Source organism: Agromyces sp. Y182 (assembly GCF_059445385.1).
In genome coordinates, this window is sequence record NZ_JCAIUF010000001.1 from 908,485 (window position 1) to 1,018,431 (window position 109,947).

Genomic DNA, 109,947 nt, shown 5'->3' on the forward strand with positions numbered 1-109,947 from the left:
TCGGAAAGCGTTCATACACCCGAGCAATGCTGTCGTGCATCGTTCGACCGCGGTGCCAGCCGCCGAGGCTGAGATTCTCGTCCACCGTCAGCGTGCCGAGAATCTCGCGGCCCTCGGGCACCTGCACGAGCCCAGCCTTGACGAGACGGTGGGCGGGCCACCGCGTGACATCCGCACCGTTGAAGCGAACCACGCCGCTTCGCGGGCGCACGAGACCGGAGATCGCGCCCAGGATCGATGTCTTGCCGGCGCCGTTCGCACCGACGAGCGTGACAAGGGCGCCGCGCTCGACGTCGAACGAGACGTCGCGCACCGCGTCCACGCGTCCGTAGCTCACATGCAGGCCTTCGATGCTGAGGATCGGAGCGCTCATCGTGTCTCCCCCGTTCCGCCTTCGTCGTCATGGGTCGTCGGGTCGACGGCCACCTCCGCGACCACCTCGGCGAGCTCCTCTGCGGCGAATTCGGCTGTCGCGTCGCCGTCGGCTCCGAGATAGGCCTCCAGCACACGCGGGTCGCGCGCGACCTCGGCCGGGGTCCCCTGCGCGATGACCTCGCCGAAGTCGAGCACCATGATTCGATCGCACGTAGCGAGCATCATCCGCACGTTGTGCTCGATGATGAGCACCGCAACGCCGTCGGCTGCCAGCGAACGGATCAGCTCGGAGAGGCGCTCCGCCTCCACCTGGTTCATGCCCGCGGCCGGCTCGTCGAGCACGAGCATCGTGGGATGCGAGGCGAGGGCACGGGCGATCTCCAGCCGACGCTGGTCGCCGTACGACAGGTCACCGGCGGCCGTCGCCGCCTTGTCGCCGAGGCCGACACGGATCAACTGAGCGGATGCCACGGCCGCCGCCTGCCGTTCGAACCTGCGGGCCGACGGGAGGAAGATCAGCCTCCTGAGCAGCGTGTCACGACTGATGCGGTAACCGCCGACGAGCACATTGTCGAGTGCCGAGAGCCGGTCGAAGAGCTTGACCTGCTGGAACGTGCGTGCCACGCCCGCTCGCGCGATTCGGTGCGCCCGCGTCTTGGCGGTGAGCTCGATGCCCAGCACATTGCCCGACCCCGTCGACGGAACGGTCACACCGGTGACCATGTTCACGAGCGTCGTCTTGCCGGCTCCGTTGGGCCCGATCAGGCCGAGCACTTCTGCGCCGGTGAGGGTGAGGTCGACGTCGTGGACGGCTCTCACCCCGCCGTACGATTTGCCGAGACCGTGCAGGCGCATGATCTCCGTGCCTGCCGGCGGAAGCGGGGCGAGTTGCGGCATCGACGCAGGGTCGCTGACGAGCCGGCTCGACGACCTCCACCTTCGCGGGATCAGCCCCGAGAGTCCGCCGGGCAGGAACAGGATGACGACGAGGAGCAGTACTCCCGACATGACCGGTCGTATCCATCCCGCGTCGATGCCGAGACTGCGCTGGAGTTCGGGGAGTGCGGAGAGGAAGATCGAGCCGAGGAGCGGCCCGATGAAGAGCGTCGTTCCGCCGACCACGGCCGTGACCAGGCCGTCGACCGCGGCGGGGAACGAGAACTCGTTCGGGTCGGCGAACCTTGTGAAATGCGTGAAGAGCACCCCGTACAGGCCCGCGACCGCGCCCGCGATGACGAACGAGGCCATTCGATATCGGGTCACATTGATGCCCATGGTGGCCGCAGCGAGCTCGTCTTCACGGATCGCCGCGAACGCGCGCCCCATGCGCGAGCCCGACAGACGCCAGAACCAGAAGCCGACGAGCGCGAGTGCGATCCACGCCGTCTCGGGGCCGACGAGCTTCGGGAAGCTCATGCCCTGTGCGCCGTTCGTCCACGACTGGTTGATCAGGAAGATCCGCACCATCTCGCCGAAGGCGAGCGTCGCGATGGCCAGGAACACTCCGCGCAGTCGCATGACGGGCAACCCGATGATGAACGCTGCGATGACGCCGACCGCCATTCCGAACACGACCCCGACGGCCAGCGGCGGGATGACACCGAACAACGGTTCGGTCGGCACGACGAGGCTCGAAGTGAACGCCGCGAGTGATGCGAGGCCGAGTTGCGCGAGGCTCAACTGGCCGGCGATGAGCACCGCGTAGAAGCTGAAGGCGAGGATCGCCGTCAAAGCGATGAAGGTGAGCAGCGACGAGTACTCGAACATGTCTAGACCTCACGCACCTTGCGCGCTCCGAAGATGCCTTGCGGCCTGATGATGAGGATCAGGAAGAGCAACCCGAATGCGACCATGTCGCGCCACGAGCTGCCGACGGTGTTGACCGCGTACACCTCAGCGAGTCCGAGGACGAGGCCGCCGACGAGGGCGCCGGGCAGTGATCCCAGCCCGCCCACGATGATCACGGCGAGGGCTTTGAGTTCGACCGCATGCCCGATGCCGAGGTTGGCGGCATTCACGTTGAGGGCGAAGAGCACGCCCGCGACGGCGCCGAGGGCTGAGGAGATGGCGAAGGTGATGCTGCTGATCCGGCCCACGTTCAGCCCCAGGACGGCGGCCGCATGGGGGTTCTCGGCGATCGTGCGCATGCCCCTTCCGAGTTTGGACTTCGCGACGACCCACGTCAGCACGACCATGAGCGACACGCTGACGACGAGAATCACGAGTTGCAGGAGTGAGAACGATGCGCCCAGGAAGTCGAGCCTGGTCGTGGGGAAGGCATCCGCCGGGAACCGCACCGTGTCGGCCCCGTAGAGCGCCAGCAGCACGGAGAGGATGATCGCACCGAACGCGATCGAGGAGATCAGACCGGCGAAATGCGCGTCGTGCCGACCCGCGAGCGGTCGGAACGCGATGCGCTCGATGAGCACCCCGAGTACGGCTCCGAGCACGAAGACGATCGGGATCGCGACCCAGATCGAGACACCGAAGCGGGTGACGACCTCGATGCCCACGAGGGCGCCGGCAGAGAACACCGCGGCATGCGCGAGGTTCAACCGGTCCAGAATGCCGAAGACGAGCGTGAACCCGATGGCGAACAAGGCATAGATCGAGCCGAGGAAGATCCCATCGACGAAGAGCTGCATTTGTGTCCCTAGATCGAGCCGTGCGTCAGATCGAGCCGTGCGTCATCCGAGCCGTGCGTCATCCGAGGCATCCGGACGACGCACGGCTCACGCTAACGGTTGCGTGCCGCAGTGACGAGCATTACTCGAGGATGACGAACTCGCCGCCCTCGACGATCTGCACGAGTGCCTCGTGCACGGCATCCCGGTTCTCGTCGATCGACACGTTGCCGAGCACCGTGGGAACGTCGGTGATCTCGGCGAGCCCCGCCGTGATGTCTTCGCGCTCGCCGGAGCAGTTCGCACGAACCGCCTCGTCGATGATCTGCATGCCCGCATACGCCTGTGCCGAGAACTGGTCGGGCGCAGCGTCGAATCGCTCGGTGTACGCGTCGATGAACGCGACGTTCTGCTCGTTGTCGGAGGCCGAGTTCCACGCAGCACCGACCACGACGCCCTCAGCGGCTTCGCCGGCGCCCGAGATGAGCGCGGGCGAGTTGAACCCGTTGCCGCCGATGATCGGCACGTCGAGTCCGATCTCGCGAGCCTGGGTCACGAGAGGCACCGCCGCATCGATGAGCGCCGACACCACGATCGCATCCGGATCGGATTGCTTCGCCTTGTCGAGCAGTGCACGGAAGTCGGTGTCGGCCTTGAGGAACGTCAGGGTCTCGGCGATCTCGACCCCCTCCTCCTCGAGAGCTGCGGCGAACGCCTGGTAGCCCGACTCGGTGAAGGCGTCGTCGTTGCTGTACATCACGACGACCTTCTCGAGTCCGAACTTCTCGACCGCGGCCTGCACGGTCTGCGGGATCACGGCATCCTCCGTGAGCGAGTCGCGGAAGATGTGGTCGCCGATCTCGGTGATGCCGGCGGCGGTGTTCGAAACGCCGAGCACGGGCACACCCGCGTCCTGCGCGACCGGATCCGTCTGCATCGCCGTGTTCGAGAGCGTCGGGCCGATGATGACGCTCGCGCCGTCGGCGATGAAACCGTCGAACACCTGGATCGCCTGCTTGGGGTCGGTCTCGTCGTCTTCGACCGTGAGCGCGTAGGTGACCCCGCCGACTTCGTTGAGGTCGTCGACGGCCATCTCGAGGGCGTTCTTCTGGCCCGCGCCGTATTGCGCGGCGGCACCCGTCAGACTGAACGCGGCGGCGACGGGGATCTCGGCGTCGATCGTGCACTCGGCGCCGGTTCCGGTGCCGACGAGGCCGCCGGCATCCGATCCGCTCTCGGGCGCAGACGAACATGCCGCGAGCGCGAGCAGCAGGAGAGAGCCGCCTGCGGCGGCGGACAGTAGTTTCGTTCTCATCGTTGAGGGCCTCCCTGGCCTGATTCGAAAACGTGACGTACGTTGCGTCGCGCGCGAACAGTGCACACCGAAAGCGTGGGAAGCGCACGCGCGACGCCGATTCGTGCGCCATGCTATTGCCCGCTCGGGGCGTCGGCCTCAGGGTATCCCCCGAACGAGGGTCAATCGTTACATCGGAGGCATGCTGCCGTCTCGCGGGAATGCCTCCACCGGGGTCGGAGCGGCGAGCGCACGCTTGCGCTTGAGTCGGAGCCGCACCACCATCGCAACTCCGCCCGCTGCGAGCAGCGCGAGAGCGAGTCCGCCGAGCCATGCGCCCGTGAAGCCCGTCGAGGCGAGGCCGTCGGGAGCACCGTCGGCCCCACCGGGCTGGGCACCCGAGTCGCTGCCCGACCCTGCGCCGGAGCCGGTTCCGGGGTCGGTTCCCGGGTCCGTTCCCGGGCCGGGATCAGTCCCCGGGTCGACCACTGCGACGTGCACCTCGACGCGCGAGGTGACGCCGTTGACGCTGACCTCGACGGCGCCGTCGCCCGCGGCGAGCGCCGTGAGCTCACCGGTCGCCGGGTTGAGTCGCAACACCCCCGTGGCCGCGACCGCCCGCTCGAGACCGGCGCCCTGGCCGCCGTCGACCGTGACCCCGTCGCCGCCCCACCGAGCGCTCATCGGCCATGCGACCGGCACGGTGCGCCCACCGTCCTGCTCGATCGTGGCGGACACCGTCACCGTCTCACCCTCGGTGAGCACGGTCGGCGCGTCGAGAGCGAGGGCGTCGACACGGGCCTTCACCTCCGCACGCATCCATCGCGTGCGATCGACGACGGTCTCGGGGTCGTGCCCCACGACGCCCGCCGACGGGTTGACGCCGAGCATCGTCCAGCCGGTGAATCCGCCCGTCTCGGGGGTGCCCGACGGGCCCTTGCCCGAGTTGCCGTTGATGAGCTGCGAGACGCCGTCCGCCGAGGTCGCGTGGAACGCCCCGACATGCGCGTTGACCACGGCGATCGACTTGCCCGAATCCGCACGGAACTCGCCGAGCGCGGCGGTGAACGCCGACGCCTCGTACCGGTCGCCGAGCTGGCTCGCCTTCGCGGGTTGCGGGTCGTCGGCGGGGTGGTGCGCGAAGACGAGCACGCCCGTGATCGACGAATCCTCCGAGGCATCCGCCAGTTCGCGATCGAGGAGGCCGAGCTGCTCGCGATCCGACGCACGGAACGAGCCGGCCGACGTGTTGAGCGTCACGAGCCTCGTCTTTCCGAGCGTGATCGCAGTGCTGGTCTCACCGAAGACGGCCTCGAAGTTCGAGATCGGGCCGCCCATGACCTCGTGGTTGCCGGGCACGTACACGTACGGCAACCGGTCGCCCACCTCCTCTTCGAGGATCTGCTCTGCGAAGGCGATGTCGGCCACGCTCGCCTCGTCGACGAAGTCGCCGTTGATGACGAGGTAGTCGGGTTCGGCGGCGAGGATCTCGCGCAGCGTGCGGCGCGCGCCCTCGACGGCACCGCTCTCGGGGCTGCGGGCCACGAACTGCGCGTCGCTCATGACCGCGATGCGCTGCGGCCGCTCGTCGACGGTGCCGTTCGTGACGATCACCGGGTCGTGCACCACCGGCGCGACGGGCTGGTCGACGTCGGGGGCGACGATCGCCTCGAGGCCGGCGATCTCGACATGACCTCGGTACTGCACTGCCGAGCGGGTCTCGAGCATTCGGATGCGCTGCAGGTGCAGCGGGTAGGGCGTGCCAGCGGGCACGTTGAACCGCACCTGCCGCCAGCCGGTCCAGTCGACCACGGGCCCATCGAGGTTGATCGTGGTGCCGGCGCCGTTCTTCATCTGGATTCGCGGCCAGATCCCGCTGCCGTCGCCGTTGATCCAGAGGGTGAGGGCCTGCGGCTGCCCGGCGACCTCACGGCCGAGGCTGCCCGGCGTCGACATCTCGGGCGCGATGGCGTAGTACCCGCGGGTGCCGGTGCTCTGCGTGAAGTCGTAGTCGAGCGCGAGCGCCGGCTCGCCCGCGGGTCCCACACTGAGCGTGGTCGTGCCGCTCGCCCGGTCGGAGGCCTTGCCCCAGGTCGCCCCGTCGGCGAAGTCGGCGATCGACTCGCTGCGGTATCCGATCGTCACAGCGACGTCGACGCTGCGACCGTCGGCGGTGAACGTCACCGTCGCCGAGCCGCTCTCGGTGTTCGGAGTGATGAGGAACGTGTCGCGACCGTCGGCGGTCACGGTGACGTCGGCGCCGCTCTCCACCGCGACATCCGCCGTCTCGAGCGGGGCGGTGAAGCCGTCGGCGTCCAACCCGGTCAGGCTCACGCTGGCCGTCTGGCCGGGGTCGGGCAGCGCCACGACCGTGCTGCTCGGGCGGATGCGCTGCAGCTCGCCGAGCACTCGAAGTTCCGTCGTCGCGGTTTTGCCATCGGCCGTGAAGGCCACGTTGCTGCGACCGCTCGACACCCCGATGACTCGGGCGGTGGCGCCGTCGACCGGTTCGACCGCCACTCCGGCTTCGGCACTGAACTCGCCGCTGACGGGCACGCCCCCGAGGTTCTCGTCGAGTCCCGTCGCGGCGATCGTGCGACCGAGCCGGGGGAACACCGCATCGGCATCGGCCAGTTGGGCGGCGGGCGCCACCGCGACATCCGTCAGCGTGCCTGCCGGTGCGCTCGAGAAGAACGCGAGGCTGTTGGCGACGACGCGCTCGCTGCCGTCTGACGGACGGTTGATCACCTGCGTCTCGGTCGTGCCGGCGCGACGGGCGAGCATCGTGGTGGATCCGCCGCCGTCGAGGTTCACGGCGTTGTGCACGCCGAGGTCGAGCATGAGGTCGCCGAGTTCCTGGATCGTCATGCCACGGCCGTCGCCGGCGCGACCGTCGATGGAGACGACGGTGATCTCGGTGCCGTCGGGATTCACACCCACGGCGGTGCGCGCGGCCTCGACCTGGTCGGCGGCGGTCTGCACGCCGTCGACGATCATGCGCTGCGAGCCGCTCACCGCGAGATCGACGTCGTGGTCGGTGCCGACGGTGACGTCGACCTGCTGACCGACCACGAGCGCGGCGAGCGTCGCGGCGCCGGCCTCGCGGCCGATGAGCACGCCAGAGCCGTCGGCGATGTTCGCAGGCGCGCTGAGCACTGTGGGGTCGGTGGTCACCGATTGCACGACGCCGTCGGTGACGACGACCATGGCGACGGATGCCGCGAGCTCACCCGGTCCGCCGAGCGGGCGACTGAGCGGGTGCGCGCCCCAAGCGGCGGTGTACCAGCCGATGGCGCCGGTGCCGAGGCCCGGGGTGTTCACGCCGCCGAGCGGCGTCTCGACGCCGCCGACCTCGAGAGTGCCCTGCACCATGAGCTGCTGCACCGCGGCGATGCCGTCGGTGATCGTGAATGCCTGGCGGGCACCGCCGCTCGCGGTGCGCAGGCCGGTGTTCGGCGAGACGTTCACGCCGACGGGCGCGACCGAGGCGTTCATGTCGAAGTAGTCGCCGTTGACGGCGGCGATGGCGTCGGTGCCGTCGAGCTGCTGCGACACCGTGCCGCCACCGGTGACTGCGCCGACGTCGAGCACGTCGAGCGACAGCGTGGGCGTCGTGAGGTCGGCGCGCATGACGTGGCCGGTCACCCATCCGGCGGGCTGCAGCCGGCGGAAGTCCGTCAGCTCGAGCCCGGGGGCGAGTGCTTCCGTCTCGGCGGTGAGCAGGCTGGAGCCGCCGCCCGACAGGTCGAGACCACCGGTGTCGGGCGCGGCCTCGGCGGGCGAGGGGGCTGCGATACCCGCGATGGTCAGGCCGGCGGCGGCGAGTGCTGTGGCAAGGATCAGCGCGACATACCGTTCGGCGCGCGACCGGGTCTGCTTGGTGCTGGTGCTGAGCGGGGGCATGGGCGCATACCTTCTTGCGAGTAGTGGCGAGACTCCGCGAGCGCGGCCTTGGGCACGGTACGTCCGGCACCGGTCTCCGACACGGCCCGTCGGCGACGGGGAGGTAACGCATTCATGAACGACGGGCGAAGCGGATGTCGCCGGCGTTCAGCCCAGCGCGACCTCGCGGCAGGTGGTGGCCGAGCGCGCGCGCTCGAGAAGCTCGGATTCCGGCGCGATCACACGACGACCGACGAGCGAGGCGATATCGCTGGAACGTGCTCGCCCTCTAGTAGGAGCCGGCGCTGCGGTCGGGCGTCCCGGCCGGCCCGGCGGCCATCACCCCACTGCCGACGGTGCAGCTTTCTCCAGCCACGGCAGCATGGTGTGCAGCGCCCGCAATGCGACGAGCGCGTGGCCGGTGTCGGCGATGACCTCGCTCGTGACCTCCGTGCCGAGGTCGCGCTGCTGCTGCACGAACGCCGCAGTGACCTCGGGCCGCACGAGCGTGTCGGTCGCACCCTGAGCGACGTACAGCGGCACGTCGAGCCGGGTTGCGCCCGGCGTGTTGTCCTCGAGCAACGTCGCCCAGGGTTCTGTCGACGCCGGATCGGCGGCGAGGAAGCCGCCGATCAACGGGCGACCGATGTCGTGCAGCTCGTCGTTCTGCCCGAGCAGGCAGAGGTCGGCCATGTGCGGCACCGCGGCAACGGCCGCCGGCGTCAGGATGCCATCGAGGTCGATGCCCGGAGTCGACGCGTACACCGAGGCGTACGCGTCGAACGCGTACGAGGCGATCGTGACGCCCGAGATGTCGCCGATATCGGCGTCGAGCAACTTGACGAGGTCCACCGCCGGCGCGGCGACGGCGACCGCCTGCACGTCGAGGTCGGGAGCATAGGAGCCCGCCTGCTCGGCGGCGAACAACGCGGCGTGGCCGCCCTGCGAGTGCCCCCAGAGCGCGACGCGATCGCTCGCGCCGACATCGAGTTGCGCGGCCGCCCGCACCGCGTCGAGCACATTGCGCCCCTCGGTCAGGCCGACGAGGAACGAGTCGGGGCCGGCCGCACCCATGCCCGAATAGTCGGTGGCGACCACGATGTAGCCGCGTTCGATCAGCTCACCCAGCCCTTCGATGAGGTCGAACGGGTCGATGCCGACCGATGGCCCGCACCGCGTCGTCGTGCCGGTCGTCGGATGCGCCCACGACACGACGGTTCGACCCCCGTCGGGAGCGGCACCTTCGGGCGCCGCGACGATGCCCGAGACGAGGATGTCCTCGCCCTCGAGATCGGTCGAGTGGTACAGCACCCGCCACGCTTCGACGCCGTCGGCGGCGCTTGCGAGCGGCTCGCTTCGCACGAGCTCGCCCGGCTCGCCCTCGGGCATCGGCGTCGGAAGCGCGTAGAACGGCCCCTCGGTCAGCGCCTCCTCTGCACCCTCCACGAGCCGGCGCGGCAACGAGCACGCACCGAGTGCGGAGAGCACCAGCGCGGCCACGACGATGGATGCCGCGATTCGGTTCGTTGCGCGGTCGATTCGAGACACGGCACCTCCATGGTCGGCTGATCAGGTGGGATCAGGGTGGCATGATTTCGCCGTTACCGATATGGGCGCCCGCGGGTCGCCGCGGCTGTTGCCGGCTGCCTGCTGTCGGCGGGCGATGGGAGGCTGACGACATGACGATCGAGGTGCGCGCGGCCACGGAGTTCGACGATGTGCAGACGATGGTCGGGCCGAAGAATCCCACGTCGAACGTGTGCTTCTGCCTGAGCTATCGATTGCTCTCGTCGAAAGAGAACCAGGCGTTGCGCGGGCCCGAGCGGGCCGAGCGCGTGCGAGGGCTGTGCAAGCTCGACCCGCCGCCCGGTGTGCTCGCCTACGACGGCGACGAGGTGGTGGGCTGGGCTGCGGTGCATCCGCGCGCCGACACGAGCTTCGCGAAGAACCGGCTGATCCCGCATGTCGACGACCTCGATGCGTGGTCGGTGTGGTGCTTCCGGGTGCGACCCGGGCACCGGAAGAGCGGCATCTCGCACCATCTGCTCGCCGGTGCGGTCGACTTCGCCCGCGAGCACGGCGCGCCGGCGATCGAGGGCTATCCGGTCGACAACCGGGGCGAGAAGGTCGACTTGACCATGGCCTACGTCGGCACCCGCGCGCTCTTCGAGCAGGCGGGGTTCACGAAGGCGGCCGACACCGGCTCGGTGCTGAGCGGGTTTCCGCGGGTGCTCATGCGCCTCGAGCTGCCCTGACCGCGTCCGCCACGGTCGCTCGCCCGAACGTGGTTCAACGCTACGGACGGTGCCGGACGCATGCCTGGTCCGATCGGGGCCGCAGAAATCGGTCCAGTTCGGGCTGCGGATGTCGGAGGCCATCGCTACCGTGGCACACGACGAAAGGACCTCGATGACCTCCTCATCCGGCTCAGACCTGCTCGACCTTCGCTCAGCGCTCAGCGGGTCGCTCATCCTCCCCGGCGACACCGCCTACGAGACGGCACGCATGGCGTGGAACCTCAGTGTCGACCAGCGTCCGGCGGCGATCGTCGAGCCGGCGGATGTCGCTGACATCAGCGCGATCGTCCGCACAGCGTCGGCGGTGGGGCTCGGCGTCACGACCCAGCCCAACGGCCACGGAGCCTACGACGACCTGGCCGGAGTCATCGTGATCCGTCCCTCACGGTTCGACGAGATCGTGGTCGACGAGCAGGCACGTGTGCTGCGGGTGGGCGCCGGCGTCAATTGGGGCCGCGCGCTCGAGCGGCTCGACGGCACCGGGCTCATCGCACTCGCGGGGTCGAACCCCGAGGTCAACGTCGTCGCGCTCGCGATCGGGGGCGGGCACTCGATGTTCAGCCGCCGTTACGGCATCACGGCGCGCTCGATCATCGCGGTCGAGCTCGTCGACGCCGCCGGCGAGGTTCGCCGGGTGAGCGATGTCGACGATGCCGAGCTCATCTGGGCGCTGCGCGGCGGCGGCGGGCTGTTCGGCGTCATCACCGCGATCGAGCTCGCCCTCTATCCCGGCGACGCCATCTTCGGGGGCGGCCTCACCTTCCCGGCCGAGTCCGCCGAAGCGGTCGTCGCCGCAGCCTTCGCACTCGCAGGCGACGAGCCCGAACTCGGGCTCGACATCGGCATGATGCGCTTTCCCGATGCGCCGATGCTCCCTCCGCACCTGCGCGGCCGCACGGTCGCCACAGTCGGTCTCGTGCACGTCGGCGACGAGCAGACGGGGCGCGCGTACGCCGACCGGCTCCTCGCCGTCGCCGAGCCGATCGCGAACACGCTCGTGCCGTTCACGATCGGCTCGCTCGCCGCCGTGGCCGCCGAGCCCGTCGACCCGATGCCCTCGGCCGATTTCGGGGGCGCGCTCGGCGAGCTCGACGATGCGTTCGCCCATGAGTTCGTCGAGGCGTTCCTTCGTGGCGCAGACCACGGACTCATGCGCTGCAGCATCCGTGCAATGGGCGGGGCGATCGCCGACGAGCTCGGCGCGGAGTTCTCTGCGGTCGGCGCGATCCACGCCGAGGGCCTGCTCAGCTCCGGAGTACTCCTGTTCGACCCGTCGACCGATGTCGCGGCAGCGTTCGCGCCGCTTCGCGATCTCGTGGCGAAGTACCCGGGCGGCGGCACCGTGCCGACCTTCCTCGGGGCAGGCGCGCCGCTCGCCGATGCCTACGACCGCGAGGTGCTCGACCGGCTCGCCGCGGTGAAGCAACGCGTCGATCCCGAAGGCGTCATCCGCAGCAACCGAACGCTCGACTGATTCGAACGACCGCCTGACGTTGCGTCAAGGTTCAGAAGCTGCTCGGGGTCGTCTTCGATGCCGGCGGGTTAGTCCACGTCGGATTCGGGAGTGTCGTTGCGGGTTTCGCCGTCCCGGAGCTGCGCCCAGTGGCGCAACCGTTCGGTGATAGCCCGCTCGTATCCACCGGTGGTGGGTTCGTAGAAGGTCTGCCGGGGCATGCCGTCGGGGAAGTAGTTCGCGCCGGAGAACCCGGTCTCGGTGTCGGGGTCGTACTGGTACCCATCGCCGTAGCCCAGGTCTTTCATGAGCCGTGTCGGAGCGTTGAGGATGTGCGCAGGCGGCATCAGCGATCCGGTGCGTTTCGCAGCGGCGCGCGCCTTGTTGAACCCGCGGTAGACGCCGATGGACTTCGGCGCAGTCGCCAGGTAGAGAACCGCCTGCGCGATCGCGAGTTCTCCCTCAGGGGAGCCGAGGCGCTCGTAGACGTCCCACGCGGCGAGTGCCTGTTGGACGGCGTTCGGATCGGCCATGCCGATGTCTTCGGTCGCGAACCGGGTGATGCGGCGGGCGATGAACAGGGGGTCTTCACCACCCTCGAGCATCCGGGCCAACCAGTACAGGGCTGCGTCAGGGTCGGAGCCACGCATCGACTTGTGGAGGGCGGAGATGAGGTTGTAGTGGCCTTCCTGCGCTTTGTCGTAGAGCGGTGCCCGTTTCTGCACGGCGGCGGCGAGGGCGGCCGGGTCGACGGGTCCGGGCAGGGTGTGGACCTGTTCAATCATGTTCAGCAGGTAACGGCCGTCACCGTCCGCCATCGCAATCAGCGCCTGGCGAGCATCATCGGTCAGCGGTAGCGGGTGACCGATGAGCGCTTCGGCCCGGGTGATGAGGGTGCTGAGCGCGACGTCGTCGAGGCGCTTCAGAACGAAGACCTGTGTACGGGATAACAGCGCGCCGTTGAGTTCGAAGCTGGGGTTCTCTGTTGTCGCGCCGACGAGGATGACGGTGCCGTCTTCGACGTAGGGCAGGAACGAGTCCTGCTGGGCGCGGTTGAATCGGTGGATCTCGTCGACGAAGAGCAGCGTGCCTTGACCGACTTCGCGCCGACGCTGCGCGACCTGGAACACCTTACGAAGGTCGGCGACGCCGGAGAACGTGGCGGAAAGCGGTTCGAACGCCAGGTCGGTCTGCTCGGCGAGGAGCCGCGCGATCGTGGTCTTCCCGCACCCGGGCGGCCCCCACAGCACCATCGATACGAGCCTCTGGGCGTCGACCATGCGCCCGATCGGCGCGTCTGCCCCGAGAACATGGCCCTGCCCGACGACATCCTGGAGGGTGCGGGGCCGGAGCCGATCGGCCAGCGGCCGGGAGGCATCGTCGACGTCGAACAGCGACGGCGTCTCGCTCATGATTGCCCCCTCGGCCCGCGGCCGTCTGCGAGGTCGTAGGACGCGTGCACCAGGTGCTCGATGAGCTGTTTCGTGATGCCGGTACCGGGCCCGATGGAGATCCAGTGCCTCTTGTCGAAATAGCGGCCGCTCGTGATGGATTCGATATCACGGCGGAGCGCGTCTCCCTGGTGAGGATCAACCTTCACAGTGATGATCTGCAGGTCGGGATCATCGTCGGTGACGATGAGGAAAACCTTGTCATGCACCTTCCACACGTCAAGGTGCGGGGTGAACGGCCGCCCACGGGTGACGTCATCGAGCGATCGCGCGACCTCACGGGCGTGCTGCTGCAGCTGCTTGCCCGACAGTGTCATAGACCCCTCCTCTTGCCGAAGAAATCGGGATCGACTGGGCGTTTCGCGCGGGGCAGCTTCTCGACCACGACCAGGTAGGACTCGGTGACGAGGTCATCGACGAGAGGTTTTTGCAGGTCCACGCCGGGGTTCGACGTAATCCAGTGCTGCTTGTTCATGTGGTACCCCGGTGTGATGCGTGAACGCGCCGGTTCAGGCGATGACGAATCGCGAGATCAGCCCGCCGGCGAGCTGGAAGGTGAACTCGGCGGGCCCGTTGTATCCGTTGCCCGAGACGGTCACTGTCAACACGTACTCATCGGGAGCGTCTCCCGGCAGCACGCCGTCGACCTCGAAACGCTCCTGTCGGCCGATGTTGTCGGTCTCGTTCCAGCTCGCGACGCCGTCGTGGCCGTGGAACTCCCGCGACATGTCCTTCAGATAGGCATCGGCCGCGAAGGCGGCCACGAAGCCCGCCGAATCGCCGCGGTTCGTCGTGTCGACGAACGCCTGGATCGCCGCCGGCAGTTGCTGCTCCGTCATAATGGCCCTTTTCTGATTCGACGTTCGAACAGTACCGCGCGTGCCGCGCGAGCGCTGCTCACGCGTGGTGCGGCTCCGTCGCGATCGTCGTCGCAATCGAGCGCAGGTATCCCGTGAGCTCAGCTCGGGAGGGTCGAGGAAAACCCGGACCTGATGCCGCGAGGTTGTGGACTGCCCCGGTGATCGCGAACCCGAACGCCGCGGTGTCGACATCATCGCGCACGCGCCCGACTCGCTGCTCACCGATGAGGTAGTCGGCGACGGCGACACCCAGCGAGTCGAAGAACATCGAAGCCTCGGCAGATTCGGAAAGCCGAGCCGTCAGCCGCGCTCCGTCGAGTGACTCCGCGTGGACGAGAGCCGGGGTTTCGGCGTCGAGCAGGATGCTCGCGTAGTGGTCGAGGTTCTCGCTCAGGGAGCAAGCGCCGGCCTCGGAGACCCAAGCGGCCATACGGCGGCCCAGGTCGCCGAGCTCCGACACGGCGACTTCGATCACGAGCTCCTCGCGATCGGCGAAGACTTTGTAGGGCAGGCCGACGGCGCAGCCCGCCTCGCTTGCGAGCCCGCGCATCGTCAATGCCGATGCACCTTCGCGTCGCACGAGGGCACGCGCTTGATCGATGAGGTCCGCCCGGAGACGTTCGGTCGCCTCAGGCGTGCGGCGGGGCACAGAGTGAATCGACGATCGTCACGGGCGGATTCATGGCGTGTTCAGGGTATCAGCGGGCGGAGGCGCCGAGGCTGGCGAAGCCCTCTCGACATTCGACGACCGTCACGCTCGCGCCCGCTGAGCGGTTCGCGTCGAGGGCAGCGGTGAGTCGAGGGCCAGGAGCACCGACCACGGTGATCGTCTCGACGGCTGCGAGCTGGAAGGTTCGTTCGATGAACGGAGCGATAGTGGCGAGATGCTCCTCCATCGCATTCGTGTCTGCGTGCAGCGCGGAGACGGCGAAGCTCGCGTCGCTCAGGCCGACCGACAGCGCGAGGGTGCCTGGCCCTTCAGCGCGAACGGATTCCACGAACTCGGTGACGAGGTCGGCCAGCTCGTCGTGCGCTCCGGGATTGACCCGGTAGACGGCTGAGAAGGCGAGTGGGACTTCTGTGGCTGGTTTCTGTGAACTCATGTTCACGATGTTACTGTGAACGCTCGTTCACGACAACCCCCCGTTGAGACATCCGCTGCCACCGCCCGGGTGACGCGACCCGCAGATGCCCGACGAGTACCGTGACCGTATGGAGCCTCACCGCCTCGACCGCACCCAGGCGCGGCGCATCGCCATCCGCGCGCAGCTGCTCGACGCCTCGCGCCCGACGGAGCTGATCGACGTCGTGCGGCGACTCACGCTGCTGCAGATCGATCCGACCGCCGCGATCGCCCCGAACGCCGATCTGGTGGCCTGGAGCCGCCTCGGCTCGGCGTACCGGCCGGCCGATCTCGTGCACGCGCTCGAAGTCGAGCGCAGTCTGTTCGAGGTCGACGCGCTCATCCGCCCGATCGAGGATCTCGCGTTCTATCGGGCTGACATGGCGACGTGGCCGACCTGGCCGCGCTCTCGCGAATGGCTCGAACAGAACGCGACCTTCCGCCGCGACATCCTGGCGAGGCTCGGCGATTCGCCTGCGCCGCTGCTCTCCCGCGACATCCCCGATACGAGCGTCGTGCCGTGGAAGTCCACCGGCTGGACGCACAACCGCAATGTCGGGCAGATGCTCGAGCTCCTCATGATGCGCGGCGAGATCGCGATCGCCGCACGGCGCGGACGCGAGCGGCTGTGGGACCTCGCCGAACGCGTCTACCCGCTGCACCCGCCCGCGCTCCCGGCCGAGGAGGCGCTCCGGGTGCGCAACGAACGTCGCCTCGCCGCGCTCGGCATCGCGCGCGAGAAGAGCACGACCATGCCACTCGAACCCGTCGACGTCGGACAGGCGGGTGAACCCGCCGTCGTCGACGGTGTGCCCGGAATCTGGCGCGTCGACCCCACCGCGCTCGGCCGGCCGTTCACGGGCCGCACCGCGCTGCTCTCCCCGTTCGACCGTCTGACCTACGACCGCGTGCGAGCGCAGCAACTGTTCGACTTCGAGTACGTGCTCGAGATGTACAAGCCGGCCGCGAAGCGTCGCTGGGGCTACTTCGCGCTGCCGATCCTGCACGACGACCGACTCGTCGGCAAGCTCGACGCCAAGGTCGACCGCAAGGCCGGCATGCTCACCGTGAACGCGATTCACGAGGATGTGCCGTTCACCCGCGACATCCGCCGCGCCGTCGATGACGAGGTGCGCGACCTCGCCGAATGGCTCGGGGTCGAACTGCGCAGTGAGCATCGCGGCGCAGCGATGCCCCGAAGCCGGGGCTCCGGGGCATCGCCGTCTGCAAGGGGTGCAGACCGACCTCTGCGTGCTCTACTTGCGCAGGGCTCTACTTGCGCAGGAAGGTGAGCAGCGCTTCGTTGACCTCTGCGGAGTGGGTCCAGAGCAGGCCGTGCGGCGCGCCCTCGATCTCGACGTAGTCGGCGCTCGGCAGTCGCTTCGCGAACTCGCGCGCGGTGGCGTCGATCGGAAGGATGCGGTCGGCGGTGCCGTGCAGGATGAGTGCGGGCACGTCGATCTTCTCGATGTCGGCGCGGAAGTCGGTGAGCCAGCTCTGCACGACACCCGCTGCGCTGAACCATGACGACGCGGCCGCGATCGCCCAGCTGCCGCGTACGGCGGCTTCACTGATGCGGCTGCCGAGGTTCTCGTCGAGGTTGTAGAAGTTCTGGAAGAAGTCGTCGAACCAGGCGTAGCGGTCGGCCGCGGCGGCCTGCTCGATGCCGGTGAACACCTCGGCCGGCACGCCGGTGGGGTTGCCGTCGGCCTGCACCAGGTAGGGCTCGAGCGAGGCGAGGAACGCGGCCTTGGCGATGCGCTCGCTGCCGTAGGTGCCGAGGTAGCGACCGACCTCACCGGTGCCCATCGAGAAGCCCACGAGCACGACGTCGCGCAGGTCGAGGGTCTCGAGCACGGTGTTGAGGTCGGCGGCGAAGGTGTCGTAGTCGTAGCCGACGGTCGGCTGGCTCGACTGCCCGAACCCGCGGCGGTCGTAGGTGATGACGCGGTAGCCGGCCTCGAGCAATGCGGCCGACTGCAGCTCCCACGAGTGACCGTCGAGCGGGTAGCCGTGGATGAGCACGACCGGCTGACCGGTGCCGTGGTCTTCGTAGTAGAGGTCGATGTTCGTGGAGTTCTCGGTTCCGACGGTGATGTACGACATGGTTCCCCTTCGATCTGACCGGAGTATCTAACCGGCCTTGGTTGTTGTACTGGTTACAACCACATGGAACCACCGTTGTTCCAACCTGTCAAGTGAACTTGTGGGGTTAGAATCGGACGAAAGATGAAGGACGCCGCCATGCCCACCCGCCAGCAACCGTTGCTGCTCGACCTCGTGAACTCGAGGCTCGTCTACGACGACCACGTCGCCGACGAGATCGGCGACGATCGGGCCGCAGCGGCCTGGCTGCGTGAGCGCGGAGCCACCGGCAGCCCCAGCGAGATCGCCGACGCCCGCGCCGTGCGCACGGCTCTCGTCGGGCTGCTTCGCGACGAGGCATCCGTCGCCGTGCTCTCACCGTGGGTCGAAGCCATGCGTCGCCGCGCCGAGCTCACCGACCACGGTGTGCACTGGTGCGATGACGTGCCCGCCGATCGTGCGATCGGCGCCCGCGCGATCGAGGAGTGGGCGGCACTTCAGGGGCCGACCGGGTCGCGCATCCGCCCGTGCGCGGCATCCGACTGCCAGCACTTCCTCATCGACCAGAGCCGGTCGAACGCCCGCAGGTGGCACTCGATGGAGATCTGCGGCAATCGCGAGAAGGCTCGCCGGCACTACGCCCGCGCAAAGCAGGGCTGAGCAGGGCTGAGTTTCCGTCGCTGGCCGCGCCGCGCGAAGTTCGACAGCATGGGCGCATGGATGTCACACAGTGGCTGCTCGACTCCGATCCAGCGATCCGCTGGCAGGTCATGCGAGACCTGCTCGACGCACCGCCGGGTGCGACGGCCGAGGAGCGCTCGCGCATCACGACCGAAGGCTGGGGCGCGAGGCTCCTCGCTCTGCAGCCCGACGACGGCTACTGGGGCGGCGACGAATACGGCCCGAACGGTGAGCGCACGAGCGTCACCTGGACCCTGCACCTGCTGCGCCGATTCGGCATCGATCCGGATGCCCCGCAGACTCGCTCGGCCGTGGCGCGCGTGCGCGACGGGGTGGTCTGGAGAAACTGGGACGAGCTGCCGTACTTCCACGGCGAAGTCGAGGAGTGCATCAACGGCGGTGTGCTCGCCCTGGGCACATACTTCGGCGAGCTCGGCGTGGGGAGCGACCGCATACTCGCGCTGCTGCTGAGCGAGCAGCTCGCAGACGGCGGGTGGAACTGCGAACCGCGCGAAGAGTCGGACCGGTCGTCGTTCGACTCGACACTCTGCGTGCTCGAGGGACTGCTCGCCTACGAACAGGCGGTGCCGGATGCCCCGGCCGACGTCGCGAACGCCCGTCGCCGTGGTGAGGAATACCTGCTCGAGCGAAACCTCTTCCGTCGCCGCTCGACGGGCGAGATCGTGCGCCCCCGGTATGCGAACTTCATGTTCCCGCCCTACTGGCTCTACGACGTGCTGCGCTCGCTCGACTACTTCCGCATCACGGACGACCCGCCCGACCCCCGCATCGCCGACGCGATCGAGTTGCTCCTCGCCGGGCGCGGCGACGACGGACGCTGGCCGGCCGGCGCGCCCTGGCACGGTGAGGTGCACTTCGCCGTCGACGCACCGCAGGGCGAGCCCAGTCGGTGGAACACCCTCCGCGCCTTGCGAGTGCTGCGCTGGTACGACGCTCGATGACCGTTTCACACGGTCGCCTTCGAGGTCGCATGGCGTCGTGTTGCGCCGTCTTACCCCACGCGTCGCGCGAGGTCGTGCGCGGCGGCCGGGGAACCTACCGTCGTGACATGACCGCTTCAGTTTCGATCGTCGCCGTCTCCGGCAGCCTGCATTCGCCGTCGAAGACCACCGCGCTGACACAAGAGATCCTCGACGCATTCACGACCGCGCTCGCCGGCCACGTCGAGGTCGAGACTCACCTGATCGAACTCAGCGAGATCGGGCGCGAGTTCTCGGGCGCGCTCACCCGCGCCGAGCTGAGCCCCATCGCCGAAGAGGCGATTCGGCGCATCGAGTCGGCGACGCTTCTCATCGTCGCGAGCCCGGTCTACCGTGCGAGCTTCACCGGGCTCTTCAAGCACGTGTTCGACTTCGCGGGGCAGTATTCGCTCATCGACAAGCCGGTGCAACTCGCCGCGACCGGGGGCAGCGACCGGCACGCCCTCATCATCGAGCACCAGTTCCGTCCGCTGTTCTCCTTTTTCCAGGCGCTCACCCTGCCGATCGGCGTCTACGCGATCGATGCCGACTTCGTCGACTACCGGGTCGAGTCCGACGCTCTGCGGGACCGCATCGGCCAGGCAGTGCAGCGAGGCGTGCCCGTCGTGCGCGGCCGGCTGCCCGACGCCGTCTCGGAGTACGTCTCCACCTGGTGACGAGCACGGGCTCGGGGGGCGCGAACCGATCGCGGCCGGAGCCCGAGGCGCGACTTCGAGGTGCGGGCCACGCCGGTTCACCCGTTGCGGCCCGCACAACTCATGCCGCCGATTCAGTCGCTTCAGCCGCGTCAGCCGCGTCGACGGCTGCCGTCGCGTCGACCGCCTGGCGAGCACGAAGTTCTGCGAGCGCACCCGACCAGTCGACCAACTGATCGAACAGAGTGTCGAGCGCGTCGGCCTGCCGCTGCTCGGGCTCGAGCACGGTGAAGTCCTTGAAATCGGTATAGAAGCCCAGCGCGACCTGCGAGCGCACCGTCGCCAGCTGCAGTTCGGCGGCGATGAGCCGGAGGTGCTCGACTGCGCGGGCGGCTCCGACGACGCCGTAGCCGACGAAACCGGCCGCTTTGTTGTTCCACTCCTGGTAGAGGTAGTCGATCGCGTTCTTCAGCACACCGCTCGTCGAGTGGTTGTACTCGGGGGTGACGAAGACGAAGCCGTCGAACCCGTCGATGAGGGCCGACCACCGGCGGGTGTGCTCCTGCCCGTATTGCCCCGCGGACGCGGGAATTGCCTCATCGAGGTGCGGCAGCTCGTGATCGATCAGGTCGACGAGTTCGTATTCGGCGTCCGTTCGCGCTCGAGCGCGCTCGAGCACCCAACGGCCGACCTGCTCCCCCTGGCGGCCCGGCCTGGTCGAGCCGACGATGATTGCGATACGTATGGTCATGTTCTCTCCGTTTCGTGGTGTGCCGGCAACGGGAACAGCCCGCAGCCGTCACGTGTTGTCTCTTCCGCCAACATCTGGTCGATGCGGTATATGCCGTTGATCGCATACGCACTTCGAAGTGCCTCGGGAACATGAAGGGAACAAACGCACATGAATGCGGAACACTCGCTCGGCGTCTGCGCCAATGAGCAGAACGCGCGGCAGACCCGGGAACTGCTGACCCTCGTCGGCGACAAGTGGTCGCTGCTCACGGTCGCGCGATTGACCACGGGCGCTCACCGGTTCACGCAATTGCTCGCCGCCATGCCCGGTGTATCGCATCGAATGCTCACGCGAACCCTTCGCGGCCTCGAACGCGAGGGCTTCGTCTCCCGAACCGCGTATGCGGAGTCGCCGCCGAGGGTCGAGTACGCGCTGACCCTACTCGGCCTGGGCTTCGTCGACTCCGTGAAGGACTTCGCCGAGTGGATGGACGAGCACAGCGAGCCGATCCGGCAGAGCCGGGCCGAGTTCGCGGGTTCCCCTGCCCCAGACGGTCGTGCCCATATCGGGGCTGACTAGGCTGACCGGCATGACCCAGCGCCGCCCGGCCCCCGCCACCGCGGTCGCAGTGGTCCGGGTTGTCGAAGGTGTGCTGTGCATTGCGGTTCTCAGTTATGCCTACGGTCTGCGGATTTCAATCGGTGACAACAACCCCTTCGACTACTTCGGATACTTCACCAACCTGACCACCGTGCTCACGAGCGTCGTGCTGATCATCACGGGCGCGGTCTCCCTGCTCGGACGACACGTTCCGAGATGGCTGTCCACCCTGCGAGGAATCGCCACCGCGTGCCTGCTCATCGTCGCGGTCGTCTACAACGTCCTCGTTCCCGGCACCGGGTCCGCACCACTCTGGGTGAGCGTCATCCTGCACATGGTGTTCCCCGCCGCAGTCGCCCTCGACTGGATGCTCGTCGGAGACCGCCCGCGTCTTCCCTGGCGGCAACTCTGGCTCGTCCTCCCATACCCGTTGCTCTGGGTGGGAGTCGTCCTCGTTCGCGGCGCAACCGACGGATGGGTCCCGTACGGGTTCCTCCTTCCTGAACGAGGACTCCCCTCGCTCACCGCACACGTCGTCGGGCTCCTCGGCGCCGTGCTCGCAGCCGGCGCCCTCGTCTGGGCCGCCAGCAGACTGACCGTATTCCCGTTGGTTCACCCGCCGGGCCGGCTTGACTTGAGCACCCAAGATTCCGGGCCGGCTCGGTAGCATGCAATGCATGGCCATCAGACTTGAGAACGTCGGCATCGCTGTTCGCGACCTCGAAGCGACGATCTCCTTCTTCACCGATCTCGGTCTCACGGTCGTCGGCCGTGACACGGTCAGTGGCGAGTGGACCGACACTGCCGTCGGTCTCGATGGCAACCACGCCAACATCGCGATGCTCCAGACGCCAGACGGTCATGGTCGCATCGAGCTCTTCGAGTACATCCACCCCGAAGCGATCGAGACGGAGCCCACTCGTCCCAACGAGATCGGCATGCACCGCGTCGCCTTCTCAGTCGACGACATCGACGAAGCCCTCGAGATAGCCGCGAGGCACGGCTGCCATCCGCTTCGCGGCGTGGCGACGTATCAAGACATCTACAAGCTCACGTACCTCCACGGTCCCAGCGGCATCCTCGTGATGCTCGCCGAGGAACTGAAGAAGAGCTGACCGCCGATCAGCTCGATTCGGGGCGCAGCCCCGCGATGAGGAGTTCGACCATCCGCCGTGCATTGCAGCGGGAATGCGAACCCGCGCCGATGCAGAGGTTGCACCCGGCCGTGACGAGCGCGATCATCGGCCCCCGCACCATGGACCACTTGCACAGCCAACTCGCCGCGGACGACACCGCACTCACCTCCGACATCCTGGACGCGATCGACGCCGTCGACGCCGGGGGCGACGAGGGCGCAGCCCATGAGGATCGGTCATGGCTGCCCGCTGATCTGAAGTACGACCTTGCCGCGGCCATGGCCCGATGCGGCGAGTTCGTGGGCTCGGGCAGCATCATCGAGGGCGAACGCGGCGCGAACGGGAACGTGCAGCCGGCCGGTGTCGGCGAGGTCGGCCGCGACGGCGAGTCCGCGGCGTCCGTCGGGGTCACCCGAGCCGGTGTACGACAAGTGGACGCCGTGCTCTTTCGCCGAGAAGTCGGCGATGGTCACGACACGGTCCGGATCGTCGGTGATGGCCACCAGATCCGAAAGCGATCCTCGCCCCGCGACATCCAAGGCCGCATCGACGCCGTTCGGAGCGAGCTTCGCCACCCGGTCGCGCAAGCCGGGGCCGTAGGTGGTGGGAAGTGCTCCGATCCCACGGAGGAAGTCGTGATTGTGAGCCGATCCGGTTCCGATCACTTGGGCGCCTCGGGCGATCGCGAGCTGAACGACGATGCTGCCCACACCGCCGGCGGCACCGTCGACGAGCAAGGTCGTTCCGTCGTGGACATCGAGCAGGTCGAGCGCCCGGGTCGCCGTCTCTGCACTCGTACCGAGTACGGCAGCCTGTTCCCACGTGAGCGCTGCGGGTCTGCGCGCCCAGAACTGGAGCACCGCGTACTCCGCGGAGGCGCCGCCCAGCAACGTCAGGTCCACGGTTCCGAAGACCTCGTCTCCGGATTCGACAACAGTGACCCCCTCGCCGACCTCGTCCACGACTCCTGCTGCGTCGACTCCGGGGATGTGCGGCCACGTCAACGGTGGCCGCAGCTGGCCGGCGCGCAGCAGCGTGTCTGTCGGAGCCACCCCCGCCGTCCGGACGGCGATACGCACCTGACCCGGGCCCGCGTGCGGCTCCGCGGCAGTCCCGATGGTCAAGACGTCCGGCGAACCGAAGGTGGAGTACTGCACAGCGAACATGGGGTCGTCCTCTCAGATATTGGATCGGGCGCGACTGCACCGCACCTGGAACCTAACGCTGATGTGGAACACGGCGTTCGTTTTCGTGCTGTACTGAGACGGGTGGACAGCACTTTGACTCGGAAGCCTCGTTCCGACGCCCGGCACAATCGTTCTCACATCCTGACGGTGGCGCGCGAGACGTTCGCTGCCGAGGGGCTCGACGTGACGATGCGCGAACTGGCCCGGCGTTCTGCGCTCGGAGCCGCTACGCTCTACCGCCACTTTCCGACCCGGGAAGACCTCATCGTCGCGGCCCTTGCCGATCAGGTCCGCGAGTGTACGGAAGCGGTCGCGGATGCCGCGAGGGATTCAGACGCATGGCGAGGAATCACCACGGTCGTCCACGAGGTCTGCACCCGACAGGTACAGGACCGGGGCTTCATTGCCGCATTGCTGGGATCGGCAACGACCGGGAGAGTCTTCGCCGTGGAACGCGCCCAGAGCGTGCGCGCCCTGGCTCGACTGATGGAGCGAGCGCACCGTGACGGTGCGGTGCGTCCAGACCTGACCGTCGGCGATCTCCGACTCGTCTTGGCCGCGACGGCAACACCTCACCTCTCCGCACTCGATCCCGAGCGGGCGCGAGTCGAGGCCCGTCGACTCGCCGCTCTGCTGCTGCAGGGCATGCGCGCCCAACCCGTCGTCAGCATCGAGCCGCTGCCCACCACCGCCGCGTAGCACGGCGTTAGGCCATTCGAGGACCACGGTCGAAATCGCGGCGGGTTCGGCGAGGTCGAGCTGCACCCAGCCGGTCCCGACGCGGCGTGGATCTGCCAGAGAGAAGACGTGCATCACCATCCGCCCCGCTCCTCGTGCCGGTTGGGCCGGCACGAGAAGCATCAGGAGCGCGTAGGCATCACGCCACGGCGGTGCCCTCGAGTTCGACCATCTGGCCGGGCACCGCCAGCCGTGTCACCCCGAGCATCGTGGTGGTCGGCGCCACCCGCGCGGCACCCAATCGCGACGCCAGTGCCCCGTAGTGCTGGAAGAGCAGATCGACGTCGGTCGTGTAGACGTTGAGCCGCACGAGGTTCGCGAGGGACATGCCGGCCGCGCCGAGCACGGCCTCCAGGTTGTCGAGGCTCAGGGCGAGCTGTGCCGCCATGTCGCCGTCATGCTGAGGCGCGCCGTCACCGCTCATCGCGGTCTGCCCCGAGATGTACAGGGTTCGGGTGTGCCCGGAGACGATCTCCCCCTGGTTGAATCCCATCTCCACCGACCACGTCACCGGGTTCACTGCCGTTCGTTCCATTGCCACATCAGCTCCATTCGATTCATCGGATACGCCCGCCCGCCGGCTCTGCAGCCGCCATCTTCGACGCCGTACTCACGAGCCTTCCAACAAATCACGACACCTTGTGTCATGTATTCGATAGTCTTTCCGCATGCGCGCCGATCGCCTGGTCTCGCTCGTGCTCCTGCTGCGACAGCGTGGTCGGTTGTCTGCGACCACGCTGGCCCGCGAGCTCGAGATCTCCACCCGCACCGTGCTGCGCGACATCGAGGCGCTGTCGGCAGCCGGCGTGCCGGTCTACGCCGACCGTGGCCGGCACGGCGGGTTCACCCTGCTGCCCGGGTTCCGTACCGAGCTCACCGGGCTGAACCACGACGAGGCACTCGCCGTGCTGACCGCCGCATCGCGGCGCGGCGAGCAGGTCTTCGGCCTCGGCTCGGCGCTGGCTTCGGCTGTGCGCAAGGTGGTCGACGCCATGCCCGACGGCCACCTGGCCACCGCGAGCGACGCTGCCCAGCGGTTGCTCGTCGACCCCGAGGCCGATCTGCTCTCACGCCGGCTCGACGCCGACCAGATCCCCGACACGATTATGAGCGAGGTCCGACGGGCAGTGCTCGCCGGGCACCGGCTGCGCATCCACTACGCGGCGGCGGACCGCACTCCGAAGTGGCGCACGGTTGACCCGATCGGCCTCGTCACCGTGCGCGAGAAGGGATACCTGCTCGCCACGACCTCGGGCGCGGATCGCACATACCGGCTGTCCCGCATCTTGGCCGCCGAGGAACTCGCCGAACCCGCACAGCGGCCGGACAAGGTCGATCTGCACCAGGTCTGGCAGGAGCGCAGCACACGGTTCCGCACGGGTGGCGACCACGTCACAGCGCTGGTCAGCGTAGACCCCGCGCGTCGAGAGGAACTGGTGGGCACCGCCCTGACCGTCTTCACCGAGGCATCCGACGCAGATGGCCGCCTACGGCTGGAGGTGACCTTCCAAGACTTGAGACACGCCGAATGGGCACTGTGGCAGCTCAGCACGGACGCGGAAGCCCTCGCCCCGCAGTCGTTGCGCACCGCCCTGCACGACCGCGCCGCCGCGATCGCCACCCGCTACGAAGACTCGCCCTCAGTCCTGCGCTGAGACGTTGACTTTCGAGCAATCGGAGGGTTGACTTTCCAACATGGAAAACGCACCGACGGCCGCGGAGTCGCTGGCGATCGCCGGCGGAGCACGGCGTGCAGCGGTCGAACGCTTGCGGTCGCCCTGGTGGTTCTACCCGGCCCAAGGTGTCGTGCTGGGGCTGACATGTGTCACACTGCTGCTCACGCGCGAGATATGGCCCGGCCTCGCAATGCTCGTCATGGTCGTGCTGATGCGACTTCTCGAGGTGGTGCGCCGCCGCGTGCTGGGTCCGCGTCAGGCAGAGTTCCGGCGTTGGCGTGCGATCAGCTCTGAGATCGCGTCGGGGATCCTCGCCGCCGCCGCCCTGTTCACCGGGCTGTACCTTGTCCACGCCCACCACCTGACGTGGGTGGCCTGGCCGGTGGGTGCCCTGATCTTCTGCATGATCGTCATCGCCGGGTGGCTCTCCGAACGCCCAACACGTACGCGCCGATAGACCTGCGAAATGGCAGCTCGCGCGCTACCGTTCGAACTGAACGAGATCATCCATCCCACTTGGCGTCTCGCGATCTGTGCGTTCTTGTCCGAGGTGGCGGAAGCCGAATTCGCCGCTGTCCGCGACTCGCTCCACATCAGCGACTCCTCGCTGAGCAAACATGTGTCGACCTTGCGGGAGGCCGGGTACGTGGACGTCTACAGGCTCGCCGAAGACGGCCGCCTCCGAACCTGGCTCGCCCTCACGAAAGAAGGCCGCGCGGCATACGCGTCCCATATCCGGGCGCTGCGCCGACTCACCAAAATCTGAGGCCGTCAGACGCTCCAGCCTCAGGAACGCATATCCGCGGCATCCTCATGACGAGCACTGCGCAGCGGCGAGAAGGCGACGACCAGGGCCGCGACTGCGAAGATGATCGCCGCGACTCCGATCGTCAGTTGGTAGCCCAGGAAGGTGGCGAGAAGTCCCGTCAGCAATGCGCCGAAGAAGAAGACGACTCGGTTCACTGTTCGAATGGTCGAGTTCATTCGGCCCTGTATCGCGTCGGGTGCAACGGCCTGCCGGTAGCCGGTGTCATTCGCATCCTCGATGCCCATCGAAAGGCCGTAGACGAATTGCGCAGCTGAGATGACGGGCAAGAGCACGCCGAGGTCGCTCGAGGCATCGATCGGCATGACGGCGAGCACGAGCCAGGGCACGATGACGAGCGCGCGACCCAGGAGGATCGCTCGCCCCGCGCCGAGTCTCACGCCGATACGAGGCGCGAAGAGGGCACCGAGAAAGCCGCCGACTCCCCCGAATGCGAGTGCGACGCCGAATGCCCAGGGTGAAAGTTCCAGCTCCCGCAAGACGAACACTGCGAACACGGTCGACACGATGCTGTTCGCGAGGAACCAGACGTGGATGGAGAGCGCGAGCGGACGGAGGGTCCGGTGCCGATAGGTGTAGCGCATTCCTTCGACGATGTCGTGCCCGATGTGGTGTCCTCGAGTGCGGCGGGGTGGTGCAGTCTCCTCGACGTTGATGCGGGACTGGAGCACCGCCGACACTGCGTTGAGCACCGCGTCGAAGGCGAAGAGGATCGGCGCACCGAGCAGGTTGAGCAGAGCTCCCCCGAGCGCAGGGCCGGCCGTGCCGGCGACGGTCTCGCTCTGTCCGAGCCTCGCGTTGGCCATCACGAGTGAGCTTCGCGGAACGATGTGGGGAAGGAACGGTTGGGCGGCGGAGTCCGCGAAGAGCGTCAGGGTGCCGAGCATCAGGATGACGGTTGCGAGCGACCAGAAGGTGAGTGCGTCGGTGAGGAGGAGCACGGGGATCGACCCGAGAACGATCGCGCGTCCGACGCTCGTGACGACGAGAGCCCGTTGGCGTCGCCATCGGTCCATGAGCGCGCCGACGATCAAGCCGAAGAAGAGATACGGGACGACGCCGAGCGCACTCAGGATGCTGATCTCGACCGGCGTGGCGTTCAGAACCGTGACGATCAGAACCTGGAAGGCGACCGCGGCGATCGTGCCGCCGAAAGCACGGATCGTCGTGGCGCTCCAGAAGAGAGCGAAGGCTGGGAGACGGAGAACCTCGCGCGATCGATTCACGGCGCCAGAACCCGTCTGAGCTGCCACGTCGCGCACTCGCCCAGTGTACGACGGCTGCCGTCGACCCGAATGAGCGGGCTCGATCCGGGTTGTGCCCCGGAGTGCCCGCAAGCCGGCACCTCAACGGGCGTCGGTCGCGCCGTTCGCTCGCACCATCCGAATCGCCTGCACGTCGTCTTCGGCCTTGACCGCCCCGTCGGCGACGAAGCCGTGCTTTCGGTAGAAGGTTTGCGCGCGCGGGTTGGGGTCGGCGACCCAGAGGGAGGCTGGCGCGGTGCGATCGATGACTTCGTCGAGGAGCGCCGAGCCCACCCCAGACCCGTGGAACGCGGCATAAACGTAGAGGACGTACAACTGCTGCGGCCCGTCGGCGCCGTCGAGCGAGGGGCCCGACATCGCAATGCCGATCAGCTCGCCTTCATGCGAAGCAACGGCTGTCGTGTTCTGGCCGTACCGCGGATCGGTCAGGGCCGCAGCCCAGAATCTCTCGCGCCAGCTCAAGAGGCCGGGGTCGTCGAGCACGGCGTCGCTCATCACGCCCCGGTACGTTTCGCGCCAGGTCTCCACATGAACTTTCGCCATGCTCGGTGCGTCGGCCGGTTCGGCGCGACGCACGGCGAAATCGATCGTCATTGCTCAACGGTACTGACCGCCCACGCTCTTCCTGATCTCGTGCGGGATCACTGGGGTGGGCAGAGCTGCAGAAGCGAGGAGAGCCAGCTTGTCCGCATCGCTGGATCCGAGATCCGGGTGGAATACGACGAGCATCAGCCCGTCGGCACCGGCGATGCTCATTCGCTCTCGGTTGAGGGTCAGTTCGCCGACCTGCGGGTGGTCGAACTGCATGATGCCTCCGGTCTGTCCCCGCACTTCGTGTCGTGCCCAAAGCTGGCGGAACCGAGGGCTTGCCAGCGTGAGCTCGCCGGTGAGTTCGATGAAGCGGGGGTCGTCGACGTCGTTCCCGACGGCCTGCCGGAGGTTGGCGATGAGGCATTCCGTGACGTTCGCCCACTCCGGGTACAGCGCTTGGCCTGCTGGGTCGAGGAACATGTCCCGCAGCTGGTTGCCGCCGACGGCCAGGCGGGGGTCGACTGCGCGGGCCAGCGGGTTGGAAGCCAGGACGTCGAAGTAGCGGTCCTCGATGAACGCGGGTTGGGCGAGAGCCGCCAGCAGCTTCAGGGCGCCCGGTGGCGCAGTCTGCTTGCGGGGTCGGCGTCTGCGCTGCCGAGGAATCTCTGCGACGAGGGTGAGGAGGTGAGCGAAGTGGTCGTCGTCGAGGTGGAGAACGCGGGCGATCGATTCGAGCACTTGCGGGGATGGGTTGCGGTCGCGGCCGCGTTCCAACCGCAGATAGTAGTCCGCGCTGATGCCCGCGAGCATGGCGACTTCCTCCCGCCGCAGCCCCGGCACCCGCCGTGCACCACCGTCGGGGATACCGACCAGCTGCGGTGTCACCAGCTCGCGTCGTGCTCGAAGGAATACCCCGAGAGCGTTCACCGACTTGTCCATGCGACAACTCTAGGTCGGCCTGGTGGCCGGAGGGAGGGCCCTGCCAGGCCCCGGTCTCGAGGGGGCTCTGGGTGAGCGCCACGGCCGCTTCTACGCTGCCGGAAGGGGCTCTTCGGGCCCGCACCATTCGAGAGGACAGACATGACCGTCGCATTGATCACAGGGGCCAACAGAGGCATCGGCTTCGAGACCGCGAAGCAGCTGCTGGAGATGGGTCACACCGTTTACCTCGGCGCTCGTGATGCCGAACGAGGCGAGCGCGCCGCGGCAACGCTCGGAGCACGTTTCGTACAACTCGACGTCACCGACGATGCATCCGTGTCGAGTGCGCTGGCGGTGATCGACGCGGCGGAGGGGCACCTCGACGTCCTCGTGCACAACGCCGGTGTGCTGGACACCGCACTCGACGGCCCGTCTGCCCTGCGCTCGTTCGACACGAACGCAGTGGGCATCGTGCGTGTCACGGAGGCCGCCCTGCCCCTGCTCCGCCGCTCGTCGAACCCGAACGTCGTCACCATCTCGAGCAGTGCTGGATCGTTCTGGGCGGTCACCAACCCAGAACGGCCCGAATTCCAGCTGCCGCTCGCGCTGTACTCAGCGTCCAAGACCGCAGCGACCATGCTCACCGTCCACTACGCGAAGGCGCAGCCAGGCATCAAGTTCAACGCCATCGAGCCCGGCACCACCGCCACCGACATGACCGCTGCGTTCGGCATCGGTCGATCGGTCGAGGAGACCGCGCGGGTCGTCGCGCGGTGGGCGACCCTGCGCGTGGACGGCCCGACCGGAACCTTCCAGGACGAAGCGGGCGAACTGAGGTGGTGAGTACACCGACTTCGTCGAACCGGTACTGAACGACGGGCCGGCGGGGGCTCAGCCGAGGCGGGCATCGACGCGGCCTCGACGAAACCGCCCGGCAGTCACGAGCAGCGCGGCGGTCCCGCCTCAGTCGCGTTCGTGCCCGAGGCGTCGCAGCAGCGCGGCCAGGGTCGCCTGCTCTTCACGACTGAGCCCGCGCAATTCCTCGGCCTCCCGCTCGGCGAGCAGCCGCATGGCATCATCCACGCGCGTCGCCCCGTCGGGCGTGAGGCGAACGAGCACGCTGCGCCCGTCGCGCGGGTTGGGCCGTCGCTCGACGAGACCGCGCCGGGAGAGGTTGTCGAGTCGGTTCGTCATCGCCGCGCTGCCGATCATGGTCGCCTCGATCAGCTGCGCCGGGCTGAACTCGTGCGGGGGCTCGGTGCGGCGAAGCGCGGCGAGGACGTCGAACTCCCACGCCGCGAGCCCCGCACCGCTGAAGGCACTGGCTCGCAGTCGGCCGAGGCGGTTCGCCACGCGACGCAGGCGCGACATCACATCGAGCGGAGTCAGGTCGACGCCGGGCAATCGGCGCGACCACGCGTCGATGAGCAGATCGACCTCGTCGTCGCCGCGCTCATTCGTGATCCGGGGCATACGGCCACGGTATCCCGATGAGACGGTGCGAGCCCACCCCGCATCGACCGTTCGACCGCCGCGCGGCGATGACCGAGTGAAACTGCGTCAGACTGGAAGGTAGCCGCCGCGTGGATCGCCCGCATCGGCATGCTGGGAGGAACAATGACCCTCGATCGAACGACGACCATCGACGGTCTGCTGCCGACGGAGCTCCGGCAGGACTTCCCCTACCTCGCGCAGGAGCTCAACGGGCATCCGCTCGCCTATCTCGACTCCGGCGCGACCGCGCAGCGACCGCTCGCGGTGCTCGATGCCGAACGCCGCTACCTCGAGCACTCCAACGCCGCGGTGCACCGCGGCGCCAGCACACTCGTCGGCACCTCGACGACCGCGTTCGAAGAGGCTCGCGAGACGGTCGCCCGGTTCGTTGGGGCAGGCCCGCGCGAGATCGTGTGGGCCCTGAACGCGACCGATGCGATCAATATGGTCGCGCTCGGCATAGCGGATGCCGCGGCCGGCCTCGGCGGGCCCGAAGCCGACATCTTCACGCTCGGCGTCGACGACGAGATCGTGGTCACCGAGGCGGAGCACCACGCCGACCTCATCCCGTGGCAGCGACTCGCTGCGAAGACCGGGGCGAAACTGCGCTGGATTCCGGTCGCGGACGACGGCACGTGGTCGATCGACGATGCGGCATCCGTCATCGGTGCGCGCACGCGTCTCGTCGCGTTCGCGCATGTCTCGAACGTGACCGGCTTCGTCGCCCCCGTCGCCGAGGTCGTCGAGCTGGCCCACCGTCACGGTGCGCTCGTGCTGCTCGACGCCTGCCAGTCGGTGCCTCACCGGCCGACCGACTTCGCCGAACTCGGGGTCGACTTCGCTGCGTTCTCGGGTCACAAGATGCTCGGCCCGACCGGCATCGGTGTGCTCTACGGCCGGGAGCACCTGCTCGACGCCCTGCCGCCGGCGCGCACCGGCGGGTCGACGATCACGACCGTGACGATGGAGTCGGCATCCTTCCTGCCCTCGCCGCAGCGCTTCGAGGCCGGCACGCAGCCGGTGTCGCAGGCGGTCGCGCTGGCCGAGGCGGTGCGCTACCTCGACGCGCTCGGCATGCAGCGGGTGCACGCACACGAGACGTCGCTCGCCGAGCTTCTCGTCGAGGAGACGGCGCGGATCGCCGGCGTGCGGCTCGTCGGGCCGGCGCCCGGCATCGAGCGCGCGGCCTTGGCGAGCGTCGACGTGCCAGGCGTGCACGCGCACGACGTCGGCCAATTCCTCGATTCGCAGGGCATCGCCGTGCGTGTCGGCCACCACTGCGCCCAGCCGCTGCATCGGCGTCTCGGCCTGCGCGCGACGACTCGTGCGAGCACCTACGTCTACACGACGACCGACGAGATCCACCGCTTCGCCGCGGCGCTCGGTGAGGTGCCCGGATTCTTCGGGGTGGGCGCATGAGCGACCTGTCGGGGCTCTATCAGGAGCTCATCCTCGACCACTCGCGGCGCCGGCTGGGCGACGGCGAGCTGGCCGAGCCGAACGCCACCCACCACGAGCTCAACCCCACGTGCGGCGATGAGATCACCGTCGGCATCCGCCTCGATGCATCCGGTACCGTGCTCGAAGAGATCGGCTGGACCGGCGACGGATGCAGCATCTCGATGGCCTCGGCGTCGGCCATGACCGAGCTCGCGGCAGGCGCCGACCTCGACCGGGTGCGGCAGCTCATCGACGGGTTCCGCTCGATGATGCGCTCGCAGGGCGCCGGCGAGCCCGACGAAGAGCTGCTCGGCGACGCGATCGCCTTCCACGGCGTCTCGAAGTACGTCATGCGCGTGAAGTGCGCGATGCTCGCGTGGGTGGCCCTCGAGGCCGCCGTCGCGGCGGCGGCCTCGAGCGCGACGGCCGCAGCACCGACTGAGCACCGGGCGTAGCGAGGGGCGAACTCAGCGATCAGCGAGCGGATGCGATGGCGCTGATGACTCGGCGACTCAGCGTGACAGCGCGCCAACGGCATCGGCGACGGGACTCAGGGCCGCGAACCGTTCCTCTGTCTGCTGCAGCAGGCGCTCACGCTCCTCGGCGGTATTCTCGGTGACCGAGGCGTAGTTGACCCAGCGCAGGTTCTTGACGCCGATCTTTCCGAAGGTCCCTTTGAACAGGATCTTCGTGAGGGGGTCACGGTACCACCAGCGATAGGCCTTGTCGGGAGTGGTCATGATCGAGAGCACCGTCACGCCGCCCAGCCTGGTCATCAGGTTGCGGAACGGATTCCCCTTCGCATCGGGGAGTTCCTCGAAGACGATCCCCTTGGTCAGCACTCGGTCGAGAAAGCCTTTGGTCGACGCCGGCATCGCCTCCCACCACACGGGGAAGGCGAAGACCAGGTGGTCGGCCAACATCAGCCGCTCCTGGTAGTCGGCGACGACTGGGTCGACGACCTGCTTCAGGCGCCAGGCAACGAGATCGTCGCGGCTCATGACGGGGTCGAATCCGTCGGCTGCCAGGTCGACGAGGTCGACCTCGTGCCCGGCCCTGCGTGCGCCGCGCATCGCTGCCTCCGCCACGGCCGCCGTGAAGCTGCGCCGATGCGGCACGTTTTCGGCGGACTCGATCGTGTACGGGTGGTCCAGAACGAACATGATCCGCATGGGGAGCGCCTTCTTCCACATCGTTGGTTTCTCACTCAACCGTTGCACAGGCAACGGTCGCTTGTCAAACGATTCGATAGGATGCATGCCATGGACAAGGTGGATCTGCCCGACGAGCAGGCGCAGCTCGCGTACCTCATCCGTCGAGTTGCGGGGCTACTCGATCGAAGCGGCGACGCGCTGTTCCGTCGGGAACTCGACGTGACGATGGCGCAGTTCCTCGTTCTGAGCGTCGTGGATGCGCATCCAGGTCCGCTCAACCAGCAGGCCATCGCCGATCGACTCGGCCTCACGAAGGGCACGGTCAGCCGTCAGATCGAGCAAGCCGTTGCGGCAGGGCTCATGAACGTGGAGACCAGCGCGCACAATCGGCGGGAGAACATCCTGAGCCTCACCGCTGAAGGCACCGCGCTGGTGCGTCGCGGCGATGCGCTCTTCGAGCAGACGCGTCGCGACAACCTGCCCGCTCCCGACCCGTCCGACCTGCGGGCCGCACTGCGGATCCTGAATCAACTGAACGAGGCCCTGAGCTGAGCCGAGCTGAGCCCATCCCGACCTTCGAGTCCCGGTCTCGTTTTTCACGCCAACTCTTTCGCTTGTTCAGTGCCGACGACCGGCGCTCGCGCCCTCACGAGGTCACGTCTGAGCTGCTCGACGGCGAGCAACGCGTTCGACAGGTGGAACGACTGCTGCAGCAGCGTCGGCGAGAAATCATCCAGGGGTACGAGAGAGATCTCGATCTCTTCGTTCTCGTCCAAGGCCTGAGGTGCAACGCCGTAGACCTCCGACAGTAATCCGCCCGAACCTTCATCCATCGGTCGTCGACGACCCGACTCGAACGTTCGATGCTCCAGGGTTGAAGCGACACTGTGCTCCTCTGCCAGTCCGGAAGCCCTACGGAGTCCACCACGGTCGCAGCGGCAGATCGCCGTTGCCGCCGCGCTCGTCGGGGTTGACCGCGAGCACCTGGTGCAGCTGGATGCCGCCGCTCTCGAAGGCGAGTCGGGAACCGGCCATGTACAGGCCCCACACCTTCGCTGTCGGCAGCCCGACCTCGGCCACAGCTTCGTCCCAGTGGGCGACGAGGTTGGCGCACCAGTCGCGCAGCGTCAGCGCGTAGTGGGGGCGCAGGTTCTCCTCGTGCAACACCTCGAAGCCGACATCCTGAGCCTCGGTGATGATGCGGCCCGAGCCGGTGAGTTCGCCGTCGGGGAAGACGTACCTGTCGATGAAGCCGCGGGTCGACGGTTCGGACTGGTTGTCAGGACGAGTGATGCAGTGGTTGAGCAGCAGCCCGCCGGCACGCAGCCTCGACTGCAGAAAGCCGAAGTACGAGGCGTAGTTGCGCACGCCGATGTGCTCGAGCAGCCCGATCGACGACACCGCGTCGAAGCCGGTCTCGGCGATGTCACGGTAGTCGCCGTAGCGAACCTCGGCGAGCTCGGAGAGCCCCTCCGCGGCGATGGCCTGCTGCGCCCATGCCGTCTGCTCTCGCGACAGGGTCACTCCGGTGGCCCGCACTCCGCGCCGCGCGGCGTAGCGCACCATGCCGCCCCACCCGCAGCCGACGTCGAGCAGCCGGTCGCCCGGCTTCAGCCGCAGCTTCTCGAACACGAGTCGGTACTTGTTCTCTTGCGCCTCGTCGAGCGATGCGTCGGGCTGCGGATAGCACGCGCACGTGTACGTCATCGAGGGGCCGAGCACCCACTCGTAGAAGGTGTTCGACACGTCGTAGTGGTGGTGGATCGCCTCGGCATCGCGGCTCTTGCTGTGCCGAAGCCCCTCGGCGACACGTCGCCATCGGGGCGGCACCTCTTGCGGCGGCGGCGCGATCGGCCGCAAGTGTTCGACGCCGATGGAGCGGACGATGCGGGCCATCATCCGCGGTGGCGGAAGCTTGAAGACCAGCTCGTCGGCCAGCGCCTTGAGCAGCACATACGGGTCGCCGGGGTGCACGCCGTGCACTTCGAGATCGCCCGCGATGTAGGCGCGGGCGAGGCCGAGGTCGCCGCGCCCGGTCGCGAGATACGTCGTGCCCCGCGGCGTCTTCAGCTCGAGCCCGAGTTCGGCGTCGGGCGGCCCTGCCGAACTCCCGTCGTAGGCGGTGAACCTCAGCGGGAGCCGACCTGCGACGACGATCTCGAGGATCTCGGCGAGGGTGAGCTTCGCCGACGGGTCCGGCGCGTTCGCGGCATCCGATATCGCTGGCGTTTCAGCCTGCTTCACCGGCGCCTGTCCTTTGGTCGTGGTCATCGTCGTTGCACCGCCTTCGCATAGAGATCGAGGAGACGTGAGTCGGGGTCGTACCGCCGCTTCACGGCCGAATAGTCATCGCCGCCGTAGAGCTCGTCGAACTCTTCCGGCGAATAGTACGAGTCGGAGTACAACGACTTGTGTCCGTCGAGCGCGCTCACCTCACGCTCGATCAGGCGATTCGTCTCCCCGTCGACGGAGCCGACGGGCACCGTAGACCAGAAGCCGACGTTGACGTAGCTCTGCTGCGGTCGAAGCGGGTAGAGCGGCCAGTCGCGGTCGCCCCGCAGCCGCAGCGGGCACAGCCAGATCGGCTCGATCGGCACCTTCGCGAGGAACCACTCCAAGAACTCGACGGTGCGCCCGATCGGTACCTCGACGTCTTGGATCACGCGTTCGCGCGCTGGGCGCCCCTTGAGTTTCTCGAGGCGATCGCCGAGGTCGAATCGTCGTTCGAGGCGCATGAGCTTCGCGTACGACCTGCTGCGCCGGTACCGCCGAGGCCAGAATGGGCGAATCAGCGGATGCTGCGCGCCGAACGCCTGCGAGCACCAGAACCAGTCGGCGTCCCATCGCCACAGGTAGTCGTGAACGGTGAGGCGATCGTGCTTCGCTCCGTCGTCGTGCTGGATGGAGCGATAGTAGATCTGCTGGCGGGTGTAGTCGCTGACGGGGCCGGATGTCGCGGTCTGCGTGCCGACGCACAGGTAGCTCTCCTCGGCGCTGAACACGACGCCGTCGAGGTAGTCGACGGGAACCCCGTCGAGGCGACCGGTTTCGATGATGCGGTCCATCGCCGCGACGAGCTCGGCGAGGGCGTGGAATCGCAGGTGCGTGAGCGCGACGAACGGTTCGATCGGCTCGAGTTCGATGCGCAGGCGCACCGCGTAGCCGAGCGTGCCGTATGAGTTCGGGAAGGCGCGGAACAGCTCGGCGTGCTCGAGCGGTGACGCCGTCAGCACCTCTCCGCCGCCCGTGAGGATGTCCATTTCGAGCACCGACTCGTGCGGCAGGCCGTTGCGGAACGACGTCGACTCGATGCCGAGACCCGTCACCGCTCCGCCGAGGGTGATCGTCTTCAGCTGCGGCACGACGAGTGGTGCCAGTCCGTGCGGCAGCGTCGCGGCCACGAGGTCTTCGTAGGTGCACATGCCCGCCACGTCGGCCGTACGCGTTTCGGGGTCGACCGCGATGACGTGCGTCAGTCCCGAGGTGTCGAGGCCCGGGGCATCCGTCGCCGCCCTCGACCGGAAGAGATTCGACGTGCGCTTCGCGAGTCGTACCGGTGCCCCCGGCGGCACCGCCTGGTAGCTCTCGAGCAGGCGCTCGACGCCGTCGGCGTGAGTGGCGCGTGCATCGGTCGCAGGAGCGGACACGTTTCCACGTTAGTCCGCGCGCGGATTCGCCGCATCGTGCATCGGGTGTGCTCCATCGGCATCGGCACGCTGCTCAGGCACCGGCCGCCGCACGCGTGAAGAATTCGAGCGCGGCCTTTTTGAACACGCGTGACCCCGGTGCATTGAAGTGGTGACGCCGGGGCAGTTCGACGAAGGTGCCGTCGGGTGTGGACGCCGCCAGTTGCTTCGACTGCTCGAAGATCGCGTCGTCGCTGCCGGTCGCGAACAGGATCGGCTGCATCGGCGGATGCGCCACGTCGGGGTCGGCGTCGCCGAAGCGCATGCCCTCGGCGAGCGCGATGAGCGCCCCGAGGTCGTTGCCCGCGACCCGTTCGGCGAGCGTGATGTAGTTGCGGGTGACCGGGTCTTCGACCGGCGTGCCGTGCTCGGCGTACGCGCGCGCCTGCTCAATCTGCAACCGAGCGAGCGGGCGCCCGTCGGGAATGCCGCCGAGCACCGCACGCTCGACATGTTGGGGCAGCTGCACCGCAACCTGCCAACCGACCCGCGCCCCGAGCGAATAGCCGGCGAAGAGCACCGTGTCGAGCAGGTAGGTGTCGAGCACGACCGCGATGTCGTTCACGAACGCGTCCATGCCGTAGGCGGATGCCTGCTGCGGCTTGGCGCTCGCCCCGTGGCCGCGCTGGTCGATGCCGAGCACGCGGAACCCGGCACGCGTGAGATCGCGCACCCACCCCGTGTTCACCCAGTTGTCGCGGCAGCTCGAGGCGAACCCGTGCACGCACAGCACCGTCGGCGCATCGTCGTCACCCCAGAGGTAGGTGGCGATGCGGATGCCGTCGGCCGACAAGACGTACTTCGGCGACGGCATCTCGGTCAGGGGCGGTATCGCTGCATCCATGTCAGCCATTCTCGCCGTCTTCGAGGCGTCACACGATGGGCGTGCCGTGCGTGTGGAACGTCTCGATCGTCTGCAGACCCCAGGCCTGGCCCTTGGCGCGTTCGGCGGCGGTCCAGCTGATGGTCTTCCAGTCGGGGGCGAGGATGACGCGGGCGCCGGCGTTGCACAACTCGATCCGGTTGCCGCCGGGCTCCCAGACGTAGAGGAAGAAGGTCTGCTGGATGGCGTGCTTGTGCGGCCCGGTCTCGATGTGGATGCCCGCCTCGAGGAACACGTCGGCGGCGCGGAGGATGTCTTCGCGGGTGTCGGTCGCGAAGGCCACGTGGTGGAGCCGTCCATGAGACCCGGTCCAGTCGTCGGTGTACACGAGGTCGTAGGTCTTGTTGCCGAGATTGAACCAGACGGCGCTGGGTTCGCCGTCGTCGGTCACGATGCGCTCGGTACAGCGGGCGCCGAGCACGCCGCCGAGGAACTCGGCCGTCTCGGGCACGTTCCCGGTCAGGTAGTTCACGTGGTCGATGCGGCGCACGTTCGCGCCCCGGCCGGGGAAGGCGGCCGCCTGGTTCTTCAGCGCAGGCGTGTCGGTCTCGTCGGCCTCGTACCAGTCGACATCCCAGTACAGGCCCATCGGGTGCCCGTCGGGGTCGTCGAACAGCGCCACCTCGCCGAGACCACGCGCGGAGTCGTCGGTGCCGCGCGCGAGCCCGGCGGACGCGATGCGTTCCCACACACGCTCGACCGCCTGCGGGCTCGCGCCACGGAGGTAGGTGCGCCCGATGCCCGGCTGCTCCCGCTCGATGAGCCGCACGGTGTACGACTGGTAGTCGTCCCACGCATGCAGGTACACGGATGTCTCGTCGCGGGCCACCTCGCGCATCGCCATGAGATCGACGAAGAAGTCGCGGCTCGCTTCGAGCACGGGCGTGTAGAGCTCGATGGGGCCGATGTGGGCGATGTCGCGACGCATTTCGGGATCGTGCGTCAGGCGCGGGGTTGCATGCTCGTTCACGTGGCTCCTTCGTCGGGCGCGTCGGCGTCGGCGCGCGGGGCGACGGCTGTCGTTTGCTGTGGGCGAGGCCAAACCTGCCCGTCCATGATCTTGCGGGCGGTGCGCACGAGCGTACTGCGGGCGACGGACGTCGCCGCTCCTGCGCCCGCCAGTTCGACGTCGACCTCGAGTGCGCCGGTCGGATGCTCCACCCGGCGTGGGCCCGAGCCCGGCGCATCGACGGTCGCGATCGTGCCTTCGGCGAGGCATCCGACGGCGACCGAGACGGCGCCGAGAACGCCGATCGCCTCGTGCACGCGATGCGGAATGAAGGTGCGCGTGGTCACGAGGCCGCCGTGGCGTGCGGGCGAGACGATCGTGAGCTTCGGCACCGTCGAGTCACGCACCTCACCGAGTCCCATGGCCGGGCCGGCGGCGAGGCGGATCCGCTCGAGGCGGCGGCGAAGCTCGTCGTTCGCTTCGAGTTCGGCGGGCGACTCGTCGCCGACGAGGCCCAGGTCGGATGCGCGGAGGAGCACGACCGGCATGCCGGCATCGACGCACGTCACGTCGATGCCGTCGAAGTGATCGACGAGCCGCCCCGTCGGGAACGCGGGCCGGCCGTCGCCCGGGAAGTCGAGCGGAATCGCGGCCGCGGGGAACGGCGCGCCCGCCATCTCGGTGTCGCCGTCGTAGCGCACCACGCCACCCGGGGTCGCGATGCGGGCCACGACGATGCTCGCAGTCGGGTTCACGATGCGGATGCGCACCTCGGTCTGCTCCGCGGCCGCCGCCACGAGCCCGCGCTCGATCGCGAACGGCCCCACGCCCGCGAGGAGGTTGCCGCAGGTCTGACGATCGCTGACGATCGGCCGGTCGGGCACCACCTGCAAGAAGAGGTAGTCGACATCCGCGTCAGGATGCGTCGACGGGCCGACCACGGCGACCTTGCTCGTCAGCGGGTGCGCCCCGCCGAGCCCGTCGATCTGGCGCGGGTCGGGCGAACCCATCACCCGGAGCAGCAGCTCGTCGCGCTCGGCTGCGTCTTCGGGAAGGTCCGAGGCGAGAAAGTAGGCGCCTTTCGAGGTGCCGCCGCGCATCAGCATGCACCGGATGCCGTCGGTCACAGGTGCCCTCCGTTCGGAACCCCGTCGCTCGCGACGGAGCGGAGCACCTCGGCCACGGCGCGCGCGATGTCGGCACGGCCGCCCTCCGCCTCGACCATCTCGGCCGCCGCCGCCATCTCCTCGACCCGACGCGCGCTGTGCTGCCGGGTGCCGTCGAGCAGGCCCGCGAGCGTCGGCCGATCCAGCCGCTCGAGGGTCTCGACGAGATGCTCGCCGAACCAGTCGGAGAGCCCCTGGGCCTCGGCCGCGCGGAGCGATTCGATCATCACACCCGTGAGTCCCTTGACGAGGAGGCTGCGCAGCAGCTTTCGAGCAGCGGATGTCCCGGCGGGACCGTCGAGCACCTCGACCGGGTAGCCCGCTTCGCCGAGGATGGCACGCAGCGCCTCGGTCGCGACCGGTTCGCCGGAGACGAGCACCGGCGTGCGGTCGGCACCGCGACGGACCGGCGCCATGATCGCCGCGTCGGCGAACCGGATGCAGGCGGCCGCCGCACGTGCCGCGAGCTCCGCCTTCGCGCGCGGCCCGGCGGTGGCGAAGTCGGCGTGCACGGCGGATCGCGGCGCTGCGGCGATGGTGGTCGCGAGTGCGTCCGCGCTGTGCGCGGCGGTCGTGAAGGCGAGCACGGCGTCTGCGTCTGCGACGGCCTCCTCGCCGGACGCCGCGATTCGCACACCGTCGACCGCGTCCGCCGCGAACGGGTCCCACCCGGTCACCACGGCCTGGGCCGAGAGCGAGTTCGCGAACGCACGACCCGCCTCGCCGAGGCCGAGCACCGTGATTCGGCTGCTCATCGATCGGTGCCTTCCGGAAGACGGTCCACGTAGGCGACGCCGAGTTCGGCCAAGAGGGGTCGCAGCTCGTACAGGTCGACCCCGAGGGTTCCCGAAGCGAGCGTGGCTCGCTTGGCCTCCTCGTTCGCTCGGCGGCGGTCCGCGGCATCCGCCACCTCGACGCCACGTCGGATCGGCAACGCGACCACGCCGTCGTCGTCAGCCACGATGATGTCGCCGGGGTGCACGGCCTGGCCCGCGATCACGACGGGCACGTTGACCGATCCCGGGCTCGCCTTGACCGTGCCCTGGGCGTGCACCGCGCGCGACCACACCGGGAAGCCCATCTCGCGCAGGGTCGCGATGTCGCGCACGCCGGCGTCGATCACGAGGCCGACCACGCCGCGGGAACGCAGCGAGGTGGCGAGCAGATCGCCGAACATGCCGTCGGTCGACCCGCTCGTCGTCGCGACGACCAGCACGTCACCGCGCCGGCACACCTCGACGGCGGCGTGGATCATGAGGTTGTCGCCGGGGTGACTGAGCACGGTGACGGCCGAGCCGCCGACCGACGCGCCCGGAAGCCGCGCCGTGATCCGCGGCCCGACGAGGCCGACGCGGCCCGCCGCCTCGTGGACGCTCGCGACTCCAGCGCGGGCGAGGCGTTCGATCACTTCTGCTGGTGCACGGTCGATGTCGCGGACGACGTAGTGTCGGCTCATGGTCAGGCCAGCTCCGATGCGACCTGCGGGTAGTACCGCTGGAACGCCTCGGCGTAGGCGTGCACCGGCAAGCCGAGATTCGGCCCACTGTTGCGCTTGGCCTGCACGCCACGGCGCTTGCCGAGGTCGGTGTAGTACTCGACGAGGTGCCCCTGCGCGCCGAGCGCATTCATGGCGGCGACCTTCTTCTCCCAGACTTCGCTGATGTCGAGCAGCACGTTCGGAACGAAGCCGCACACCTCGCTCTGGTGGGGCTCGAACGCGAACACGGGCGGCGCGCCGATCACCTCTCCGGGGCCGGAGACGCCGGGAGCCTGCGCGAGCACGCGAGCGTGGAGCGCGATCTCGGCGGCCTTCGGGTGGTCCATGTTGTAGGGGTCGGCCGCCGCGTGCGTGAGCACGACCGCCGGCTGCACCTCGCGACAGAGGTCGATGAGGCTCGTCATGAGTTCGTCGCTCTCGCGGAGCGGATAGTCGCCGGCGTCGAAGAACCGCACCTCGGCACCGAGCGCATCGGCTGCGGTCTGACCCTCTTCGCGGCGGAGCGCCTTGATCTCGTCGAGGCTCTTCCCCGCGCGCCAGGCACTCGCCGATTCACCCCGTTCGCCGAAAGACAGGCAGGCGATGACCGCGCGCTGCCCGCGCGAGGCCGCGAGTGCGATCGCACCGCCGGCTCGCCAGACGAAGTCGCCGGGGTGTGCGGTGACCACGAGAAGCGGGGACTGATTCGACATTGAACCTCCAGATCGATGTGCGACACCACTCTGCCGAGTGTCGCAACTATTGTCAACAATTTTGCTGACGACCCGTCGGGCGACAGAATGAGTCGAGCGAGCTGCGTGGCGGATGTCTCGGAGTGACCGAGAATCGCAGATCATCGATGTCGATGCAGAGAAGGGGGCGGTCGGTGAGCGACCTCCAAGATGTCCATGCCCAGTTGCGGAGTGCGATCCTCCGCGGGGACTTCGCACCGCGCCAGCGGCTCATCGAGGCCGAACTCGCCGAGCGCTACGGCGCCGGCAGATTCGTCATCCGCAACGCGCTGCTGCAGCTCGCCGCCGACGGCCTCGTCGAGCTCCAGCCGAATCGGGGCGCTCGCGTGCGCGAGATCTCGGTCGACGAAGCGGTCGAGATCACCGAGATCCGGCAAGCCGTCGAAGCGCTGGTCGCGGCGCGGGCCGCCGAGCAGGTCGGCGATGCCGAGATCGACGAGCTCCGCGCTCTCGGCGAGAGCATGCGCGTCGCCGTCGAGCAGGGCGAGCTCATGCGCTACTCCGACCTGAACGCCACGCTCCACTCCCGTCTGCGAGAGATCGCGCACCACGCCACCGCGGCCCGCATCATCGAGCAGCTGAACGGCCAGATGGTGCGACATCAGTTCCGGCTCTCCCTCGTGCCCGGCCGCCCGAGTGTCTCGCTGCCCGAACACCTGGCGATCATCGACGCCGTCTGCGATCACGACGCAGAGCGGGCCGGTCGACTCATGGCCGACCACATCGGCAGCGTCATCACCACCCTGCGCACGCTCGACGACCACGGACAGTCGATACCGCAGCTCAGGTGAACAGCGATGGGTCGTGCATCCGATTGCTAACAATTTTGGTTGCGTTATTGACACCGATTCTTGAACAGCCGTAGGGTCGCGGCAGACACGGCAACCAGCCCGGCCGGACGAAGTGTCCTGGCGGGGCCGCCTTCCCTCACAACGGAGTGACATGAATCGCATCAGCATGATCGGGGTCGCCGCGGTGGCCCTGTTGGCCCTTTCCGGATGCACCGACTCCGAAGCCGGTAACGAGACCCCCGCCGCGAGCGCCAGTGCGGCCGAGCTCACCCCCGTCACCGTCGGCGTGATTCCGATCGCCGACACGGCGCCGCTCTATCTCGGCGACGCGCAGGGCTTCTTCGAGGAGGCCGGACTCGATCTCACCATCGAGACCGCCACCGGCGGTGCCGCCATCGTGCCGGCCGTCGTCGCCGGCGACTACCAATTCGGCTTCAGCAACATGCTCTCGCTCATGGTGGCGGCCGAGAAGGGGCTGCCCCTCAAGGCGGTGAGCTCTGCGGTGGCGACGACGGGCGACACCGAGTCCGACTTCGGCGCGATCATCGTCAAGGGCGACTCGCCGATCCAGTCCGTGACCGACCTCGCCGGCAAGACCGTCTCGAGCAACAGCCTCGGCAACATCAATGACACGATCGTGCGCACCCTCGTCGACGATGCCGGAGCGGATTCTTCGACGATCTCCTTCGTCGAGGTGCCCTTCCCCGACGCCATCGCGGCGGTCGAGAACAGCCAGGTCGACGCGGCGTTCGTCGTCGAGCCGTTCGTCACCTCGGCGATCGAGGCCGGCGACCGGGTCGTCTCCTACGCCTACGCCGAGTTCGACCCGAAGCTCGACATCGCGTCGTACTTCACGACGACCGATTTCATCGAGAGCGACCCCGAGGTCGTCGAGAAGTTCCAGTCGGCGATGCAGAAGTCGCTCGAGTACGCGCAGGAGAACCCCGACGCCGTGCGCGAGATCATCGCGACGTACACCAAGACGCCGCCCGAGACGCTCGAAAAGATCGTGCTGCCGACCTGGCCTCTCGAGATCGATCGCGGCGCCATGGAGAAGCTCGCCGAGGCGGCGCAGTCCTACGGGGTGCTGACCCAGGCGCCCGATCTCGACGCACTGCTTCCGTGACCCTGACGAGTTCGGAGCCAACCACCACAACGGCGGCCTCCCCAGGACGGCGGCGCGCCCGCCGTCCCGGGCGGGGCCGCACCGCGCTGCTCGGTTCGGCCGGCATCATCGGGTTCCTCCTCCTCTGGGAGGCGGTGTCCCGTCTCGGCCTCGTCGACCCCCGGTTCCTCCCTCCCGCCGGAGAAGTGCTCCTCCAGCTCGCCGGCGACCTCGCCGACCGGGCATTCTGGCGCAGTGTCGGCGCCACGATGACGAGCTGGGCCATCGGCCTCGCGATCGCCGTCGTCGCCGGAACGCTCCTCGGGTTCCTCATCGGGTCGAGCCGCTTCCTCGAGCGGGCCACGCGGTCGACGATCGAGTTCCTGCGGCCGATCCCCTCCGTCGCCCTCATCCCCCTCGCCGTCCTCCTCTTTGGAACGAAGATCCAGTCGAGCCTGCTCCTCATCGTGTACGCCGCGTTCTGGCAGGTGCTGCTCCAAGTGATCTACGGCACCCAGGATGTCGACCCGGTGGCCGACGCCACCGCGCGAAGCTATGGACTGCGACGACTCAGCCGCATCCGTCACGTCGTCTGGCCCACCACACTGCCGTATCTCATGACCGGGGTGCGACTCGCCGCGACCATCGCGCTCATCCTCGCCATCACGTCGGAGCTCATCATCGGCACCGACGGCCTCGGCAAGCAGATCGCCCTCGCCCAGTCCGGCGGCGCCGTCGTGGAGATGTACGCGCTCGTGCTCGCGACGGGCCTCATCGGCGTCGCCATCAACCTTCTCGCACGCCTGGTCGAGCGGCGGGCCCTCGCCTGGCACACCTCGGTGCGATCGGAGCTCGAGGCATGAGCGCTCTGAAGTCGTTCGCGTACGTCATCGGCCTTCCGCTGGTCCTCATCGCTGCCTGGTGGGCGGCGACCGTGGGTGGCGCTTCGTTCTTCGTACCGACGCCCGGTCAGTTGCTCGAGACCTTCGTCACGACCTGGTTCGGACCGCGCTTCTGGGAGGACGTGCTGCCGAGTCTCGGCCGCCTGTTCACCGGCCTCGCAGGTGCGATCGTGCTCGGCATCGTGATCGGCGTCGTCATCGGATCCGTCCGCACGATCCGCCAGCTGCTCGAGCCGCTGCTCGAGTTCTTCCGGGCGATCCCACCGCCGGTGCTCGTGCCGCTCCTCATGCTCATCATCGGGGTGAACGATCAGATGAAGGTCGCGGTGATCATCTCGGGGGCGATCTGGCCGGTCCTCCTCAACACCGTCGAGGGCGTTCGCGCGACCGACGAGGTCATGCGCGAGACCAGCCGCAGTTACCACATCGAAGGACGCTTCCGGCTGAGCCATCTCGTGCTGCCGGCAGCGGCCCCGCAGATTCTCACGGGCGTACGGCAGTCGCTGTCGATCGGCCTGATCCTCATGGTCATCTCCGAGATGTTCGCCTCATCGTCGGGGCTGGGGTTCACCATCGTGCAATTCCAGCGCAATTTCGCCGTGCCCGAGATGTGGAGCGGCATCCTGCTGCTCGGCCTCATCGGCCTGGGGTTGAGCGCCGTGTTCCGACTCATCGAACGGCGGATCCTCCGCTGGTACCACGGACTCAGGGAGGTCCAGCGTGAATCCTGAACCCTCGCGCGCCGACGCGGCGCCGATGCTCGTCGTCGACGGGCTGCGGAAGGTGTACTCCTCGCCGACCGGCGACGACGTGGAGGCGGTGCGCAACCTGACCTTCACCGTGCCTGCCGGTCAGCTCGTCTGCATCGTCGGGCCATCGGGCGCCGGCAAGACGACGCTGCTGAAGTGCATCGCGGGGTTGCTCCCGGCGACCAGCGGCCGGCTGGAGCTCGAGGGCTCGCCCATCGTCGGCCCGCCCAAGACGATGGCGGTCGTCTTCCAGGAGTACGGGCGAAGCCTCTTCCCGTGGATGAGCGTCGAGGCGAACGTCGAGCTGCCGTTGAAGTCCGCTCGGATGCCGAAGGCCGAGCGCCGCCAACGCGTCGCCGAGGCACTCGAGGCGGTCGGGCTCTCAGATGCGGCGACCAAATACCCCTGGCAGCTGTCGGGTGGCATGCAGCAGCGCGTGGCGATCGCGCGCGCAGTGGCGTATCGGCCACAGGTGCTCCTCATGGACGAACCGTTCGCGGCGGTCGACGCGCAGACGCGCGCCGACCTCGAAGACCTCATCCGGCGCATCTGGAAGACGCTCGGCGTCACGATCCTCTTCGTCACCCATGACATCGACGAGTCGGTCTATCTCGCCGAGCGGGTCATCGTGCTCACCAGTTCACCGACCGTCGTGCTCGACGACGTGACGATCGACCTTCCCGCCGATCGCGATCAGATCACCACGCGGTCGGCGGAGCGCTTCGGTGTGCTGCGCACGCGCATCTGGGAGGAGATCCAGCGCGCGAAGACCATGACGGGGGCGATGACCGGCATCGCATCCGACCGCTGAGACCGCACGAAGCCCCCTCCGCCGCGCGGCGAAGGGGGCTTCGAGTCATGTCAGCGACCGGGCTTCACACTGAGGGTGTAGCTGCGTCGATCACTTCCATCGGCAGCGGTGACGACGATCTCCGCGTTCGCCTTCCGGTGGTGCGATGACACCTGCACCGACTTCGGCGCCTTCACCGAGGCATCCGCTGATCTCGCGGTCGCGGCGACGGAGACCCGGCTGACTCCCTTCGGCACCGTCACCTCCACTTCGTTGCCGGTCACCACGACCGTCTGCGACCACGAACCGCTCGACACCGTCACGGTCGCGAGTCGCGCATCGGCCGCGGCAAGCGCATTCTCGATCCACTGCATGGCCTCGGGCACGTCGTAGTTGCCGGAGTGCGGGCGATCCCAGGCGAGACGGTAGTTCACGTCGCGCACGTCGCGATCGGACTCGAGCGCCCGGTCGAGGTTGAGCGAGATCGTGAGCGCAGTATCGCGGTCGCGCGTGCCGTGGCGCACGTACCAGTACGGCGCCGTGTCGGCGCTCGTGCCGATGAAGCGCATGGGATCGACGAGGTCGACCTGCTCATCGACGACGGTGCTGCGCTGACGGATGAACCGCGCCCATGTGAGCCCGGTGTCGTCGAGGCCGACCCCATCGCCCGCGATGGCGTTGTGCTCCCAGCTGTACTCGGTGAAGTTCGAGTAGATCTGCGCCGAGGTGCCGAACAAGCTCGACTCCCCCGCCGTGAGGTTGTTCACCCCGGTCTGGTCGAACGAGGGTGCCGGCTTGAGCGTCGCCTGCGTCCCGAGGAACGCGAGATAGCGCTCCATATCCATCGAGAGCACGGTGTTCGCGTCGTTGTCGACGTCGATCCAGTCGTTCGTGTAGGTGCCCGACTTCGGCGGCGACCCCGGCGACCCCGGGCTCGTGTAGACGATGTCCTCGCCGAGGTCGGGGACGACATTGGCGGGATCGGCCTGCATGTAGGTGACTGCCGCGTCGATGACCTCACCCTCGATCTCGTCGAGCATGTTGTCGGCGGTGAGCCGGGTGCCGTCGGCTGCCGTCAGGCGAAGGGACTTCTCGTAGTCCGGGAAGTCAGCGGCGAGCGCGGCACTCGTCGCCGGGTCGGCGGTGGATCCGACGGTTGCCCGTGTGCCGAGCGTCGAGAACAGCCATTCGTACGAGATGTCGGCGTGGCCGAGGTCGGTGATCGGGCAGTACGCGGCCACGGCGAATACGTCGTCGTCGATCGTGCTCTTGCCTCTCGACGAGATTCCCGCTGCGCCGATCTCGGCGAGGTAGGGCTCGTAGTCCGGGCTGTTGCCGGAGGCGCCGAGGATCGAGACGAGCGCCCCGCCCCCGCTCGTTCCGTTGATGACGATGCGCTCGGCGCTGCCGGGCATGGCGCCGTCGTTGAGGCGCAGATACCGAACGGCGGCCTTCGCGTCGACGACGGGCGCCGGGGCCTTCCCGGCGTAACTCGCATCGGCGGCTACGACGCCGCGCGAACGCGAAGCGACGTCGACGAACACGAATCCGGCCTTGAGCGCAGCACCGACATTGCTCTTGGTGCTGTCGAACTGGGCACCGTCGGTCACCGACGCCCGGATGTAGCTCGCGAACCATCCGCTGTTGTTGACGGCGAAGTAGATCGCCGCGTCCTGGTCGGCGGCGGCGCTCTCGGGCACGAAGACGTTCATGCTCTGATAGCCGCAGGCGGGGTTGGCGATCGTGTTCTGACCCTGCGTGCTCGACATCAGGATCGGGTCCGCGACGTAGCAGACCTCCTGGTACCAGCGCACCTGCGTTGGGGTGCCGTCGATGTCGACCGTCAGGGTCGTGTAGGCGGAGTCGTCGAAGGCGAGCTTCGCGTCTTCCGCGTCGGGTGCAGAGCGATGTGCGGATGCCGCGGCGGTCGCCATCGGCGCCGCACCGAGCATGACCATGAGCGCAGCCGTGCCGAGGGCGGTCGCCGCCCGGCCGAATGCGCGTGCCGCTCGACGAGCGGATTGAGGACTCGGTATCGCCGAATCTCTTCGGGGTTGGTTGCCTGCCACGATCTTCCTCTCCATTGGGGAAAATGCCCGGCGGGAAACGCCGCGCTTGCACGCACCATACTCAGATTGTTGACATTATGGCAAGCAATTTCGTGAACAACATCGTCCGCAAGTGATGCTCACCGGCGTTCGCAACCATTCGCAAGCGCAGGCGCAGGCGCAGGCGCAGGCGAAGACGCAGACGCAGACGCAGACGCAGACGCAGACGCAAGCGCAGCCGTGATCAGCTTGCGCCGCCGCCCACGATCCGGTCGACGCCGAGCGCCTCGAGCCGTCTCGGATCTGCGAGCACCTCCAGGGCGACGATCCGGTCGCCGTCGAGGTCGAACGCCATGATCGACACGACGCGTCCGTTCATCACGGCGGCGACACCCGGTCGACCGTCGATCAGGATCGGCGTCGAGTGCGCGGCGAGACGGCCCGAGAGCACCGCCTGCTCGGCGATCGCCCGCGAACCCTCGACGAGCTGCATCGACGTGCCGTAGTCAGCGCGCAGCACCGCGCCGTCGTCGAGCAGCTCCAGCAGCGCGCCGATGTCTCCGTGCTGAGCGGCGGCGAGCCACGCATTCACGATGCGCCGGCCACGTTCCCGATCCGGCCGCGCCGGCTCTTCGGCGCCGCGCACACGCCGGCGCGCCCGAGAGGCGAGCTGCCGCGCCGCCTCGGGCGAACGATCGAGCACGACCGCGACCTCGTCGAACGACTGGCCGAAGACGTCGTGCAGCACGAGTGCGATGCGCTCCGCGGGGCTCAGCATCTCGAGCAGCACGAGCAGCGCGACGCTCACGCGATCGCTCTGGGCGGCCAGCTCGGCGGGGTCGGCCTCCGTCGCGACGGGTTCGTCCCGCCAGGGCTCGACCTGCCACGAATGCTCCCGCTTGCGGCGCGGCGCGCGCAACAGGTCGAGGCTGACCCGCGAGACCACCGTCGTCAGCCACGCCTCGAGATTGTCGATGCCCGCGGCATCCACTCGTTCGAGGCGAAGCCAGGTCTCCTGCACGGCGTCATCGGCATCGGCGGCCGAGCCGAGCAGTTGCGTGGCGATCGCCCGCAGCCGCGGTCGCTCGGTCTCGAACCGTCGCGCCAGGATTCTTCGATCGGTCATGTCACATCTCCTCGAGTTCGATCGTCGGGATATCGACGAGGGAACGCCCTCGAATGTGACATGAGAGGAACTCGACCAATGAACGCACCTCTGCTCGTGACCGGCGGTACCGGCAACATCGGCAGCCGCGTGGTGCCGCTGCTGCGCGAGGCCGGCCGCGACATCCGAATTCTGTCGCGGCATCCGCGTGGTGCCGAGCCCGGCATCCAGCATGTCGCAGGCGACACCGTCGCCGGGCATGGACTCGCCGCCGCGCTCGACGGCGTCGACGTCGTGCTGCACCTCGCGGGCGGGGCGAAGGGCGACGAGGTCGCCGCGCGAAACCTCGCTGTCGCGGCGCGCGAGGCCGGGGTGCGTCACCTCGTGCTCATCTCGGTCATCGGCGCCGATCGCATGCCGATCGGCTACTTCCGGGCCAAGGCGGAAGCCGAGCGGGTGATCGCCGAATCGGGTGTGCCGTGGACCGTACTGCGTGCCGCGCAATTGCATGACTTCGTGCTCCCGGTCGCACGAGGCATGGCGCGGATGCCGCTGCTGCCGGTACCCGGCGGCCTGCGCTTCGAGCCGGTCGACGGCGACGAGGTCGCGGCGCGGCTCGCGGAACTCGCACTCGGCGCGCCGGCCGGCCGGGTCGCCGACCTGGCCGGGCCGGAGGTGCTCGATGTGGCGCAGCTCGTGGCGACGTTCACCGAGGTGACGGGTGCTCGGCAACGGCGCGGCCGCCTCCCGATCCGCCTTCCCGGCGCCGTCGGACGCGCCTACCGCGCGGGTGAGAACCTCGCGGGCGAGGAAGCGCACCGCGGCACGCGGACCTGGCAGAGCTTCCTGACGGAACTCGAGGTCCGGACCGTCAGGTCGTGAGCGGGTCAGCCCTGGCGATCTTCGGGCTCCACCTCGTCGAGGAATTGCCTGCCACGTACGTCTCGTGGTCAGTGCGCCGAAGGGACACGCAAGCAGAAGAAAAGGCATGTTGCATCGTGGCGATACCGATCTCTGTCAACGTTGCAACACCGTTCACTACGATGTGATCGTGGAACGGAGTCCTGATACCCCCTCGCCGAAGAGGGCCGGCTTGCCGACACTCAAAGACGTCGCGGCGGTCGCCGGCGTCTCGTATCGCACGGTCTCGAACGTCGTCAACGGGCACAAATACCTCAGCGACACCACGCGAACGATATTGGAGGCAGCGATCCGAGAGCTCGGGTATCGCCCCCAACCCGCGGGGCGGCTATGAGCAAGCCGATCGATGAAACCGAGCTGACCGATCCCGTCACCCTCTGCCTGCCGAACGGCGACCTCAACCCACGCGCCGTCGGCTGGACACGTACTCCGCTGCACGACACCGCCGGCATCGGTGGCCGGTCGGGGTGGGGTCGGAACAAGCGCTGGGAGTACTGGGCGGCGACCTCGCCCACTCACCTGATCGCCGCAACCGTGTCGTCTCTCGACTACGCGGCCGTGCACTCGATCATGGTGCACGACCGGCGGAGCGGCGAGACGATCGAACACGGCGCCGTGGTTCCGTTCGGTCGGGGCGTCACGCTTCCTGCGTCGTTCGCCTCCGGCCCAGCGCATGCCGTCGCTCGCGGCCTGCGCATCGACATCGAAGAGACCGCCGAAGGCACGCTGCTCAGCGGCGAGACCGCGGATGTCTCGTTCGAGATCCTCGCCGCCCTGCCGGCGGGTCACGAGCGACTCGCGCTCGTCGTGCCGTGGTCACGGCGCCGCTTCCAGTACACGGTGAAAGACGTCGCCCGCCCCGCGAGCGGCACGCTCACAGTGAAGGGCGAGACCATCGCGCTGCCCGCCGGTGAGAGCTGGGCCGTCGTCGACCACGGTCGGGGCCGCTGGCCGTATCGCGTCCATTGGAACTGGGGCGCTGCATCGGGCACCGTCGACGGCCGCACCGTCGGGCTTCAGCTCGGCGGCCGCTGGACCGACGGCACCGGCATCACCGAGAACGCCACGGTGCTCGACGGGCGCCTCCACAAGATCAGCGAAGAACTCGACTGGGACTACGACGAACAGCACTGGCTGCGCCCGTGGCGCATCCGCGGCACGAACCTCGACCTGACCTTCACGCCGTTCTGGGATCACATCAGCTCGACGAAGCTCGGCATCCTCTCCACCGCCGGCCACCAGTGCTTCGGGCACTACAGCGGCACGGTGCCCACGGTTGCCGGGCCGCTCGAGGTGAGCGGGCTGCTCGGGTGGGCCGAAGACGTCAGGAACCGGTGGTGAGCCCGCCCGCACCATCGGCGTGCACTCAGCGGCGCAGGGTGGTCTCCTCGTCGAGACGGGACAGCTTCTCGGGATTGCGCACCGCGTAGAGCCCGACGACGCGGGCGTCTTCGATGTGGAGCGTGATCACGGTGTCGATCTCGCCGTCGAGCCGGATGATCAGCGCCGGTCGGCCGTTGACCTGCGCCTGTTGCAGCGACGCTGCAGCCGAAATCCTCCCCATCACGGACAGGACTCCGTCGACGCCGACGATGGGCGAGAGGGAAGCCTGCACGACTCCCCCGCCGTCGCCCACGAGCACGACATCCGGGGCGAGGATGTCGAGGAGACGCCGCAACTCGCCGGTTTCGATCGCCTGTTGGAACGCATCGAGTACGTCTCGAGTCTCAGCAGCGGAGACGACGACACGGGGTCGACGCGCTGCGACGTGCGCCCGCGCCCGGTGCGCGATCTGACGGACAGCGGCGGGGCTCTTGTCGACGGTGCCGGCGATCTCGTCGTACTCGACGTCGAACACCTCTCGCAGCACGAACACCGCCCGCTCGGTCGGGGTGAGCGTCTCCAGCACGAGCATCATCGCCGTCGAGACGCTGTCGGCCAGCTCGACGTCGTCGGCCACGTCAGGCGCGGTCAGCAGGGGCTCCGGCAACCACTGACCGATGTATGTCTCCCTGCGGCGACCGAGTGATCGCAGTCTGCTGAGCGCTTGGCGCGTGGCGATCCGCACGAGGTAGGCACGCTGATTCTGCACGCTGTCGTGGTCGACGCGGGCCCAACGCAGCCACGTCTCCTGCACGACGTCTTCAGCGTCGTCGGCCGACCCGAGCATCTCGTAGGCGACGGTGAACAGCAGATTGCGGTGGGCGAGAAACACCTCGGTGGCGGCATCTGAACGCCGGTGAATGCTCATCTCCCGCGGGAAGTCTTCGTCAGCCGTCTCGGATGCCTCGCCCATGATGCTCCTCTTCGCTTTCACGTGTCATTCATCAGACGCCGGGCCACGCCGTTCTGTGACATCGGAGGTCATGAAGCCGAAGTGTGTCACAAGGATCGGGTCGGCGGCGTCTCATGTTCATCAGCGCGACGTACGCACCTCGCAACGGCCTGATCATCACGGAACGCGAGGAGAACATTCTCGACACGAAAGGAAGCTCCATTGAGCTCAGCACTTGAAACTCTTCGCCGTGAGGCCGTCGGCGACCTCATTCAACCAGGCGAAGCGGAATACGAATCGTTGCGTCATTCGATGTTCGCACCCGGGAGCCCGGCCGTTGTACTGCGGCCCGATGGCGTCGGCGACGTGCAAGCGGGCGTCAGATTCGCCGCCAGTGCAGGCCTCCCGTTGTCCGTGCGCGGAGGCGGCCACGGATTCCCGGGCTTCAGCACGAACGACGACGGCATCGTGATCGACCTCGGGCGACTTGCGAACGTGGAGGTCATCGACGAGGTTCGCCACCTCGTTCGGATCGGCGGCGGTGCCACCTGGGGTCACGTTGCGAAGTCCCTGGCGCCGCACGGTCTGGCGATCTCCTCGGGCGACACCAAGAGCGTCGGAGTCGGCGGATTGACCTTGACCGGCGGCATCGGCTGGAAGGTCAGGAAGTACGGCCTGGCATTGGACAACCTGGTCGCCGTCGATGTCGCCACCGCCGACGGCGAGCTCGTGCATGCGAGCGCGACGGAGAACCCCGAGCTGTTCTGGGCGATTCGTGGTGGCGGCGGCAACTTCGGCATCGTGACCGCCTTCGAGTTCGAGGCGCATCCGACGACCGACCTGTTCTACGGCAAGATCAGCTTTCCGGCATCGGAGGCTGCTGGCGTGCTGCAGGGCTGGGCGGACTACTTGCGCTCCGCTCCCGAAGAGCTCACCTCCCATGCGAGTCTTGCCAATCCATTCGCCGGCGGACCCGTAGCACCCGTCGAGATACAGGTCGCGTTCGACAGCGACGACCCCGAGCGCGCCGCTCGAGCGATCGAACCGATCCGCAAGCTCGGCACGGTGATCGACGACACGGTCGCATTGACGCCGTACTCGGACACGCTCGTCGACGGCGCGGTGCCACCGCCCGGCATCCGATTCGTCACTCGAAGCGCATTCGTCGACGGGGATTCCGTGCAGGAGGTGCTGCACTTGCTTGCAGAGATCGCGGCGGCGGAGTGGTCGCCGTCCATCTCCATTCGAAGCGTCGGAGGCGCGGTCTCCCGAGTTCCCGACGACGCCACGGCGTATGCGCATCGCCAGGCGGAGTTGATGTTCGTGACGGCCGTTGCCGGTCCGGAGCCGGTCGTCGAGGCCGTTCGGCCCGCTCTGGAAGCGATCTGGGAACGGCTCGAATCTCACGCCAGCGGCGCGTACGCGAACTTCCTTGCTTCAGCAACCGAGGCGGATGTCGCGGCGATCTACCCGCCCGAGACGTATCAGCGACTCGCGGCCATCAAGCGCCGGTACGACCCCGGCAATCTCTTCGCCTTGAACTACAACGTCCGACCGCAGTAGCAACCGAAGCCGACCGGTTGGAGGCGCTCAACGCCTCCACAGGTACGGCGTCGTCGTCGACACCTTCATGAATCCGGAGCGCTCGAGGATCGGACGTGAGAACTCGGTGGAGTCGCTGTTGATGAGCGTCTTTCCCATGGCGAGCGCCGAGCGGGCCCGGGCTGCCGTCACCGCACGGTAGATGCCGCGCCCGCGCCACTCCTCACGGGTTGTTCCGCCCCAGATACCGGCGAAGCTCGTGCCCGGCACCGGCTCCAGACGCCCGGTCGTCACGATCTGGCCTTCGAATTCGCCGACCCACAGTTCCATGCCGTCATCGAGCGCGAGCCGGCGCAGCAGGGCATTCGCCATCTCGTCCGAGACGGGCTCGCCGAAGGCCTCGTCGGCCGCCGCGCTCATCGCGCGCACGTCGGACTCCTCGGTGACTCGGCGCACCGTCACGCCCTCGGGCAGTTGAACGTCGACGGCCAGCCCGATCGCCTCCCCGATCATGATCGACTCGGTTTCATCGGGGACGAAACCATGCTCGAGCAGTGCGTCGTGCAGCCCTGGGGCGTGGTCGTGCCCACGGGTCTTCCACTCGACCCGGCTGATCTCGGGGTCGGGCTCGTAGTGGCTCAGCGCCTCGGTCACGAGGCCGCGGATCGCGCCCGCATCTGCACCATCGAGGTTCTGGTAGGTGACGAATCCGCGCCCGCCCGCAAAGGTGACCAGGCGCAACGGGCCGAGGCGGGTCACGGAGATCGCGCTCGGCGTTTCGGCGTCGGTACGCAATTGCTCGTCGTAGGCCTCGAGGAGCCGCGCGACCCGAGCTGATTCGTCGTGTGTCATCAGTCCATTCTGACCGAGGGCTCGGCACCCGGATGCCACCTGCTCGCGCTCCTCGCGCTCCTCGCGCTGCTCGTGCCGGGAACTCAGCCCTGGAAATCCTCCGGGTCCACCTCGTCGAGGAACCGCTTGAACTCGTCGAGTTTCGCATCCGCCTCGTCATCGAGTCGCTCGGCCGTCTCGGCCATTTCGGCCGTCTCAGCCGTCTCGGCCATCTCGGCGGGGATTCCCGCATCATCCAGCACCGCCTCAGCGACGAAGATCGGCGCATCAGCGCGCACGGCGAGCGCGATCGCGTCCGATGGCCGCGCGTCGACGACGTATGGTCCCGTCATCGAGTCGAGGGTGATCTCGGCGTAGAAGGTGCCGTCCTCGATGCGGGTCACGTCGATGCGCTCGACCGTGGCACCCAAGGTGTCGAGCAGCAGCTTCATGAGGTCGTGCGACAGCGGACGCGGCGCCTGCTCGCCCGAGATGGCGATGAGAATGGATGTCGCCTCCTGCACGCCGATCCAGATGGGCAGCACCAAGCCGGCCCCCGGCTCCTCGAACTGCGGTTTCAGGAGCACGAGGTGCTGCCGGCTGCCGTCGAGAGCGATCCCGAGCACGCGAACCTGGATCATGGCGCCTCCCGTCAGTCGATCGGGCGTGACACGGCCGCCGTTTCGGCGGTCGGCGCTCTATTCGACCGCAGCGGCGTACTCGTTCGCAACCGTTGCGACGTTGTCGACGTAGTCGTTGTCGTGGTTGTACGAGAACACCGCGGCGCGCCAGCCTACGGCGTTGGTCATCGGCTCCGAAGCGCACAGGTACCGTGCGGCAGCCTGAGCGGCGTCGTCGATCTGGTTCGGGTCCGCGACGCCGTCGTCGTTCGCGTCGCTCCCCCACTTCGCCCAGGTCGACGGAATGAACTGCATGGGTCCGACCGCGCGGTCCCATGTGGCATCACCGTCGAACTCCCCGCCGTCGGTGTCGGCGATCTTGGCAACGCCGTTGCCGTCGAGTGCCGGACCGATGATCGCAGGCCGGGCGGAGCCGTTCTCGTCGAGTTGCGCCCCTCCGTGGCTCCCATGACCAGACTCGATCGCACCGATGGCGGCGATCGTGGTCCAGTCGAGGCCGCACTCCGGCTCCTCCTCGGCGATCGAGACGTGCGCGAGTGCATATGCCTCGAGGGCTCGCTCGGGAATCCCCGTGGCAGCGCTGATCTGCGACATCCATTCGGGGTCGACCTGGGAGATCGGCGCGACCTCCGAGCCAGTGACTGCCGCGGGTTCTTCGGTCGTTTCGAGCGGGCGGTCTTCCTGCTCGCTCGCGATCACGGGAGGCAGGGCCACGCGCCCGCCGCTCGCCGCGGGTGCCGCGAATCCGCCGGGCTTGGCCGCCAGCCCGATGGCGTTCACCGCGAAGACCGCACCGACGGTCAATGCGAGGGCCGCGGCCACGAGGCCCGCATATCCCGACGCCCGTGCGACGAGCTGCCGTTTCGAGGCCGACGCCCGTGCCGGTCGACGCTCGCCGTATTCGTCGACGTCGGTATCGTCATCCCAGGACATGGTGCGCCGCTCCGTTCGGGCGTTGGTTCTCAAGCCGCCCACCGGGTCGATCGCCGCCGTCCCATCCGAGATCCGCGCCGTCGACCGGTCCCTTCAGAATACTCACGCATCGGCAACACCGCACGGGGAGATTCCCTCCGACGGCGCTCCGACGGTGGCTGCTGCCAGACTCGGGTCATGACCATCGGCATCGGCACTCCGGGCGGCACCCCCGAGCGGCCGGCACTCTTCTTCTCCGGGCCCGAGGAGTTCCGCGCGTGGCTCGAGGCGAACCACGCCACCGAGACCGAACTCTGGATGGGCCTCTCCAAGATGCACGTGCCCGTTCGCGGACTCACGTGGGAACAGGCGGTGCCCGAAGCGTTGTGCTTCGGGTGGATCGACTCGGTGTCACAGCGCATCGACGAAGACGCGCGTCGCCAGCGCTGGACACCGCGCAAGCCGGCGAGCATCTGGTCGAGCGTGAACATCGCCCTCGTCGAGAAGCTCAGCGCCGAGGGGCGCATGCATCCCACCGGCGTCGCGGCATTCGAGCGGCGACGCGAAGACCGCTCGGGCGTGTACTCCCACGAGAACCCCGACACCGAGTTGCCGCCCGAGGCCGCGGCGCGACTGGCGGCGGATGCCGCGGCATCCGCATTCTGGCAGGCGGCCACTCCGACCTACCGGCGCCAGGTCACGCACTGGGTGCTGACCGCGAAGCAGGAGGCCACGCGCGAGCGGAGGCTCGGGCAGGTCATCGAAGACAGCGCGGCAGGCCGGCTGGTGTCCTTCCAGCGTTATGGCGAGACGCCGAAGTGGGTGGAGCGTGCCGCTGAGGCGGCACGCGCGGCGGCGGCCACGGCGAACGGCTGAGGGTCGGTGACCTGCTCGAGGTCGAGGCCGGATCTACACCGTAGAGCCGATTGGCCCCATCGAACGGCGAGCAGGGCGTGCGCGAGGGCGTCGGCGGGGCCGTTCGTCGAGCATGGTGGTGGCACTACAGCGCGTCCTCGAGGCGGCCACCGAGGTCGGCGAAGGAACCGACGAGCTCGCTGAGGCGAGACGGGGTCTCGATCTGCGGGAGGTGGCCGGCGTCGGAGATGATCTCGAGACGCGCGCCCGGGACCAGCTCTGCGTACGCCTCGCCGACCCCGGGGTCGCCGATGCGGTCGGCGGCACCCCACACGACGAGCACGGGGACGTCGATGCGCGGCAGCCGGCTCGCAAGCGTCGGGTCGGTCATGTCACCGCCGTATACCGCGAGGGTCGCCCGATTGCCCGCCATCGCGGCCCGGACCTCGGGCGGGAGCTTCGACGGGTCCACGCCGAACCGCTCCGGGTCGTGGTAACTCCGCGCGGCCACCTCGGCGGGCGTCAACGAGAAGAAATCGACGTAGGGGTGGCCGGGAACCAAGAGACCGACGGCGTCGACGAGCACCACTGCCGACACCCGGGGTGACCCGAGCGCGGCGATCTCCGCCGCGATCCACCCTCCGATCGAATTGCCGACCACGGTGACTGCCTCGAGATCGAGCGCGTCGAACATCCGAACGTAGAGCTCGGCCAGGCCACGGGGCGTGCGGAGCGACTCGGGCCGGCGTGTGCCGTTGAATCCCGGATGCACGGGCACGATCACCTCGGCGTTCCGCGTTGCGGCGAATCCAGCTCCCCACGGCAGCACAGTCGCGGGCCCCCCTCCGCCGTGCAGGAGAAGGAGGGGACGCCCAGCGCCGACTCGGCTCACTGTGATGGGGACGCCGCCGACGTCGACGGTGGTGATGCGCTGTTCGGAGGGTGAAGGACTGTTGACACTCGTCATATCAGGAACCTTATACAAGGGCGCGTAGAAATGCAAGGTTCCTGATATGTTCGATACATGACGGCTTCACTCAAGGACATCGGTCTCGCGGTGAAGCGGCTGCAGTGGCGGCATCACCGGGAGGGCAATCGACGACTGGCGCCGGTCGGTCTCTCTCTCGTGCAGTGGGACGTGCTGCGCCATCTCTCGTTCGAGCCCGACGCATCGCTGCACCGGCTCGCAGAGCTGACGTTCCAGACCGACCAGGCGATGGGCGAGCTCGCGAAGCGCATGGTCGACCGCGGACTGCTCCGGCGGGAGGCCGGCCCAGGGCGGATCGTGCGGCACCGGCTCACCGACAACGGCGAGCAGGCGCGAACCGCGGGGGCCGGCGTGCTCGACGACGTGCTGGACGAGACGGTCGGCGCGCTCACCGCCTCGGAGCGCACCGAGCTCATGCGTCTGCTCACGAAGGCCGGCGGCGCCTGACCCGCGACACGTGAGCGGATGCCGCGGCGAGCCGCGGTCACAACGTCCCTGCGGAGATGAACGAGAAGATCACGCCGATCGGAATGAGCGCGTGGAGGATCATGTGCTCGAGATCGTTCAGTTGCTCAGCTGCAGGTCGTGATCGAACGAAGCTCGTATTGCCGCACGCGCACGAACCGGGTGGCTGCACACGTCGACAGCAGGGGTTCGGAACGAGTCTCCTCCAGCTCCACGACGACAGCACCGTTCGGGCCTTCAGGGCCTTCAGCGCCTTCGAGCCGCACGCGCCAGCCGGTGTCGGCGGCCTCCTCGGCGATCGGCGCATACGACCCGATGCGCTCGTCGCCGAACGTCTCGCGCGCGAAGTGCTGAGCGGCCTGCACCGGATGCGTCAGCGAGCTGCGCCCCCGATACCGCTCGGGCACGATGTTGCCTTCGTCGAATGCCTCGGCGATGCGCACCGGGTCACCGTCGTCGGCGTAACCGTAGTAGAGCCCGTGCGGAAAGACCACCATGGTTCCTGCGAACCGGTCTCCCCCGAGATGCGAGCACTCCCACGTCTCTTCGGGGCGCGCTTCGGCGAGCGCGGTGACCACCCGGCGGCCGCGCACCGCACAGCACTGGTCGTGCCGGGCGTGCGTGCAGACGCAGTAGACAGGCTGCGATGAGGGGATGCCGGTGGACCCGTCGAGCGGCACCTCGAGCAGGGCCGCGGCATCCGCCACCTCACCCCACACGACACTCTCGTGACCCGGCCGCGAGTCGACGATCGCCCAGCGCTGCGCCGTCGGGGCAGCCCGCCGGCCGGTGCGACGAATCGCGAGCGGTCGCATGCCGTCACCCTCGATGCGTTTCACGAGCGCACGGCCGAGCGCGCGATCGAACGGTTCGTCGAGCAGGGCGTTCTGCCCCCAGCTCGCCGCGACCTCGACGAGGAACCAGCGCAGCCCGCGCGGCCCGGTGCCGACGAGCGGATCGCTCCGCTCTCGAGCGCGATCGCTGCACGGCGCCCAGTGCTCGGCGGCCAGGGTCACGCTGGCGCCACCACGAATCCCTCGCGCACGAGCCTGCGCACGACGACGACCGCACTGTCGGTGTCGAGGCCCGGCAACTGAGCCGCCGTGACGGCGTCGCCTGTGGCGAGCCGGCGCACGGCCTGCTCGGCTTCGGCCGGGAGCGACACCGTCTTCGTGCGCGCCACGATGCGCACCCGGTCGTCGACCGTCGTGATGCGCACGGGAAGCGAGCCGCGCCACCGCACCGGGGTCGACGCGTCGAGCACCGCGAGTGCTTCGAGTGTCGCGAGCGGTGAGACCGGCTCCGCACGGGTCTCGGCGTCGAAGCGCGCACTGAGGATGACGGCCGGCCGCGAGGCATCCGTCTGCTGCAGTGTCTCGACGAGTGCCTGCACCGTCTGCTCGACGATCGGCGCGAGTGCCGCGGCGTCGCGCACGTCGACGCCGAGCGGCAGCGACGCGCGCAACTCGGCGTTGTCGCCGACCTGACGCAGCAGCGCGTCGACGAGATCGGCTCGCGTGTAGGCCGCCATGCCGATGGTCAGGTGCACGGATGTCGCGCCGAGCGCGGTCGCCGAATGGATCCACCCGCGCGGGAGGTAGAGCGCTTCGCCCGGTCGCAGTACCGCGTCGATCACGGGTTCGTGCGTGGCCTCCCGGGCGACGGCTGCCTGGTGCTGCTGCCACGGCTGGGTGCGCAACGGATCGACGAGCACGGGCGCATGGATGCGCCAGTGCTTCTCGCCCGAGATCTGCAGCACGAAGACATCATGGGTGTCGTAGTGCGGGTCGAAGCCCTGCGACGACGGCGGGGTGACGTAGGCGTTCACTTGCACCGGGTGGCCGATGTCGTCGATGAGCGCGCGCGTGAAGTCGATGATCGGCGGCCAGAGCCGGTGCAGCCCCTGCAGCACGATCGTCGCGCCGCCCGCGAACTCGGCGAGCACTTTGTCGCTCGAGACCTGGTCGGCGATCTCAGCGCCGAAACCACCTGAGGCGGTGTAGTCGGATGCCGCGAGCACCGAGCCTTCGTTCGCCATGCGGATGAACGGGGTGCGCACCCCGCGCCGGGTGACGAGCTCGTCGACGGCTGCCGCCGAGAACAGCTCGTCGAAGCCGCCGTCGAGGTCGTCGGCCGTGGAGAGCAGCGGTTCGCGGCCCCAATAGCGGCCTGCGAACTCGTCAGCCGAGACTCGGATGCAGCGCGAAAGCGCGGGCCGACTGCTCGACCCGCGCTCGGGGCGCGTCACTACGCCGAACCGTCGGCGCCGCCATCGTGGCCACCGGGATTGGCGCCGCCATCGGCTGTGCCCTCCCCCGCAGCCGCGGATCCGTCAGCGCCACCATCGTGGCCACCTGGGTTCGCGCCGCCATCGGCAGTGCCCTCGCCCTCGGCGGCGGATCCGTCGGCGCCACCATCGTGGCCCTTGGGGTTGGCACCCCCGTCGGCAGTGCCCTCGCCCTCAGCGCCCGGCTCGAGGGTGATGTCGTCATCGTTGATCGTCATGAGATGTCCTCTCGTTGCGTGCTCGCTCAGCGTAGCGAGAGCACCCCGTCGCCGAAATAGGTTGACTGGATACGTCTCGCGGTGACGTGGCGCTCCGGGCCCGAACGTTCGAACCGATCACCGACCCGAGACCGTGAACTTCTGCGTTCGGGTCTCGGAGGTGTTGCCCGCCCGGTCCGTCGCCGTCACCGCGATGGTGTGCTTGCCCACAGCGAACGCCACACCCGGGGTGCACGACCAGGAGCCGGCGAGACCTGCGGTCGCGGTGCACACCGCCTCATCGCCCTCGGTCACCGAGATCGTCGCACGCGACTCCGCCGAGCCCTTGATCACCGGAAGGTCGGTGCGCACCGTGCCCGTCGGCGACGCGATCCGCGGCGACGCCGGGGCCTTCGTATCGAGCAGGAGCGCGCGGCGCACCACGTCCGAGGTGTTCCCGACCGCGTCGACGGCACTCACCGCGACGAGGTGCAGGCCGTTGCGAACGGGCAGCTCGCACGCCCACGCGCCATCCGCCCCGACCGTGGCCTCGCACGTCTCGCGCCCGGCCTTCGCCGTCACGATCGCGCCCGGCTCGCCGGTGCCTGCAACGGTGGTCGACCTCGTCGGCACCGGGTGCCCCGTGCCGGGCGTCGTGACCGTGACCGCCGGCGCGACGGTGTCGACCGCGTAGGCATCGATCACGGTCTCCGAGAACTTCGCGCCGGCAGCGTCCCACGCCTCGGAGCGCAACGAGATCGACGTCGCACCCTTCGGCGCCGTGATCGTCGCCGAGTACTCCCCGGCATGCGAGCCCTTGGTGACGCGCACTGGAGTCCAAGCGACTCCGCCATCGGCTGACGACCACAGTTTCAGGCCTGCGACCTTACCGCCGCCCTCAGAGCCGTCCTGATGCGAGACTTCGAGCTTCAGCTTGGTCTTGCCGCCCGCGGTATTGAGGTCGTTCAGCCCGGTCACGCCGTAGTCCAGCTGCAGGAGCGGCAGGATGCTCGCCTCATCCGTCGTGGAGGACCGGAAGCTCCACTCCGTGGATACGTCGGTGGACATCGGCCACCAGTCGACGTCTCGATGGGTGTCGAGCCGGATGCGGTAGTCGTGATCCTCGGCGGGAACGGTCGGGGCGGCGTCGCTGTATTCGCTGTCGACAAGCTGCTGGTCCTCCATCCACAGCTGGAATCTCCCCGTCGACTCCTGGTCGGGCCCGTACTGCTGGCCGTGCCCATCACCGTCCACGCGGTACGGCAGGTCGACGGCGAGGGAGTCCCCGTCGCGCGAGACCGAGGCGGCCTGCGGCGACAACGGCGCCGGCCAGAATCCGCCGTGGTGCACCTGCTCGACGAAGGTCTCGCTCGCGCGCTGACCCGGTCGATAGGTGGCCTCCGCGCTCACGAAGTCGGACGGGTACGCGTTGGCGAGTTGTGCGGGCTTGACCGTGCGCGAGAAGGTGATGCCGTCGTCGGTGGAGTAGTACACGGTGCGGCCGGTCAGCGGACCCGTGAAGAGGAAGCCGAATCCGGTGAAGCTGCCGCCGCCCTGTGACACGACGTACTCGACCATCGGCATGCCCGGCGTGAACGCCTTCACGTCGACGTCGACTTCGGCCGTGTTGCGGTCGTCGGCGACGTACGACAGGTCAGACGGGATACCGCCTTCCTCGAGGTACGCGAGGGCGTATTGATAGGAGGGGGTTTCGATGCCGGTGCCCTTGAGGCGGGCCCCGCCGGCCCGCGCGAGCTCGACGAGCTGCAGCCCGATGTCGCGCGCGAGGGTAAGCGTCGGCAACGCCTTCTCCTCCATGAACATGACCACACGGCTGTCGACGTTCTCGAAGAACGGGCCCGGCCCGTCGCCGTAGACGACGGCGGCCACTGCACCCGCGTCGAATGCTGCCTGGGCCTGATCGTTGAGCGTGGGATCGCGGCGATCCTCGATCAGCACCACGGCGCCCGCGGCGCCTGCGGCCGCCAGTTCTTCGGGCGTACCGCTCCCGCCATCGACGAGCGGTGCCGAGAGTGCACCCACGTACTTCGGCGAGCGCACGCCGTAGCTCAGCTCTCTCGACACGTCCAGCTTCGATCGCCCGGCAATGGCCACGACGTCGAGCAACGGCTGGTGCTGCATGAACCGGCTGTTCACGCTCACTTCGCCGACCAGGGGTTCCGTCGTGGGCAGCACCGAGAGGTCGAGGTCCAAGCCGCCGACCGGCCCGCCGATCGCGGTGGTCGCCGAGATCGAGGCCGGGTATTCACGATCCGGCAGCATGCGGGAGATCGAACCGTCCAGCGCGTACTGCTTCGACTTCTTCTCGGTCTCGACTTCGACCGGCGTCGCTGTGCCGGCGTCGAGCACGAGGGTCATGTCCTCCTGGAGGTCGACGTCGCGAGTGAAGTTCGTGATGCCGTCGAAGAACTGAGCCTCGGGCGAGTCGGCATTGAAGAGCTGCCCGAGCAGCGCGTACCGTCCTGCGGGCAGGCGTACTTCCGCAGAACCGTCCTTGAAGTCGAACCAACGGTAGAACCTGGCGTCGTCGATGCCGTAGATCGTCGCCGCGCTCGGGTTGGCAGCCGGGGCTCCGCTTCGCTGGATCCCCTCGAGCCGGAGCGTGTGCATGTCGGGCTCGGACCCGAACGCCAGTACCGAACGCACCGGCGGGGACCCTACGCCGGTAGCCAGTAGCTCGCCTTGGTAGACATCGGGGTCGTCCGCTTTGGGATCGACGGTCACATCGACCGACGCGGCGCCGTGCGCGGGGACCGTCACCGAGTCCGCCGAGAGCGTGAGCAGATCCTCAGGCACGTCACTGCGGTCGGACGGCACGACCGTCGTCTGGAACTGGAACTCGACGTCCGCATCGGACGTGTTGGTGTAGGTGACGGTCTTCGTGCGAGGCGTCTGGTCTGCCCTGGGGGAGACGAACTGGCCGAACGACAGCGAAGCTGGCGTGGCGTACACGGTCTGCCCGAGCGCCCCCGGGATCCAGACGCGCCCCGCCCCCTGCGCGAACACGTGATTCCCGGTCTGCTCGGCCGAGCCCATCAGTACCGCCTTGAGCGATTGCGCGTCGAGGTCGGGCCGCGCGGCCGCGAGGATCGCCGCGGCACCCGCGACTGCCGGAGCCGCCATCGAGGTGCCGGATTCCGACATGTAGTACTCGTCGACCGGCGACCCGATCACCGCGCCGGCAGCCCGCGCCGCCACGATCCCGTCACCGGGCGCGACGATATCGGGCTTGATTGCCCAGTCGCCGAACCGGGGTCCCATCGACGAGAACCACGCGAGTCCGTCCGAGTCGTCGACCGCGCCGACGGTCAGCGCCAGATCTGCCGTGCCAGGCGTGGTCACCGTGGTGGCTGTGCCGTAGTTCCCGTCGTTGCCGGCCGCGACCACGACGAGCGTGTCGTAGCGCTCGGAGATCGAGTTCACGGCCATTGCACCCGGATCGGTTCCGTCGGTGTACTGCCCCCGCTCGCCGAGGCTCAGGTTGATGACGTCGGCACCGTTCACGGCCGCCCATTCCATCGCGTCGATGACCCACGACGTTTCGCCCATGCCCTCGTCGTTGAGCACGCGTCCGTTGAGAATGTGGGCTCCGGGCGCGATGCCCCGGTTCTCGCCGTCGGATGCCTCGCCGGTGCCCGCGATGATCGAGGACACGTGGGTGCCGTGCCCCAGTACGTCGACCGCGCTGCCGCTGCCGGTGAAGTCCTGCTCGAGCGTGACGACACCCTCATCGAGGTCGGGGTGGGTCGTGTCGATACCCGAGTCCAGCACCGCGACGGTCGCGCCAGTGCCGTCGTACCCACTCTCCCAAGCCGCGGGCGCACCGATCTGGGGGTTCGAGTCCGCGTCGAGAACCCGCACGGGCGCGTCGAGCCAGACCTTGCTGACGGTGGTGTCGGCCGACTCGACGGCCTCGACGAGCTCTGGAGCCCCCTCAGGCGCCACCTCGCCCGCAATGGAGGAGATCGACTCGAGGGTCTGCTCGGGTTCGACGCCGAGCGCGCTCAGGTCGTTCCTGGCCGGGGCATCCGGCGCGCCCTCGGTCTGCACGATGACCGGTACGCCGCCGCCGGTCTCGTCGTCAGCCAGGTCTTGCAGCGCGAGTACGTCGAACAGGCCCAGGTCCAGCTGATCGGGCACGAGCGCCGCCACATCCGTCGGGATCACGTAGAAGTGCCCGTCGGCGCCGAAGCTCGAGTAGCCGATCGGCCGGCCATCGTCGCGCGGGGCCGCCTCGAATGCCACGGTGAGTTCGCCGTCCGCGCCCTCGAGCAGCTGCACACGGTCACCCGTGATCAGGGTGACCGATTCTCCCGGCTCCTCCGTGGTCGCTGGCGCCACATCGGGCTCGGCCGCTGCGGCGAGCGCAGGGAGGCCGCCGGCGAGAACCGCCACGCACACTCCGCCGACAAACGCACTGCCCAGTACTCTGCCTATCTTCACGCCGGTTCCCACCTTCGTTCCACGACGCACGACGTGGGGCGGAGTCCCGGTGCTCCAGGAGGAGAAGCAGAGGATCGGGGAACGCCGCGCAACAACGTCGGCATCCCTGCCAACTCGATTGGAACGATGCAACCACGTACACAATCGTCTCGGCAAGGGGTTTCCGAGTATCGAAACTTGCGTGGGAGCGCTCCCTGGCGCCGAATTCATGAAGTCCGCTGGGCTGATCAGGGATTCTCCGGCTTACGACCCATGAGCGAACGGCTCCGCGCTGCAAGAACGTAACAAGATCTTCACGGGCGTCCGCCGGCCCCGCTCGGCTCGCGCCCGCCTCCCCACAGGCCGTGGGCCCCATCTCGCAACGATCGAATGCTCAGCGGGTGCGACCTAGAGTCGTTCCATGAACCGAACGGACCGCTTGTACGCCCTCGTGGAGGAGTTGCGTGTCGTCGCCCCTCGCCCGCGCAGCGGTCGGTGGCTGGCGGACCGGTTCGAGGTGAGTGTGCGGACCGTCGAGCGGGACATCAGCGCACTGCAACAGGCGGGCACACCGATCTGGGCGGAGCCCGGCCGAACCGGGGGATATTGCCTCGACCCACTGAGAACGCTCCCACCGGTCAACTTCACCCCGCCGGAAGCCGTCGCGATGGCGGTCGCGCTGGAAGGCATGGCAGGCAGCCCGTTCCAGCAGGCCGCGCAGACGGCGGTGCGGAAGTTGGTCGCTGCAATGCGCGGCAGCGACGCGGATGCCGCGAGAGACCTGGCAGCACGCGTGCGTTTACTCGGACCACCAGCGGCGCTTCCGCCGGTGCCCTCCGTGATCGCGGATGCGCTGACCTCAGGGCGCGTACTCCGCATCACCTACGAAGACCGGGACGGAGGGATGACGTCGCGCGAGCTCGAGCCCCTCGGCTACATCGGAACGCCGACGAACTGGTATCTCGTCGGGTGGTGCCGCCTTCGCGGCGCAGTCCGCGCCTTTCGGACCGACCGAATCGTGTCGAGCGTCGTGACGGCGGAAACTCCAGCGCCCAGGGCGCTTCGGCCGGAGGATCTCAATACCCCGTACGGCGATGCCCGGCAATTGACGACGATGTGAGCCTCCCGGCTCCGCGGTCGAAACACCGACAGGGGGTTGTCGCCGCCGTCCTCCAGCATTGGAGATGGCCGGGATCGCCTCGGCAATGAACGGAACACCAATGAACCTCGTCTCGACCCGCATCATCACCGACAACGTCGCCGCACTCGCCGGCTTCTACGAGCACGTCACGGGCGGCGCGGCCGTGCACCTGAACGAACACTTCGCCGAGGTGCGCACTCCATGCGCAACGCTCGCGATCGGGAGTACCGCCACCGTCGATCTCTTCGGGCCCGGTTCAGCGCGGCCGGCAGACAACCACACCGCGATCATCGAGTTCCTCGTGGCCGATGTCGACCTGGAATACGAGAAGCTGCAAGGCTGGATCACCACGTTCGTGAACGAACCGACGACGATGCCGTGGGGCAACCGGTCGCTGCTTCTCCGCGACCCCGATGGCAATCTCGTCAACCTCTTCACTCCGGTCAACGCCGCGGCGATCGAGAGGTTCTCGTCGTACGCCCGATGACCGCATGACTGAGCGCTGCAGGGTGAAGACCGGACGAAAGAGCGCCGTCCTCCGACGGCGAGGCCGTCGCTTGCGCCTCGTTCAGTGCGGCTGAGCAGCACGCACGATGAGCGCGTGCACCTCGGGCACGAGCTCATCGACGGGTCCGTCCACCACCAAGGCCGGGGCGACCGTCGTGATCGGCAGCACTGCGACCGCCGACGGCCCTCTGCCTGCGGCCCGGCGCCACCCGGCGATCTGCTCCGCCGACGCGACGTAGGCGATACGGCCGAGGCCCGCCCACGCATGCGCCGCCGAGCACATCGCGCAATGCTCCCCCGAGGTGTAGACGGTCGCCGCCGCTCGCTCTTCGGGGGTCAGGTTCGCAACGGCCCAGCGCACGATCTCGAACTCCGGATGCCGCGTCGGGTCGCCGGTGCTGTCTTCACGGTTGCGATCCGCGAACCGTTCGACGCCGGCGGAATCGACGAGCACCGATCCGAACGGGCCGTCGCCCGAGTCGACTGCTTCACGCGCGAGCTCGACCGCGCGGCGCAAGTGGATGAGGTCAGCTTCCGAGATCGACATTCCTCAAGTCTGGCTTCACGAGCTCGGGTTCGCGAGTCGCATGGTCGCCCCCGCGCGAGCCGCGAACGCCGTGGCACTCGCGGTGATCGTGCGCCGCATGACCTCGACCGCCGTGGTCGGCGCTACGTCGCCGGGGCGGGCGACGCTGATCGTGCGCTCGAGCGGCGGCCCGCCGAGCCGCACCGAGCGCAGTCCGGGGCGATCGATGAGCACCATCGCCGGCACGATCGCGACCCCGAGCCCGCGCTCGACGAACCGCAGTACGGCATCCATCTCGGCTCCCTCGAGCACCACGTCGGGTGTCAGATCAGCGGCGGCGAAGGCGGCATCCGTCGCGCTGCGCAGGTCGTAGCTCGAGCTGAAGACGATCTGCGGCAGCGCCGCGACATCCGCAAGTTCGATGATGTCGCGGGACGTGACGGGCGGTGCGCCGGCCGACGAGACGAGCACGAGTTCTTCCACGAGCAGAGGCGACACCGTGAACCGCTCGGCCGACGAGGCATCCGTCGTCGTGATCAATGCCAGGTCGAGCTCGCCGCCGGCGAGTTCGTCGAGGAGGCGACGCGACCCCTGTTCCGAGAGGTGCAGTTCGATGGCCGGATGCTCCGCGTGGAACGCGCTGAGCACCTCGGCGACGAGGCTGATGCACAGGGTCGGCGTTGCTCCGAGGCGCACCCGGCCGCGCTCGAGCCCGGCGAGTTCGGCGAGTTCGCGCCTGACCGATTCGGCGTCGGCGAGCATGCGGCGTGCGAGCGGCAGCAGCGACTCCCCCGCGACCGTCAGCGTGCTGCCCCCGCGGGCGCGATGGAACAGCTCGACGCCGAGATCGTGCTCGAGCGCGGCGATCTGCCGGCTCAGTGAGGGCTGGGCGAGGTAGAGCTCTTCAGCGGCGCGAGTGAAGTTGCCGAACCGGGCCACCTCGACGAAGCTGCGCAATTGCTCGAGGTTCATGTCGATAGCGTACGCGCATCGTTGCCACGTTATATATGCATTGGAGTAATCGAGCGGCCGAACCTAGCGTTGAACGCATGACCGCTTCAGAACGTCAGATCTCCACGACCGTGCTCGTGATCGGCACCGGCGGATCGGGCCTGCGCGCCGCCATCGAGCTCGCCGAGGCCGGCGTCGACGTGCTGGCTCTCGGAAAGCGCCCGAAGTCCGACGCCCACACCTCGCTCGCGGCCGGCGGCATCAACGCCGCCCTCTCGACCATGGACCCCGACGACAGCTGGCAGCAGCACGCTGCCGACACGCTGAAGGAGAGCTACCTGCTCGCCAACCCGCACACGGTCGAGATCGTCACCTCGGGCGCGGCCCGCGGCATCGAAGACCTCGAGCGCTACGGCATGCCCTTCGCCCGCGAAGACGACGGCCGCATCTCGCAGCGCTTCTTCGGCGCTCACACCTACCGCCGCACGGCGTTCGCGGGGGACTACACGGGGCTCGAGATCCAGCGCACGCTGATCAACCGGGCCGCGCAGCTGAACGTGCCGATCCTCGACACGGTCTACATCACGCGCATCCTCGTGGGCGACGACGGCGCGGTCTTCGGCGCGTACGGCTTCGACCTCGAGGACGGCACGCGCTACCTCATCCACGCCGACGCGGTCATCCTCGCCGCCGGCGGTCACAACCGCATCTGGCGGCGCACCTCGTCGCGGCGCGACGAGAACACGGGCGACTCGTGGCGGCTCGCCGTCGAAGCGGGCGGGCGGCTCCGCGACCCCGAGCTCGTGCAGTTCCACCCCTCGGGCATCATCGAGCCCGAGAACGCGGCCGGCACCCTCATCAGCGAAGCGGCGCGCGGCGAAGGCGGCATCCTCACCAACGGCCTCGGCGAGCGCTTCATGCACAAGTACGACCCCGAGCGTCTCGAGCTCTCCACGCGCGACCGCGTCGCCCTCGCCTGCTACACCGAGATCAAAGAGGGGCGCGGCACTCCGAACGGCGGTGTCTGGCTGGATGTCTCGCACTTGCCCCGCGAGACGATCATGACTCGCCTGCCCCGCGTCTACCAGACCATGCTCGAGCTGCAGATGCTCGACATCACGAAGGAGCCGATCGAGATCGCGCCCACCGCGCACTACTCGATGGGCGGCGTCTGGGTGCGACCTGACGACCACGGCACGGATGTCCCGGGCCTCTACGCCATCGGCGAGGCATCCAGTGGTCTTCATGGAGCCAACCGGCTGGGCGGCAACTCGCTCATCGAGCTGCTCGTCTTCGGACGCATCGTCGGGCAGGCCGCAGCCGCGTACTCGGCCTCGCTCGCGGCGCAGCAGCGCTCGGCGGCCGCGGTGCAGACCGCGCGCGACGAGATCGCAGGGCTGCTCGCATCGGACGGCTCGGAGAACGTGCGCGCCCTGCAGCGCGCCATCCGCGACACCATGACCGAGCACGCCGGAGTCGTGCGCGACGAGGGAGGCCTGCGCGCCGGGCTCGCAGAGCTCGACGCGATCGAGGCCCGCATGGGCGATGTCGGCGTGCACCCCGACATCGCCGGCTACCAGGATCTGGCGCACGCGTTCGACCTCAAGTCGGCGGCCCTCGCCGCCCGTGCGACGCTGGCGGCAGCGCTCGAGCGACGCGAGACCCGCGGATGCCACAACCGCAGCGACTACCCCGCGACGGATGCCTCGCTGCAGGTGAACCTCGTGTGGTCGCCTTCGACCGGGGTGACACGTGAGGAGATCCCGCCCATCTCAGAGGAGATCGCAGCCCTCATGCGCGAGGAGGTCTCGGTGGCGGGCAAGCTCGCTGAGTAGCCGCGGCCGAACGACCGCGACGACGAAGGGCCGGATGCCTCGCGGCATCCGGCCCTTCGCCCTTCGCCCTTCGCCTCCCGGCACGGGACAGCGCCGGAGCGAGACCGCTAGGTATGGCGCTTCGACGTCACCGCGCGCTGCAGCAGGACGAAGACCAGCAGGATGCCGCCGGTGATGATCGTCGTCATCTCGGGCGGGATGCCGCCGTCACGCGTGATCAGCACGTTCATCAGTCCGAGCACCAGAGCGCCGACCACCGACCCGAGCACGTAGCCGTACCCGCCCGTGAGCAGCGTGCCGCCGATGACGGTCGCCGCGATGGCGTCGAGCTCCCAGCCGATGCCCGTGATGTTCTGCGCGATGCCGAGGCGCGAGGTGTAGACCACGGCCGCGATGCCCGAGAGCGTGCCGCTGATGACGTACACGAGCACTTTGGTGCGCGGCACCGCGAGACCCATGAGTGCCGACGAGCTCTCGGAACCGCCGATGGCGTACACCGTGCGGCCCGTGCGGGTGCGGTGCAGCACGAAGAACGCGATGAGCACGACCAGCAGCGCGATGATCACGCCGGGCGTGATGACGACGTCGTTGACCTTCTCGCCATCGATCACCTTGAACTGCTCACCGAGCCAGAGAATCGGCGAGTCATCGGTGAGGCGTTCGGGCTGCGTGCTGAGCAGCGAGGCGAGACCCCGCCCGAGGAACATCATGGCCAGTGTCGCGATGAACGGCTGCACGTTGAAGTACTGGATCAGGATGCCGCTGGCGAGGCCGATCAACGTGCCGATGAGGATCATCAGGACGATCACGAGCCACGGGTTCCATCCGGCGTTCGCGAGCATCACGCCGGCCACGCTCGAGAGCGCGATGACCGAGCCGACCGACAGGTCGATGCCACCGGTGAGGATGACGAACGTCATCGCCACCGCGAGGATGATCAGGTGCGCGTTGTTGATGAACAGGTTCGACAGCGTGTTGTACTGCACGATGCGGCCGTAGGCCACCTCGCCGTAGATCACCATGCCGATGAAGATGACGATGGCGGCGACGGTCGGCAGCACCGACGGGTTGGATGCGACGACCCGCTTCACCCGGGCCACGAGCTTCGCGACTCCGGACTCCTGGGCGGGAGCGTCGACCTGGGGGGCCTGCACGATGGTCATGCTGAAACCTCCTGCTTCGGCTGGGCGGGGAGCGACTCGGCGCGCGGCTGCGGGGGCTTGCGCCGTTGGACGAACCAACTGCGCACCCGATCGGACTGCAGCAGGCAGAGCACGACGATCACGATCGCCTTGAAGGCCGGGGTGGCCGAAGACGAGATGCCGAGGAACACGATGGTCTTGTCGAGGGTCGCGATGAGCAGGCCTCCGACGACCGCACCGCCGATCGAGAATTTGCCGCCCGAAAGCGAGGTGCCGCCGATGACGACCGCGAGGATCGCGTCGAGCTCCATCTGATAGCCCGTGCGCGAGACATCGACCGTCATCACGGTGCCGACCGACATGATGCCGGCGATGCCGGCGAGCACGGCGCTCAGGATGTAGACGGTCAGCAGCAGGCCGCTCGGCTTGATGCCCGCCATGCGGCTCGCCTTCGGGTTGATGCCGATCGCCTCGATCATGAGGCCGAGGGCGCTGCGGCGCACGACGAGGCCGACGATGATCACGATCACGATCGCGAAGAGGAACACCACGGGGAGGCCGATGACGAAGCCGTTCGCGATCCACCGGAACGGATCGTTCGTAGCGGAGGTGTTCTGCCCCTCGGTGATCACCTTCGCGATGCCGCGCCCTGCGAGCATCATGATCAGGGTGCTGATGAATGGTTGCAGGCCGATGTAGGCGACCAGTACGCCATTGATCGCGCCGAGGATCGCGCTCACCAGGAGCGCGAGTCCGATGGCGCCGAGTGCGACGCCGAGGGAGCCCGACGCTCCGGCGTCTTTCATGAACACCATCGCGACGGCGCCCGACACCGCCATCACCGAGCCGACCGAGAGGTCGATTCCACCGGTGGCGATGACGAGCGACATGCCGACGGCGATCATCAGGATCGGAGCCGAAGCTCTCAGGATGTCGACGAGGTTGCCGACGAGGTTGCCGTTGACCGGGTTGACCGACAACGCGAGGTAGTTCGGGTCTTTGATGAAGTTCAGGGCGAGGAGCGCGAAGATCGCGATCACTCCCCAGAAGAACGGCTTGCGGATGAGCTCGCGTAGCCAAGTCGTCCGAGCAGCGGTGCTCATGATTCCTCCTCCGCCGGAGCGGGTGTATGCGCGGTCACGTACAGGGCGTCGAGCGGCTCTACATCGGCCTCGGCATCGATGATGTCACTCCCCGCCGCCGCCGCGACACCATGCGCCGCGATCACGTCGACGATCTGTTGCGCCGTGACGCCTGGGCCATTGACGATCTCGCCGATCTTCTGGTGGTCCTTCAGGACGATGATGCGCTCGCTGAGACGCACGACCTCCTCCAGCTCGGAGGAGATGAACACGACGGACACACCGTCTTCCGCGAGTTGCACGACGGCCTCCTGGATCTCGGCCTTCGCCCCGACGTCGATGCCACGCGTCGGCTCGTCGAGGATCAGAAGTTCGGGCTTCGTCGCGAGCCAGCGGCCGAGCAGCACCTTCTGCTGGTTGCCGCCGGAGAGGTTCTTGATCAGCCGATTGGGGTCGGCCGGCCGCACGTTCAGCGCGGTGATGTACTTCTCGACGAGCTCGTCCTGCTCCTTGCGCGGGATCGGCCGTGCCCAGCCCCGCTCTGCCTGGATCGCGAGGATCATGTTCTCGCGAACGGTGAGATCGGCGACGATGCCCTCGTCGCGACGGTTCTCGGTCGAGAAGGCGATGCGCTTGCCGAGCCCGTCGGCGGGGCTCTTGAGGTCGACCCGCTCGCCGTGCAGCGTCACCTCGCCCTCGCCTGCGCGATCCGCGCCGTAGAGGAGGCGAGCGAGTTCGGTTCGACCTGAGCCGAGGAGACCGGCGAAGCCGACGACCTCACCGGGGTGGATGTCGAGGTCGGTGGGCTCGATCGAGCCGGGACGCCCCAGTCCCTTCGCCGAAAGCAGCGGCGCCTCGGCGGCGTAGTCGCGCTCCTCGACGCGGCGATTGCCACCGAGCGACGAGAGCGCGCGGAGGTCCTTGCCGATCATCTTCGAGATCAGGGCGTGACGGTCGAGGTCGCGGGTGAGGTACTCGCCTTCGTAGCGACCGTTCCGCAGGATCGTCACCCGGTCGCTGATGGCGTAGATCTGGTCGAGGAAGTGCGAGACGAACAGGATCGCGACGCCCTGGTCGCGGAGCGTCCGCATCACTCCGAAGAGCCCCTCGACCTCGGCCGCGTCGAGGCTCGACGTCGGTTCGTCGAGGATGAGCACCTTCGCCTTGATGGCCATCGCACGGCTGATCGCGACGAGCTGCTGCATCGCGATCGACAGCGCCGACAGCGGCTTGTGGGTGTCGAGATACTCCAGCCCGAGCTTGGCGAGCGCTTCCGTCGCGGCGGCGTGCGTTGCACGCCAGTTGACGCCGAGCGCCCCCCGGATCTCGTGGCCGAGCATGACGTTCTCACCGATCGAGAGGTTTGTCACCAGGTTGACCTCCTGGTACACGGTCGAGATGCCGGCGCTCTGCGCATCGCGGGTCCCGTGGAACTGCCGTTCCTGGCCCGCGACGATGATCGACCCGCCATCGATCTTGTAGACCCCGGTGAGGGCCTTGATCAGCGTCGACTTCCCGGCGCCGTTCTCGCCCATCAGCGCGTGGACCTCGCCCTGGAGGAGGCGGAAATCCACGCCGTCCAGCGCTTTGACGCCTGGGAACTCGATGGAGATGTCGCGCATCTCCACGATGGGCAGTGCTTCACTCATGGCATTCGCATCCTGTGCTTCGGCCGCGTGCACGCGGCCGGCCTTTCAAATGGAGCGGTGCGGGGCCGCTTGAAGCAGCAGTCCCCGCACCGCGTACGCGCCACGCCGCGAACCGCGGCGGGGTCAACCGATCAGTACTTGCGGTCGGCGAGCACGGCCTGAGCGGCCTCGGCCGAGTCGAACGCCTCGCTCGGAACGATGATGTACGACTCGACCGACTCTCCGTCGAGGGTCTTGTTGACGACGTCCATCGCGGTCTCCCCGAAGAGCGGGTTGTACTCGTGCACGAAGCTGAGCTGTCCGTCGGCGAGCGCCTGGATGGCGGCCTTCGTGCCGTCGATCGTCGTGATCTTGACGTCGACACCCGGCGTGAGGCCGGCCTCTTCGACCGCCTGCGCTGCGCCGAGGCCCATCTCGTCGTTCTGGGCGAAGATCAGCTGGACGTCGTTGCCGTTCGCCTTGAGGAGCGTCTCGGTGACGCTCTTGCCCTCTTCTGCCGACCAGTTCGCGGTCTGCGCGGCGACCTGGACGAGCTTCGAGCCGTCGACCGCCTCGTTCCAGCCCTCATTGCGCTCGTTCACCACGCCGACGCCGGCGGGGCCCTCGAGCGTGATGTAGTTGCCGCCGTCGGGGAACTGCTCGACGGCCCAGGCGCCGACCTCCTTCGCGACCTCGACGTTGTCGGGGGCGATTCGGGTGACGTAGAGGCTCGTGTCGTCAGGCTCGATGCCGCGGTCGAGGAGGATCACGGGGATCTCCGCCTCCTGTGCGCGCTCGAGCGAGTCCTCCCAACCGGATGCTTCGGTCGCCGACAGCAGGATCACGTCGACGCCCTCGTCGACGAACGACGTGAACGCGTCGATCTGCGACTTCTGGTCGAGGTTGGTCGCGGGCGCGTACTTGAGGTCGAACCCGGCTTCCTTCGTGAAGGTGTCCTGGATGTTCGTCTCGTTGGCCTCGCGCCAGGCCCCCTCGGGGCCGACTGCCACGAAACCGACCGTGGTGAGGTCGCCGGCATCGGCGTCCGAGCCGCTGTCGCCACCGCTCGAGCACGCGGCGAGGCCGATGCTGAGCGCACCGACGGCCGCCAGGCCCAGGATCTTCGTGAATCGCCTCTGAACTGACATGTGATCTCCTCCTTGAGACCCGGCGCATTGCGCCGGTGTTTCCGCTGTGCGGATTCCGAGTGATTGCGGCGGCGCTTGGCGCGTCCCACACCGGATGTTACCGGGAACAAGGGGCCGTCACAAGCGCTATGTTCCCGGAAACATAACATTCTGGGAACAGCGGGCGCGACCCCCGCTGGAGGCTAGGCGTCGTCTTCGTCGTCTGCCGCGATCATCTCGATGATCGTGTCGACGCTGAGCCCCGGGCCGTTGCTCACCTCGCCGATCTTGCGACGGTCCTTGAGGATCGCGATGCGGTCGCTCAGTCGAACGACCTCGTCGAGCTCGGAGGAGATGAAGACCACCGCCATGCCGTCCCTGGCCATCTCAGCTACGCGCGCCTGGATCTCGACCTTCGCCGCGATGTCGATGCCTCGGGTGGGCTCATCGAGCACGAGCACGTGCGGGCGGGTCGCGAGCCACCGCGCGAGCAGCACCTTCTGCTGGTTGCCGCCCGAGAGCAGGCCCGCCGGTGCATCCAGCCCCGGCGCGACGATGCCGAACTCCTCCACGAACCGCTCGACGAGCGCGTCGCGCTCGGCGTGCGAGATCGGCCTCGACCAGCCACGGATCGCCTGAAGCGCGAGCACGATGTTCTCGCGCACGCTCAGTTGCTCGATGATGCCGCCGTCACGCCGATCCTCGCTCGCGTACGCGACGCGCCGTCGCAGCGCCGTCGCCGGATTCGGCAGCCCGACGGTGCGGCCGTCGATCTGAAACGTGCCGGAGTCGCTGCGCACGACGCCGGCGAGCAGTTGGCCGAGCTCAGTCCGGCCCGAACCACGCAGGCCGCCCAGGCCGACCACCTCGCCTCGGTGCACCTCGAAGTCGGTGGAGTCGAACTCGCCGCGCTTGCCGACGCCGACCGCCCGGAAGACCGGTGTGCCGGTCGGATCGGCCCGGTGCGCGCGACGGTCGGAGCCGATGCGGCGCAGCTCGATGAGGTCCTTGCCGATCATCTTCGAGATGAGCACGGCGCGATCGAGTTCCCGCGTCGGGTACTCGCCCTGGCAGACCCCGTCGCGCAGCACGGTGATTCGATCGCTGATCGCGTAGACCTGTTCGAGGAAGTGCGAGACGAAGAGGATCGCCACGCCGTGGTCGCGAAGCCTCCGCAGCGCCCGGAAGAGGGTCGCCACCTCGTCGGCGTCGAGGCTCGACGTCGGTTCGTCGAGGACGAGCACCTTCGGGTGGGTGACCATCGCGCGTGCGACGGCGACGAGCTGCTGGACCGGGGGCGCCAGTGTCGACACGGCACGCCGGGGATCGAGATCGCCCAGGCCGAGCTCGTCGAGCACGGCGACGGCCATGCGCCGGGTCGAACCCCACGAGATGCCGTACCAACGGCGCTCCTCGTGGCCGATCATCACGTTCTCGGCGATCGAGAGATTGCCGCACAGGTCGACGTCCTGGAACGCGGCCGCGACTCCCGCCGCCTCGGCAGCGGCCGGGCCCGACAGCACGACCTGCTCTCCGGAGATCCGCACCTCACCGGCATCGATGCGGTACGCGCCGGTGAGCGCCTTGACGAGCGACGACTTGCCCGCGCCGTTGCCACCCATGAGCGCGTGGACCTCACCGGGGAACAACCGGAGATCCACGTCGTGCAGCACCGTCGTGCCGTCGATCACCACGGTGATGCCCGTCATGTCCACCACCGGTTGCTTCGAGGCATCCGCGCTCATGATGCCCTCGGCGGCGCGGTCGACGAGCGGACCACCAACTCGCTCGGGATCTTCGAGCGCTGCGGGATCTCACGCCCTTCGAGCGCGGCGCGCAACACTTCCATGGCCTTGACCCCGAGTGCATGGAAGTCCTGCCTGACCGTGGTGAGGGGCGGGATGAAGTGCCGTGAGAGCGGCAGGTCGTCGAACCCGACGACGCTCACGTCTTCGGGCACTCGGATGCCCCGATCGTGGAACCCGTGCAGGACCCCGAATGCCATCTCGTCGTTCGCGACGAATATGGCCGTGTACTCGGGCACCCCCGCAAGGTTCACCGCATAGTCGTAGCCGAAGTCCGCGGTCCAGTCGCCGACCACGATCGGCCGGACCTTCAGCCCCCACTGCTCGATGCGCGCGTGGAAGGCGCGCTCGCGACCGCGAGCGTCGAGCCAGTCGAGCGGACCAGCCAAGTGCAAGATGTCGCGGTGCCCCAGGGACACCAGATGATCGACGGCGACGGTGGTCCCGAGCTGCTGGTCGACGCTGACGGTCAGGAAGTTCGGATCCTTCGCGGCCTTCACCACGAGGACCGGCACGTCGATCGAGATCCGTCGCAGCGCCGACACCGACGACGAGCGCGGTGCGACGATGCACAGTGCGTCGACGCCCTCGGCGATGAGGTGGCTCACGGCACCCTCTGGCGTGAGGCTCGCGTCATCCTGCATCGCCACCGACGCCACCGAGTACCCGCTCGAGCGCGCCGCGAGTTCGAACCCGCGCAGCGTACTCGTCGGACCGAACTCGACCGAGCTGTCGACGATGACGCCGATGCGCTGGGTGCGCTGGGTCGCGAGCGCGCGCGCCGCGTTGTTCGGCTTGAAGTCGAGCTGCTCGATGACGTCCATCACCCGTTGGCGCGTGGCCGGGCGGATGTTCGGGTGCCCGTTGAGCACGCGGGAGACGGTCATGTGCGAGACGCCGGCGAGCACGGCGACCTCGCGGATGCCGAGCTTCTCGGGGCGGTCCCCGCTCTCGACCTCACTCACCACCGGTCTCCTGTCTCGCAGAGTCGTCGCCGCTCAGGTGCCCGGATGCCGAACCGGCGACCTCGCCCGAGGACCGCCCGACGGGGAACAGCCTATTCGTTCAGGGCCTCCGAACACGTGTCGATCCGATCGCGCTCAACACGACCGTGCCTCGCATGCCCTCGGCCTCCTTCTGCCGGCGACGCCCTTGTGGAAACTCCCCGTCGGTAGCGCGGCATAGGCTCGCACCGTGGCCACCCTCGATGACCTGCGCCGTACCGCCGTCGGGCTACCCGGTAGCGACGAACGCGCGACCACTGGCGGGGCCGCGTGGTTCGTTCGCGGCAAGTTGTACGCGTGGGAGTGCCATCCGTGGCCGAGCATCCCCGAAGACATGCGCGAGATCATCGCGGCCGAGCTCGTCGTCGGGGTGAAGGTCGCCGACCCTGTCGACGCGCTCGCCCTTCGCGAGATGGCGCCCAAGGTGTTCTTGCCCACCACGACCCGTTGGGGCGAGCCGAAGGTCGCATTCCGCATGGCTGACATCGCTGACGACCATCTCGCCGAGCTCGTGACTGAAGCGTGGCGCGTACAGGCTCCGAGGTATCTGCGGCGGGAGTTCGACGACAGCTCACTCCATCTCCAGCAGATCCTCGGAGGCGTCGACGGTGTCTGAACCAAGGTGCAAGGTCACGACGCACTACATCAGGACTCTGGTGCCTCCTCGGGGATGGCGAGGTCGCGGCGGAACACGCTGTGGCGGAGTGGGGTCTCCATGGCCGCGGTGATTTCGGAGCTCTTGACGGCCGCGAGATCTGCGGGTCGCCATTCAAGCACGGACCCCTGGTGGAGCGTGTCGGTCTTCTGCGCTACCAGCGCCTGCACTCCGGTGAACAGGTCGGGCTGCATCGTGAACCAGCGGGCGAGGCGGAGTTCACGCTCCAGCGCGTCGCGCAGCGTCTCGCCGTTGCGCGCGGCGCGCACCGACCGCAGGGTCGCGACGAGAGCTGTCGGTGACAATCGGAGCAGCGTATCGGCGGCATCGGCCGCGTTCGCTGCAGCCCCGGAGTCACTCGAATCGGCGGCGCGGAGACCCGCGACCGCCTCACCGTTCGAGAATGCCCAGAGCCGCGTGAGGATCGCCTCGACGGTGTCAGCCGAATAGCACGCGTCGATCCAGTCACGCCGATCGAGCAACGTCGAACGACCAGGGTCGGCCGCGAACCGCCGAACCTTTTCGTCAGGTGCAGTCGTATCGTCGCCGTCCTTGAGCGCCGCGGTCAGCTCCGCGATCCGCCCGATCGGCACCATCACGTCGGCGAAGCCGAAGGCGATCGCGTCCGCGGCGGTCATGTCGACCGAGTTCATGGCCAGATACGTGCCGATCTCGCCGGGAACACGCGCGAGCCGCCAGGTCGCTCCGCCGTCGGGAGCGAAGCCGTAGCCGGTTTCCGCTTGCCCCAGTTTCACCTGATCGGTCACGACCCGTGTTGAGACGTGACCGCCAAGCGAGATGCCGCCACCCATCGTCATCCCGTGCATGATCGACACGACCGGCTTCGGGTATTCGGCGAGCTTCGCGATCAAGCGGTACTCGTCGCGGAAGAAGACCGCGCCGATCGTCATACCCGCGGCTGCACCTGCCAAGACCTCACGGAGGTCTCCGCCCGCGCAGAACCCGTAGTCGCCGACGCCGTCCAGCAAGATCGCCGAGATGGCGGGATCGACCGCCCACCTGTCGAGGGCTTCGGTCAAGGCATGCATCATCTCGAGGTCGATCGCGTTGATCGACTCCGGACGGTTGAGACTGAGGTGGCCGAGGGTGCCGACCGCGACGGCGCTGACTGGCGAATTCACTCGCACAACGGTACGGGAACCTGGCCCGTGGTGATGACCCAGCTCAGGATGTCGCCCCGAACGCCGCGCCACTCCTGTGCTTCAATAAGTCTTGACTTATATAAGACATCGTGCAACTATGCTCGTTTGCACGCGCTCGATGTTCTCGGAGATCCGGTACGGCGTCGCATCCTCGAGCTGATCGCCGATGGAGAGGCGCCCGCCGGCGACGTCGGCCGCGTCATCCAGGCCGAGTTCGGCATCTCGCAGCCCGCGGTCTCGCAGCACCTCCGTGTGCTGCGCGAGTCGGGCTTCGTCACTGTGCGGCCCGATGGGGCGAGAAGGCTGTACGCCGTCGACCCCGAGCCGCTGGCCGAAGCCGACGCTTGGTTCGACACCTTCCGAAGGTTCTGGCAGCCGAAGCTCGACGCCCTCGGCACCGAGCTCGCTCGGGGCCGGCTTGCGCAACGGAAGGCGGCCGAGACCGAGCACAAGCACGAGCACAACGACCCACCCCCGAACGGCGGCCCGACGACACCCGTCGACCCGCCGCGACCGTGAAGCGAAGGAGCACCGAAATGGTTGACGTGAACGCACAGATCGACGCCGTCGCACGCGGCATCGAGACGAAAGAGATCGACAATGCGCTCTCCTACGTGCAGACGCTCGCCCAGGCCTACCCCTCCCCCATCGACGACGTGTGGGACGCCGTGACCTCCCCCGAGCGAATTCCGCGCTGGTTCCTGCCGATCAACGGCGACCTTCGGCTCGGCGGCAGCTACCAGTTCGAGGGCAACGCGGGGGGCGAGATCCGGCGCTGCGACCCGCCGAACGGCGGCGTGGCCGGCTACACCGTCACCTGGGGCATGGGCGCCGGCGAGCCCGCGATCGTGAACGTCCGACTCGTCGAGGTGGATGCCTCGTCCACTCGTCTGGAGCTCGAGAACATCGCCTCCGCGGCGAGCCTGCCCGAAGGTATGTGGGAGCAGTTCGGCCCGTCGGCGACCGGCATCGGCTGGGACCAGGGCCTGCTCGGCCTCGCACTGCACTTCGCCGGAGGCGCAGGGGGCATCGCCCCTGAGGAGGCGGCGGCGTGGGTGGTGACCGACGAGGGCAAGTCGTTCATGCGACGCTCGGCTGACTCCTGGGCGGCGGCGCAGCAGCACGACGGCACCGCACCGGATGTCGCGAAGGCCGCCGCCGACCGCACCTACGGCATGTACACCGGCGAGGCACAGAGCTGAACCCGTCATCGGCGACACCGCGAGGCGCGGCTCGCTGATCATCGACATCCCGCTTCACGCGCGGCCGCGGTCACCCTGAAATGCTCCCCTATAAGATGACCGGATGCCTCTCTTCGACCATCTCGGCATCACCGTCGACGACCTGCCCCGCTCGATCGCGCAGTTCGATCCGGTGATGGTGGCGCTCGGCTGCACTCGGCGCGATGCTGACGACAGCGTGTCCTGGAACAAGGGCGAAGAGGAGCTGATCCTCTTCCCCGCCCGCGATGCGGGCAGTGGACCGCACCAGCACGGCCGGGTCGGATGGCAGCACCTCGCCTTCCCCGTCGATTCACGCGCGGAGGTCGACCGTCTGCACGAGATCGCGGTCGCCGCCGGCTGGACGGCCGTGCGAGATCCGAAGGTGTTCACGAGGTTCAGCGACCGCTATTACGCGTCCTTCGTCGAAGACGACAACGGCATCCGCATCGAGTTCATGTACAACCCACCGCGAGAGGCCGTCGTGGTCTGAATTCCCGAAGCCCGAGCTCAGTGCACCAGCGAGCTCAACCAGATGACCGCGAGTCCCAGCACCATCGTGGTCACCGAGCTCAGCAGCCGCACATACCAGGGGCTGCGGTTGCGCTCCGAATTGACCCAGCCGATGACGGCGAGACTGACGATCCCGATCCACAGCGCGAGGTAATACGCGACGTACTCGTCGACCCAACCCAGCGTTGCGAGCGCAAGTGCCAAGGCGGGCAAGAGCATCGCCAGCAGCATCCCAACGGATTGCGAGGCGGAGCCGGCGACGGCCCGGCCGATCGGAACCGCACGCCCCTGCGCCGTGCGCCGGCTCGCGACGACGACGGCGTAGACATGCGTCAGCCAGAACACCACGACCGCACCAACGATGAAGAGCAGCACTTCGAGATCGGTGTCGAACTTCCACCCCACGGCGACGAGGGCCGTGACGACCACGAACCCGTACACGGCATGCTCGGTGGTGTAGGCGTCGAGCACGAACCTCACGGGGCGTGCTGCCGTCTCCGCACCGGTGTCACGAGAACGCGCAGCCTCTTCGCCCATGCACACAGATTCCCACGCCGCGGCGCCTTCTGGCGAGCACGCGCCGAACTTCGTCGGGGCTGGAGAGCTGTGCGGACGCGTCGTCAGCGATGCCGACGTCCATCTACCACGGCCTCGCGCGCCCACCGACCGACGATCCGTCGAGCCCGCGCCGCATCGGCGCCCTCCACCCCCTCGGCTCCTCCGAAAAGCCGTTCGATCGGTTGCGGGAGCAGACCGAACGTGCATTAATAGACCGTCGGTCGGTTTATTATTTGGAGGCACGTATGGCGCGAACTCTCAACGCCGAGGCGCACGCGGCGAAGCAGGACTCGATCCTCGACGCAGTCGACCGCTTGATCGCATCGAGCGGATATGAGAATCTCACGATCCTCGACCTGGTCACTGCCGCCGGGATGTCAAAGGGCGCCTTCTATCACTACTACCCGTCGAAAGCCGACGTGCTCGAAGCACTCCTCGAGCGACGGCTCGACCAATGGCAGGGGCTCATCGGGCCGATCGCGGAGTCCGACGCACCGGCAACGGATCGGATGCGCGGCATGCTGCAGGCGATCGGCGTCGCCAAGCTGCGAGACCGAGAGTTCCTGGTCGACTCGCTGCGCGCCCTCTACTCCGACGAAAACGTCCTCGTCCAGCGCCGAACCTGTGTGGGCGCCGCCACCCGTTTCACGCCCCTCATCGCAAAGGTGATCGAAGCCGGCGTCGAGTCCGGCGAATTCCGGGTGGATGACCCGCCAAGCACCGCGCGCGTCGTCGTCTCTCTGCTCCAAGAATGCGCAGACAGCATCGGGATGACACTGCTCGACATGAGCGAGGGGCGAGCGAGCCGCGACATCCTCACCTCGATCACTCGCGCGTACGTCGACGCGATCCACGCTGCGCTCGGCGCCGCACCAGGCGCCATCGACTTCATCGACGACCAGGACCTCGCGAGCTGGACCAACGCGGTCCGCACATCACCGTCAAAGGAGAGCACTACATGAAAGTGAGCGTGCTGCACGTCGGCGACACCAAGGTGCCGTTCGGTCAGTTCTACGGCGGTTCCAACGGCGAGTGGCTCGGGCTGCGGGCGATCTCGAAGTTCTTGACCGACAAGAGCCACTACATCATGGTGCCCTTGTACGCGTTTCTGGTCGAGCACCCACAACACGGGGCGATGCTGGTCGATACCGGTATCAACTGGCGTCAGGCGCACGATCACCACGACTATTACAACGGGCCGCTGCTTCGCGCCGCCTTCGACGAAGACGAGTACTCCCTCGACGAGAGCCAGCAGTTGCTCGTGCAACTGCGCGAGCGCGGCCTTGACGCGCACGACATCAAGACGGTCGCGCTCACGCACTTGCATGAAGACCACCTCGGCGGAGTGCGCGACGTACTCGGCGCGCGATTTCTCGTATCCGATGCGGACTGGACCTCACGCAACCTCGGCATCTTCTTGTTCCGCCGTACCCCGTCTCTCAAGGGCGTGCTGACCGACCCAGAGCGTGTGCGATTCACAGACGGCCCATTCCACTCATTCGAGTCGAGCCAAGACGTGTTCGGTGACGGCAGCGTGGTGCTGCTTCCGACCCCGGGTCACTCGGCGGGCCACCTGGCGGTGTTCATCGACGGGGGCGACTGGCAGCTGCTCTGTGCGGGCGACACCTTGTACACGCTGCGGCACCTCGCGAGCGGCCAGTTGCGACCGATCATGCTGGGCAAGAAGGCGCAGTCGAATCAGCTCGACTCAATTGACCGGATCCGCGCGCTGCGCGCGGCGATGCCTGGGCTCATCGTCGCGCCCGGTCACGACCACACCGACTACGGCGCAAAGCTCGAGCGCACATTCCAGGGCAGACCAAGCGCTGCCCAACTCGCGGAACTTCGGGATTACGCCGACCGGATCATCGACCACGACGGACGTCTTCGCGAGCCGTCACACGCCGTCTATCTGACCGACCCTCAGGGCGAACCCGTGGGCACGGTTGGCTTCGAGTAGTCTGGGCGGCACGTCTCGGCGCCCAGGGCGACATCCAGCTGCGCGATCGCTCGGTGAGACCGATCCCGTAACCCGATCGACTCGCGAAGGTGGGGCACCGGCAGCCTCATCCGCGACTACGGTCTGTCGTTCCGGTGGATCGACCTTCTCGCGATCCCCGTGGCATTCGCGGTGATCTGGTTCGTGGAACCGTTCTTCGTCTACCTCGCCTTACTGATCTTCGGCGACCCTGGCGGCCTCGACACGAACGTGATCGTCACCCCAGACCCGACGATCTGGGTGCCGATGCTCGTCCTCTCCGTCGTCAGTGCGCCGTTCATCGAAGAGATCGTCTTTCGCGGGATGCTGCAGCCCTCGCTGAAGCGCTGGTTCGACGGATACGCGCCAGACCAAGACCGCAGCTTCCGGGCGACGAACGCCGCCGTGCTCATCACCGCGGTGATCTTCGCCTCACTCCACCTCCCGCAGGTGCTCGGCGGCGTCAACGGCGTCAGCCTGGCCGCGGCCACCCTGTTCTCCGGCATCGTCTTCGGCGCCCTGGCGATGGCGACGCGCCGCACGGCGCCGTCGATCGTCGTGCACGCAGCGATGAACCTCTTCGCGACCGCCGGCGCCTACGGGCTCGTGGGCTGACTCTCAGCAGCGGGCGGAGTCGCTCCGCCTGGCGGAGCGGTTGTCGACCGTGAGGCCGACCGCCCGCTGACGATCGCATCGATCGTCTCGCGGAGTCGGCTCCGCTCGGCGTCGATCGCCTCACCCTCGGCGTAGTTGCCGAGGAACAGGTCGGCGAACTCCACCGGGTCCTCCCCCACGATCGAGCGCACCGCGACGCCGTCGGCCGCGCTCTGCTCGAACAGGTCGGCCAGGTCGTCGAGCAGGCGCTCGAGGATGTCGCCGTTGGCAAAGTCGCCCCGGCGCACCAGGTACCGCTCGACCGCATCGAAGGCTGCGCGGTACTGGGCCGGCAGCTGACGCCTGCGGGCCTCGGGCTGTTCGGTGTTCGCCACGTCGGCGGATGCGTCGGCCCTCACGCCGGGCCATCCAGTTGCCACGCTCATGATGCTCCTCTGCTCCGGCGCGACGCCGCCCGGCGCCACCGCTGCTTCCGTAACGACACGCTACGTGTCGTGTTGCTCAGAAGGTAGCAGATGGCCGGGCGCGAAGACAACACGACACGTAGCGTGTACTCTGGGTCGAGTGACCACGCCGCAGAATTCGGTGACCACGCCGCCCGATCCCAGCAGACGCAGCGAGCGTGCTCGCGTCGCGGTCCTCGAAGCCGCGATGGCACTCTGCCGCGAGACCGGATTCGCCCAGTTGACGATCGAGGCGATCGCGAAGCGTGCCGAGGTCAGCAAGAAGACGATCTACCGATGGTGGCCCTCGAAGGGCGCGGTCCTGCTCGAGGCAGTCTCCGACCTGACCGCGAGCACGGCGAGCCACGCCGACACCGGTGACCTCGCGCGCGACCTGCACACGCAGTTGACCGCGGTCGTGGCGCTCTACATGCCGCAGGACACGTCGCCGGTCGCCGCGATCATCGCCGCGGCGCAGCGCGATCCGGCGCTCGCGATTCAGCTCCGCGAGCAGATCATCCGGCCGAACATCGTGCTCTTCGAAGAACGCTTGCGGTCGGCGCAGCGCGCAGGCGAGATTCCTGAGGATGCCGACCTCGGCGTCGCCCTCGACCTGCTCTACGGCCCCATCTACCACCGCCTGGCCTTCCACCTCGGCATGCCCGACGCCGACGAACTCCGCAACCGCATCGCCCACGTGCTCGCAGGCCTGCGCCACGTCAGCGACACGGCTCGGACTCAACCCAGTCGATGAAAACCGCCGGGTCAGGGCGGTCCTGACCTTTCTCCAGAACGACCGGGCCTAACTCCACGCCCCGCGCCCAGATCGGTCGGCCGGAAGTTGCACGAGACGGGTGCATCGTAGAGCTGAAATGGGGCACATTGATCGCCGCGCAGTAGACGATCCGATAGCGGGCGGCTGATCCCTCCTCATCCGAGTCGGAGAATGCCGGCCGCTCGCAGCGGATCCGTCGGTGAGGCCGTCGCTGGTCAGGTCGCCGCCGGCCACAGCGCCGAGGATGGGCGAGGGCCGGCCGTCGCGTGGGGTCAGTCTCTTGCGGTGAAGGCGCGACCGTCGGCGCCGATGGGGAAGGAGACGTGCTGGTGGATCATTTGCCAGCGGCCGTGGCGCCGTTCGAAGATTCGGGTGCCGCGGGACCAGTCCTCGCGGACGGTGCCGTCTGGTGCAGTGTTGTGCATCCGGTTCAGCCCCCAGGTGATGGCGACGTCTCCGACGATGCGGATCTGCAGGTCGGGGATGTCCCATTGGAATTCACCGGTCTGGTATTCCAGTCCATCGGCGCAAACCTGTCGGACGGCGGCGATGCCGCGGTACTCCTGGGGTGCGTCGTGCTCGTAGGAGACGACGTCGTCGCCGATCGGTGCCATCTGCGCGTCGAGATCCTTGCTTGCGGACGCGTCGAACCACGCCTCGAACAGCTCTTGCATCTCGCGCAGCGCACGCGACTGCTCCACGTTCTGCTCAGAACTCATTGCCGGCCTCCGTCGCTGTGTGGAGGTCTTCGGCGAGGGCAGCGAAGCAGCCGCGCCATCCCTCCTCGTTGTCGTTTCGCAAAGTGTGTGTCCGGTAGCCGCTCTGGGTGAACCGCATCCGCGTGCGCGGGGCGTCGGGTGTGCCGATGTCGTCCAGAGCGACCACGACCAGCGTCTCGGGATTCGTGTGCTCGCCGTCGACTTGGGTAAGGGTGAGCGCGAGATGCTCGTAGGGCTGGACCTCTCGAAAGGCCCCCTGTTCACTGTACTGATGCTGGCCGCTGGTGGAGCGGAACTCCAAGCGCCATGTCCCGCCGGGGCGAGGGTCGGACTCGGAGTGGAGGGTGCGTACCCGGGTGGGGCGAACCAGCGCGCGAGCGCGTCGGCGCTCGTCCACCGGTGGAACACCCGCTCCCGCGTCGCGGCGAACTCCAGCTCGATCTCGATGACGAGCCCGCGATCGGCGTCTCGGCGTGTGTTGGTGGGGGTCATCTCGTCTCCTCTGGATCATCGACCTGCAGATCGGCATCGAGCGCGGCGAAGCGGTGCTCCCACACCGCGCGGTAGTCCTCCAACCACGCGTCGAGCTCGATCAAGGGCTCCACGCGCAATTGACTCGGACGCCGTTGCGCGTCGCGGCTACGCGAGATCAAGCCGGCGGATTCGAGCACGCCAATGTGTTTGGAGATCGCTCGTGGCGTCAGGTCGAACGGTGCCGCCAAATCCGACACCGAAGCCCCGCCACGTTCGCGCAGGCTCAGCAGGATTGCACGCCGGGTCGGGTCCGCGAGCGCCGCGAAGGTGCGAGTCAGCTGATCAGTCTCCATCGTAAGGTACCATTCAGTTCGGGAACTAGTTAGTTCCATACTCTCCCATTGATCTTTCCGTGTCAACCGGGAATCGATGCGTCGAGCGAGTGGCATGCTTGACGCCAGTTCAGAGTTCGTCGAGGAGGACGCCCGCTGTGAAGATCGTCAGACAGTTCATGGCGTTTCCGACGTGGGCGCGGGTCGCGGCCATCGCCGCCGGGGCGGCCATCGCCGTCGGCGCCGTCTCGATCCCGGTGGCCGCGCTCGCCGCTGACGAGCGCAACCGGCAACTGTCCCTCGAGATCGCGGCGAAGGAGGCGGCCGCCGCGCAGAAGACCGTGGCGGAGGCTGCGGAAGCGCTCACCGAGGCGAAGAACACCGCGGCGCGATTCAACGCAGGATTCGACGGACTCACCATCTCACTCGCTGCAGCGGTGCGTCCCGACGCCGCGACTGCGTTCGAAGCCGCGCGCGTGAAGCTCGCCTTCACCATCGCGAACGGCGAACTCGAAGAGGTGTCGGCGGCCGCCGCTGCCGTCACTGAAGCCTTGGAGGGCCTCGTCGCAAGCGCCGAAGCGCAAGCTGAAGCGCTCATCATCGCGAGTCCGCTCGCCGGCGCATCCAGAGATTCGCTCGCCCAGGCCGTCGCCGACCTCGCAACCGCCGACGACGCCACGGCAGCACTCGCCCGAGTGAAGACGGCCTCGGACGCCGTCGCTGCAGCTCAGAAGGCCGGCGAGGCGGCCGCCGACGCCACGGCGAAGCAGGCCGCAGAGGCGGAAGCGGATGCCTCGAGCGGGGGCGATTGGTCTGGCGAAGATGATTCGAACCTTGGCCCGACGGCAGGGCATCCCTACAACGACCCCGCGATCATTGGGATGTCGCCAGGCGAGCGCGCGAGCTGCGGCGAGAACCCAACGGGCCAGGTCGTCACGCTCGACTTCGGCTGGAAAGCCCGCGAGGGCGACACCGTCGACATCTCCTACGCCCTCACCGAGGGCGATTACCAGGCGACCGGCGGCTTCACACTGCTCGTGTCGGGCGGCGGATCATCGGGCGCGGTCAGCATCCCGGTGACGTGCCCTGTCGGGCTCGGGCCGACGTCCTTCGTCACCATCAAAGCCGTCGCGAGCAACCCGAACGGGTCGGCGGCCCCCGCCTACTACTGGGGACTCTGAGCCAACTCCACCCGGGCCTTCAGCTTCGAGGCGTCCACCCCGACGGCAGCGGCCCGTCGATCGCTGCGCGCTCCTCGTCCGCCTCCGCGGACCATCCCTGCGCGGCATCCGTCGCATCGAACCCGCCGCGCGCGACACGGAACCCGACGTCTTCGTGGTGCATGCGCGGTGCGCCGCCCCGGCGCACCGACGCTCTCACGCTCCATTCGTCGTCGGCGAACCCCCCGCCGCGGAACACGCGGTAGGTGTCGTAGCGGGCAGGGTCGAGCAGGTCCCAGCACCACTCCCACACGTTGCCGAGGGTGTCGAAGAGCCCGTTGAGATTCGGATGCTTCCCGCCGACGTCTTGCGGCGCGGTCACGCCGTCGGCGCTCGTCCAGGCGACCTCATCGAGCGGGCCGTACTGCGGGCGCGTCGACCCCGCCCGGCACGCGAACTCCCACTCCGCCTCGGTCGGCAGACGGTACCCGTCGGCGTCGACGTGCCACGAGACATCCTCGCCATCGAAGGTGTAGACGGGGTCGAGCCCCTCCCGCTCGGATGCCGCATTGCAGAACCGGATCGCACGCAGCCAACTCACATCCGTGGCAGGCCGCCGGGAATGCGTCGCGGTCTCACCGATCACCTCGGCGAGCTGCTCCTGCGTCACCGGGTACACCCCGATCTCGAACGGCTCGAGCTCGACGCTCCACCGCACCTTGCGGCGGGCGTCGTGGAGGGTGACCGTGCCGGCCCCGATGCGCGCCAGCTCGATATCCGTCACCGGGGCGGTCTCCCCTCGGGCCAAGCCAGCCGCAGCATCTCTTCAGCGAAGAGGGTGAGATCTTCGGGGGTGTCAGTGAGGATCATCGACTCGTTGCCGTGAACCTCGATCGTCCAATCCACGATCGCATCGGCTTCACGGATGTCGAGAAAGCGAATCAACTCGATGACGTCCTGTCGGTCTTTCATCCTTCCGGCGGCCATTTTCATTGCAAGCAACCATTTCGGAGAAGCCAGTCGGATGGTGATTCCGCGCAACTCGATGACGCGCGCTTCTTTGTCATCTGTCGTCGCCCAAGTGGGGATGTACGAACGAACTCGAGTGCTGAGCCACGAAGTGGGGATGCTCCGTTCACCAGCGATCTCTTCTGCCAGTTCGAGTACCAGATCGTGGTTCGAGAACAGCCCATCGACATCGTCGGTACTCGTTCGGAAGCCGAGGTTGAGCGCTATCGCCACGCCTCCGACGATGTACGCATCGACATGCTCGTGTCGATCAGCGATGCGGTTTCCGAGATCTTCAAGAATCTCGCGGATCTCGTCAGCGGCGAAGAGCCCGTCCTCGTTCTCAGGCCGTCGCAAGGTCACGTTCTCTCAGCAGGATTCCCTTCGTGAGGAACTCTGGGTCGGCCTGCCGCCGGATCATTTCTAGAAATTCGTCTGTCGGTCGATCCGGAGTCCCCGGGAGCCACTCCGTTCGGAGCGCCGGCATGCGCGTCCAGGCCGGTCTGGGTCTGCCAAGCCGCTGAGCCTTCCAGCCAACAGCAGTAGCGAGCAACGTGTCCCACTTCAGATCGCCAGTCGAGTTCGGCCTGCGAAGGAAATCTGCTCGCTCCGCAGGAGTCTCGGCCGAGTCGAAGTGTTCGAGTGACTGAATCGCAATACGAAGCGCGGTATCCTCGTCACGCTCCTTGAGCTTTCGAGCGATCGCCTCTGCTGCAGACCTGGAAGTGAGCATTCGCTTGGCTGCCATCGGAGCGTCGTACGCTTCTGAAGCCATATCGGCCCCCATGGCCTGAAGTGCTCGCTTCAGAGTCGTGACCCGAATTGAATCGTCTCGCTCGGACTTCTCCATCTGCGACACTGCGCCAGGGGTGACGCCGAGAAGCCGCGCGAGCTCGTATATCGTGAGCCCCCGCTTTTTCCGCGTGTCTCTGATCAGTGTTGACATCCGCCCCTCCTGTATAGGAATAACTATACTTGACTACGGCTCGACTCTCGCTGAAGCGATGCTCAGTAGTTCTCTGCGCTGTACTCGTACGGTCGACGCCCTGACGCTCCAGGCGTCATCGGCGAACCCGCCGCCGCGGAACACCCGGTAGGCGTCGTAGCGGGCAGGGTCGAGCAGGTCCCGAAGGTGTAGACGGGGTCGAGCCCCTCCCACTCGGATGCCGCATTGCAGAACCGGATCGCACGCAGCCAACTCACATCCGTGGCAGGCCGCCGGGAATGCGTCGCGGTCTCACCGATCACCTCGGCGAGCTGCTCCTGCGTCACCGGGTACACCCCGATCTCGAACGGCTCGAGCTCGACGCTCCACCGCACCTTGCGGCGGGCGTCGTGGAGGGTGACCGTGCCGGCCCCGATGCGCGCGAGCTCGATATCCGTCACCGGTGCAGTCTCGCCTTCATGCAGACTCAGAGCAAGCCGGCGGCGCGGCGCAGGCTCGGCTCGCGCGACCCCGACCAGCGATCAATGATGCGACGTGCGCGCGTGGCATCCGGATCCTGCAAACGTTCGAGCAACGGACGAACCACGTCGTTGGCCAGAGGGTCGACGAGCTCGGGGACGCGCGCCTCACGGACGAACTGCTCAATGCGGGTGAGATCGGTCCCCCGCAGCATCGGCAGTGAGCGCTGCAGCAGGACGATCGCCGCGAGCCGGCGCTCGAACACCGGCTCCGCCCAAAGTTCTGCGGCGAGCGCGGTGACCTCATCGTGCGACATCCCGGGATATCGCCGATCGGCGTCCCTCACCGTGCCGCGCACCGCGCCGACCGATGCGCCGTAGAACCTGAGGCCTTCACCGATGCGGTCAGCTTCCGCCTGCGCTCGCATTGCGGACCCCTCGGCTTGGAGCGTGCGGTCGATGAACTCGGCCGGCGTCGTCATGGTTCGATTCTCCTCTTCGACGACACCGGTGGACGCGACACGAACGTCCTTCTTCCGAACGCTGATCTTGGTCGCAGCCGAATACCGACGACTACCGTCTGCCGTTGAGCCAGTGTGAGTCCCGCAAGCGGATCGGTCACCTGCCGTCCGCAGCGGGTCGTTTGCGCTCATCGAGCTTGGGCGATCATTGCCTCCGCGACGGCGCTCGCATTACCGCGGCTCTGTACTTGGTATGCGGTGTCTCCGATCGAGAACAGAAGCGAGCAGTAGTCACTTGTGCCGGCACATGCGATGAGCGCGCGTTCGCCATCGACCGCGCCCTCGAGCGCGACCGATTCAAGCGCAGTCGAAGTGTCGGGCTCCGCTTCAAGGTCCGCGAGCATTGGGGCCAGTCCGCGTCCGACCTTGATCAGGGTGAATAGGGCGGGGTCTTCCCCAGCCGTGATCACGCGGCAGGAGTACAGGCCGACCAAGTCAGCCGGGGTACCCGCACGATTGGATGCTTGCCGTTCGTAGCTGATGGTATCCACGCCCATGGCTGCAGCGATGCCGACTGGATTGAGCGCGCCGTCGCATTCGTGGCTTCCCGCACTGGTGTCCAGGCGAGGCCAGACAAGTTGCTCCCCGCCGGCATTCTGGACCGTGCTGATCACTGCTCCCGCGGCGGCCTCAAGCTGCCCGGCGACGGTGTCATAGAAACCTTCGAATCGCGATTGGCCAGTGCCCCACCCCGCAGCCCGCATCGTGACGCTGATCGATGCGTCGCCCGTGGCTTCGATATTGCATCCCGGGTCGGAACACTGAGATATCGCATCGACACCGTCTATCGTGGTCAGGTCTTCGTGACCACCATCGGCAAGCGCCCAAGCCTTCCATGCGTCCCCCGAACTGGGGAACACCTTGACGGCCAGGTAAACCCAGTCTTCACCCTCGGTCGCGGTCATCGGGCCGCTCTGAGGTTCTCCGATGCGCCATGAGCACGCCAGTCCACCTGCCGCCGAGGTGACGAGATCTGCGAGATCCGTGGACGGCTGCACTGCTGGCACCGGTGCGGAGACAGTGCCGTCTGCAGCGGTCAGCGTTCGAGCGACATCGTCGATGCTGAGCAGGTCGTCACACGAGAGCGGCTGGGCAACGATCGGCGCCGGCGTTGCAGAGACCGGTGGAGTGGCTACAAGTAGGGGCAAAGGCGTCGCGGCCGAGCAACTGGTCAAGACCAACGTGAGAAGGCCGACTGCTCCGACCGTGGCGATCCATCGCCCACCATTTCGCATGCCCGCCATCGTATGGGGCCAGTGGCTCCTGTGGAACTCAATACGACGATGCAGCCGTAGGCGACGGACTGCGCGTTCTCCATGCGGTCCTTCAATCCGTTGGCCGGTCGCTCGCCGGGCGCCCGCAAACGGATCTTCCGTTCAACGACTCGATCCGGGATGAGGTCGCCCGCCTGATGCGCGAGGCGGTCGAGACCCGCCAAGCCGCCCGGACCACGCTGCGCAAGGTCGTCGAGCGCATCAACGAGAAGTACCCGGTCGAGCCGAGCAAGCGGTTCCGAGACGGGTGGACAGTGAAGGCCGGCAAGCTCGGAACCCGTCTGGATGCTGCGTTCCACTCGCAGCACGTCGCCGGCATCCGCCAGCTCCTCAGGTCGGAGGGCGGCGTCGAACTCGGCGGGGTGGCCGACATCGACAAGCCGGGCGGACGACCCAAGCTCTACTACGTCGACCCTGGCGAGGGAACGCCCCTCCTCTCGGGCCGGCAGATCCTGCAGCTCGACGTCGTCGGCGCCAAGGAGATCGCCGCACGCTCGATGGACAAGGACTCCGGCTACGGCCTCGGGAAGGGCTGGATCGTGTTCCCGGCTGACGGCCGAGCTGAGGAGTCCCTGGGTTACCCGGCAGTTGTTCTTGAGGAGCGCGCCGAGTGGTTCGCATCCGGTCACGTGGGTCGTGCGATCCCCAAGGACGAAGGTCACACCGGCTGGATCTGGGCGTCGATGGCGTCAGACATCGTCCAGCAGCAGATCGCTTCGCTTGCCTGCGGCTCCGTTGTCGATGCCCTCTACGAGTCCGACCTCGAGGGGGTCATCATCCCGCCGCTTTCTGCTGTCGACGCCGACGCCGGTGCTGCCCAGAAGGCGTGGGACGACCTGTCCGCGTCTGCGAAGAAGAGCACTGAGGCGATCAACCTCGTGGAAAGCACGCTCACGGGTCTCGGGGTCTGACAGCAGCCCGCTGCCGGTGTCCGTTTGACGATCGCCTAACGAACGCGACCAATCTGTGAAACGCAACTCAAAGTAGCGGCATTTCTACAGTGCTAGGTGTCGCTCCTGCGGCTGGAGTGAGGATTTCATCCGGTTCCTTGACCGTGGGCCGCGCGCCACCCTAGTTTGGAGCGCCGCACAATTCTGGGGGGAACAAATGCGAAAGTTTATGCTCGGTGCCGTAGTGGCGCTGCTTCTGGTCACAACGACTCCTGCCGGGGTTGCGATGGCTTCATCACCACAGTGTGCTCCAACCGGCGTCGCACAGGTCAAGGCGGCGGACGCGTCAAAGCTGACCGCCTGTCGGGAAGGATCGGTGGTCATCAGCGACACGGAAGGCCCGGGGAGTGTAGTGCTCCCCGGGCCAGGCTTCGCCGTGGAGTTCTCAGCGATCACGGCGGAAGGGTCCGCGGAGGTGCCCGACTTCACCGTCTACCGGTCAGCCTCAGGGGAAGTGGCGACACGGTCTGAGTCTTCTCGATCAGAGGTCGTGCACGGCCGGCCGGCCGTCATCGCAGAATTCCAGGCGCCTTCGGCGAACGGGGCCGGAGCGCTTGCCACCGTCCCGAAGTGCGACAGCTATGCATACGCGACGTACGGGCCGAAATGGCTCGCCACTGTGGCCTGGTACTACAAGGCACCCGCTTTCGGGGGGACCGCGGCCGTGTTCAACGCCATGCATGCAATGGCGAGCGGATATGGCGCCTGCGGAGCCAACCTGCCCAACAGCGCAGCGCATTCGTACATGGGAACCACGACGTCATCGGCGACTATGAGCGGAGGATCATGTCTGGCAGGCAACTACCAAAACGTCGTGGACAGCGGGACTCCCCTCGCCAGCGCGGGTACGCTCGCTCAGACCTGCACGTACATGACGGCGACGGACATTGTTGCCTCCGACATTCGAATCAACACAGCCTTCACCTGGTACACAGGCTCGTCAGTCACTGGCTGCAGCGGGACCGTGTATGACCTGCAAGGAGTTATGACTCATGAGGCTGGCCATCTCTTCGGACTAACCCACGTCGCCGGTACCACCGGTCAGGTCATGAAGCCGACATCAGGTGTTTGCGAGACGAGTATGAGACTGCTCGGTAACGGCGACCTCGCCGGGATGAAGTTCCTGTACCCCTGATGAGAGTGAGGTAAACATGACGAGACGAGCATGGGTCGTATTGATCGTGGCGGTGCTCATCGTTGCCGCACTGATCGTCATGTACTACCTTGGGCTCCTCGGCAACAGGGCTGTGGCCTGACTCCAACCTTGACCGCGCGGTAAACCAGCGGCAACCGTGCAACCGGGAAAACCGGCCTAGTTCCACTTTAAACGACCCAGAGTGCGCCCACGGGTAGGTCATGCGGACGGCTTGATTCAATACCACCTGGGAGCCTGTCCGACCCCAGACGGCTCTCCTGCAGCTCGGGTGGGCGGGGTGTGCATGCGGGAAGCGTTATCACAAACGACCGTTCGCGAGACGCCTCACAGACCCGCGCAAGGATCGGTGTGTCGTGTGGACTTCGTCGCTATCTGGCGGCGTTTTGTGATCGCTCCGTGTCGCATTCCGCGCCCGCCAGCGCCTCGAGTCCTAATCAGTAAGGGCGTGAGATCTTCTATAGAACGTCGCGCGGGACATTCCTAGATCGCGGGCGACCTGGGCAGCCGGCTCACCACCTTCAACCAGGCGCACAGCGCTCCGAATCTGGCTGTCGGATACACGGCGGGGGCGCCCGCCAAGATCCTTCCCGGCCTCGCGACGCTTGCTGATCGAGTCAACGATCCGCTCGCGTTTGAGGTCGTTTTCCATCTGCGCGAGCGCGGCCATGATCGTGAACAGCATCGATCCCATGGGAGTCGATGTGTCGACGTCGCCGCCGCCGAGGTTCAACACGCGAAGGCCCGCACCGCGGTCACGCAGCTCCTGCGCGAAGTCGAGCAAGTTCTGCGTCGACCTTCCGAGTCGGTCCAAGGTCGCGATGACGAGCGTGTCGCCCGCCTCGAGGGCGTCGAGCGCACGATTGAACTGCGGCCGTGATGCGCGAGCACCCGAGACGCCTTGATCGACGTAGAGATCATCGCGCCGAACGCCGGCGGCCAGAAGGTTTGCTTCTTGCCGTTCAGTTGACTGCGGTCGGGTCGATACACGCGCGTAGCCGATCAATTTCGTCACGGGGCTCCAGGTGTCTCATAACTAACGGTGAGTACTCAGATCCAATCACACCGTTATGACACATAGTTATGAGAATCGCCGATCCGCCGAATTCCAGCGCTGTCAGGCTCGAGCCCCGACTGATCATCGAGACGCCTCGAATCTCTAGTGCGGTTTCAAGGGGTCGTAGCAACACCGTACGAGTGAGGTGTTGTTTATGGCGTCGAGAGTGGTGTTGAAGGATCGCGAGAACTTGTTCTGGGATCGAGTCCGCGAGGGAATGTCGGCGGCGGCCGCGTGTGAGTCTGTGGGAGTGAATCGCAGACAGGGATATCGGTGGATCAAAGCCGCCGGCGGACGAATACCCGTCCCGGACGTGGCGGCTTCGGGGCGCTACTTGGGCCAAGAGGAACGTCTGCGCATCGCGGATCTGCGGTTGGGAGGTGCCGGCGTGCGCGCGATCGCACGGGATCTGGGGCGCTCCGCGTCGACGATCAGCCGTGAGCTGCGCCGCAACTCTCACCCGATCACGCGCAGCTACCGGCCCTACGCCGCGCAGAAACGAAACGATGCGTGATCAGAGCGGGCCGGCCCAAGCCGAGCAAGCTCGACGACCGGCTGCTTGCCGCTGTCGTCGAGGAGCGGTTGCGGAAGAACTGGAGCCCGCAGCAGATCAGTGACGACCTCGCGGTCGTGTTCGCCGGCCAGGCTGAGCTGCAGGTCTCGCACGAGTCGATCTATCAAAGCCTCTACGTTCAGGGCCGTGGTTACGTCGGCGTTCACCTGCACCGGCACCTGCGACGGGGCCGTTCCGCCCGGAAACCACGGGGAACGCAGCTGAAAGTGGCAGGCAAGATCCGCGACAAGGTGATGCTGAGCGAACGGCCCGAGGAGGCCAACGACCGGCTGGTCGCCGGCCATTGGGAGGGCGATTTGATCGTCGGATCCGCGTCAGGCTCAGCGATCGCGACTCTCGTGGAACGCACGACCCGGTTCGTCGTCTTGGTGCACCTGCCCAACGGCCACAGCTCCGCTGAACTCCACGATGGACTCATCGCCACCCTGGACGCTCTGCCCGTGCTGCTGCGGCGGTCGCTGACCTGGGATCAGGGAACTGAGCTGGCCCGGCACGTGGACATCAGCAAAGCAACCGGGGTTCCGATCTTCTTCTGTGACGCAGCCTCGCCCTGGCAGCGCGGCTCGAACGAGAACACCAACGGCCTGCTGCGCCAGTACTTCCCGAAAGGCACCGACCTGAACGCCCACAGTGCTCTACGCCTCCTCGAAGTCGCCCTGAACTCAACGAGCGGCCCCGCAAAACCCTCAAGCGGAGCACCCCAGCCGACCTGCTCAGCGAGCTAACCTCGAAGAAGGAAATAGCCCCTGTTGCTTCCACCGTTTGAAACCGCCCTAGGGCTATGAGACAGAGCTGAGGGCGTCGCACGGATAGGTGACATCTGATCTGGCGTCGCATACGTATCTGCGTCGCAGGAATCTACGTGGGCAGCGGCTGTGGCTCGTCGACGCAATTCCCGACGATCGTTCAGAGCGCTGCTAGCTGGTCGAACGCGGTTTGTGTTTCGGCGCCAAGCTGGGTGGGACTCGTTGCCCGACGTCGGGCTATCTGATAGCAGGCCAGCGCGACCTGGCTGGCGAACACCGCCGTGGGCTCACTCGTGCCGCGCCCTACGAGCAGTTGAGTAAATCGATCGGCGATCAGCTGCGTCTTTAGGGCATCGTGTGCGCGTAATTCAAGGTGCTTCTCAACCAGCTCGTAGTGGAGTGCATACCCGTCGATGTTGTCGCTTGCGTAATCACAAAGGGCGACGACGACAGTTCGCAGCTGCTCGACGGCCTCCGCAGCGGTGCGGGCGAGCCCCATAGACTCGCTCGCCGCGGATTGGGTGATCTGTTCAAGCATCTCCTCCTCGTGGGCGAACACAACCTCGGCCTTGTCGCCGAAATATCGAAAGAACGTGGTGCGTCCGACATCTGCTCGGGCAGCGATGTCCGTCACGGAGACATTGTCGAAGCCTTTCGCGGCGAAGAGCTCGTCCGCGGCTTCGATGATGCGCTGCCGGACGACACGACGTTTGCGCTCCCTGAGGGACTCAACAGCGGGGATGGTTTGCGACATGGCTCGAGCCTACACGCAGGGGTATTTAGTACCATGTGAGACTCAGTCTGTTATGGTACTGAGGGCCATAAACAATTCACGAACGAAGGACTACTCCTGCTCACCGTCCAGGACCGCCTCGATATCAACGAGACTCTGGCGCTCCACGCCTACATCGTGGACACGAACCAGTTGGACCGGTTGGATGATCTGTTCGCACCGGATGCGGTTTACGACATGTCAGCCACAGCGAGCGGTCTTGGGAGCATTTCAGGGAATCGACGCGGTCCGCGTCGCGGCGAGACGCCTGGCCGCAAGCGGTCACGCTCCGCTCGCGCACTTCGTGACGAATATCTTCGCGACGAGCACTGGGAACGACGCGGCGACGGTCCAGTCCAGAGGGCTGATGATCATGGCGGATGGCTCGCTCCGCGCCGTGTCCCACGCCGACGTTTGCAACGACGTCACGGAGTGTGGCGCATCAGTCGCCGGGTCATCACCCCTCTCGGTGCTCCCGTCGCCGCGGGCCCCCGTGACGTGGTCGCCGCCAACATCCGCTAACTGCTACGCAAAGGAACAATCATGACTGAGTCGCTCGCCATCACCCGCGTCACCCACAGCTCCCACCTGATCGAGATCGGAGGACTGACCGTACTCACGGACCCGTGGTTCTCACACAAGACCTTCTATCACCCCGGCGAACCCATCGCGTTCCAGCCGGAAGAACTGCCGCACCTCGATGCGGTCGTGATCAGCCACGAGCACTACGATCACGCTGACCTCGAGGCGTTCAAGCGTTACCCGGACAAGGATGTGCCGATGATCGTCGCCGGTCCCGTTGTCCAGATGGCGAAGAAGGTCGGATTCACCAACGTCACCCCGCTTGAGGCGTGGGAGACGACGAAGGTTGGTGACCTAACCTTCAATGCGGCGCCGGGCAAGCACGGCGTCTACGAAGTCACCTATGTGATCAGCGGCGGCGGCCGTAGCGTCTACTTCGCCGGCGACACCCTCCTCATCCCAGAACTGCGCACCTTGACAGACCGTTTCGGCCCACTCGACGTGACCCTGCTCCCCGTCAACGGCCTGCACATCCGCATGGACCACAACAAACAGGTCGTCATGAACGCCGAGGAAGCCGCCGAACTCACTTCCGTCCTGAAACCGAAGCTGGCAATCCCGCAGCACTACGCTTTCACGGCCGGCCCCATCGGCGACCGCCTCATCCTCAAAAGCGACAAAGACCCGACGCTCTACGTCGATGCCGCCCGCCGTCTCGCCCCAGACGTTCCCGTCACAGTGATCAAACCAGGACAGCGTCTGGTCGTTCCAGCATGAAGTAGCGGAGAGATGCTCGCCGAACCAAGCGTGTGACTGATCTCGGTAACGTGGCCCGATGGACGGGAGCCTCAGTCGGGCACTCGCCAGGATGGTGTTCGGCGTCGTTGTCTTCGCCGCCAACCGAGTGCACGCGAGACACGGCCGCGGACGTGTCCGAATCGGAACGTTCACCGGGACAGCGACCTCAAACGGATCCGCCAGCGGGCTCAGGCATCGAGAGGTCGGCGCCTCGTGAGTCAATCGGCTCGTTCAGGACGATTGTTCGTTCTTCGTGGACGATGCCTGCCCGAGCGGACATGACATTGGTGAAGGATCGTTCGAACCGAGAAGGAACGCATGAGCACCGACGTCGAAGAGCACACCATTGAGCCCGACCCACAGGTCGCGAGGTGGCTGCACCAGACAGCCCCGCGGGTCACTCCGGATGACGACGCGCTGGCCGCACGCCTGGCCGCGATGGCCGCCGCCACGACACACAAGCAACGAACCACCTCACGGCGCAAACAAGGAATCGCGGCCGCGATCCTCGCTCCCGTCCTGCTCCTGGGCGGCGCAGGGGCAGCATTCGCTGCAACCACGATCGACTGGTCGTCATTCTGGGGAATCAGCACGACGACGGAGTGGGCGGACTGGGCGCAGCATCCTGACGCGACAATCAGCTACACCCTCCCGGCGGTGGCTCCTGCGAACTGCGGCTGGGGGAGTTCCAGTACAGCCCTGACCCGAACCGGCCCGCCGACGTCGCGGCAGACCCGCGGTCGATCGACGCCGCCCTCAACTATCTCCACAGCGCCGACGTGCTCGCCGACTCTGACGTCGATGGAGTGATCCAGGAAAACCGCTCCGATGAAAACTGGGCCGACGACGGCACCGGCAACCCCGTGCCGTTCGGCTACGGCACCGATAACTACAACGCCGACGTCGAGTACAACCTGGCGGTGAGTGAAGCCGTGCAAGAGGCCATCACCGCCCACCTCGACACGCTCGGCATCCCATCGACGGGGCTCGGCTATCAGAGCCAGGAGCAGTGCACCGGAATGACGCAGTGAGCCGGCGCGGCCGCGCGGAAGCCCGCTTCACCGACCTAATGATCGAAGTCGGCCCGGAATTGCTGAACTACTTCGAACGCCGCGTCGGAGACGGCGGCGCCGATCTCCTCTCGGAGCTCATGACCACCGCTTGGCGGCGCAACTCAGACCTCCCCACCGATCACGAGCAAGCCCGAATGTGGCTGTTCGGAATCGCTCGGAACCTACTCCGCAACAACACTCGATCGAACGTCCGCCAAGCGCGCCTCACAAATGCTCTCCGAGACTCCATCCCCAGCAACGGCCCGGACCCAGCCGAGCAACTCGCGATCCGAGACGCGGTGCAACGTCTCGACCCAGACCTTGCTGAAATCGTCACTCTCGTTCACTGGGAGGGACTCACTATCGCAGAAGCCGGCCAACTCCAGGGCGTCCCGGCTTCGACCGCACGAGGCCGCTATCAGCGAGCAAAAGAAGCCTTACGGGACGCCCTGACGGAGCAGCGAAGCAGAGCGTGATCGTCGCCCAAGTCCGCAACTCATTGCACATGGGCAGCGCCGTGGTCGAGTGGGCGCTGTGCCGATAGCCGGTCCGTCAGCGCACGGCTTAGCGAGTGCCCCGCGGAATGGGTCACCGCCGATGATCCGCTGGTTGCCCATTCTCGTAGCACCCGCCCGCGAAACGGCCCGGTGAAGCTACCTCAATCGCTACAGCCTCGACGCGCTCTCCGCCGTCTCCTTGGCTTGGCGGTCAAAAGCTCTCACAAGTGTGAGCCGCCACGGTTCCTGATCCATGTATTGCCCCGGGTTCGGTGGAGGCTCTGATCCCAGCAGTCGGCACCTCGCGTGCTACTTGAGTTTGCGGTCGAGCTGCGGTGCTCGTCGAGTACATCGACAGGCACCGCGACCGCTTCGGGGTCGAGCCGATCTGCAGCGTCTTGAAGGACGCCGGCATGCAGATCGCCCGAGCAACTACTACGCGGCGAAAGCTCGTCCGCCGTCCGCGCGGGCAGTGCGCCATGCGGCACTGATCGTGGACATCACCACCGCGCACAAAGCGAACCTCGGCGTGTACGGCGCGAGGAAGATCCACGCCGGGCTGAACCGTGAAGGCGTGAGCGTGGCCCGGTGCACGGTCGAACGTCCGCGCCCAACCAGTTGTGGGTGGCGGACTTCACCTACATCCGCACGCACTCCGGCTGGGTGTACGCAGCGTTCATCATCGACGTGTACTCGCGGCGCGTGGTCGGCTGGCAGACCTCGACGAACATGCGCACCAGCGGAATAATCTTCCAGTTCTCAATGGCCAGCGGAACGTCTGTTCCATTTCGCCAGCAGGGCCCCCCGTGGTAACCATCGATTCGTAGCTTGGCAACCATGCAGAGCACGATCAAGCAGGCCGCGACCACCGGGGCCGTCGGCCGTGCCGCCATCTCCATCGACGTTCTCGAGGTACTTCGGGCGGCACTGCCGAACCTCTCGACCCGTAGCCGCCAGAGTGCGCAGTTCGTCCTCGAGTACCCCGATCGCGTCGTCGAGATGTCCGCCGCCCGCCTGGCCGCCGAGACCGGCACTTCGGTCGGCACTGTGGTGCGTCTTTGCCACCAGATCGGGCTGCCAGGTATCCAGGCGCTCAAGCTGCGCCTCGCCGCCCAACTCGGTCACGGCCGCGTTGCCGACGCATTGACCGACGACCGTGTGGGAACGGCGATCCTCGCGCACATCCTCGAGGACATCCGTCGCACCGCTCTCGCCGTCGACCATGCTGCGATCGAACGCGTCGCCGCTTCGTTGCGCGACGCAGATCGCGTATTGATCGTCTCCAGCGGAACCTCGCAGCCGCTGGCAATCGAGTTCGGCAACTGGCTGAGTTCGGCAGGCCGCGCCGTCTCCTACCCGACCGACGGTGGGACGCAGGAGGCCGTCGCTCAGCAGCTCGGTGCGGGCGACTTCTGCTTCGCGATCAGCCATTCCGGGACCACTGCCGCCACGATGCGTCCGGTGCGGATCGCCGCAGATCGGGGCGCGTCGACCGCCGCCCTGACGAGCTACTCCGGTGCGCCACTCGCGCGCCTCGTGGACACGGCCGTCGTCGCCGGCGCCGCGGGTGACGGCATCCGTGGCGAGGACATGACCAGCCGCATGGTTCACCACGCAGTGCTGCAGGTCATCCGATCTCTTGTCTCCCCTTCCTCCACCATCCACCACGTTCCACTTCCACCAAGGAGCAACTGATGTTCAAGCGAATTCTGCCAACCGCTGCCGCCCTCCTGCTCGCCACGGCGGCGCTCACCGGCTGCGGCGCAAGCGCTGCAGCAAACGACACGGCTACCGCCGCGGGCGCGATGCCCGACAAGATCGTCATCTCCACGATCCCGACCGAGGATCAGACGGCCCTCGACATTTCGAGCTCGGTGACGTTCGAGGTGCTTGCGCGCGAGTTGGGAATCCCGGTCGAGTTCCACGAGGCCACCAGCTATGCCGCGACCATCGAGGCGCAGCGTGCCGACAAGGTCCAGATCGCGTCGTACGGTCCCTTCTCGTACATCCTCGCCGCGGACAGCGGAGTGGATGTAGACATCATCGGAGCGCTGATCTCTGACCCCGAAGCTGAACTCGGCTACTACTCGGTCGCCAGCGTGGTCGCCGGCTCCGACATCACATCGCTCGAGGATGTTGCCGGCAAGACCGTCTGCTTCGTCGATCCTGCATCCACCTCCGGCTATCTGTTCCCCTCCGCCGGCCTGCTCGACGTCGGCATCGACCCCGAGACCGACATCACCCCGGTGTTCGCCGGCGGCCACGACGCTTCGGTGCTTGCTTTGGCCGATGGGCAGTGCGACGTGGCGTTCAGCACGGAGGGAATGGCCACCAAGCAACTCATCGAATCCGGGCAGATCGCAGAGGGGCAGCTCACTCAGATCTGGGAGTCAGAGCTGATCACCCCCTCGCCTGTCACGGTCAGCAAGAGTCTGCCCGCCGCCCTGCGCGAGCAGATCAAGACGGTCTACCTCGAGCAACTCAACGTCGACGCACTGAAGGCCAGCGGCGACTGCGACGAGACCGCGGAGGACGGCTTCTGCGGCATCGGGGGCTGGGGCTATGTCGCCATCGACGATGCGGCGTACGACGGCGTGCGCACGGTGTGCGAGGTCACGAAGTCCGACGCTTGCGAGATTGCCAACCAGTAAGCACGAACGATCACCCGGCCGAGCAACACCAGAGGAGAACAGACATGACGCATACGCCTGGCAAGACCGCCGTTCGGCTCCGCAACGTGACGAAGCAGTTCAACGAGGACGTCCGCGGCCTCGATGATGTCTCCTTCGAAGTGCCAAAGGGGCAGCGACTGGTGCTGCTCGGCAAATCCGGTTCTGGCAAGTCGACGATGCTGCGCACCATGAACCGGCTGCAGCAGCCGACTACCGGAGTCGTCGAGATCAATGGGCGCGACATCAACGCCGCCAGTCGGCGCGACCTGCGTCGCACCCGCAGGGAGATTGGCTTCATCTTTCAGAACTTCCATCTCGTTGGCAGCATCTCCGCACTCGAGAACGTCTGCACCGGGTTCCTCGGTGGGCTCACCGGGCCCCGTTCCGGACTCTGGATGTACCCGAAGTCGGATCGGCGCACGGCCCTCGAACTCCTGGATCGCGTGGGCCTCGCCGACCGCGCATTCCAGCGCACCGACACTCTCTCTGGCGGGCAGCAGCAACGCGTCGCGATCGCCCGCGCGCTGGCGCAGAGCCCCGTGATCCTCCTTGCTGACGAACCCGTGGCATCTTTGGACCCCGATTCGAGTGCGGCTGTTCTCGACCTGCTCACCCGCATCAGCGACGAGGATCAGCTGACGGTGGTCTGCAGCCTGCACCAGGTCGAATACGCGCTCGCATTCGGCGAGCGGATCATCGGCCTCAAAGACGGTCGGGTCGTGTTCGACAAGAACACTGCGGGGTTGAGCCGCGAAGAGGCGATGACGATCTATCGCGAGCCGATGAGCGCCGAAGGTCTTCCCACCACGGCGCAGATCACGCAGGTGGCACAGCCCAGTGCGGCAGCAGCGATCTGACCATGAGCTCACTCCTTGAGCGCACCCCGGTCGGTTCGACCGGTGCACAGCCTCCGATGCCCACGAAGGCGCCGATGTCGTGGAGCAAGCGCGGCCTCATCGTCGTGATGCTCGGCGTGCTCGGCCTGGGAATCTGGTCGACCGTCGAGCTGCGCATCAACATCGCCACCTTCATCGATGGTTGGGACAACGCCGTCGACTTCCTCAGCCGCACAGTGCCGCTGACGTTCCCCGAGCCGATGCGGATCGTCGAGATGATCGGCCAGACGATTGCGATCGTCGTGCTCGCCACCGTTCTCGGGCTCGTGCTCAGCCTGCCAATGGCCTTCCTCGCGGCGAAGAACACCACCGTCAACCCGACGGTGCGCGCCATCGCCCGGTCGCTGATCGTGCTCGAGCGCGCCGTGCCCGACTTCATCATCGCCATCTTCTTCGTGCGAGTGTTCGGCCTCGGAGCTCTCCCCGGCGTCCTCGCCCTCGGCATCGGGTCGATCGGCTTCATGGCGAAGCTCTTCGCGGATGCCATCGAAGAGGTCGACCCCGGCCCTCGCGAGGCGCTGCGCGCCGCCGGCGCCGGTACCTTCCAGCAGATCGTCGGCGGGGTCCTGCCGGGGCTTCGCCCCACGCTCGTCGCCACGACGCTGCACGCCTTCGACATCAATCTGCGCGGCTCGGTGATTCTCGGCTTCGTCGGTGTCGCCGGCATCGGAATGTACATCTCGGCGGCCCTCGACACGATGAACTATCAGCTCGGCCTCGGGCTGACCCTGATCCTGCTGATCCTGTGTCTGCTCGCCGAACTCGTCTCCGGTCTCGTGCGCAAGGCCCAACTCGGACACGAGTCATCGTCGTCGCCGAAGTCGCGGCGCTGGCTCGCCGTCTTCCTGCCGCATCTGCCGGAGAAGGGCTGGGCGAAAGGCAGGTCAACGCCTGCCGAGCGCCGCGCGGCGACGGCGGGGCGCGTCTCGCCGCCATGGAATCGCCAGCGCATCAATCGCACCCTGTGGGCGGTCCTCACCGTGCTGCTCGTCCTCGGCTCGGCGATGGCATCCGGCATCACCGTCGATCAGCTCACCGGCGGCTTCGCCAAGGCGCTCGAGACCATCGGGCTGTACTTCCCGCCGTCCGACGGTGGCATTCCCCTCAAGCTCCTGAACGCCATGGTCGAAACCGTGCAGATGGGGCTGGCCGGCACCGTCATCGGCCTCGTCATCGCGATCCCATTCGGCCTGCTCTCCGCACGCACGATCGCGCCGAATGACACGGTGGCAGCGATATTCCGCGGCATCGTCGTCACGATCCGCGCCATTCCCGGCATCATCGTCGGCATCTTCTTCGTGGTGATCACCGGCCTCGGTGCCACCGCCGGCGCGCTCGCGCTCGCGGTGGGAGCCATCGGATTCTTCAGCAAGGTGATCGCCGACTCGCTCGAGGAGGTCGACGTACGTGTGGCGCACGCCATCCGCTCTTCTGGTGCCAGCAGCTCTCAGACCTTCTTCGCCGCCACGCTGCGCCAGGTCGCACCGGCGTTGTCGGCCCACACGCTGCACCAGCTGGACTCCAACCTGCGAGCCGCAACCACCCTCGGTGTGATCGGCGCCGGCGGCATCGGCTTCTACATGATGAACGCCTCCCGCGTACTCGACTACGGCGTCGTCACCACGTGCCTCCTTCTTGTCGTGATCGCGGTGCTGCTCTCCGAAGCGCTCGCGGTGTGGGCGCGGCGCGAAATCCACTAACCCCCTGCTCAACACTCCTCACGGAGAAGAAAGGCCAACAATGACAGACACACTCACGAGGTCGGAGATCGTCTCCGAGCTCAACATGGCGGATGCCGCCGAGGTGATCTCGCTCTCGCACCTCTGTCTCGAAGACGATTCCGACGTCGTGGTCACCCGACCGCCGATCGTCGGCACTGTCGTCACGCAGGTGCGTGAGCCGATCGCCGAGGAGCGCTTCATTCTCGGTGATGTGATGGTCACCCAGTCCGAGGTGCGCCGTCGCGGCGTCGATGGCTGGACGATGCGGATGGGCTCTGACCGGCTCGCCGCGCTCGCCGCCGCCATCTGCGCGACCGAGTTCCACGCCGACGGCCCGCGCCGGGAGGACGTCGTCGCGCTGTGCGAGAACACCAGGGCTCGCCGCATCGCCGCCCGTGCCGCCGAGTGGGAGCGGCTTTCCCCATCCATCGTCGAGTTCGAGGAGATCCCGTGACCAAGATCGACACCTCTCTCGCCCCGGTTGCTGCAGACGAATGGCAGCAGCTGCGAGAGCTCACCCCCACTTCTTCGCAGCAGGTGTTCCGCGGCCTCATGAACGCCTTCGCTCGTCCAGGGACGGTGCACCGCCTTCCGGCTGGTGAGCTGCCGGCCGGCGTCTCGGCCGCGATCCTGCCGATGCTCGCCCTCGCCGACATCATGACCCCGGTGAGCGCGCTGCGCGCGACCGAGACCGGCTCTGGCACACGGTCCGAACGCGGCTCCGCGTCCGACGCAGCAACGGATGCTGTGGCCGCGATCGCTCGCATCGTCGGTGCCCCGCTGACCGCGGCATCCACCGCACGTTATGCGCTTGCACTCACCGAATCAACCGAGATGAGCGTGCTGTCCCCCGGCACGCACTGGTCGCCGGAGACGGCGGCGACGCTCGTGCAGCGCGTAGACGCGATCCGCACCGACGCGATCCGCACCGAAGGTGTCACCTCCGGCTGGCGCCTCACCGGCCCCGGCATCCCACCGCACGCCCCCGTCGAGATCGCCGTCGCCGGGCTCAGCGCACAGTTCGTCGCCGCCCGCGCCGAGCTCGTCTCCGACTACCCGGCTGGTATCGACAGCATCCTCGTCACCGACGACGGAACGCTCATCGCCCTCTCGCGCACCACTCGAATCGAGGAGATCTGATGTATGCAGGAACGAACAAGGGTGGCACAGAGGCGATCATCGCCGCCGAGCGTCTCGTGCTCGAGCGCCGCGCGCAGCTCGACTCCGGGCTGACCGCAGAGTCCGTCATCGCGAGTTTCCCGATGGCGATCGACCGCATCATGGGCGAGGGCGGGCTCTGGGACCCTTCCACCGCGGCCGCAGCCTTCCTGCAGGCCAGTGGCGACATTTCCGAGGCCGTCCATCTGATCCGCGCACACCGCTCGACGCTCCCCCGCCTCGCGCACAGCGATCCGCTACGGCCGCGCGAGATGAAGCTGCTCCGCCGCGTCGTCTCGACGCAGCGTCAGCCCGACGGCCCGATCCTGCTCGGTGAGACAGTCGACTACACCGCCCGCATCCTGCACGACGGCCCCGACCTCCCGCTGCCGATCATCGAGCCCCCGGGCGATACGCCGCTGGAGTACCCGGCCGATGAGCCGTTCCGGCGCTTCCGCGACTACCTCTTCGACATGGGCGTGCTGGTGGATCGCACACTCGAATCCGACGAAGAGCCGTTCGACATCCAGATGGTCGCCGCGCGACTGCCCGCGAAGCGGTCGGCCGTACTGTCGGCCTCCGCCCAAGCCGACAGCGGTGCGCTGATCAACATCTGGTACCAGTCGGTGCTCGGCCCCGATGACTACGCCGCCGAGCACGTGACACTCGGCGAGGTGCGCCACGGCCGGCTGCCGCTGCGGGTCGCCGATCCGCACACCGGCGAACTGGTGCAGATCGGCGAGGTGCGGGTCTCCGAGTGCGAGGCGGTCTCGCATCTCGGTTCGATTCGCGGTGAGGACCCGACCACCTACGACATCGGTTACGCGATGGCGTTCGGGCACAACGAGCGCAAGGTCATTGCCGCCGCGAGCCTCGACGTCTCCATCGTGCGCTACTCGGGAATGGAGGCCGGCCGGCGCCTCGAACAGATCATGCTCTTCACCACCGACGGCCTTGCCGCCAGCGGATTCCTCGAACACCTGAAGCTGCCGCACTACGTCACCTTCCAGTCGATGCTGGATGCCTCGATCGCTGCTCGCGACGAACAGGGAGCTGCCCTCGAACGACTCTTCGCCGCGAACGGCGACGACCACGCATCCGATTGCGACTGCGAGAACCACCAGGAAGGAAACAGCTGATGACCATGCTGATCGAATCACCGGCAGGCGACGTGGAGTCCGAGGCCGAGGCATCCGCTGCCATGCTGACCGCGCTGCTGCCACCTGACCCGCATGTCGGACGCCCCATCGTGATGGACGAGCAGGCCAAGCGCGAATCGCGCCGCGCTGTCATCGCTGGCATCTGTGTACCCGGGTACATCGTTCCGTTCGGCTCACGCGAGATGCCCGTCGCCCGCGGCTGGGGCTCTGGTGGGCTGCAGGTCACGCTCGCCATCGGCGGCAGTGACGACAACGTCAAGGTCATCGACCAGGGCGATGAGGAAGGCGTCAACGCGGTGAACCTGCGCCGCCTGATCGTCGGCACGCTCGGCAGCGGGTCGACCGCGGACACCGACGAATCCACCATCGTGCAGTCCAGGCACCGCATCCCAGAGGAACACATGGACGCGCACCAGACGCTGGTGCTGCAGGTGCCC

At 67.5% G+C, this 109,947-nt stretch carries 117 protein-coding genes and 3 pseudogenes (2 of these 120 cut by a window edge); 57 read left to right on the plus strand and 63 right to left on the minus strand.

What is annotated here, in order from left to right; genetic code table 11:
- From AC1C2R_RS04155 to AC1C2R_RS04180, 6 genes are all read right to left on the minus strand, one after another.
- Window positions 1-373, minus strand: the 5' portion of a protein-coding gene (locus AC1C2R_RS04155; protein WP_495379069.1) for an ABC transporter ATP-binding protein. It extends 341 nt beyond the left edge of the window; the window shows 373 of its 714 coding nt (coding positions 1-373); the start codon lies at window positions 371-373; its stop codon lies beyond the left edge, outside the window.
- A complete protein-coding gene (locus AC1C2R_RS04160) occupies window positions 370-2,142 on the minus strand; it encodes a branched-chain amino acid ABC transporter ATP-binding protein/permease (protein WP_495379070.1) in 1,773 nt (590 codons plus the stop codon). Before AC1C2R_RS04160 ends, AC1C2R_RS04155 begins: the two co-directional genes overlap by 4 nt.
- 2 nt (window positions 2,143-2,144) lie before the next feature.
- Window positions 2,145-3,020: a branched-chain amino acid ABC transporter permease gene (locus tag AC1C2R_RS04165; RefSeq protein ID WP_495379071.1), complete on the minus strand. Its 876-nt coding sequence runs from the start codon at window positions 3,018-3,020 to the stop codon at window positions 2,145-2,147.
- A gap of 121 nt (window positions 3,021-3,141) precedes the next feature.
- Window positions 3,142-4,314: an ABC transporter substrate-binding protein gene (locus tag AC1C2R_RS04170; protein WP_495379072.1), complete on the minus strand. Its 1,173-nt coding sequence runs from the start codon at window positions 4,312-4,314 to the stop codon at window positions 3,142-3,144.
- Window positions 4,315-4,482: 168 nt separating this feature from the next.
- Window positions 4,483-8,196: a phosphodiester glycosidase family protein gene (locus AC1C2R_RS04175; protein ID WP_495379073.1), complete on the minus strand. Its 3,714-nt coding sequence runs from the start codon at window positions 8,194-8,196 to the stop codon at window positions 4,483-4,485.
- Window positions 8,197-8,514: 318 nt separating this feature from the next.
- On the minus strand, window positions 8,515-9,723 hold the full coding sequence (locus AC1C2R_RS04180) for an alpha/beta hydrolase family protein (RefSeq protein WP_495379074.1): 1,209 nt from the start codon (window positions 9,721-9,723) through the stop codon (window positions 8,515-8,517).
- A gap of 131 nt (window positions 9,724-9,854) precedes the next feature.
- On the opposite strand from AC1C2R_RS04180, the gene AC1C2R_RS04185 reads away from it, so the two are divergent.
- Together AC1C2R_RS04185 and AC1C2R_RS04190 are read left to right on the plus strand one after the other, a co-directional pair.
- The gene (locus tag AC1C2R_RS04185; RefSeq protein WP_495379075.1) at window positions 9,855-10,430 is read left to right on the plus strand and encodes a GNAT family N-acetyltransferase; all 576 of its coding nucleotides are present in this window, start codon (window positions 9,855-9,857) and stop codon (window positions 10,428-10,430) included.
- A 154-nt stretch (window positions 10,431-10,584) separates the two neighbouring features.
- Entirely contained in the window at window positions 10,585-11,946 is a 1,362-nt protein-coding gene (locus AC1C2R_RS04190; RefSeq protein ID WP_495379076.1) for an FAD-binding oxidoreductase, read from the plus strand.
- Window positions 11,947-12,014: 68 nt separating this feature from the next.
- On the opposite strand, the gene AC1C2R_RS04195 is transcribed toward AC1C2R_RS04190, so the two are convergent.
- From AC1C2R_RS04195 to AC1C2R_RS04220, 6 genes are read right to left on the minus strand one after another with little or no spacing between them, the layout of a single operon-like run.
- Window positions 12,015-13,337: a replication-associated recombination protein A gene (locus tag AC1C2R_RS04195; RefSeq protein WP_495379077.1), complete on the minus strand. Its 1,323-nt coding sequence runs from the start codon at window positions 13,335-13,337 to the stop codon at window positions 12,015-12,017.
- Window positions 13,334-13,693, minus strand: a complete 360-nt coding sequence (locus tag AC1C2R_RS04200; RefSeq protein ID WP_495379078.1) for an MmcQ/YjbR family DNA-binding protein — start codon at window positions 13,691-13,693, stop codon at window positions 13,334-13,336. The genes AC1C2R_RS04195 and AC1C2R_RS04200 overlap by 4 nt, the downstream gene beginning before the upstream one ends.
- On the minus strand, window positions 13,690-13,851 hold the full coding sequence (locus AC1C2R_RS04205) for an MmcQ/YjbR family DNA-binding protein (protein ID WP_495379079.1): 162 nt from the start codon (window positions 13,849-13,851) through the stop codon (window positions 13,690-13,692). Before AC1C2R_RS04205 ends, AC1C2R_RS04200 begins: the two co-directional genes overlap by 4 nt.
- Before the next feature lie 34 nt (window positions 13,852-13,885).
- The gene (locus AC1C2R_RS04210; protein WP_495379080.1) at window positions 13,886-14,215 is read right to left on the minus strand and encodes a nuclear transport factor 2 family protein; all 330 of its coding nucleotides are present in this window, start codon (window positions 14,213-14,215) and stop codon (window positions 13,886-13,888) included.
- Window positions 14,216-14,273: 58 nt separating this feature from the next.
- Entirely contained in the window at window positions 14,274-14,885 is a 612-nt protein-coding gene (locus tag AC1C2R_RS04215) for a TetR/AcrR family transcriptional regulator (protein WP_495379081.1), read from the minus strand.
- A 49-nt stretch (window positions 14,886-14,934) separates the two neighbouring features.
- A complete protein-coding gene (locus AC1C2R_RS04220; RefSeq protein WP_495379082.1) occupies window positions 14,935-15,339 on the minus strand; it encodes an NIPSNAP family protein in 405 nt (134 codons plus the stop codon).
- Between the two features lie 109 nt (window positions 15,340-15,448).
- Between AC1C2R_RS04220 and AC1C2R_RS04225 the strand changes: the two genes are divergently transcribed.
- A complete protein-coding gene (locus AC1C2R_RS04225; RefSeq protein ID WP_495379083.1) occupies window positions 15,449-16,651 on the plus strand; it encodes a DNA glycosylase AlkZ-like family protein in 1,203 nt (400 codons plus the stop codon).
- Here the strand turns inward: AC1C2R_RS04225 and AC1C2R_RS04230 are convergent.
- A complete protein-coding gene (locus AC1C2R_RS04230) occupies window positions 16,632-17,465 on the minus strand; it encodes an alpha/beta fold hydrolase (protein WP_495379084.1) in 834 nt (277 codons plus the stop codon). The genes AC1C2R_RS04225 and AC1C2R_RS04230 overlap by 20 nt on opposite strands.
- Window positions 17,466-17,603: 138 nt before the next feature.
- On the opposite strand from AC1C2R_RS04230, the gene AC1C2R_RS04235 reads away from it, so the two are divergent.
- From AC1C2R_RS04235 to msuE, 3 genes are all read left to right on the plus strand, one after another.
- Complete coding sequence (locus AC1C2R_RS04235) at window positions 17,604-18,104, plus strand: CGNR zinc finger domain-containing protein (RefSeq protein WP_495379085.1); 501 nt, start codon at window positions 17,604-17,606, stop codon at window positions 18,102-18,104.
- A gap of 56 nt (window positions 18,105-18,160) precedes the next feature.
- Window positions 18,161-19,087 (plus strand): prenyltransferase/squalene oxidase repeat-containing protein, encoded by a 927-nt coding sequence (locus AC1C2R_RS04240; RefSeq protein ID WP_495379086.1) that lies wholly within the window; start codon window positions 18,161-18,163, stop codon window positions 19,085-19,087.
- A gap of 107 nt (window positions 19,088-19,194) precedes the next feature.
- Window positions 19,195-19,782, plus strand: a complete 588-nt coding sequence (gene msuE / locus AC1C2R_RS04245; protein ID WP_495379087.1) for an FMN reductase — start codon at window positions 19,195-19,197, stop codon at window positions 19,780-19,782.
- Between the two features lie 100 nt (window positions 19,783-19,882).
- On the opposite strand, the gene AC1C2R_RS04250 is transcribed toward msuE, so the two are convergent.
- On the minus strand, window positions 19,883-20,512 hold the full coding sequence (locus tag AC1C2R_RS04250; protein WP_495379088.1) for an NADPH-dependent FMN reductase: 630 nt from the start codon (window positions 20,510-20,512) through the stop codon (window positions 19,883-19,885).
- Between the two features lie 150 nt (window positions 20,513-20,662).
- Between AC1C2R_RS04250 and AC1C2R_RS04255 the strand changes: the two genes are divergently transcribed.
- Genes AC1C2R_RS04255 through AC1C2R_RS04265 form a run of 3 tightly spaced genes read left to right on the plus strand, consistent with a single transcriptional unit; the run spans window position 20,663 to window position 22,209 of the window.
- A complete protein-coding gene (locus tag AC1C2R_RS04255; protein WP_495379089.1) occupies window positions 20,663-21,073 on the plus strand; it encodes a winged helix-turn-helix transcriptional regulator in 411 nt (136 codons plus the stop codon).
- 10 nt (window positions 21,074-21,083) lie between these two features.
- Window positions 21,084-21,761, plus strand: coding sequence for a Pr6Pr family membrane protein (locus AC1C2R_RS04260; RefSeq protein ID WP_495379090.1), 678 nt, complete (start codon window positions 21,084-21,086; stop codon window positions 21,759-21,761).
- A 10-nt stretch (window positions 21,762-21,771) separates the two neighbouring features.
- Window positions 21,772-22,209 (plus strand): VOC family protein, encoded by a 438-nt coding sequence (locus AC1C2R_RS04265; RefSeq protein WP_495379091.1) that lies wholly within the window; start codon window positions 21,772-21,774, stop codon window positions 22,207-22,209.
- A gap of 257 nt (window positions 22,210-22,466) precedes the next feature.
- Here AC1C2R_RS04265 and AC1C2R_RS04270 read toward each other — a convergent pair whose 3' ends face one another.
- Window positions 22,467-23,396, minus strand: coding sequence for an NADP-dependent oxidoreductase (locus AC1C2R_RS04270; protein WP_495351303.1), 930 nt, complete (start codon window positions 23,394-23,396; stop codon window positions 22,467-22,469).
- 63 nt (window positions 23,397-23,459) lie between these two features.
- Here AC1C2R_RS04270 and AC1C2R_RS04275 point away from each other — a divergent pair, with 63 nt between their 5' ends.
- The gene (locus AC1C2R_RS04275) at window positions 23,460-24,116 is read left to right on the plus strand and encodes a TetR/AcrR family transcriptional regulator (protein ID WP_495379092.1); all 657 of its coding nucleotides are present in this window, start codon (window positions 23,460-23,462) and stop codon (window positions 24,114-24,116) included.
- Between the two features lie 178 nt (window positions 24,117-24,294).
- Here AC1C2R_RS04275 and AC1C2R_RS04280 read toward each other — a convergent pair whose 3' ends face one another.
- Complete coding sequence (locus AC1C2R_RS04280; RefSeq protein WP_495351304.1) at window positions 24,295-24,690, minus strand: RidA family protein; 396 nt, start codon at window positions 24,688-24,690, stop codon at window positions 24,295-24,297.
- Between the two features lie 133 nt (window positions 24,691-24,823).
- Here AC1C2R_RS04280 and AC1C2R_RS04285 point away from each other — a divergent pair, with 133 nt between their 5' ends.
- Genes AC1C2R_RS04285 through AC1C2R_RS04295 form a run of 3 tightly spaced genes read left to right on the plus strand, consistent with a single transcriptional unit; the run spans window position 24,824 to window position 26,597 of the window.
- The gene (locus AC1C2R_RS04285; RefSeq protein WP_495379093.1) at window positions 24,824-25,810 is read left to right on the plus strand and encodes a helix-turn-helix transcriptional regulator; all 987 of its coding nucleotides are present in this window, start codon (window positions 24,824-24,826) and stop codon (window positions 25,808-25,810) included.
- A 40-nt stretch (window positions 25,811-25,850) separates the two neighbouring features.
- A complete protein-coding gene (locus tag AC1C2R_RS04290) occupies window positions 25,851-26,288 on the plus strand; it encodes a hypothetical protein (RefSeq protein ID WP_495379094.1) in 438 nt (145 codons plus the stop codon).
- A gap of 9 nt (window positions 26,289-26,297) precedes the next feature.
- Window positions 26,298-26,597, plus strand: a complete 300-nt coding sequence (locus AC1C2R_RS04295) for a transcriptional regulator (protein WP_495351306.1) — start codon at window positions 26,298-26,300, stop codon at window positions 26,595-26,597.
- A 20-nt stretch (window positions 26,598-26,617) separates the two neighbouring features.
- On the opposite strand, the gene AC1C2R_RS04300 is transcribed toward AC1C2R_RS04295, so the two are convergent.
- The 3 genes from AC1C2R_RS04300 to AC1C2R_RS04310 all read right to left on the minus strand — a co-directional run bounded on the left by AC1C2R_RS04300 (window position 26,618) and on the right by AC1C2R_RS04310 (window position 29,392).
- Window positions 26,618-27,919 carry an MFS transporter gene (locus AC1C2R_RS04300; RefSeq protein ID WP_495379095.1) on the minus strand — a complete coding sequence of 434 codons (1,302 nt, stop codon included), beginning with the start codon at window positions 27,917-27,919 and terminating at the stop codon, window positions 26,618-26,620.
- An 84-nt stretch (window positions 27,920-28,003) separates the two neighbouring features.
- Window positions 28,004-28,516, minus strand: coding sequence for a GNAT family N-acetyltransferase (locus AC1C2R_RS04305; protein ID WP_495351308.1), 513 nt, complete (start codon window positions 28,514-28,516; stop codon window positions 28,004-28,006).
- Window positions 28,517-28,519: 3 nt separating this feature from the next.
- A complete protein-coding gene (locus AC1C2R_RS04310) occupies window positions 28,520-29,392 on the minus strand; it encodes a helix-turn-helix transcriptional regulator (protein ID WP_495379096.1) in 873 nt (290 codons plus the stop codon).
- Between the two features lie 141 nt (window positions 29,393-29,533).
- Here AC1C2R_RS04310 and AC1C2R_RS04315 point away from each other — a divergent pair, with 141 nt between their 5' ends.
- The gene (locus AC1C2R_RS04315; protein WP_495351310.1) at window positions 29,534-30,217 is read left to right on the plus strand and encodes an SDR family NAD(P)-dependent oxidoreductase; all 684 of its coding nucleotides are present in this window, start codon (window positions 29,534-29,536) and stop codon (window positions 30,215-30,217) included.
- Between the two features lie 120 nt (window positions 30,218-30,337).
- Here AC1C2R_RS04315 and AC1C2R_RS04320 read toward each other — a convergent pair whose 3' ends face one another.
- Complete coding sequence (locus tag AC1C2R_RS04320; protein WP_495379097.1) at window positions 30,338-30,847, minus strand: MarR family winged helix-turn-helix transcriptional regulator; 510 nt, start codon at window positions 30,845-30,847, stop codon at window positions 30,338-30,340.
- A 144-nt stretch (window positions 30,848-30,991) separates the two neighbouring features.
- Between AC1C2R_RS04320 and AC1C2R_RS04325 the strand changes: the two genes are divergently transcribed.
- Window positions 30,992-32,287, plus strand: coding sequence for a SufS family cysteine desulfurase (locus AC1C2R_RS04325; RefSeq protein WP_495379098.1), 1,296 nt, complete (start codon window positions 30,992-30,994; stop codon window positions 32,285-32,287).
- Window positions 32,284-32,763 (plus strand): Fe-S cluster assembly sulfur transfer protein SufU, encoded by a 480-nt coding sequence (gene sufU, locus AC1C2R_RS04330; protein WP_495379099.1) that lies wholly within the window; start codon window positions 32,284-32,286, stop codon window positions 32,761-32,763. Before AC1C2R_RS04325 ends, sufU begins: the two co-directional genes overlap by 4 nt.
- A 57-nt stretch (window positions 32,764-32,820) precedes the next feature.
- On the opposite strand, the gene AC1C2R_RS04335 is transcribed toward sufU, so the two are convergent.
- Window positions 32,821-33,567 (minus strand): NAD(P)H-dependent oxidoreductase, encoded by a 747-nt coding sequence (locus tag AC1C2R_RS04335; protein ID WP_495379100.1) that lies wholly within the window; start codon window positions 33,565-33,567, stop codon window positions 32,821-32,823.
- A gap of 3 nt (window positions 33,568-33,570) precedes the next feature.
- Between AC1C2R_RS04335 and AC1C2R_RS04340 the strand changes: the two genes are divergently transcribed.
- A complete protein-coding gene (locus AC1C2R_RS04340; RefSeq protein WP_495360891.1) occupies window positions 33,571-34,014 on the plus strand; it encodes a MarR family winged helix-turn-helix transcriptional regulator in 444 nt (147 codons plus the stop codon).
- Window positions 34,015-34,058: 44 nt separating this feature from the next.
- Here AC1C2R_RS04340 and AC1C2R_RS04345 read toward each other — a convergent pair whose 3' ends face one another.
- The 9 genes from AC1C2R_RS04345 to AC1C2R_RS04385 all read right to left on the minus strand — a co-directional run bounded on the left by AC1C2R_RS04345 (window position 34,059) and on the right by AC1C2R_RS04385 (window position 42,336).
- Window positions 34,059-34,295, minus strand: coding sequence for a hypothetical protein (locus tag AC1C2R_RS04345; protein ID WP_495379101.1), 237 nt, complete (start codon window positions 34,293-34,295; stop codon window positions 34,059-34,061).
- Window positions 34,296-34,374: 79 nt separating this feature from the next.
- Window positions 34,375-35,733: a class I SAM-dependent methyltransferase gene (locus AC1C2R_RS04350; RefSeq protein WP_495379102.1), complete on the minus strand. Its 1,359-nt coding sequence runs from the start codon at window positions 35,731-35,733 to the stop codon at window positions 34,375-34,377.
- Window positions 35,730-37,109, minus strand: a complete 1,380-nt coding sequence (locus AC1C2R_RS04355; RefSeq protein WP_495379103.1) for an FAD-binding oxidoreductase — start codon at window positions 37,107-37,109, stop codon at window positions 35,730-35,732. The genes AC1C2R_RS04350 and AC1C2R_RS04355 overlap by 4 nt, the downstream gene beginning before the upstream one ends.
- A 73-nt stretch (window positions 37,110-37,182) precedes the next feature.
- Window positions 37,183-37,992, minus strand: coding sequence for an alpha/beta fold hydrolase (locus tag AC1C2R_RS04360; RefSeq protein WP_495351318.1), 810 nt, complete (start codon window positions 37,990-37,992; stop codon window positions 37,183-37,185).
- Between the two features lie 28 nt (window positions 37,993-38,020).
- Window positions 38,021-39,001, minus strand: coding sequence for a VOC family protein (locus AC1C2R_RS04365; RefSeq protein WP_495379104.1), 981 nt, complete (start codon window positions 38,999-39,001; stop codon window positions 38,021-38,023).
- Window positions 38,998-40,107: a 4-oxalomesaconate tautomerase gene (locus tag AC1C2R_RS04370; RefSeq protein WP_495379105.1), complete on the minus strand. Its 1,110-nt coding sequence runs from the start codon at window positions 40,105-40,107 to the stop codon at window positions 38,998-39,000. Before AC1C2R_RS04370 ends, AC1C2R_RS04365 begins: the two co-directional genes overlap by 4 nt.
- On the minus strand, window positions 40,104-40,901 hold the full coding sequence (locus tag AC1C2R_RS04375) for a DUF1932 domain-containing protein (protein WP_495379106.1): 798 nt from the start codon (window positions 40,899-40,901) through the stop codon (window positions 40,104-40,106). Before AC1C2R_RS04375 ends, AC1C2R_RS04370 begins: the two co-directional genes overlap by 4 nt.
- Window positions 40,898-41,602: a 4-carboxy-4-hydroxy-2-oxoadipate aldolase/oxaloacetate decarboxylase gene (locus AC1C2R_RS04380; RefSeq protein ID WP_495379107.1), complete on the minus strand. Its 705-nt coding sequence runs from the start codon at window positions 41,600-41,602 to the stop codon at window positions 40,898-40,900. Before AC1C2R_RS04380 ends, AC1C2R_RS04375 begins: the two co-directional genes overlap by 4 nt.
- A gap of 2 nt (window positions 41,603-41,604) precedes the next feature.
- Window positions 41,605-42,336 carry a PIG-L deacetylase family protein gene (locus tag AC1C2R_RS04385; RefSeq protein WP_495351323.1) on the minus strand — a complete coding sequence of 244 codons (732 nt, stop codon included), beginning with the start codon at window positions 42,334-42,336 and terminating at the stop codon, window positions 41,605-41,607.
- 173 nt (window positions 42,337-42,509) lie between these two features.
- On the opposite strand from AC1C2R_RS04385, the gene AC1C2R_RS04390 reads away from it, so the two are divergent.
- The 5 genes from AC1C2R_RS04390 to AC1C2R_RS04410 all read left to right on the plus strand — a co-directional run bounded on the left by AC1C2R_RS04390 (window position 42,510) and on the right by AC1C2R_RS04410 (window position 46,733).
- A complete protein-coding gene (locus AC1C2R_RS04390) occupies window positions 42,510-43,166 on the plus strand; it encodes a GntR family transcriptional regulator (RefSeq protein WP_495351324.1) in 657 nt (218 codons plus the stop codon).
- Between the two features lie 151 nt (window positions 43,167-43,317).
- A complete protein-coding gene (locus AC1C2R_RS04395) occupies window positions 43,318-44,292 on the plus strand; it encodes an ABC transporter substrate-binding protein (RefSeq protein WP_495351325.1) in 975 nt (324 codons plus the stop codon).
- A 2-nt stretch (window positions 44,293-44,294) separates the two neighbouring features.
- A complete protein-coding gene (locus AC1C2R_RS04400; protein ID WP_495353188.1) occupies window positions 44,295-45,134 on the plus strand; it encodes an ABC transporter permease in 840 nt (279 codons plus the stop codon).
- A complete protein-coding gene (locus tag AC1C2R_RS04405) occupies window positions 45,131-45,904 on the plus strand; it encodes an ABC transporter permease (RefSeq protein WP_495379108.1) in 774 nt (257 codons plus the stop codon). Before AC1C2R_RS04400 ends, AC1C2R_RS04405 begins: the two co-directional genes overlap by 4 nt.
- Window positions 45,894-46,733, plus strand: coding sequence for an ABC transporter ATP-binding protein (locus AC1C2R_RS04410; RefSeq protein WP_495351327.1), 840 nt, complete (start codon window positions 45,894-45,896; stop codon window positions 46,731-46,733). Before AC1C2R_RS04405 ends, AC1C2R_RS04410 begins: the two co-directional genes overlap by 11 nt.
- A gap of 50 nt (window positions 46,734-46,783) precedes the next feature.
- Here AC1C2R_RS04410 and AC1C2R_RS04415 read toward each other — a convergent pair whose 3' ends face one another.
- Both AC1C2R_RS04415 and AC1C2R_RS04420 read right to left on the minus strand, forming a co-directional pair.
- Window positions 46,784-48,781, minus strand: a complete 1,998-nt coding sequence (locus tag AC1C2R_RS04415; RefSeq protein ID WP_495379109.1) for a subtype B tannase — start codon at window positions 48,779-48,781, stop codon at window positions 46,784-46,786.
- A gap of 223 nt (window positions 48,782-49,004) precedes the next feature.
- Window positions 49,005-49,886, minus strand: coding sequence for a sigma-70 family RNA polymerase sigma factor (locus AC1C2R_RS04420; protein WP_495351329.1), 882 nt, complete (start codon window positions 49,884-49,886; stop codon window positions 49,005-49,007).
- Between the two features lie 78 nt (window positions 49,887-49,964).
- On the opposite strand from AC1C2R_RS04420, the gene AC1C2R_RS04425 reads away from it, so the two are divergent.
- The 3 genes from AC1C2R_RS04425 to AC1C2R_RS04435 all read left to right on the plus strand — a co-directional run bounded on the left by AC1C2R_RS04425 (window position 49,965) and on the right by AC1C2R_RS04435 (window position 52,127).
- Window positions 49,965-50,747 carry an SDR family oxidoreductase gene (locus AC1C2R_RS04425; protein ID WP_495379110.1) on the plus strand — a complete coding sequence of 261 codons (783 nt, stop codon included), beginning with the start codon at window positions 49,965-49,967 and terminating at the stop codon, window positions 50,745-50,747.
- Window positions 50,748-50,958: 211 nt separating this feature from the next.
- Window positions 50,959-51,120 (plus strand): LacI family DNA-binding transcriptional regulator, encoded by a 162-nt coding sequence (locus AC1C2R_RS04430; RefSeq protein ID WP_495379111.1) that lies wholly within the window; start codon window positions 50,959-50,961, stop codon window positions 51,118-51,120.
- A complete protein-coding gene (locus AC1C2R_RS04435) occupies window positions 51,117-52,127 on the plus strand; it encodes a DUF2804 domain-containing protein (RefSeq protein WP_495379112.1) in 1,011 nt (336 codons plus the stop codon). Before AC1C2R_RS04430 ends, AC1C2R_RS04435 begins: the two co-directional genes overlap by 4 nt.
- 25 nt (window positions 52,128-52,152) lie before the next feature.
- Here the strand turns inward: AC1C2R_RS04435 and AC1C2R_RS04440 are convergent, their stop codons facing one another.
- The gene (locus AC1C2R_RS04440; RefSeq protein WP_495380369.1) at window positions 52,153-53,037 is read right to left on the minus strand and encodes an RNA polymerase sigma-70 factor; all 885 of its coding nucleotides are present in this window, start codon (window positions 53,035-53,037) and stop codon (window positions 52,153-52,155) included.
- 336 nt (window positions 53,038-53,373) lie between these two features.
- Between AC1C2R_RS04440 and AC1C2R_RS04445 the strand changes: the two genes are divergently transcribed.
- Window positions 53,374-54,624: an FAD-binding oxidoreductase gene (locus AC1C2R_RS04445; protein WP_495379113.1), complete on the plus strand. Its 1,251-nt coding sequence runs from the start codon at window positions 53,374-53,376 to the stop codon at window positions 54,622-54,624.
- A gap of 27 nt (window positions 54,625-54,651) precedes the next feature.
- Here the strand turns inward: AC1C2R_RS04445 and AC1C2R_RS04450 are convergent, their stop codons facing one another.
- The 3 genes from AC1C2R_RS04450 to AC1C2R_RS04460 form a co-directional block, all read right to left on the minus strand.
- Window positions 54,652-55,455: a GNAT family N-acetyltransferase gene (locus tag AC1C2R_RS04450; protein WP_495379114.1), complete on the minus strand. Its 804-nt coding sequence runs from the start codon at window positions 55,453-55,455 to the stop codon at window positions 54,652-54,654.
- An 83-nt stretch (window positions 55,456-55,538) separates the two neighbouring features.
- Complete coding sequence (locus AC1C2R_RS04455) at window positions 55,539-56,075, minus strand: bifunctional nuclease family protein (RefSeq protein WP_495379115.1); 537 nt, start codon at window positions 56,073-56,075, stop codon at window positions 55,539-55,541.
- Between the two features lie 57 nt (window positions 56,076-56,132).
- On the minus strand, window positions 56,133-57,008 hold the full coding sequence (locus tag AC1C2R_RS04460; RefSeq protein WP_495379116.1) for a lytic transglycosylase domain-containing protein: 876 nt from the start codon (window positions 57,006-57,008) through the stop codon (window positions 56,133-56,135).
- A 177-nt stretch (window positions 57,009-57,185) separates the two neighbouring features.
- Between AC1C2R_RS04460 and AC1C2R_RS04465 the strand changes: the two genes are divergently transcribed.
- A complete protein-coding gene (locus AC1C2R_RS04465; RefSeq protein ID WP_495351337.1) occupies window positions 57,186-57,863 on the plus strand; it encodes a YdeI/OmpD-associated family protein in 678 nt (225 codons plus the stop codon).
- 124 nt (window positions 57,864-57,987) lie between these two features.
- Here AC1C2R_RS04465 and AC1C2R_RS04470 read toward each other — a convergent pair whose 3' ends face one another.
- Window positions 57,988-58,809, minus strand: a complete 822-nt coding sequence (locus AC1C2R_RS04470; RefSeq protein WP_495351338.1) for an alpha/beta fold hydrolase — start codon at window positions 58,807-58,809, stop codon at window positions 57,988-57,990.
- Between the two features lie 57 nt (window positions 58,810-58,866).
- Between AC1C2R_RS04470 and AC1C2R_RS04475 the strand changes: the two genes are divergently transcribed.
- Window positions 58,867-59,277 carry a MarR family winged helix-turn-helix transcriptional regulator gene (locus AC1C2R_RS04475; RefSeq protein WP_495351339.1) on the plus strand — a complete coding sequence of 137 codons (411 nt, stop codon included), beginning with the start codon at window positions 58,867-58,869 and terminating at the stop codon, window positions 59,275-59,277.
- A gap of 125 nt (window positions 59,278-59,402) precedes the next feature.
- On the opposite strand, the gene AC1C2R_RS04480 is transcribed toward AC1C2R_RS04475, so the two are convergent.
- The 4 genes from AC1C2R_RS04480 to AC1C2R_RS04495 all read right to left on the minus strand — a co-directional run bounded on the left by AC1C2R_RS04480 (window position 59,403) and on the right by AC1C2R_RS04495 (window position 66,195).
- On the minus strand, window positions 59,403-60,311 hold the full coding sequence (locus tag AC1C2R_RS04480; RefSeq protein ID WP_495379117.1) for a ferredoxin family protein: 909 nt from the start codon (window positions 60,309-60,311) through the stop codon (window positions 59,403-59,405).
- Entirely contained in the window at window positions 60,308-61,543 is a 1,236-nt protein-coding gene (locus tag AC1C2R_RS04485) for a cupin domain-containing protein (protein ID WP_495379118.1), read from the minus strand. The genes AC1C2R_RS04480 and AC1C2R_RS04485 overlap by 4 nt, the downstream gene beginning before the upstream one ends.
- Window positions 61,543-61,800 (minus strand): BatC protein, encoded by a 258-nt coding sequence (locus AC1C2R_RS04490; protein ID WP_495351342.1) that lies wholly within the window; start codon window positions 61,798-61,800, stop codon window positions 61,543-61,545. Before AC1C2R_RS04490 ends, AC1C2R_RS04485 begins: the two co-directional genes overlap by 1 nt.
- A 117-nt stretch (window positions 61,801-61,917) precedes the next feature.
- Entirely contained in the window at window positions 61,918-66,195 is a 4,278-nt protein-coding gene (locus AC1C2R_RS04495; RefSeq protein WP_495379119.1) for a S8 family serine peptidase, read from the minus strand.
- 448 nt (window positions 66,196-66,643) lie between these two features.
- On the opposite strand from AC1C2R_RS04495, the gene AC1C2R_RS04500 reads away from it, so the two are divergent.
- Window positions 66,644-67,342 (plus strand): helix-turn-helix transcriptional regulator, encoded by a 699-nt coding sequence (locus AC1C2R_RS04500; protein WP_495351344.1) that lies wholly within the window; start codon window positions 66,644-66,646, stop codon window positions 67,340-67,342.
- Between the two features lie 85 nt (window positions 67,343-67,427).
- Window positions 67,428-67,850, plus strand: coding sequence for a VOC family protein (locus AC1C2R_RS04505; RefSeq protein WP_495379120.1), 423 nt, complete (start codon window positions 67,428-67,430; stop codon window positions 67,848-67,850).
- An 81-nt stretch (window positions 67,851-67,931) separates the two neighbouring features.
- Here the strand turns inward: AC1C2R_RS04505 and AC1C2R_RS04510 are convergent, their stop codons facing one another.
- Window positions 67,932-68,417, minus strand: a complete 486-nt coding sequence (locus AC1C2R_RS04510; protein WP_495351346.1) for a nucleoside deaminase — start codon at window positions 68,415-68,417, stop codon at window positions 67,932-67,934.
- A gap of 15 nt (window positions 68,418-68,432) precedes the next feature.
- A complete protein-coding gene (locus AC1C2R_RS04515; RefSeq protein WP_495379121.1) occupies window positions 68,433-69,368 on the minus strand; it encodes a LysR family transcriptional regulator in 936 nt (311 codons plus the stop codon).
- Window positions 69,369-69,445: 77 nt separating this feature from the next.
- Between AC1C2R_RS04515 and AC1C2R_RS04520 the strand changes: the two genes are divergently transcribed.
- Complete coding sequence (locus AC1C2R_RS04520; protein ID WP_495379122.1) at window positions 69,446-71,182, plus strand: L-aspartate oxidase; 1,737 nt, start codon at window positions 69,446-69,448, stop codon at window positions 71,180-71,182.
- A gap of 107 nt (window positions 71,183-71,289) precedes the next feature.
- Here the strand turns inward: AC1C2R_RS04520 and AC1C2R_RS04525 are convergent, their stop codons facing one another.
- The 6 genes from AC1C2R_RS04525 to AC1C2R_RS04550 form a co-directional block, all read right to left on the minus strand.
- On the minus strand, window positions 71,290-72,345 hold the full coding sequence (locus AC1C2R_RS04525) for an ABC transporter permease (protein ID WP_495379123.1): 1,056 nt from the start codon (window positions 72,343-72,345) through the stop codon (window positions 71,290-71,292).
- Window positions 72,342-73,427, minus strand: coding sequence for an ABC transporter permease (locus tag AC1C2R_RS04530; protein WP_495351350.1), 1,086 nt, complete (start codon window positions 73,425-73,427; stop codon window positions 72,342-72,344). Before AC1C2R_RS04530 ends, AC1C2R_RS04525 begins: the two co-directional genes overlap by 4 nt.
- Window positions 73,424-75,055: a sugar ABC transporter ATP-binding protein gene (locus tag AC1C2R_RS04535; protein WP_495379124.1), complete on the minus strand. Its 1,632-nt coding sequence runs from the start codon at window positions 75,053-75,055 to the stop codon at window positions 73,424-73,426. Before AC1C2R_RS04535 ends, AC1C2R_RS04530 begins: the two co-directional genes overlap by 4 nt.
- Window positions 75,056-75,186: 131 nt before the next feature.
- Window positions 75,187-76,182: an ABC transporter substrate-binding protein gene (locus AC1C2R_RS04540; protein ID WP_495351352.1), complete on the minus strand. Its 996-nt coding sequence runs from the start codon at window positions 76,180-76,182 to the stop codon at window positions 75,187-75,189.
- Window positions 76,183-76,364: 182 nt separating this feature from the next.
- A complete protein-coding gene (locus AC1C2R_RS04545; protein ID WP_495379125.1) occupies window positions 76,365-77,906 on the minus strand; it encodes a sugar ABC transporter ATP-binding protein in 1,542 nt (513 codons plus the stop codon).
- Window positions 77,903-78,931: a LacI family DNA-binding transcriptional regulator gene (locus AC1C2R_RS04550; protein WP_495351354.1), complete on the minus strand. Its 1,029-nt coding sequence runs from the start codon at window positions 78,929-78,931 to the stop codon at window positions 77,903-77,905. Before AC1C2R_RS04550 ends, AC1C2R_RS04545 begins: the two co-directional genes overlap by 4 nt.
- A gap of 229 nt (window positions 78,932-79,160) precedes the next feature.
- On the opposite strand from AC1C2R_RS04550, the gene AC1C2R_RS04555 reads away from it, so the two are divergent.
- Window positions 79,161-79,586 carry an MmcQ/YjbR family DNA-binding protein gene (locus tag AC1C2R_RS04555; protein WP_495379126.1) on the plus strand — a complete coding sequence of 142 codons (426 nt, stop codon included), beginning with the start codon at window positions 79,161-79,163 and terminating at the stop codon, window positions 79,584-79,586.
- A gap of 29 nt (window positions 79,587-79,615) precedes the next feature.
- Here the strand turns inward: AC1C2R_RS04555 and AC1C2R_RS04560 are convergent, their stop codons facing one another.
- Window positions 79,616-80,767 (minus strand): enoyl-CoA hydratase/isomerase family protein, encoded by a 1,152-nt coding sequence (locus AC1C2R_RS04560; protein WP_495379127.1) that lies wholly within the window; start codon window positions 80,765-80,767, stop codon window positions 79,616-79,618.
- Window positions 80,768-80,893: 126 nt separating this feature from the next.
- Between AC1C2R_RS04560 and AC1C2R_RS04565 the strand changes: the two genes are divergently transcribed.
- The 3 genes from AC1C2R_RS04565 (at window position 80,894) to AC1C2R_RS04575 (ending at window position 82,501) form a co-directional block, all read left to right on the plus strand.
- Window positions 80,894-81,307: an ArsR/SmtB family transcription factor gene (locus tag AC1C2R_RS04565; protein ID WP_495379128.1), complete on the plus strand. Its 414-nt coding sequence runs from the start codon at window positions 80,894-80,896 to the stop codon at window positions 81,305-81,307.
- Window positions 81,308-81,324: 17 nt separating this feature from the next.
- Window positions 81,325-81,990 carry an SRPBCC domain-containing protein gene (locus AC1C2R_RS04570; RefSeq protein ID WP_495379129.1) on the plus strand — a complete coding sequence of 222 codons (666 nt, stop codon included), beginning with the start codon at window positions 81,325-81,327 and terminating at the stop codon, window positions 81,988-81,990.
- A gap of 103 nt (window positions 81,991-82,093) precedes the next feature.
- Window positions 82,094-82,501: a VOC family protein gene (locus AC1C2R_RS04575; RefSeq protein WP_495351359.1), complete on the plus strand. Its 408-nt coding sequence runs from the start codon at window positions 82,094-82,096 to the stop codon at window positions 82,499-82,501.
- A 17-nt stretch (window positions 82,502-82,518) separates the two neighbouring features.
- On the opposite strand, the gene AC1C2R_RS04580 is transcribed toward AC1C2R_RS04575, so the two are convergent.
- Window positions 82,519-83,058: a hypothetical protein gene (locus AC1C2R_RS04580; protein WP_495351360.1), complete on the minus strand. Its 540-nt coding sequence runs from the start codon at window positions 83,056-83,058 to the stop codon at window positions 82,519-82,521.
- Window positions 83,059-83,324: 266 nt separating this feature from the next.
- On the opposite strand from AC1C2R_RS04580, the gene AC1C2R_RS04585 reads away from it, so the two are divergent.
- The 3 genes from AC1C2R_RS04585 (at window position 83,325) to AC1C2R_RS04595 (ending at window position 85,672) form a co-directional block, all read left to right on the plus strand.
- Window positions 83,325-84,041, plus strand: a complete 717-nt coding sequence (locus AC1C2R_RS04585; protein WP_495379130.1) for a TetR/AcrR family transcriptional regulator — start codon at window positions 83,325-83,327, stop codon at window positions 84,039-84,041.
- Window positions 84,038-85,039, plus strand: a complete 1,002-nt coding sequence (locus AC1C2R_RS04590; protein WP_495379131.1) for an MBL fold metallo-hydrolase — start codon at window positions 84,038-84,040, stop codon at window positions 85,037-85,039. The genes AC1C2R_RS04585 and AC1C2R_RS04590 overlap by 4 nt, the downstream gene beginning before the upstream one ends.
- A gap of 171 nt (window positions 85,040-85,210) precedes the next feature.
- Window positions 85,211-85,672: a CPBP family intramembrane glutamic endopeptidase gene (locus AC1C2R_RS04595; protein ID WP_495379132.1), complete on the plus strand. Its 462-nt coding sequence runs from the start codon at window positions 85,211-85,213 to the stop codon at window positions 85,670-85,672.
- Here the strand turns inward: AC1C2R_RS04595 and AC1C2R_RS04600 are convergent.
- The gene (locus AC1C2R_RS04600; RefSeq protein ID WP_495379133.1) at window positions 85,654-86,097 is read right to left on the minus strand and encodes a DUF1048 domain-containing protein; all 444 of its coding nucleotides are present in this window, start codon (window positions 86,095-86,097) and stop codon (window positions 85,654-85,656) included. The genes AC1C2R_RS04595 and AC1C2R_RS04600 overlap by 19 nt on opposite strands.
- Before the next feature lie 139 nt (window positions 86,098-86,236).
- Here AC1C2R_RS04600 and AC1C2R_RS04605 point away from each other — a divergent pair, with 139 nt between their 5' ends.
- Window positions 86,237-86,869, plus strand: coding sequence for a TetR/AcrR family transcriptional regulator (locus AC1C2R_RS04605; protein ID WP_495379134.1), 633 nt, complete (start codon window positions 86,237-86,239; stop codon window positions 86,867-86,869).
- Between the two features lie 293 nt (window positions 86,870-87,162).
- On the opposite strand, the gene AC1C2R_RS04610 is transcribed toward AC1C2R_RS04605, so the two are convergent.
- Genes AC1C2R_RS04610 through AC1C2R_RS04620 form a run of 3 tightly spaced genes read right to left on the minus strand, consistent with a single transcriptional unit; the run spans window position 87,163 to window position 88,436 of the window.
- Window positions 87,163-87,609 (minus strand): YybH family protein, encoded by a 447-nt coding sequence (locus AC1C2R_RS04610; protein WP_495379135.1) that lies wholly within the window; start codon window positions 87,607-87,609, stop codon window positions 87,163-87,165.
- A complete protein-coding gene (locus AC1C2R_RS04615) occupies window positions 87,599-88,138 on the minus strand; it encodes an SRPBCC family protein (protein ID WP_495379136.1) in 540 nt (179 codons plus the stop codon). Before AC1C2R_RS04615 ends, AC1C2R_RS04610 begins: the two co-directional genes overlap by 11 nt.
- Entirely contained in the window at window positions 88,098-88,436 is a 339-nt protein-coding gene (locus AC1C2R_RS04620) for an ArsR/SmtB family transcription factor (RefSeq protein ID WP_495379137.1), read from the minus strand. Before AC1C2R_RS04620 ends, AC1C2R_RS04615 begins: the two co-directional genes overlap by 41 nt.
- Window positions 88,437-88,573: 137 nt before the next feature.
- Here AC1C2R_RS04620 and AC1C2R_RS04625 point away from each other — a divergent pair, with 137 nt between their 5' ends.
- Window positions 88,574-89,596, plus strand: a complete 1,023-nt coding sequence (locus AC1C2R_RS04625; RefSeq protein ID WP_495379138.1) for a hypothetical protein — start codon at window positions 88,574-88,576, stop codon at window positions 89,594-89,596.
- 19 nt (window positions 89,597-89,615) lie between these two features.
- Here AC1C2R_RS04625 and AC1C2R_RS04630 read toward each other — a convergent pair whose 3' ends face one another.
- The 6 genes and pseudogenes from AC1C2R_RS04630 to AC1C2R_RS04655 form a co-directional block, all read right to left on the minus strand.
- Complete coding sequence (locus tag AC1C2R_RS04630) at window positions 89,616-90,359, minus strand: formylglycine-generating enzyme family protein (RefSeq protein WP_495379139.1); 744 nt, start codon at window positions 90,357-90,359, stop codon at window positions 89,616-89,618.
- On the minus strand, window positions 90,356-90,946 hold the full coding sequence (locus tag AC1C2R_RS04635) for a DUF6036 family nucleotidyltransferase (RefSeq protein WP_495379140.1): 591 nt from the start codon (window positions 90,944-90,946) through the stop codon (window positions 90,356-90,358). The genes AC1C2R_RS04630 and AC1C2R_RS04635 overlap by 4 nt, the downstream gene beginning before the upstream one ends.
- Window positions 90,927-91,529, minus strand: coding sequence for a helix-turn-helix domain-containing protein (locus AC1C2R_RS04640; RefSeq protein WP_495379141.1), 603 nt, complete (start codon window positions 91,527-91,529; stop codon window positions 90,927-90,929). The genes AC1C2R_RS04635 and AC1C2R_RS04640 overlap by 20 nt, the downstream gene beginning before the upstream one ends.
- A gap of 84 nt (window positions 91,530-91,613) precedes the next feature.
- Window positions 91,614-91,969, minus strand: a pseudogene (locus AC1C2R_RS04645) (formylglycine-generating enzyme family protein); the annotation flags it as partial.
- Between the two features lie 26 nt (window positions 91,970-91,995).
- Entirely contained in the window at window positions 91,996-92,469 is a 474-nt protein-coding gene (locus AC1C2R_RS04650) for a DNA alkylation repair protein (RefSeq protein ID WP_495351367.1), read from the minus strand.
- 167 nt (window positions 92,470-92,636) lie between these two features.
- The gene (locus AC1C2R_RS04655) at window positions 92,637-93,413 is read right to left on the minus strand and encodes a hypothetical protein (protein WP_495379142.1); all 777 of its coding nucleotides are present in this window, start codon (window positions 93,411-93,413) and stop codon (window positions 92,637-92,639) included.
- Window positions 93,414-93,919: 506 nt separating this feature from the next.
- On the opposite strand from AC1C2R_RS04655, the gene AC1C2R_RS04660 reads away from it, so the two are divergent.
- Entirely contained in the window at window positions 93,920-94,693 is a 774-nt protein-coding gene (locus AC1C2R_RS04660; protein ID WP_495379143.1) for a hypothetical protein, read from the plus strand.
- A gap of 196 nt (window positions 94,694-94,889) precedes the next feature.
- Window positions 94,890-95,867 (plus strand): matrixin family metalloprotease, encoded by a 978-nt coding sequence (locus tag AC1C2R_RS04665; RefSeq protein WP_495379144.1) that lies wholly within the window; start codon window positions 94,890-94,892, stop codon window positions 95,865-95,867.
- 451 nt (window positions 95,868-96,318) lie between these two features.
- On the opposite strand, the gene AC1C2R_RS04670 is transcribed toward AC1C2R_RS04665, so the two are convergent.
- Complete coding sequence (locus AC1C2R_RS04670; RefSeq protein ID WP_495379145.1) at window positions 96,319-96,900, minus strand: recombinase family protein; 582 nt, start codon at window positions 96,898-96,900, stop codon at window positions 96,319-96,321.
- Between the two features lie 196 nt (window positions 96,901-97,096).
- Here AC1C2R_RS04670 and AC1C2R_RS04675 point away from each other — a divergent pair.
- A pseudogene (locus AC1C2R_RS04675) lies at window positions 97,097-98,282 on the plus strand (IS30 family transposase).
- Between the two features lie 140 nt (window positions 98,283-98,422).
- Here the strand turns inward: AC1C2R_RS04675 and AC1C2R_RS04680 are convergent.
- Window positions 98,423-99,016 (minus strand): TetR/AcrR family transcriptional regulator, encoded by a 594-nt coding sequence (locus AC1C2R_RS04680; protein WP_495351371.1) that lies wholly within the window; start codon window positions 99,014-99,016, stop codon window positions 98,423-98,425.
- 156 nt (window positions 99,017-99,172) lie between these two features.
- Here AC1C2R_RS04680 and AC1C2R_RS04685 point away from each other — a divergent pair, with 156 nt between their 5' ends.
- The 14 genes and pseudogenes from AC1C2R_RS04685 to AC1C2R_RS04750 form a co-directional block, all read left to right on the plus strand.
- Window positions 99,173-99,556, plus strand: coding sequence for a hypothetical protein (locus AC1C2R_RS04685; protein ID WP_495379146.1), 384 nt, complete (start codon window positions 99,173-99,175; stop codon window positions 99,554-99,556).
- A 21-nt stretch (window positions 99,557-99,577) separates the two neighbouring features.
- Window positions 99,578-100,333: an MBL fold metallo-hydrolase gene (locus AC1C2R_RS04690; protein WP_495351373.1), complete on the plus strand. Its 756-nt coding sequence runs from the start codon at window positions 99,578-99,580 to the stop codon at window positions 100,331-100,333.
- A gap of 339 nt (window positions 100,334-100,672) precedes the next feature.
- A complete protein-coding gene (locus AC1C2R_RS04695; RefSeq protein WP_495379147.1) occupies window positions 100,673-101,164 on the plus strand; it encodes a hypothetical protein in 492 nt (163 codons plus the stop codon).
- Complete coding sequence (locus tag AC1C2R_RS04700; RefSeq protein ID WP_495379148.1) at window positions 101,134-101,385, plus strand: hypothetical protein; 252 nt, start codon at window positions 101,134-101,136, stop codon at window positions 101,383-101,385. Before AC1C2R_RS04695 ends, AC1C2R_RS04700 begins: the two co-directional genes overlap by 31 nt.
- A gap of 38 nt (window positions 101,386-101,423) precedes the next feature.
- Window positions 101,424-101,882, plus strand: coding sequence for an RNA polymerase sigma factor (locus tag AC1C2R_RS04705; protein WP_495379149.1), 459 nt, complete (start codon window positions 101,424-101,426; stop codon window positions 101,880-101,882).
- Window positions 101,883-102,417: 535 nt separating this feature from the next.
- Window positions 102,418-102,653: pseudogene (locus AC1C2R_RS04710) on the plus strand (DDE-type integrase/transposase/recombinase); the annotation flags it as partial.
- A gap of 87 nt (window positions 102,654-102,740) precedes the next feature.
- Window positions 102,741-103,598, plus strand: a complete 858-nt coding sequence (locus tag AC1C2R_RS04715) for a MurR/RpiR family transcriptional regulator (protein ID WP_495351376.1) — start codon at window positions 102,741-102,743, stop codon at window positions 103,596-103,598.
- Window positions 103,598-104,554, plus strand: a complete 957-nt coding sequence (locus AC1C2R_RS04720; RefSeq protein ID WP_495379150.1) for a phosphate/phosphite/phosphonate ABC transporter substrate-binding protein — start codon at window positions 103,598-103,600, stop codon at window positions 104,552-104,554. The genes AC1C2R_RS04715 and AC1C2R_RS04720 overlap by 1 nt, the downstream gene beginning before the upstream one ends.
- Window positions 104,555-104,598: 44 nt before the next feature.
- Window positions 104,599-105,432, plus strand: a complete 834-nt coding sequence (gene phnC / locus AC1C2R_RS04725; RefSeq protein ID WP_495379151.1) for a phosphonate ABC transporter ATP-binding protein — start codon at window positions 104,599-104,601, stop codon at window positions 105,430-105,432.
- Window positions 105,433-105,434: 2 nt separating this feature from the next.
- On the plus strand, window positions 105,435-107,171 hold the full coding sequence (gene phnE / locus AC1C2R_RS04730; protein WP_495379152.1) for a phosphonate ABC transporter, permease protein PhnE: 1,737 nt from the start codon (window positions 105,435-105,437) through the stop codon (window positions 107,169-107,171).
- Window positions 107,172-107,211: 40 nt separating this feature from the next.
- Window positions 107,212-107,646: a phosphonate C-P lyase system protein PhnG gene (locus tag AC1C2R_RS04735; RefSeq protein ID WP_495379153.1), complete on the plus strand. Its 435-nt coding sequence runs from the start codon at window positions 107,212-107,214 to the stop codon at window positions 107,644-107,646.
- The gene (gene phnH, locus AC1C2R_RS04740) at window positions 107,643-108,332 is read left to right on the plus strand and encodes a phosphonate C-P lyase system protein PhnH (protein ID WP_495379154.1); all 690 of its coding nucleotides are present in this window, start codon (window positions 107,643-107,645) and stop codon (window positions 108,330-108,332) included. Before AC1C2R_RS04735 ends, phnH begins: the two co-directional genes overlap by 4 nt.
- Window positions 108,332-109,489, plus strand: coding sequence for a carbon-phosphorus lyase complex subunit PhnI (locus tag AC1C2R_RS04745; protein WP_495351382.1), 1,158 nt, complete (start codon window positions 108,332-108,334; stop codon window positions 109,487-109,489). The genes phnH and AC1C2R_RS04745 overlap by 1 nt, the downstream gene beginning before the upstream one ends.
- Window positions 109,489-109,947: the start of an alpha-D-ribose 1-methylphosphonate 5-phosphate C-P-lyase PhnJ gene (locus AC1C2R_RS04750; RefSeq protein ID WP_495379155.1), read on the plus strand. Its footprint extends 1,365 nt past the window's final position; 459 of the gene's 1,824 nt are visible here — the first part of the coding sequence; it begins with the start codon at window positions 109,489-109,491; its stop codon lies off the right edge, out of view. The genes AC1C2R_RS04745 and AC1C2R_RS04750 overlap by 1 nt, the downstream gene beginning before the upstream one ends.

Excerpts from the sequence above, each read along its gene's own strand:
- AC1C2R_RS04160 (WP_495379070.1), bottom strand. The coding sequence starts at position 2,142 with ATGTTCGAGTACTCGTCGCTGCTCACCTTCATCGCTTTGACGGCGATC.
- AC1C2R_RS04165 (WP_495379071.1), bottom strand. The coding sequence starts at position 3,020 with ATGCAGCTCTTCGTCGATGGGATCTTCCTCGGCTCGATCTATGCCTTG.
- AC1C2R_RS04170 (WP_495379072.1), bottom strand. The coding sequence starts at position 4,314 with ATGAGAACGAAACTACTGTCCGCCGCCGCAGGCGGCTCTCTCCTGCTG.
- AC1C2R_RS04175 (WP_495379073.1), bottom strand. The coding sequence starts at position 8,196 with ATGCCCCCGCTCAGCACCAGCACCAAGCAGACCCGGTCGCGCGCCGAA.
- AC1C2R_RS04185 (WP_495379075.1), top strand. The coding sequence starts at position 9,855 with ATGACGATCGAGGTGCGCGCGGCCACGGAGTTCGACGATGTGCAGACG.
- AC1C2R_RS04190 (WP_495379076.1), top strand. The coding sequence starts at position 10,585 with ATGACCTCCTCATCCGGCTCAGACCTGCTCGACCTTCGCTCAGCGCTC.
- AC1C2R_RS04195 (WP_495379077.1), bottom strand. The coding sequence starts at position 13,337 with ATGAGCGAGACGCCGTCGCTGTTCGACGTCGACGATGCCTCCCGGCCG.
- AC1C2R_RS04200 (WP_495379078.1), bottom strand. The coding sequence starts at position 13,693 with ATGACACTGTCGGGCAAGCAGCTGCAGCAGCACGCCCGTGAGGTCGCG.
- AC1C2R_RS04205 (WP_495379079.1), bottom strand. The coding sequence starts at position 13,851 with ATGAACAAGCAGCACTGGATTACGTCGAACCCCGGCGTGGACCTGCAA.
- AC1C2R_RS04210 (WP_495379080.1), bottom strand. The coding sequence starts at position 14,215 with ATGACGGAGCAGCAACTGCCGGCGGCGATCCAGGCGTTCGTCGACACG.
- AC1C2R_RS04220 (WP_495379082.1), bottom strand. The coding sequence starts at position 15,339 with ATGAGTTCACAGAAACCAGCCACAGAAGTCCCACTCGCCTTCTCAGCC.
- AC1C2R_RS04225 (WP_495379083.1), top strand. The coding sequence starts at position 15,449 with ATGGAGCCTCACCGCCTCGACCGCACCCAGGCGCGGCGCATCGCCATC.
- AC1C2R_RS04230 (WP_495379084.1), bottom strand. The coding sequence starts at position 17,465 with ATGTCGTACATCACCGTCGGAACCGAGAACTCCACGAACATCGACCTC.
- AC1C2R_RS04235 (WP_495379085.1), top strand. The coding sequence starts at position 17,604 with ATGCCCACCCGCCAGCAACCGTTGCTGCTCGACCTCGTGAACTCGAGG.
- AC1C2R_RS04240 (WP_495379086.1), top strand. The coding sequence starts at position 18,161 with ATGGATGTCACACAGTGGCTGCTCGACTCCGATCCAGCGATCCGCTGG.
- msuE (WP_495379087.1), top strand. The coding sequence starts at position 19,195 with ATGACCGCTTCAGTTTCGATCGTCGCCGTCTCCGGCAGCCTGCATTCG.
- AC1C2R_RS04250 (WP_495379088.1), bottom strand. The coding sequence starts at position 20,512 with ATGACCATACGTATCGCAATCATCGTCGGCTCGACCAGGCCGGGCCGC.
- AC1C2R_RS04255 (WP_495379089.1), top strand. The coding sequence starts at position 20,663 with ATGAATGCGGAACACTCGCTCGGCGTCTGCGCCAATGAGCAGAACGCG.
- AC1C2R_RS04260 (WP_495379090.1), top strand. The coding sequence starts at position 21,084 with ATGACCCAGCGCCGCCCGGCCCCCGCCACCGCGGTCGCAGTGGTCCGG.
- AC1C2R_RS04265 (WP_495379091.1), top strand. The coding sequence starts at position 21,772 with ATGGCCATCAGACTTGAGAACGTCGGCATCGCTGTTCGCGACCTCGAA.
- AC1C2R_RS04270 (WP_495351303.1), bottom strand. The coding sequence starts at position 23,396 with ATGTTCGCTGTGCAGTACTCCACCTTCGGTTCGCCGGACGTCTTGACC.
- AC1C2R_RS04280 (WP_495351304.1), bottom strand. The coding sequence starts at position 24,690 with ATGGAACGAACGGCAGTGAACCCGGTGACGTGGTCGGTGGAGATGGGA.
- AC1C2R_RS04285 (WP_495379093.1), top strand. The coding sequence starts at position 24,824 with ATGCGCGCCGATCGCCTGGTCTCGCTCGTGCTCCTGCTGCGACAGCGT.
- AC1C2R_RS04290 (WP_495379094.1), top strand. The coding sequence starts at position 25,851 with ATGGAAAACGCACCGACGGCCGCGGAGTCGCTGGCGATCGCCGGCGGA.
- AC1C2R_RS04295 (WP_495351306.1), top strand. The coding sequence starts at position 26,298 with ATGGCAGCTCGCGCGCTACCGTTCGAACTGAACGAGATCATCCATCCC.
- AC1C2R_RS04305 (WP_495351308.1), bottom strand. The coding sequence starts at position 28,516 with ATGACGATCGATTTCGCCGTGCGTCGCGCCGAACCGGCCGACGCACCG.
- AC1C2R_RS04310 (WP_495379096.1), bottom strand. The coding sequence starts at position 29,392 with ATGGACAAGTCGGTGAACGCTCTCGGGGTATTCCTTCGAGCACGACGC.
- AC1C2R_RS04315 (WP_495351310.1), top strand. The coding sequence starts at position 29,534 with ATGACCGTCGCATTGATCACAGGGGCCAACAGAGGCATCGGCTTCGAG.
- AC1C2R_RS04320 (WP_495379097.1), bottom strand. The coding sequence starts at position 30,847 with ATGCCCCGGATCACGAATGAGCGCGGCGACGACGAGGTCGATCTGCTC.
- AC1C2R_RS04325 (WP_495379098.1), top strand. The coding sequence starts at position 30,992 with ATGACCCTCGATCGAACGACGACCATCGACGGTCTGCTGCCGACGGAG.
- sufU (WP_495379099.1), top strand. The coding sequence starts at position 32,284 with ATGAGCGACCTGTCGGGGCTCTATCAGGAGCTCATCCTCGACCACTCG.
- AC1C2R_RS04335 (WP_495379100.1), bottom strand. The coding sequence starts at position 33,567 with ATGCATCCTATCGAATCGTTTGACAAGCGACCGTTGCCTGTGCAACGG.
- AC1C2R_RS04340 (WP_495360891.1), top strand. The coding sequence starts at position 33,571 with ATGGACAAGGTGGATCTGCCCGACGAGCAGGCGCAGCTCGCGTACCTC.
- AC1C2R_RS04345 (WP_495379101.1), bottom strand. The coding sequence starts at position 34,295 with ATGGATGAAGGTTCGGGCGGATTACTGTCGGAGGTCTACGGCGTTGCA.
- AC1C2R_RS04350 (WP_495379102.1), bottom strand. The coding sequence starts at position 35,733 with ATGACCACGACCAAAGGACAGGCGCCGGTGAAGCAGGCTGAAACGCCA.
- AC1C2R_RS04360 (WP_495351318.1), bottom strand. The coding sequence starts at position 37,992 with ATGGATGCAGCGATACCGCCCCTGACCGAGATGCCGTCGCCGAAGTAC.
- AC1C2R_RS04375 (WP_495379106.1), bottom strand. The coding sequence starts at position 40,901 with ATGAGCAGCCGAATCACGGTGCTCGGCCTCGGCGAGGCGGGTCGTGCG.
- AC1C2R_RS04380 (WP_495379107.1), bottom strand. The coding sequence starts at position 41,602 with ATGAGCCGACACTACGTCGTCCGCGACATCGACCGTGCACCAGCAGAA.
- AC1C2R_RS04385 (WP_495351323.1), bottom strand. The coding sequence starts at position 42,336 with ATGTCGAATCAGTCCCCGCTTCTCGTGGTCACCGCACACCCCGGCGAC.
- AC1C2R_RS04395 (WP_495351325.1), top strand. The coding sequence starts at position 43,318 with ATGAATCGCATCAGCATGATCGGGGTCGCCGCGGTGGCCCTGTTGGCC.
- AC1C2R_RS04405 (WP_495379108.1), top strand. The coding sequence starts at position 45,131 with ATGAGCGCTCTGAAGTCGTTCGCGTACGTCATCGGCCTTCCGCTGGTC.
- AC1C2R_RS04420 (WP_495351329.1), bottom strand. The coding sequence starts at position 49,886 with ATGACCGATCGAAGAATCCTGGCGCGACGGTTCGAGACCGAGCGACCG.
- AC1C2R_RS04425 (WP_495379110.1), top strand. The coding sequence starts at position 49,965 with ATGAACGCACCTCTGCTCGTGACCGGCGGTACCGGCAACATCGGCAGC.
- AC1C2R_RS04435 (WP_495379112.1), top strand. The coding sequence starts at position 51,117 with ATGAGCAAGCCGATCGATGAAACCGAGCTGACCGATCCCGTCACCCTC.
- AC1C2R_RS04440 (WP_495380369.1), bottom strand. The coding sequence starts at position 53,037 with ATGAGCATTCACCGGCGTTCAGATGCCGCCACCGAGGTGTTTCTCGCC.
- AC1C2R_RS04445 (WP_495379113.1), top strand. The coding sequence starts at position 53,374 with ATGTTCGCACCCGGGAGCCCGGCCGTTGTACTGCGGCCCGATGGCGTC.
- AC1C2R_RS04450 (WP_495379114.1), bottom strand. The coding sequence starts at position 55,455 with ATGACACACGACGAATCAGCTCGGGTCGCGCGGCTCCTCGAGGCCTAC.
- AC1C2R_RS04455 (WP_495379115.1), bottom strand. The coding sequence starts at position 56,075 with ATGATCCAGGTTCGCGTGCTCGGGATCGCTCTCGACGGCAGCCGGCAG.
- AC1C2R_RS04460 (WP_495379116.1), bottom strand. The coding sequence starts at position 57,008 with ATGTCCTGGGATGACGATACCGACGTCGACGAATACGGCGAGCGTCGA.
- AC1C2R_RS04465 (WP_495351337.1), top strand. The coding sequence starts at position 57,186 with ATGACCATCGGCATCGGCACTCCGGGCGGCACCCCCGAGCGGCCGGCA.
- AC1C2R_RS04470 (WP_495351338.1), bottom strand. The coding sequence starts at position 58,809 with ATGACGAGTGTCAACAGTCCTTCACCCTCCGAACAGCGCATCACCACC.
- AC1C2R_RS04475 (WP_495351339.1), top strand. The coding sequence starts at position 58,867 with ATGACGGCTTCACTCAAGGACATCGGTCTCGCGGTGAAGCGGCTGCAG.
- AC1C2R_RS04490 (WP_495351342.1), bottom strand. The coding sequence starts at position 61,800 with ATGACGATCAACGATGACGACATCACCCTCGAGCCGGGCGCTGAGGGC.
- AC1C2R_RS04500 (WP_495351344.1), top strand. The coding sequence starts at position 66,644 with ATGAACCGAACGGACCGCTTGTACGCCCTCGTGGAGGAGTTGCGTGTC.
- AC1C2R_RS04505 (WP_495379120.1), top strand. The coding sequence starts at position 67,428 with ATGAACGGAACACCAATGAACCTCGTCTCGACCCGCATCATCACCGAC.
- AC1C2R_RS04510 (WP_495351346.1), bottom strand. The coding sequence starts at position 68,417 with ATGTCGATCTCGGAAGCTGACCTCATCCACTTGCGCCGCGCGGTCGAG.
- AC1C2R_RS04515 (WP_495379121.1), bottom strand. The coding sequence starts at position 69,368 with ATGAACCTCGAGCAATTGCGCAGCTTCGTCGAGGTGGCCCGGTTCGGC.
- AC1C2R_RS04520 (WP_495379122.1), top strand. The coding sequence starts at position 69,446 with ATGACCGCTTCAGAACGTCAGATCTCCACGACCGTGCTCGTGATCGGC.
- AC1C2R_RS04525 (WP_495379123.1), bottom strand. The coding sequence starts at position 72,345 with ATGACCATCGTGCAGGCCCCCCAGGTCGACGCTCCCGCCCAGGAGTCC.
- AC1C2R_RS04530 (WP_495351350.1), bottom strand. The coding sequence starts at position 73,427 with ATGAGCACCGCTGCTCGGACGACTTGGCTACGCGAGCTCATCCGCAAG.
- AC1C2R_RS04535 (WP_495379124.1), bottom strand. The coding sequence starts at position 75,055 with ATGAGTGAAGCACTGCCCATCGTGGAGATGCGCGACATCTCCATCGAG.
- AC1C2R_RS04540 (WP_495351352.1), bottom strand. The coding sequence starts at position 76,182 with ATGTCAGTTCAGAGGCGATTCACGAAGATCCTGGGCCTGGCGGCCGTC.
- AC1C2R_RS04545 (WP_495379125.1), bottom strand. The coding sequence starts at position 77,906 with ATGAGCGCGGATGCCTCGAAGCAACCGGTGGTGGACATGACGGGCATC.
- AC1C2R_RS04570 (WP_495379129.1), top strand. The coding sequence starts at position 81,325 with ATGGTTGACGTGAACGCACAGATCGACGCCGTCGCACGCGGCATCGAG.
- AC1C2R_RS04575 (WP_495351359.1), top strand. The coding sequence starts at position 82,094 with ATGCCTCTCTTCGACCATCTCGGCATCACCGTCGACGACCTGCCCCGC.
- AC1C2R_RS04580 (WP_495351360.1), bottom strand. The coding sequence starts at position 83,058 with ATGGGCGAAGAGGCTGCGCGTTCTCGTGACACCGGTGCGGAGACGGCA.
- AC1C2R_RS04585 (WP_495379130.1), top strand. The coding sequence starts at position 83,325 with ATGGCGCGAACTCTCAACGCCGAGGCGCACGCGGCGAAGCAGGACTCG.
- AC1C2R_RS04590 (WP_495379131.1), top strand. The coding sequence starts at position 84,038 with ATGAAAGTGAGCGTGCTGCACGTCGGCGACACCAAGGTGCCGTTCGGT.
- AC1C2R_RS04600 (WP_495379133.1), bottom strand. The coding sequence starts at position 86,097 with ATGAGCGTGGCAACTGGATGGCCCGGCGTGAGGGCCGACGCATCCGCC.
- AC1C2R_RS04610 (WP_495379135.1), bottom strand. The coding sequence starts at position 87,609 with ATGAGTTCTGAGCAGAACGTGGAGCAGTCGCGTGCGCTGCGCGAGATG.
- AC1C2R_RS04615 (WP_495379136.1), bottom strand. The coding sequence starts at position 88,138 with ATGCCGATCTGCAGGTCGATGATCCAGAGGAGACGAGATGACCCCCAC.
- AC1C2R_RS04620 (WP_495379137.1), bottom strand. The coding sequence starts at position 88,436 with ATGGAGACTGATCAGCTGACTCGCACCTTCGCGGCGCTCGCGGACCCG.
- AC1C2R_RS04640 (WP_495379141.1), bottom strand. The coding sequence starts at position 91,529 with ATGTCAACACTGATCAGAGACACGCGGAAAAAGCGGGGGCTCACGATA.
- AC1C2R_RS04650 (WP_495351367.1), bottom strand. The coding sequence starts at position 92,469 with ATGACGACGCCGGCCGAGTTCATCGACCGCACGCTCCAAGCCGAGGGG.
- AC1C2R_RS04655 (WP_495379142.1), bottom strand. The coding sequence starts at position 93,413 with ATGACCGCGACCGAGGGTGAAGACTGGGTTTACCTGGCCGTCAAGGTG.
- AC1C2R_RS04660 (WP_495379143.1), top strand. The coding sequence starts at position 93,920 with ATGCGCGAGGCGGTCGAGACCCGCCAAGCCGCCCGGACCACGCTGCGC.
- AC1C2R_RS04665 (WP_495379144.1), top strand. The coding sequence starts at position 94,890 with ATGCGAAAGTTTATGCTCGGTGCCGTAGTGGCGCTGCTTCTGGTCACA.
- AC1C2R_RS04680 (WP_495351371.1), bottom strand. The coding sequence starts at position 99,016 with ATGTCGCAAACCATCCCCGCTGTTGAGTCCCTCAGGGAGCGCAAACGT.
- AC1C2R_RS04690 (WP_495351373.1), top strand. The coding sequence starts at position 99,578 with ATGACTGAGTCGCTCGCCATCACCCGCGTCACCCACAGCTCCCACCTG.
- AC1C2R_RS04695 (WP_495379147.1), top strand. The coding sequence starts at position 100,673 with ATGAGCACCGACGTCGAAGAGCACACCATTGAGCCCGACCCACAGGTC.
- AC1C2R_RS04705 (WP_495379149.1), top strand. The coding sequence starts at position 101,424 with ATGATCGAAGTCGGCCCGGAATTGCTGAACTACTTCGAACGCCGCGTC.
- AC1C2R_RS04715 (WP_495351376.1), top strand. The coding sequence starts at position 102,741 with ATGCAGAGCACGATCAAGCAGGCCGCGACCACCGGGGCCGTCGGCCGT.
- AC1C2R_RS04720 (WP_495379150.1), top strand. The coding sequence starts at position 103,598 with ATGTTCAAGCGAATTCTGCCAACCGCTGCCGCCCTCCTGCTCGCCACG.
- phnC (WP_495379151.1), top strand. The coding sequence starts at position 104,599 with ATGACGCATACGCCTGGCAAGACCGCCGTTCGGCTCCGCAACGTGACG.
- phnE (WP_495379152.1), top strand. The coding sequence starts at position 105,435 with ATGAGCTCACTCCTTGAGCGCACCCCGGTCGGTTCGACCGGTGCACAG.
- AC1C2R_RS04735 (WP_495379153.1), top strand. The coding sequence starts at position 107,212 with ATGACAGACACACTCACGAGGTCGGAGATCGTCTCCGAGCTCAACATG.
- AC1C2R_RS04745 (WP_495351382.1), top strand. The coding sequence starts at position 108,332 with ATGTATGCAGGAACGAACAAGGGTGGCACAGAGGCGATCATCGCCGCC.